Source organism: Streptacidiphilus sp. EB103A, from assembly GCF_041261405.1.
Classification (GTDB): domain Bacteria; phylum Actinomycetota; class Actinomycetes; order Streptomycetales; family Streptomycetaceae; genus Streptacidiphilus.
This window is the reverse complement of record NZ_JBGCAQ010000006.1, coordinates 57,672-171,482: the sequence shown is the minus strand read 5'-3', so window position 1 is coordinate 171,482 and position 113,811 is coordinate 57,672. Positions and strand designations below refer to the sequence as shown.

The following is a 113,811-nucleotide window of genomic DNA, read 5'->3' as shown; positions in this document are numbered from 1 at the left end:
GGCGTTCGCGCCTACCGGGATGTGGCGCAGGATCAGGCAGGTGCTGGTGGCCCTGGTCGTCATGGTCGTCAGCGGCGGCTGGTGGGTGGCCATCGTCGAGCTGACCCCGGCCGCGTACCGGCCGTACATCGGCGGCAGCCAGCACAACAGCTTCCTTGAACTGACCTTCGGCTACAACGGGTTCGGGCGTCTGGACGGCTCCGAGACCGGCAGCGTCGGCGGGGGCGGCGGCGGTGCCGCAGGCGGCACGGGCATCTGGGGCAGCACCGGACTCACCCGGCTGTTCAGCTCCGACATGGGCGGTCAGATCGCCTGGCTGCTCCCGGCGGCGCTGCTGCTCGTTGTCGCCGGATTGTGGCTGACCTGGCGCCTGCCCCGAGTGGACAGCCGCCGCGCGGCCTTCGTGCTCTGGGGACTCGCCCTGGTCACCACCTTCCTGACGTTCAGTCTGATGAAGGGCATCTTCCACCCGTACTACAACGTCGCGCTGGCTCCGTACATCGCGATCCTGATCGGCATGGGCGCGGCGCTGCTCTGGGAGCACAGGAAGAGCTGGTTCGCCTCCGTGGCACTGGCGGTGGTCACCGGGGTGACGGCCGTGTGGTCGTACACCCTGCTGGAGCGCAGTTCCGACTGGTACCCGTGGCTGCGGTACGCGGTGCTGATCGGCGGGATGCTGGCGGCGCTGGGCCTGGTCGTCGCAGGCCACCTCCCGAGCGGCTTCGCCCGCCCGCTGGCGGCGTTGGGCCTGGTCGCGGCCCTGGCCGGACCGGCGGCCTACACCCTGCAGACGGTGGGCACGGCGCACACCGGATCCCTGCCCAGCGCGGGACCCTCCGTGATGGGAGGCGGGTTCGGAGGCGGCGGCGGTGGCGGCTTCGGCGGCGGACGCGCCGGCGGCGGGTTCCCGGGCGGAGGCCAGGGCGGCGCTACCACCGGCGGCGGTCAAGGCGCGCCGCAGGCCGGCGGCGGCACCGCGCCGGGTGGCACCACGACGCGCGGCGGAACCGGCGGCGCCGCTGGCGGCGGCGGGTTCGGCGGCGGCGGGGCGGGCGGTGGTGGCGGCGGCATCGGAACGCTGCTCAACGGCTCCAACCCGGGCACGGCGATCACCGCCCTGCTGAAGACCGACGCCGGCAAGTACACCTGGGCCGCCGCAGCAATCGGCTCCCAGAACGCCGCCGGCTACCAACTCGCCACCGGCGACCCGGTGATGGCCCTCGGCGGATTCAACGGCACCGACGCCGCCCCGAGCCTCAGCCAGTTCGAGCAGTACGTCCGCTCCGGCCGGATCCACTACTTCATCGCCGGCGGCACCGGCGCCAACGGCAGCAGCGGCAGCTCGGACACCAGCCAGATCTCCACCTGGGTCGCAGCCAACTACTCGTCCAGCACGGTTGACGGGGTGACGGTCTACGACCTGACGAAGGCGAAGACGACGACCACGAGCTGACGCGATGTGTGTCGGGGAGGCGGGGCGCCGCCTCCCCGACACGGGGCCGGTAGGTGGCTTACATGGCGCCACCGTTGCCGGATGGCACGCCCGTGGCTTGTTGCTGTTGCTCGGCTCCGCCTCGCGGCAACAGGAGCGGGAGGGGCTGCGGGGCCCGCCGCCGGGCGCCGCGGAAGGGTTCGACAAGAGGAACAGCAGGGGCGGCGGTTGCGGGCATGCGGTCTCCGGGGGCCTGATCGATGGCTGACATTCGATTAGGTTAGGCTGCCCTTACTATGGCACAGGTCGAGTACCGCCACCGAGGAGCCCTACGTGTCCCGCCTCGCCGCGCATGACGTCACGCTCGCGTACCAGGGCGATCCGGTCGCCGAACATCTGGACGTGGCGATCCCCGACGGTTCGTTCACCGCGATCATCGGCCCCAATGCCTGCGGCAAGTCGACCCTGCTGCGCGCCCTCGGGCGGGTACTGCGACCAGCCCGTGGCACCGTCCACCTGGACGGACGGGACATCACCTCGCTGCCGGCCCGCAAGGTCGCGCAGCAGCTGGGGCTGCTGCCGCAGGGCTCGACGGCGCCGGACGGCATCACCGTCGCCGACCTGGTCGCCCGGGGCCGCTACCCGTACCAAGGGCTGTTCCGGCAGTGGTCGTCGCGGGACGAGCAGGTGGTCGGCGAGTCGATGGCCGCGACCGGGGTGGCGGAGCTGGCCGATCGCTGCGTCGACGAGTTGTCGGGCGGGCAGCGGCAGCGGGTGTGGCTGGCGATGTGCCTGGCCCAGCAGACCCCGCTACTGCTGCTCGACGAGCCGACGACCTATCTCGACGTCGCCCACCAGGTCGAACTGCTGAACCTCTGCGCCGAGTTGCACGAGACGGAGGGGCGGACGCTGGTGGCCGTGCTGCACGACCTCAACCAGGCTGCTCGCTACGCCACCCATCTGATCGCGATGCGCGACGGCGCCGTGGTTGCCGAGGGCGACCCCTCGGAGATCGTGACGGCGGAGCTGGTGCAGCGGGTGTTCGGGTTGCGCTGCCGGGTGATCGAGGACCCGGAGAGCGGAACGCCGCTGGTCGTACCGCTGGCGCGGGTGCGAACCGCCGCGGGCGCAGCGCTCAGGGCCTAGCGGATCGGAAGCTGTCCCCGGATCGGGGACAGCTTCCGATTAGCGGAGCAGTCGGCGCAGCCGGGGTTCGACCACCGGTCGGAACACCCTCCGCACCGGGGTGGTGCAGAGCGCCAGCGCCAGCGCCACCGCGCCGGCGGACAGCAGCAGCCAGCCGCCGGGGTGGCGCAGCAGCGACCAGTGGTACGCGCCCTCCAGCAGCAGCGTCCGCTGCACGAACGCATGCAGCAGGAACGCGTACATGGTCCCGGCGCCGAGCGCGCTGAACCACATCGGGCGGCGTGGCACCAGCGCCAGGAAGGCCGCCGCGAGCAGCAACCCGAGCAGGAACAGCACCGAGGACTCGGCCAGCCAGCGTGCATACGAGACATGCAGCGAGCCGCTGGAGCCGCTGCGGTAGAGCCAGTTGACGTTGGTGCTCGGGGCCGCCGCATAGGCGAGGACCGCCACCGCGGCGAAGACAGCCAGCGCGTACAGCCGGACGTGCCGGAACGCGAGCAGGCGGTCCAGGCGCTCGCGGCGCAGGCAGAGGCCGATCACGAAGTACGGCAGGAACTCCAGCGTCCTGGCCAGCGCCAGCATCGGGCCGAAGGTGAAGGCGCCGCTGAGCAGGAACACCGCGATCGCCACCGGCACCGGCCGGCGGACCAGCCGCCACAGCGGGGCGGTGATCCGCCACAGGAACAGGGACATCAGGAACCACAGCACCCAGGTCGGGGTCAGCGGTGCCAGGGCGAAGTGCGTTCCGGCCAGCCACTGCACCCACAGCGTCAGCAGCGTGTTCCACAGCAGGAACGGTGCGAGGACGCCGGTGAGCAGCCGCCGGAGCTGGCGCGGTTCCCCCCGGAAGCTCTGCGAGAACCAGCCGGAGACCAGCACGAAGACCGGCATGTGGAACACATAGACCAGCAGGTACGCAGCCCGCAGCGGTCGTTCGCCCGGCAGAGCGACCAGCGGCTCCCAGGCGTGGCCGAGCACGACCAGCACGATCACCAGTAGTTTGGCGTTGTCGAAGAAGGGGTCACGCGCGGTGCGCGGGGGCGCTTCGACGGCGACGGCGGGACGGGTGAGGAGCACCTGTGGATCGTAGCTCGGCTGCGGCATGTGCCTGGCTGGTCGCGCAGTTCCCCGCGCCCCTGGACGTTTGCAAGCGGGCCAGTTGCACAAGTTAGGGGCGCGGGGAACTGCGCGACCAGCCGACTACGATCCGCAGTCGAGGAACCCACAGAACCCCCTACCCGGCGATCGCCACCGCCGTCCCCGACACCCGCACTCTGCGGTCCCCCTCCCGCAGCTCCACCCGCAGCACCCCGGGCCGGCCCAGATCCTCCCCCTGATGCAGCGTCAGCACCGTCCCGCCTCCCCCGACCACCAACCCCAGCTCCCGCAGGTACGCGCCGAAGGCCGCCGCCGCGGCGCCGGTGGCCGGGTCCTCGACGACCCCGCCGATCGGGAACGGGTCGCGGACATGGAAGGTGGACGCGTCCTCGCGCCACACCAGCTGCAGTGTGGTCAGATCGCGGTCCACCATGTAGGCCGCCAGCCCCTCGAAGTCGTAGGCCAGGTCCGCGAGGCGCTCGCGGGTGGCGGCGGCCAGGACGAGGTGCCGGGCGCCCGCGTAGGCGATCCGGGGTGGCAGGGCTGGGTCGAGGTCGTCGGCGCTCCAGCGGAGCAGCCGCAGGGCCTCGGCCACATCCGCCTCCGACACCGCGTCCACCCGGGGATCGACGCTGGTCAGGGTTGCCCGCAGAACTCCGTCCGGCCCGGCCTCGACCGCGACGGGCACCTCGCCGGCCCGGGTGCGGAAGAGCAGTTCCCCGGCGCCGATGCGCTCGGCCAGGGCGACTGCGGTGGCGATGGTGGCATGGCCGCAGAAGGGGACCTCCGCCTTGGGGCTGAAGTAGCGGACGTCGTAATCCCGAGGGTCGCGCTCCCCCGCAGTCCCACTCCTCCCCCTCGTCAGAAACGCCGTCTCCGAATAGCCGACCTCGGCCGCCAGAGCCAGCATGCCCGCGTCGTCCAGCCCGGTCGCGTCGAGCACGACCCCGGCGGGGTTGCCGCCCTCGGGGTCGGTGGTGAAGGCCGCATAGCGAAGGATGTCCATGATCGGTCGAACTCGGGCGGCGGCCCTATTGTTCCGACGCTGTACCTGCAAGGTCCATCCCAGCCTTCCGCAAGAATCAGAAAGAATTTTCTACAAGCCCCTTGACGCAGCTCCGTCACCGCGAGCATCGTCATGGCGAAGCACCGGGCGACCCCACCCTCAGCCCGTGCGACCTTCACCCCACCCGGAGCCACCATGCGTACGCGCACGCGCCTTCGCGCCATGCTCGCCTCAGGAGCCCTGCTCACCGCAGGCATCGTCCCGCTCACCCTGGCTGCCAGCGCCGGGACCGCGCACGCGGCCCTGAACAGCGGCGATGTGATCGCCAATCTCTTCATGTGGAACTGGAACTCCGTCGCCAACGAGTGCACCACGGTGCTCGGCCCCTCCGGCTACGGCGGTGTACAGGTCGCCCCGCCGGAGGACTCCACCACCGTCTCCGGCCACCCCTGGTGGGAGATCTACCAGCCGGTGGACTACAACCTCACCAGCCGGATGGGCAGCGAGGCACAGTTCGCCGCCATGGTCTCCACCTGCCGCGCGGCCGGGGTGAGGGTCTACGTCGACACCGTCATCAACCACATGACCGGGCAGGGCAGTTCGTCCTACGGCGGGGTCACCGGGTACACCAAGTACAGCTACCCCGGGCTGTACTCCAGCGCCGACTTCCACTACTACCCCGGCGACTGCCCCCAGTCCGACGACCAGATCCACAACTGGGACAACTACACCGAGGTCACCCACTGCGAGCTGTCGAGCCTCTCCGACCTCCGCACCGAGTCGGACTACGTCCGCACCGCGATCGCCGGGTACCTCAACAAGCTGATCGGCTACGGCGTCTCGGGCTTCCGGGTGGACGCGGCCAAGCACATCGGCGAGACCGACCTCGCCGCGATCGAGAGCAAGCTCAACAAGACGGCCGACGGCACGGCTCCCTACGTCGCCCAGGAGGTCATCCCCGGCGGCACCGGACAACTCGCCCCCGCCTCCTTCGAGGTCACCGGCAGTCTGCTCGGCTTCGACTACGCCGACGACCTCACCCAGCAGTTCAACGGCAGCATCTCCAACCTGAAGACGTTCGGCACCAGTTGGGGCCTGCTGCCGAGCAGCGACGAGCTGGTGTTCGTCGAGAACCACGACACCGAGCGCAACGGCTCCACCCTCAGCTACAAGTCCGGTGCGGTGAACAACATCGCCACCGAGTTCGAACTCGCCTGGGGCTACGGCACTCCGGAGGTGTACGCCGGATTCGACTTCACCAACTCCGACGACTCGCCCCCGGCCGCCAGCACCGGCATGGTCACCGACACTGCCTGCGGCAGCGGCTGGGAGTGCACCGACCGGGTCACCGGGGTCAACCACATGGTGGCCTGGCACAACCACACGGCCGGCCAGTCGGTCGCCAACTGGTACGACGACGGCTCCAACCTGATCGCCTTCAGCCGGGGCAGCGCGGGCTGGATCGCGGTCAACAACGAGAGCTCGGCGCAGACCAAAACCTTCGCCACCGGGATGGCCGCGGGCATCTACTGCGACATCATCCACGGCGCGGTCAGCAGCGGCGCCTGCAGCGGGACGACCGTCACCGTGGACAGCAGCGGCAATGCGAGCGTGACCGTCCCGGCCAAGGACTCGGTCGCCTTCGACAGCACCGACCTGGTGTCGGCCGCGACCAGCGTCAGCGAGAACTTCAGCGAGAATGCCACCACCGTCTACGGCACCAACGTCTACGTGGTCGGTTCCCTCCCCGTCCTCGGCAGCTGGAGCACCAGCGGCGCAGTCCTGCTCTCCTCCGCGAGCTATCCGCTCTGGACCGGGACGCTCCACCTCCCCGCGAACACCTACTTCGAGTACAAGTACATCAAGAAGGACAGCAGCGGAAACGTCACCTGGGAGAGCGGTGCCAACCGCACCACGACCACCCCGGCCTCGGGCAGCGCGACCCTCAACGACACCTGGAAGTAGCCGCACCGAGAGCATGGCTACCGGGCCCCAAGCCGCTGTAGGCTGCGGTCTTTTCCGATCCGGGAGGTCATGTGACCGGCAGCTCCGACGAGTCCGTGCGCGAGCGCACCGACCGCTTCCACACCGCCCGTGCCGCCCGCGGCGGGGACAGTCTGACCACGCGGCTGCACACGGAGGCGTTCGGAGCGGAGTATCCCGCCGAGGTCGACCCGGCGAGCAGCTGCAGCTGGCGGGTGCTCGGCGGGATGGTGCGCGAGCTGCGGCTGCGGCCCGGGCAGACCCTGGTCGACCTGGGCTGCGGCAACGGCGGGACGGGGCTGTGGCTGGCCCGTGCGCTGAACGTGCGGCTGATCGGGGTGGACATCTCGCCGGTGGCCGTCGGAATCGCCGGCGAGCGGGCGGCGGACTTCGTCCCCGAGGGCCGGGCCGAGTTCCGCACCGGCGCCTTCGAGCACACCGGGCTGCCGGACGCCTTCGCGGACGGCGCGGTGAGCATGGACGCACTGCCGTTCACCACGGACCGGACCGCGGCGCTGCGCGAGCTGCGCCGCATCCTGCGGCCCGGTGCACGGTTCGTGTTCACCGGCAACCGGCTCCAGCCCGGGCACCCGCAGCATCGTCCGGACCGCCCCGGCTGGCGCGAGCACGCCGCCGAGGCCGGCCTGGAGTGGGAGTCGGCCGAGGAGCGCCCAGAGGAGCCCGCGCTCTGGGAGCGGCTCTACGACCTCTGGGAGCTGCACCAGGACGAGCTGCGCGCCGAGGTCGGCGACGAGGCCACCGAGGCGATGCTGGAGGAGGCGCGCATCGTCCGCCCCCTGATGGACCGGCGGACGCCGCTGCTCATCACGCTGCGGCGGCCGGTCGACGACTGAGCGGCCGGCTACTTCCTGCCGCCGCCGAAGAGCAGCTTCCACGGGGCGAGCGCGGACTCGATCTGCACGCCGAGGCTCATCTTGGAGGCGCCCTTGACCCGCTCCTCGAACCGGATCGGGACCTCACGGATCGTCAGACCGCGCTTGACGGTCCGGTAGTTCATCTCCACCTGGAAGGAGTAGCCGTTGCTGTTGATGGACGGCAGGTCGATCGACCGCAGCGTCTCCGCCTTCCACGCCTTGAACCCGGCCGTGGCGTCCTTGACGTGCAGCCGCAGCAGCGTGTTGACGTAGAAGTTCGCCCAGGCGGAGAGGGCCTTGCGGTGCCAGGGCCACTCCGCCGCGGTCGAACCGCCGGGGACGTAGCGGGACCCCAGCACGACGGCCGCGTCCGTGCCGGTCAGGGTCTCGATCATGACCGGGAGCACCGAGGCCGGGTGGGACAGGTCCGCGTCCATCTGGATCACGATGTCCGCACCCTCGTCCAGCGCCCGGGTCATGCCCGCGATGTAGGCGCGACCGAGGCCGTCCTTCTCGGTGCGGTGCAGCACGCCGATCCGGTCCGGGGCATTGGCGGCCAGCTTGTCCGCGACCTCACCGGTGCCGTCGGGCGAGTTGTCGTCCACGACGAGGATGTGCAGGTTCGCCAACTGCAGCTCTTCGAGCAGCCCGACCAGGACGGGCAGGTTCTCACGCTCGTTGTACGTGGGCACGACGACAACGGCCTTGGGAGAAGTCTCTTCCATGTTCATTCCCCTGTGGGTCCCCGGCTCTCGCGGGAGGACCGCGGTTGTGCGGTACTGGATCACTCTCAGTGCGGGCACCGCAGTGTAGCGGCGGTCGGTAAGCCCTTGCTGTGCCTGGTGCCTGGGCTTCGGCAGAACATGGTGCCGAAGGCACTGGGGATGGCGAAGTCGAGCCGTCAGCCATGAACACCCCGGATGAGGTGGAGCTGATTCCCTCATCCGGGGGGAGTCATGGTCAGCGCTGGTGCGGGAGGACCGATGTCACGGCTTGGCGTGCGCCGGGGCCTTGGACAGGGCGCTGGCCGCTGCGGACTTCTCCTGCTTGGTCGCCTTGGGATCGTGCAGCGTCCTGGAAGCAGCGGACGCAGCCTTCGCGCCGGTGACCTTCGCCTTGGCGGCCTTCACCGGGGCGGGCTTGACCGGGGCCGTCTCCACCTTCGTCGCCTTCTTGCTCTTGACCGCCCCGCCAGCGGCCGACGCGGCCTTCGCACCGGTCTGAATGGATTCCTTGGCCTTGGCCTTGGTCATGTTCAACACCACCGTCCGTACCGGATTGACGGTCAACCCGGCGCAGGGCGCGCCTACCCGCGATCCACGGAACGACGCAGTGGACTCCGCTCCACGCTTGCAACGGCAACACCCGGGCCGCGACCGCACCCACCATCTCCCGGGCTCCGCCCGGACAGAAGCGGCTCCGCCGCGCGACAACGGCCGGGGGCGGCCTGGGTCCGCGCGGAGCGCTCGCCAGGGGCGCGGGGCGGGACAAGTGCGTCCCCCAATCGGGTTACCTGGGGGGAGTTACAACCACGCTGGGGGGCGTAGCAACCATATATGGGTGTAATTCACCCCAGCATGGTTGTAACTCCCCCCAGCACGGGCAATCCGGCTCGAAGAAAGGTTTCTGCAGGCCCGGCACCGGCGCGCACCCGGCAACGCACGCCCCGCCGACCGCCCCCGCTCCTCGTGGTTGCCGCGAGGCGGAGCCGAGCCACCCCAGCCAGGGACCGACCGGCGCGCCCCACGGAGGCGACCGACGGTCAGCGGGAGCAAGCGCGCACGGGAAACCCGGCCGCCGGAAGGGGGCTCGGCCGCGCGACGGACCCCGAACCCCGCTGCGCGAGCGCGGCGAAGGCCGCGTCGGAGAGCAGCATGAGTCCGATCGCGTAGAGGCAGCGTCAGCCGAGGGGCTTGTCCAGGACGGCCTTCAGGTGGCTGAAGGTGTCGATGGAGTACTCGCCGTGGTAACGCCCCATGCCGCTCTCACCCACACCGCCGAAGGGCAGTTCGGGCACGGCCAGGTGCGCGACGGTGAGGCCGAAGACCAGGCCGCCGGAGGAGGTCTCCTCCGCCAGGCGCTGCTTGGTCTGCTCCGATGCGGTGAAGGCGTACAGGGCGAGCGGCTTGTCCCGCTCGTTGATGAAGGCGATCGCCGCGTCGAGGTCGGGAACGCTCACGATCGGCAGTACCGGGCCGAAGATCTCCGCCTGCATCACCGGAGCCTCGGGCGAGACGTCGGCCAGGACGGTCGGCGCCAGGTAGCGGCTGGCCCGGTCGTGGGCGCCGCCGGTGACGACCCGTCCGTCGCCCAGCAGTGCGGTGAGCCGGTCGTGGTGGCGCTCGTTGACGATCCGTCCGTACTCGGGGTTGGCCGCCGGGTCCTCCCCGTACAGCGCCCGCACCGCGGTGACCAGTTCAGCTTCCAGCGCGGTGGCGGTGCCGCCGATGGCGAGCACGTAGTCGGGGGCGACGCAGGTCTGGCCGGCGTTCTGGAACCGGCCGCGGGCGATCCGCTGCGCGGTGACCGCCAGGTCGGCGCCCGGCTCGACCACGGCGGGGCTCTTGCCGCCCAGTTCCAGGGTGACCGGGGTGAGGTGCTTGGCGGCGGCGGTCATGACGATCCGTCCGACCGCGCCGTTGCCGGTGTAGAAGATGTGGTCGAAGCGCTGCTCCAGCAGCGCGGTGGTCTCCGCCACGGCGCCCTCGACGACGGTCACGACCTCCCGGTCGAGGTAGCGCGGAATCAGCCGGGCCATCGCGGCGGAGGTCGCCGGGGTCATCTCGCTGGGCTTGACCACGGCCGTGTTGCCCGCTGCGAGCGCGCCGACCAGCGGCGCGAGGGCCAGCTGCAGCGGATAGTTCCACGGGGCGATGATCAGGACCACGCCGAGCGGGTCACGGACCACGCGGGCCTCGGCCGGCATGAAGGCGGCGGGGACACCGGCCGGCTTCGGGCGCAGCCACTCCTCCAGGTGCGCCACCGTGTGGTCGATCTCGTTCACGACGAACCCGACCTCGCTGCGCTGCGCCTCGGTCGCGCTCTTGCCCAGGTCGGCGTTGAGCGCGGCGAGGAACGCGTCGGACTGCTCGACCAGCAGCGCGCGCAGGGCGCTCAACTGGGCCAGCCGCCACGCCAGCGGCTTCGTCCGGCCGCTGGCGAAGGTGGCTCGCACCCGGGCCACCACCGTGGCCGGATCGACGGAGACGGCGTCCACCAGCGTCCGGGCCAGCTCGGCGGAGGACCCCGGGTTCTGGCCGGTGTACAGATTGCGGTCGATCACCGTGTGCGGAGTGAACGGCGCGGCCTCGTCGAAATCGGCGCCGAGCTCGACCAGGCGGTCCTGGAGCAGCCATTTCGCCTTGGCCGCGAGACCTGCCGCGGTCTCCTCGGCATTGGTGAAGGCGGTCATCCGGTAGCCGGCGAAGGGCCAGCTGCCGTCCTCACGGCGGGCGGCGAGCAGCGCGGCGGGTGCGTGGCAGACCACGCCCAGCGGCCTGCCGGAGTCCAGGGCGCGGGTGAGGATCCGGCCGGAGGCCTGGTCCACCGCCAGGTCTTCCATCGGACCGTGACCGCCGGGGTAGAAGACCAGGTCGAACGCGTCCGGGTCAATTTCCGCCAGCTTGGCCGGGGCCTCCAGCGTGTCGCGGATCGAGTCGAGGTAGGCGCTGAGACGATCGGCCTGCTCCTGGCCGCCGTTGACCGCGGCCGCCAGACTGCCCCGGTCGACGGGGGCAGGGACCCCGTCGGGGGTGGCGACGGTGATCCGGTAGCCCGCCTCGGTGAAGATCCGGTGCGGCTCGACGAGCTCCTCGGCCCAGAACCCGGTGGGGTGCGGGGTGCCGTCGGCCAGGGTCCAGTGGGTGGCGCCGGTGACGACGAAGAGGACGGCGGTCATGGTGGTGCTCCTGAGCCTTGAGGACCTAGATGGTTCATGTGTTCAAGCAATGGATCGACGGTAGACCTTAATGGTTGACATTGTCAATCAATTGCCCGCGCATGTCGTCCTCAGCAGCCTCAGCACCATCAGGCCGCGCGCAGGGCACCGGACGCCGTGGCAGCGGCAGGCAGCCGGGCCGCCCGCGCGCCGAGGCCAATGGTGCGGGTGAGCAGCATGGCCACCGCCATCACGATGAGCGCGTCGGTGATGGCCGCGCCGGTGACCTGGTGGGCGATGCACCAGCTGGTCAGCTGGGCCGGGAACCAGTGCGAGGAGCCGTAGGAGAAGGCCGCCCGGGCGCCGATGACCACGATCCACAGCAGGGCGTACGGCGTTCCGGCCCGACTGACCGGCCGGCCCGTCTCTCGGCTGCGGTGGACGGCCATCAGCGCGACCGCGACCAGGCCGCCGAGCAGGCCCGCGGCGATCCCGGCCAGCTCCACGGCCAGCCCGGTTCCGTGGGTGGCCGGGCTCTGGACGAACAGCGGGATCACGGCGCCCGCCAGAACCAGGGGACGCAGGATCCGCATCGGACCGATCTTGCGCTCGCTGCCCAGGTCGCTGTGGAGCACAGCAACCAGCACGGCACCGTTGACGATCATGGCCTGGGTGAGTTCGGACAACATGGCGGGCTCCCTCGGTGAGGATTGCGGGGTGATGGGACCCACTCTCCGCGTCGGCGCCCGGCGGCGAATCGGAGCCCGGGTTGAGCCGCGGGCTGACCTTGCCGACGCCCCCGGTACCAGGTCGGCGTCAACCCCTGCGGTGACGCGGTGGTACCGCCGGCGTGTCTACCCTCGGGACGTACCGGGCCGTCCACCTGCCGGCCCGCTGACCCGCCGCCCCAGGAGAGCAGGAGAGAACGTGAACGCAATGCGCCGGGCCGCCTTCCTGGTGCGCGTCGCCGGCACTGCCGTCGTGGGAGTGCTGCTCTTCGACGCTCCTCCGGTCGCCCCCCACGTCCGGGTGCTGAAGATCGCCGTGTACGCCGTCCTCTGCCTGGGGATCGCCGGATGGAGCCTGCTCGATCTGATCCCGCCCCTGGCACCTCACCGGATCCGGCTGCTGGGGCCGGTGCTCGGTGTGGTCGTCACCGCCGGCGGGCTGGGCTGCACCCTTCCCCACGGTGACGGCATGGTGGCCTTCGCGGTGGTGGGAGCGCTGGTCGTCGGCAGCGACCTCGAACTGCTGCCTGCCTGCATCGTGGCCGGGACCGGGATCGTGACCGTCGCGTTCGGCGCGATCGCCCTCGGCGACGGCATCGGCACCACGATCGGCTACCCGCTGCTGCTGGTCGTCGGACTGCTGCTGGGCCGCACCCGGCGGGGCTACCAGGTGCAGGCGGAGCAGTCCGCCGCGCTGCTGGCGCAGTACGAGCAGCTCCAGCTCCAGCAGCGGCGGACCGAGGTGCTGGACGAGCGGGCCCGGATCGCCCGCGAGATCCACGATGTGCTGGCCCACTCCCTGGGCGCGCTGGGCATCCAGATCCAGGTCGCCCGAGCGGTCCTGACGGACAGCCAGGACATCGACAAGGCGGTGGAACTGCTGGCCGCCGCGCAGCGGATGGCCTCCGAGGGCCTGGTCGAGACCCGGCGCGCAGTGCACGCCCTGCGCACCGACCAGCTCCCGCTCGACCAGGAGATCGCCCGCGCGGCCGACACCCACTCCCGCCGGCACGGTGCCGCCGTCGCCGTCGACATCGACGGAACCCCGCGGCCGCTTCCCGCCGACGCCACCCTCGCCCTGCTGCGCATCGTCCAGGAGGCCCTGGTCAACGCCGCCAAGCACGCCCCGGGCCAGCCGGTCACCGTGGGCCTCCGATGCACCGACGCGCTCACCGTCGTCACCGTCACCAACCCGGTCGCCCACAACCCTCGCTCGGCGTCGAACGCGGGCAGCATCACCGGCGGGTACGGACTCATCGGGATGCGTGAACGGCTGCGCCTGCTCAACGGCACGCTCACGGCGGGCCCGCAGGGCGACGACGCCTGGACGGTCACCGCGCAGCTGCCCCACCCCGACGGGAATCCGGACCCGGAACCCGGGACACTGGTGTCATGACCAGCGCCCCCACCCCCTTGCGCGTCGTCGTCGCCGACGACCAGGCCAGCGTCCGTGAAGGCCTGGTGCTGCTCCTCGACGCCCTGCCCGACATCGCCGTCGTCGGCGCCGCCGCCGACGGCGCGCAGGCCCTGGAGCTGGTAGCCGAGCACCGGCCGGACGCGATCCTGTTGGATCTGCGGATGCCCGTCCTGGACGGCATCGAGACCACCCGCCGGCTGACCGCGGAGCACCCGTCCGTCGCCGTGGTCGTGCTCACCACCTATGCCGACGACAGCTCCGTCCTGGACGCGCTGCGGGCCGGGGCGCGCAGCTACCTCACCAAGGACGCCGACCGCACCGACATCGCCCGCGCCCTGCACGCCGCGGCCGGCGGCCTGGCCGTGATGGACCCGCGCGTCCAGGCCACCCTGCTCGCCGCCACCACGCCGACCGCCGGCGCACCCGCCGCCCCGCAGCGGGGCCCGGCGCACCGGGGCCCCGCGCACCTCCAGCTGCCGGACGGCCTGACCCAGCGTGAGGCGGAGATCCTCACCCTGATCGCCCGGGGCCTGAACAACCCCGAGATCGCCGCCGCACTCGTGCTCAGCGGACACACCGTCAAGACGCACATCAACCGGATCTTCGCCAAGACCGGCTCCCGCGACCGCACCGCGGCCGTCGCCTACGCCCGGCGCCACCAGCTCGACTGACGCGGCGTCACCACTGCGACTGCGACTGCCACCGCCACTGGCTGCGGCGCTCACTCCCCGGTGGCGCCGTCCACCGCCTCACGCAGCAGGTCGGCGTGGCCGTTGTGGCGCGCGTACTCCTCGATCATGTGCAGCAGGATCCAGCGCAGGCTCGGCGCCCGGCCGTCGGACCAGGAGCGCCGGGCCGGCTGCTCCAGGCCGCCCTGCGCCAGGGCCTCCGCCAGCTGGGCGCGGGAGCGGGCGCAGGCCGCCTGCCAGAGCGCGTGCAGCTGCTCCGGGGTGTCCTCCGCCGCCGAGTGCCAGTCCCAGTCCGGGTCGGCCTTCCAGTCAACCGTGTCCCACGGCGCGCCCGGCTCGCGGTCGTGCAGTGACCGGGAGAACCAGTGGTCCTCCACATAGGCCAGGTGTTTGAGCATCCCGCCCAGGGTCATCGTGGACGCGGCGATCGTGGTGCCCAGATCCGCCGCGTCCAGCCCGGCGCACTTCCATGCCAGGGTCGCCCGCTGGTACTCCAGGAAGCCCACCACCGTGCCGTACTCGTCGGCCGCGAGCGGCGGCTCCGGGCGTCCCTGCTCGTCGATGTCGATGTCGGTGCCGGTGTCGATGCCGCTCTCGATGTCGCTGTCGCTGGTCATGGCAGCCGACCCTATCGGGACGGCTGCCATGACGGCGGCGGTCAGCTGAAGTAGCCGTTCAGGTCGGCGATGACCTGGACGCTGCCGGCGCCGTTGTAGAAGACGACCTTCCCGTCCACCACCGGGACCACCACCTGGTTGGCGATGGTCTGGCCGGCCGGGAAGTTCAGGTTGGAGACCACCGGCAGCGACTGCCCGTGCGGATACACCGTCAGGTAGCTGCCGGCCGTGGGGGCGACCGCGGTCACATTGAGCACCACCGCGGTGACCCCGGTGGCCGGCACCCCGTTGGCCCCGGTCACCTGCAGGGTCACCGTGCCGCCAGGTCCGACCGCGCCGGACGTGCCGCCGAGGCCGCTCCGGGTGTCCATGATCCGTACCGGGCCCGCCGTTGAGAACAGCGCGCCGGTGGCGGAGAAGTATCCGCTGACGTCGGCGAGCAGGTCCACCTGGCCGGAGCTGTTGTACAGGTCCACCACCCCGTTCACCACCGGGACCAGCACCTGGTTGGCGATGGTCTGGCCGGCCGGGAAGTTCAGGTTGGAGGACGTCGGCAGCGACTGCCCGTCCGGGTACACCGTCACATAGCTGCCCGCCGTGGGGTTGACCGCCGTCACGTTCATCACCACCGCGGTCACCCCGGTCGCCGGAACCCCGTTCACCCCGGCCACCTGCAACCGCACCACCCCACCGGCGCCGACCCGCGCCTTCGCCGCACCCGTACCCGCACGGGTGTCCAGGAACCGCGTCGGAGTGATCGCGGTCAGCGCCGAGCCGCCGCCTGCCGCCGTGTAGTACCCGGTGACGTCGGCGACCAGGTCCACCTGGCCGGTGCTGTTGTAGAGGTCCACGATCCCGTTGGTCACCGGCACCACCACCAGGTTGGCGATGGTCTGGCCGGCGTTGAAGTTCAGGTTGGAGACCACCGGCAGCTTCTGCCCGTCCGGATACGCCGTCACATAGCTGCCCGCCGTGGGGTTGACCGCCGTCACGTTCATCACCACCGCGCTGACCCCGGTCGCCGGAACCCCGTTCACCCCGGCCACCTGCAACCGCACCACCCCACCGGCGCCGACCCGCGCCTTCGCCGCACCCGTACCCGCACGGGTGTCCAGGAACCGCGTCGGAGTGATCGGGACGAGCCGGCTCGCGACCGGGGTGGCACTGACGACCAGCGCGTTCACCGCATGGGCGTCGACCTGACCGCCGGTGGCGCCGGAGAAGGCGAGCAGTGCAGAGGAGGTGAGCGTCGGGGTCGCGTCGATCACCTGCAGCCCGTCCACCGACACATAGACATGGCCGCCGGTGACGCTCACGTCGACCTGGTGGGTGCCCTGCCGCAGCGAGGTGCTGAGCTTGGCGGTGGCCAGATAGGAGATCGCGGTCGAGCCCGCGGTGCTGTATCCGACGCCGACGAAGTTGGACGAGTTGAGCTTGCTGTTGTAGCCGGTACTGAGCGCGACCACCACGCCCGGCTGCCCGCCGATGCCCAGGCCGGAGGCGGTCGCGCCCAGTGCGCTGGTAGTGGTCGCGGCCGGGTCGAGCAGGGACAGGGTCATCCCGTCGCCGCCGCTGCCGGGGCCCAGCTTCGCGGTGAAGGTGGCGCGCAGCCCGTCGGTGACCAGCGGCCTGGTGAAGACGGCCGTGCCGGCCGAGCCGGCCGTCGCCGGGTTGAGCTGGATGCTGCCGTCGCCGGGCAGTACCGCCGTGCCGTTCGCCTTCCAGGGGCCGGTCTGCGCCGAGGTGGTGATGGCCGTACCGGTGCCGGTGGCGGTGAACTGCTCGTACATCGCGCCCTGCGGGGTCCCGTCGGCGTTGACGCCGTCCCCGGTGACCTCGTAGGCGCCGGTCAGCGTCCCGGCCGTGGTCGGGGTGAGGGTGACGCTCTGCACCGCGGTCTGGTTCGGGCCGATGATCAGGCCCTCGGACAGCGGCGTCGGGCTGGTGAAGTCGCCGTCGGGAGCCTTGGCCTTGGTGACGGTCACCGGGATGTTGCCGGTGTTGGTGATGGAGAAGGAGAGCGACTTGGAGCTGCCCACCGCCACCGAGCCGAAGTCCACCGAGGCCGCCGAGAAGGTCAGGTGGCCCTGGCCGACGATGGCGGTGCCGGTGATCGGGACGCTGAGCGTGTGAGCGCCGCCGCTGCTGCTGCTGGCGATCGTCAGGGCGGAGCTGTCGGCCTGGGTCCCGGCCGGGGTGTAGGTCACCGAGGCCACGAAGGAGTTGCCGGGTGCCACCACGGTGCCCGCGGCCGGCAGTCCGGAGGCGGTGAAGGGAGCGGACGGGGCGGTGATCGTGCCGAGCGTCTCCGGATCGGTTCCGGTGTTGGTGATCTGCAGGTTCACGGTCGAGGTGGTGCCGGTGGGCACGGTCCCGAAGGCCAGTGCGGTCGGCGCCGCGCCCAGCCCGGGTTTGGTGCCCACGCCGTGCAGGGCGAAGACCAGTTTCTCGCCGTCCGAGAGAGCGACCGTCAGTGTTCCGTTGACGCCCCCGGTGGTGGTCGGCGAGAAGCTGATCGGCACGTCCAGCATGGCACCGGTGGCCAGCGCCTGGGGCAGCGTCGGCGCGGTGACGGAGAACGAGGCGGACGCGGTCAGGCCGGTCACGGTGACGCCCTGAGTGGCCGTCAGCGTCATGGTGCCGCTGCCGGTGCTGCCGACGGCGACCTGTCCCAGGTCGAGCGCGGCGGCGGTGACCGCAGTGCGCGCGGGGCTGCCGAAGCCGTAGAGCAGGCCGTCCCTGGTGCCGACGTACACCTTGCCGCCGCTGACGGTGGGGGTGCTGAACTTGGCGGCGGTGCCGACCGGCGCGGACCAGAGCAGCGGCAGCAGGCCGTTGCTGTCGGGGGTCGGGCTGTAGGCGCGCAGGGTGCCGCCCGCCCCGGAGGCCGCGGTCGCGGAGACCATCCACACCAGGGCGCTGGAGGAGTCGGTCCCGTTGGAGGTGACCACCGGGGATCCGCTGGTGTAGCCGAACACGTCCTGGCTCTGCCCGGTGAGGGTCAGCGCGGGGTTGCCGGCCCCGTTGACGCCGTACTTGAGCGCGCGCAGCGGGCCGTTGTTGCCGATGAGGTAGACATAGCCGCCGTCGCCTCCCCAGAACGCGGGGTGGCCCCACTGTCCCTGGTAGGGACCGGTCACGCCGACCACGGCGTTGCCGCCGCCGGAGCCCTGGCCCATGCCGCCGAGGTTGTCCCGGTCCAGCAGGAACACCCGGCCGTCCTTGCCCTGCTGCACCAGCAGGTGCGGGTGCGAGGTGGTGCCGAAGCCGTCGGGCAGGGCCATCGGCGCGCCGGAGGACACGTCCTGGTCGTTCAGGTCCAGGGTGGCGGCGTTGCTCGGGCTGAAGTAGTCCCCTGTGCTCAGCGCCCCGTTGGCGCCGACCTGGAGCCGCACCACGGACTCGGCGAGGTAGCCGGTCCCGTTCGTGCCGGTGCCGGGGGCGGGGCTGATGCCGTTCCCGGTGCTGAAGAAGATCCGTCCGGAGCCGTCGGACACCAGGCCGCCGCCGGACTGCCAGATGCCGGCGCCGCTGGCGCCGGTCCCGGTCTCGGTGGTCCACATTGAGGTGATGCTGTGCGTGGTGGTGCTCACGCCGACGACGTAGCCGCGGTACGGCTTCACGTCGCAGTGCGCGCCGAAGCCCGCGTAGACGACGCCGTCGAGCAGCAGCAGCCCGGGGCGCTGCTGCTCGTAGAAGGCGTTGAAGGTCGCGCTGGGATCGTTGCCGGGGCTGCCGGCGATGGTGACCGGCCAGCCGCTGCGCTCGGCGCCGGAGCCCGGGTCCACGGCGTGCATCAGCCACTGCGGGTGGAGATGGGTGGTGGTGCCGTCGTCGACCTTGGTGGTGAAGTACAGGGTGTTGCTCGCGGCGTCGTAGACGGGCGTCGCGGTCGCGCCGACGCTGGGTGTCAGATCGCTGCAGCCGATCGCCGAGGCGGGCCAGGCGGCGCCGTAGTTCTTGCTCCAACTGATCGCGCCGGTGCTGGAGTTGAGGCCGTAGAGGGTGTTGTTCTCGGTGACCGCGAGCACCTGGCTGCCGATCACCAGCGGCTGGGCGTAGACCTGCCCGTCGAGCTGGGTGGCGAAGAGCTTTCCGAACGCGGAGGACTGCACGACGGCCGGCGACAGCGTGGTCTCGGTCTTGTCCCAGTTGGTCCGCAGGTTGTCGACGCCCTGGGTGCTCTGGTCGGCCCGCGCGGGCGGTGCGACGGCCACGGTCAGCGCGCCGACCAGGGCCGCGGCGACCACGGAGGAGAGCGCCGATCCGAACCGCGTGCGGCGGAGCCGCGCCCGCCCGGTCCGGTGGTGACTCTGACTGCGGTACCGACCGCAAAGCGCGGATATGAACTGACCGGGCAAGCCGGACCCCTCCCCCAGGCGCGTCCGGCACTCACGCAGGCGCGTTACTAATTAGGCACGCTGTTCTTACCACGCACACACATTCACTGGCATCACTGGGGTCCAGGTTGTTATCAAAGCGGGGGCCGCCTCCATCCGCCTCCGTCTGCATGCACCGATCAATAATCCTCAGGAGTGTTCACACCAATGACGAGAGTCGGCTATCATAATGAAGGCAGGCTATCCCAGCTGGAGGATCACATGACAGACGTATCGGTAGTGGGCCCGGACGACGGCGAGTCGATCCAGCTCGGCCCGACCCGCATCCGGATCCTGGAGGACGGCTCGACCACCGGACACCGGCTCGGGATGGCCGAGATCACCGTGGCGCCGCACACCGACGGGCCGCCGCAGCACCGTCACGCCCGGCACGACGAGGGCTTCTACGTGGTGTCCGGCACCGCGCGCTTCACCGTCGGCGAGACCAGCTACGACGCACCCGCCGGAACGCTGGTCATGGTCCCGCCCGGAGCGCCGCACACCTTCGCCAACCCGACCGGCGAGCCCACGGTCCTGCTCAACACTTTCACCCCGGACCTGTACGTCAACTACTTCCGGGATCTGCGGGACATGGTCGCCGGCGGCCGTCCGTTCACCCCCGAGGCGACCATCGAGGCGATGGCCCCCTACGCCACCGAACCGGCCTGACGTCAGCTCCGGCCTGGCCTCAGCCTGCCTGACCTCGGCGCCTGGCTGTCGGGTGGCGCGGGTGCGGGATCGCGGTGGTGTCGAAGGTGCCGTCGGCGATCTCGCGGGCCAGTTTGGCGAGTTGGCGCTGGTGGGCGCGGGCGTAGCCGCGGAAGGCGGCGAACGCCTCGTCGACGGTGACCTGCCAGCGTTCGGCGAGGATGCCCTTGGCCTGCTCCAGCGCGATACGGCTGGTCAGGGCGGACTGGAGCTGGGCGCGTTCGATCTGGCTGTGGTCCAGGGTGCGCTGCTGCAGGATCGCGATGGTCGCCACATCGGCCAGCGCCTGGGCCAGGGCGATGTCCTGGTCGCTCAGCGGGACGGGGGAGGTCTGGAACAGGCCGACCGCGCCGATGACGCGTCCGCGCAGCCGCAGCGGCAGCGCGTTGGCGGTCACGAACCCGGTCCCCGCGGCCCGGGCGGCGAACTCCGGCCAGTCCGCCGTGATCCGAGGATCGCTCAGGTCGATGTTGGTGCGGGCGGTGCCGCTCTTGTAGCACTCCACGCACGGGCCCTGGTCGTGCTGCAGGGCGAAGAGTTCCAGCAGCCGGGTGTGCTCGTCGGAGGCGGCCATGGTCTGCAGGTTGTCGTGCTGGTCGGCGAGCAGGATGCCGACCGCCGCCACGTCCAGCAGTTCCATGCAGCGCACCGAGAGCTGCTGGAGGAAGTCGATCAGGTCGAAGTCGTCGATCAGCGAGTCGGCGACTTCCACGAAGACCTCGGTCATGCGTTGCTCGCGGGTCATGGCGATCCGTCCCTCTCTACTTCGGTGCTCGGGTCCGCGCCGTTGAGGGAGTGGCCCAGCCGCAGTCGGCGGTCCACCACGTCCTTGGAGACGTCGGTGATGGAACGTCCGCTGCTGTAAGCATGCGCGCGCAACCGCAGCAGGGCCTGGGGCAGGGAGACCGCAAGCTGGACGCTGACCATCCCGGTCGCCTGGTGCACCACGGCACGCTGCAACGCCTGCGGGACCAGCGCCGGCGCCGCCGCACCCGGCGGTTCCGCACCGCTGCCCAGGCACGCCACGGTCAGCGCGTCGGCCAGGACCAGCGCGTCGTCGGTCTGCTGGGCGCTCATCGGCCCCGGGGTGCGGCGCACGGCGGTCAGCACCCCGACCCGGATCGCGCCGATGCCCAACGGGAAGCAGAACACCGCCCGGGTCATGAGGTCGGGGGCCTCCATGGCCAGGGCGGGCCACCTGGCCGGGCGCACACCCGCCAGGTCCGGCACCCACACCATGGCCCCGGTGCGCACCGCGTCCGGTCCCGGCCCCTCGCCCAGGGTGAGCTGCAGGTCCTCGAAGTGGCGCGTGGTCCCGTCCGAGCACCACAGGAGCTCGGCGAGGTCGTCATCGGTGACCAGGGAGACCGCCATGCCGTCCACGCCCAGAGCCCCGGCGGCCATCGCGATGACGTCGGCGACCGGGGCCGGCCCCTCACCCGACTCCAGCACCCGCAGGACGTCGGCCATCCGGTGGCTGATCACCCGACGCCCCCAACCTCTCTCACGAGGCCAGCAGTTGGGGGGCCACCACGGCGTGCGGCAGCCGGACCACGCCGGCCGGGAGCGAGGGCGCCGACGGCAGACGGTGCAGGAGGGAGGCCGTGCCGGTGACATCGAAGAGCCGGGCCACTGTCGGTCGCGGGTTGTGCAGGACCAGCGCACCGCCCACCCCGGCGGTGCTCTCGGCGGCGGCCAGGAAGGTGTTGAGGCCGGTGACGTCGCAGAAGGTCAGCACGGTCAGGTCGAAGTCGATGGTGCGGATCCCCGCGCGCAGGCAGTCCTCGACCATCACCCGCACCAACGGTGCCGTGTCCAGGTCGATCTCACCCGCCAGGGTGATCGTCGTGCGGCTTCCCCGATCGTGCCGGTAGAGGTTCAGACTGGGCAGAACAGGCATAACGCCTCAGATCTTGTGACCACCGGGTACGGCACGGGGCCGACTGATGTCTCAGCCTCCGCGCACCCCCGGTAGTCGGACACCTGTACAGGAAAGCGAAGCGGAAACCGGCTTCACCTGGTGCGACAGGGACGACATGACGCATCGTCCGCTCACCGCGGGTACCGCACTGCAACCGCACTGGTCTACGCCGGGGTCCGGGACGTCCTTCGCAGCATAGCCCCCGGACCTGCCCCCGAACCGGTTCCCGGTCGGCATTCTCCGCCGACCGCGGCCGAGCGCCGGCCGGCGGGCCCGAATCAGATCTAGTTGTTCCACATGCGGAACATGGTGCACCTGCCGTTCCTGTCGAACGTCACGGTCCAGAGGTTGGCGAAGGTGCCCAGTTCCTTGTACCGGCCGGTGCCCTCGATGGCTGCGGTGTCCCCGTTGACGGTGAGGACGGACCAGGTGAACTCCCAGCCGCCCTCCTGCCACGGGGCGCGGGCGAGCCAGCCGTCGATGATCGCCTCGCGGCCGACCCAGTCGGTCTCGTAGGGCCATTCGTGGTACTCGGCCTGCGGGGTGAAGAGCGCGGCGATGTCCTTCCTGCTGCCGGTGGTCCAGGCCCGCACATAGCCCTCGACCCAGGCGCGTACCTGCTGTTCGGTCACCGTCGTTGTCATCGCGGTCATCCCTGGGCCGTGGGTCGGACGACGAGTTCGTTGACGTCCACGTCGGCGGGCCGGCTGACCAGGACGTCGACGCGTCCGTACCGGTCCTGGGCGGCGGCGGTGGCGTCGCCGACGCCGCTGCTGGCCCCGGTGATCAGGACCACCTTCGGGGCGACCGTGGCGGACGGGTAGGTCATGGCGTGCCTTTCGGACTGTCGGCGGCCGGGTGGCGCGCCGACCGGTGCTGCCAGCATGCGTCGGATCGCGCGCAGGGGGCAGGACGGGTCTTCCTGGGTGCGGGCCTCCCAGGAACCGGCGGCGTACGATCCAGGCATGGGCGGCAATGAACTGGGTGAATTCCTGCTGGCGCGTCGCTCCCGGCTCAGCCCCGCTGACGTGGGGTTTCCCGGATCGCAGGGCCGCCGGGTCAGCGGACTGCGGCGCGAGGAGGTCGCGGTCCTGGCCGGGGTGAGCGCCGACTACTACGCCCGTCTGGAGCAGGGCCGTGAACGGCACCCCTCCGGCCAGGTCGTCGACGCCCTCGCCCGGGCTCTGCACCTGGACTCCGACGCCTGCTGGCACGCCTACCGCCTGGCCGGACTCGTGCCCAGGCCCGAAGCGCCGTCCCCGGACGGTGAGCGGGTCGCCCCGGAACTGCTTCGGCTGATGGACGCCTTTCCTGCGGCCGCGGCCTACGTGGTCAACCGCCGCCTGGACGTCCTCGCCTCGAACGCGCTCGCCGACGCCCTGCTCGCCCCGCTGGCGGACCGGCGCGGCATGGCCCGCGCCCTGTTCTGCGACCCCGCGGCCAGGGAACTGTTCGCCGACTGGCACAGCGTGGCCCGCGACACCGTCGCCGCGCTACGGCTGGCCCACGGCCACGAACCGCACGACCCCGGGACCGGCGCCCTGATCGACGGCCTGCTCGCCGAGAGCGAGGAGTTCGCGGCGCTGTGGGAGCGCCAGGACGTCGGCCGGCTGGGCAGCAGGACCAAGACCTTCAACCATCCGCAGGCGGGACGGCTGACCCTCAGCTACCAGACCTTCGAGGTGCAGGCCGCGCCCGGCCAGTACCTGCTGGTCGGCACCGCCGAGCCGGAGAGCCCTGACGCCCGGCGGCTGGCCCTGCTCGGCTCCGGCCCTGCGGTCGGCCCCGCGGTCGGCCCCGCGGTCGGCCCCGCGGTCGGCCCCGCGGTCGGCCCCGCGGTCGGCCCCGCGGTCGGCGCGGAGTAGTCGGCCGGCCCGCTGTCGAGGCCGCGCGTCAGACCGGCGCCGGCACCGCGCTGCGCGCCGCTCCGGGCGTCGCGAGCCCAGCGTACGCTCCGCCCAGGGCCATCAGTGCGTCATGGGTGCCGGCTTCCACCAGGCGTCCGCCGTCCAGGACCAGGATCCGGTCCGCGTCGGGCGCCAGCGAGAGGTCGTGCGTGATCACGATGGTCGTGCGCCCCGCCATCAGTCGCCGCAGCGGCTGCACCACCTGACGTGCGGCGACGGAATCCAGTCCGGCCGTGGGCTCGTCCAGGATCATGACCGGGGCGGCGCGCAGCATCGCGCGGGCGATGGCGATCCGCTGGAGCTGGCCTCCGGAGAGTGCCGCTGTGCCGGGGGCGATCCGCGTCGCGTAGCCCTCGGGCAGCGCGCTGATGAACTCGTGCGCGGCGGCATCGCGTGCGGCCTGCATGATCTGCTCGTCAGTGGCGCCCGGCCGGCCGCACTCGATGTTCTCGCGGATCGTGCCGTGCACGATGAGGGTCTGCTGGGGCAGCAGCGCGACGTTCTCGCGCAGGAACTCCAGCGGCAGTTCGCCCAGGGGGACGCCGTCCAGGCGGACGGCGCCCGCCGTGGGGTCGTAGAAGCGCGTCAGCAGCTTCGACAGGGTCGACTTCCCCGCGCCGCTGGTGCCGGTGACCACGACCAGTTCGCCCGGGCTCGCCGTGAAGGTGACGTCGTGCAGGGAGTCCTGGGCGGCGTCGGGGTAGCGGAAGGACGCGCCGTGGAAGCTGACCCGGCCGTGGACCGGCCAGGCCGGGACCGGGTCGGCGGGATCGGTGACCGCGGGCTCGGCGTCCAGGATCTCCTGGAGGCGCTGCGCGCCGGCGGTGGCGGCGGTCAGGCTCAGGCCCAGCTGGCCCAGGTTGCGGATCGGCGGGTAGAGGTAGCCCAGGAAGGCGGCGAAGGCCAGCAGTTGGCCCAGGGACATGCGTCCCCGGGAGATCTCCCAGGCGCCCAGGCCGATCACCGCCAGCACGCACAGGGTTTCGATGACCTCGACGAACTGCGCGTACATCTCACCGGCCCGCGCTCCGCGTACGGACGCGCGCATCCAGGCGCGCGCCTCCCGGTCCAGCCGCTTCTCCTCCGCGCGGCGGCGGTTGTACGCCTGGGTCAGCACCATGTTGCCGAGCGACTCCTGCACGACCGCGGTGATCGCGCCGTCGGCGGCACGCTCCTCCTGGGACGCCTTCCTGATCCGGCCGGAGAAGCGCCGGGCGGCGAGCAGGAAGAGCGGGGCGAGGACGAAGGTGACCAGGGCCAGGTCCCAACGGATCCAGAGGGCGGCGGCCGCGTAGAAGACCGCCGAGAAGACCGCGGTGACCGTTCCGACGACCCCGGACACCACCATCTGTTCAATGGCCTCGACATCGCCGGTGAGGCGTTCGACCAGATCCCCCTGGCGGTGCCGCTGGAAGAAGTCCGGAGGAAGTTCCTGGACGTGGCGAAAGACATCCGCGCGCAGTCGCAGGACGAATCTTTCGGCGGTCCACACCGCCAGCGAGTTGCCGAGACAGCCGATGAACGCGCCCAGCACGGCGGCGCCCAGCCACGCCCCGGCCGGTCCCCAGAACGCGGTGAGCGAACCGGCTTTCAGCGCATGGTCGGTGATCCGTGCGAAGAGCAGGATCGACGCCGTCTCGGTGAGCGCGGCCACGACCACGCAGCCGACGATCAGCGCAAGCCATCTGCGGTCACCCCGCGTCAGCGGCCAGAAGCGTGCGAACGCCGCCCTGACGTCCCCCATGTCAACTCCCCTTCATTTCCCGGCGGAACACGGCCGAGGCGGGGACCCGGAGCAATTCCGGGACCCCGCCTCGCAGCGGACTGCTAGCGGCCCTGACCACCCACCGGGCGCGGCCGCGGCGCGGCGGGCTTCCGCGCCGCAGGCTTGGCCAGGGGCCTGGCGGCGGGCTTGGGAGCGGGGGCCGGCTTGCGGTTCTGGCCGATCGGGGCGATCTTGTGGAAGCTCATGGGTGCTCCTTCTTCGCTGCGGGTGAATTCCCTCTGCCGTTTGCGCTGTTCGCTCTCGACATGGAAAACACTACGGGGTGCCGGACCCGAAAATCGCCAATTCGGCTGAGACCTCAATGAATTACGGATGAGGCAGATCTCAGACCGACTGCGGAACCGATCGCCCGCTTACCTATAATTTATTACCGACCTCACCCGGAATTTACCGGGCCGATTGCCAGGGAATTCGGCCCGGCAGCTGCGGGCTGTCGCTCCCGGCCGGTACGAGGCATGGTGGAGTGGAGCGGAACCCGCGAGCCCCGGGTGGTGAGCGCAGATGACGGACGACGGAACCGCCCCGCACGCGGGCAGCAGTGCCGGCGGCCCCGGCGCTCACCGTGCCCGCACGCGCCGACGCGCCGTCCGGACCGGCGCCGCCCTCGCAGGCCTGGCCGTGGTCGGTGCCGGGATCTGGTTCGGCGTCACGCCGGGGGGTGGCGGCGCGGCTCCTCAGCCGTCCATGTCATCCGCCTCGCCGGTCGGCAACCCACTGACCGGCGAGGGGACCGCAGGGCACGTCCTCGCCGTGAAAATCGACAACGTCGGTTCCGCGCAAGGCCGGCAGGCCGGCCTGAACTCGGCCGACCTGGTCTACGTGATCCGCGTCGAGGGCGGGCTCAGCCGCTACCTGGCCGTCTTCGACAGCCGGCACACGCCACCGCGGGTCGGCCCGGTGCGCAGCGCCCGGCAGACCGACATCCCGCTGCTCGCCCCCTACGGTCGGGTCGGGCTCGCCTACTCCGGCGCGGTATCCGGCCTGCTGCCCGACCTCGCGGCGGCGAACCTGCAGAACATCACCGCGACCGCGGACCCGCAGTTGTTCAGCAACAGCGGCAGTGACCCGACCTACATCAGCCCCTCCGAGGTCTTCGCCGCCTTCCCCGGCCTGGCCCAGGCCCAGGATGTCGGCTTCCGCTTCGGCCCCGTACCGGCCGGCGGCCAGGCCGCCGCCACCGTCGCGGTGCGGATGCCCGCCGCGTCCTTCGCCTTCACCGCGTCGGGCACGAGTTGGCTGGTCTCGGTCGACGGCCGGGCCGGGACGACGACGGACCAGGGACGGCTCAGCACCACCAATGTGATCGTCCAGCACGTCCAGGTCGTCCCCGGCAAGTACACCGACTTCAACGCCGGCCACCCCGACAACGAGGTCTTCTCGCAGACCACCGGCCAGGGCACGGCCGACTTCTACCGCGACGGCAGGGTCTGGCACGGCCAGTGGTCCAAGCCCACCGACACCTCGCCCACCCAGTACACCGTGGGCGGCGCACCGATGGACCTGGCCACCGGCCGGACCTGGATCGTACTGGCGGGCTGACCGGAATCAGCCGTGTGCGCTGCGACCGGACGACGCCCCGGCACCGGATGTCCGCTCAGGTGGCCGTCGACCGCTGTATGCCCGGTTCGGGCTGGGCATCTCCACATCACCTGGGTCACCAGGGCACGATGCCGGCGTCCTCGAAGAACTGTCCGGTCGGGCCGTCGTCGGGCAGGGTCGCGAGTGTGATGGCGATCGCCGCGCCCTGTGCTGGGGTGCGCACACCGCGGAAGCCGTTGAGGTCGGTGGCGACGTAGCCGGGGCAGCCGACGTTGATCAGGATGTTGGTACCGCTCAACTCCCGGGCGTACTGGAGGGTGACGGCGTTCAGGAACGTCTTCGACGGTGCGTACGCCGCAGCCACCGGACCCGTCGTCTGCTCGGCCGCGGTTCCTGCCTGCCGGGTGAGGGAGCCGACGCTGCTGGACATGTTCACGATCCGCGGCGACGCGGAGCGGCGCAGCAGCGGCAGCATCGCGTTGGTGACGCGGATGACGCCGATCACATTGGTCTCCACGACCGTGCGGATGGTGGCGGGATCGACCCGGGTGGGCTCCTGCGGCATGCCGCCGGTGATGGCGGCGTTGTTGACGAGCACGTCGAGGTGCCCGGCCTGCTCCTCGATCAGCCGTGCGGCGGCGGTCGCGCTCGCGTCGTCGGTCACGTCCAGCGGTACGCCGAAGGCGTCGACGCCGGCCGCGCGCAGTTTCTCCACCGCGGCCTCACGGCGCTGATCGTCGCGGGCCCCGACGCCCACGCTCCAGCCGAGGGCGCCCAGGCCCGCGGCGATCTCGTAGCCAATTCCCTTGTTTCCGCCGGTGACCAGCGCAATCGTCTGTTCGCTCATAGGGACCATGCTGCCGTCGTAGCCCGGCGGGGGTCCAAGACCGATCGGGTGGGCGACGATACCGTCCAGGTATTGATCCGGAGTAGCGTGGCTGTATGGAGACCCGGGAACTGCGCTACTTCGTCGCTGTCGCTGAAGAGCTGCACTTCGGGCGCGCCGCGCAGCGGCTCGGGATCGCGCAGCCACCTCTGTCACGGGCGATCCAGAAGCTCGAACGCCGGCTCGGGGCGGCGCTGCTGGATCGGACCAGCCGCAACGTCACGCTGACCGAGGTCGGCGCGGTGCTGCTGGTCGAGGCCCGGGCGGCCCTGGACGCGGTCGACGCCGCCGAGCGCCGGACCCGCCGGGCCGCCCTCTCCGCGATCGGCGGTCCCGGCCTGGTCCTGGTCACCAAAGCCAGCGCGACCAGCGAACTGCTGGCGAAACTGCTCGACGCGTATGCCGCCGAACCCGGCGCGGTCCCGGTCGAGGTGATCCTGTGCGGCCCGGCCGAGCAGGCACGGCTCCTGCGCGAGGGCCGGGCCGACGTGGCACTGCTGCACCGGCCGTTCGACTCGACGGCCGGGCTCCATACCGAGGAGCTCAGCACGGAGGGCCAGGTTGTGGTCCTGCCGGCCGGGCATCCGCTCAGCGTCCGGGCCCATGTGCAGATGGCCGACATCACCGGACTGCCGGGCCTGCCCCTGCCTCGCTGGCCCGACCCCGACGGCAGCTACCCGCCCGGCCCCGGCCCGCAGGTCCGCGACCACGCGCAGTTGTTGCAACTCGTCGCGCTCGGCCGTGCCTGCGCGGTCTCACCGGAGTCGTGCCGAGCCCAACTGCACGGTGACCTCGCCGCCGTTCCCGTGCTCGACGCGCCGAGAGTCACCACCGTGATCGCCTGGCCACCGCACAGCCGCTCCAAGGCCGTCGCCGACCTCGTCCGGACCGCGACACGTCTCTGACGGTCATTCCGCCCACAGGTTCAGTAGAAGAACCAAAAAAGGGGCACGGAGCGGTTTGGCTCTATCTTGCCGGTCATGGAGGGCCCTAGAGTCGCCGGGAGTCCGCACCCGCCGCGCCCGGCCGAGCCGGGCGGTCGTCCGGTAGCACGCCCCTTTCCACGAAAGGTCCTACCGTGCAGCACCGTTCTCAACGCATAGGGGTGGCCCTGCTCGCCACGGGCTGCCTGGGTCTCAGCGCCTGCGCGTCCTCGGGGAACGCCTCAACCGCCACGGGGGCGGGCTTCTCCGGTACCACCGTCGCGATCGGTGTCGACGCCCCGCTCACCGGATCGCGCGCCTCCCTCGGAAAGGGCATCGCCAACTCCGTCGACCTGGCCGTCAAGGTGGCCAACCGCACGCACGAGGTTCCGGGCATCACCTTCCGCGTCGAGACGCGCGACGACCAGGCGCAGCCCGCGCTCGGCGCCGCCAACGCGAAAACCTTCGTCGCGGATCCCACCGTCCTCGGTGTCGTGGGACCGCTGAACTCCGGTGTCGCGCAGAGCATGCAGAAGACCTTCGCCGACGCCCACCTGACCGAGGTCTCGCCGTCGAACACCAACCCCGCGCTCAGCCAGGGACCGAACTGGGCGAGCGGCCTCAAAGAACGGCCGTACCACACCTACTTCCGGACCTCGACCACGGACGCCGTGCAGGGTCCTTTCGCCGCCCAGTTCGCGGCCGACACGCTGGGGAAGTCCGAGGTGTTCCTGGTCAACGACGAGACCCTGTACGGCTCAGGGCTGGTCGCCACATTCCAGAGCCAGTTCCTGCACCACGGCGGCGCGGTCGTGGGGCAGAGGCAGATCGTCTCCGGCACCAAGAGCTTCGCCGAGCTGGTCGCCGAGGTGAAGGCGTCGCACGCGGACTTCGTCTACTTCGGCGGCGAATTCCCGGACGCGGGACCGCTGAGCGCCGCACTGAAGCAGGCCGGTGTGCGAATACCGCTGATCGGCGGCGACGGCATCTTCGACCCCGCCTACATCCAACTGGCCGGCCAGCACGCCGAGGGCGACTTCGCCACCAGCGTGGGCGCTCCGGTGGCCGCGCTGGCCTCCGCGAAGACCTATGTCACCGACTACCAGGCGGCCGGCTACCAGGAGCCCTACGCCGCCTACGGCGGCTACGCCTACGACAGTGCCTGGGCCGTCATCGAGAGCGTCAAGGCAATCGCAGCCATGAACAGCGGCCTGCCCTCCGACGCCCGCCAGCAGGTCGAGGCGGCAATGCCGTGGGTCTCCTTCACCGGCGTCACCGGCCCCGTCTCCTTCGACGCCTACGGCGACCCCATCAACAAGGAGCTCACCATGTACACGGTGAAGCACGGCAAGTGGGTCGCACTGAAGAGCGGCACCTTCACCGGCTGACCGGGGTCGGCCTCGGACGCCAGGACCTGGGCGCGGCAGGCCGCGGGCGTCCCCAGCCATTGCGCAGAGCGCGGGCGCCTTGCGGATCCACAGCGACAGCGACGTGTGTGCCCGGCTCGGATGTTCGGGTCGGGCACACACGTGGGTTGCGGTCGGGTCGGGGTCAGCCGGTGAAGGCCGCCGTGCCGTCGGGGGTGCCGAGGCCGGTGGGGCCGTCGTAGCCCGCTCCGGCGTTGCACAGGTAGGAGGGCGAGCAGGTGCCGTTGGCCCCGGAGGTGACGTCATACAGGGACGAGGTGTTGGCGTACGCGTCGGAGGCGGGGGTGGTGCTGCTGCCCGGGGTCCCGGCGAGGGCGTAGACGGAGGCGATGATCGGGGAGGAGGCGCTGGTGCCGCCGTAGACGTTCCAGCCCGAGGCGCCGTAGGTGTCGTAGACGGCGACACCGGTGGCGGGGTCGGCGACGGCGGAGACGTCGGCGACGGTGCGGCCCGAGCAGCCGGTGTCGGTCTGCCAGCTGGGCTTGGCCGAGTACTGCGAGCAGCCCGACCCGGTGCCGTTGCCGCCGGCGCTGGTGCCCCAGACCGACTCGGTCCAGCCGCGGGAGCTGGAGTCGGCGCTGAGGGAGGTGCCGCCGACGGCGGTCACATAGGGCGAGGCGGCGGGGTACTCGACGCCGTAGCCGGCGTCGCCGGCGGAGGCGGTGATGGCGACGCCGGGGTGGTTGAAGTAGCTGTTGTCGTAGGTGGCGTCGGAGGAGGACTCCGAGCCGCCGTAGCTGTTGGAGACGAAGCTCGCGCCGAGGGAGACGGCCTCGTTCACCGCGGTGCCGAGGTCGTCCATGCTGGCGGAGTTGGCCTCCACCAGTGTGATGTTGCAGTTGGGGCAGGTGGCGCTGACCATGTCCAGGTCCAGCGATATCTCACCGGCCCAGCCGCTGTCGGCGGTGGGGTAGCTGGTGCCGCCGCTCTGGTCGACCTTGGTGAAGCAGCCGCTGGCGCTGGTGCAGGCGGGCAGGCCGTACTGGCTGCGGTAGGCGGCCAGGTCGGACTCGGCGTTGGGGTCGTCCATGGCGTCGACGATCGCGACGGTCTGACCGGAGCCGCTGGAGGCCGCGGCGGAGGCCAGGTTGTAGGCGCTCTGGATGTCCGTGGGCCCGTAGCCGGACGGTGTGGCGGCGGCGGTGGCGTTCGCGGACAGCCTGGAGGCTCGGTTGGCTGCCTTCGACGTGGCGGTGGTGCCGCCGGTGACGCGCAGCGCGTTGCAGGCCATGTAGCCGCGCTTCTTCGGCACGGCGCAGGAGCGGGCCCAGCTCACGTGCTGGTGGTGCGTTCGGGCGGTTGACGCCGCGTGGGCCGGTACGGCTGCGCCGAGTCCGGCGACCGCGAGGCCAGCGGCGGCGGTGAGGGCGAGTACGGCGCGGCGCGCTCTCGCTGCGTGGTGGTGGATGCGCAAGGCAGGAACTCCTCTGGGACGTCGGGCCAAGGACAGGCGTGCTGTGTGCGGTGGCGGCGGTGGGTCAGCCGAGGCCGAGGGTGGACAGGGCGGTGGTCCAGTCGGTGGCGATCGCGTTCTGGGCGTCGGCCAGGGTGACGCTGCCGTTGCAGACGGCGGTCTTGAGCTTGTTCTCGACGGTGTCCTTGTTCGAGGCGAGGTAGCCGGTGCCGGTGTCGTAGCGGGGCTCGGGCCAGAGGTTGCCGGGGTCGGTGGGGGAGCCGCCGAGTTCGAGGGGGATGAAGTGGTCCTCCTCGTAGTCGGCGGTGGAGGTGTCGGTGTAGCCGTACTCGGCGATCTGCTGGATCTTCAGCGCGGTGGTGTAGGAGGCGGGCGGGCGCACGGTCTTGGTCCAGCCGGAGACGCAGATAGTCGAGTCGATGGTGTCCTGGGTGACGTCGGGGTTGGTCACCCCCGGGGTGCAGCTCGGGTCGGGGAGCGGGAGGTAGGCCTGCGAGCAGGAGATGGTGTCGGCGTGGGCGGCGGAACCGGCCCCGAGGGCGAGGGCCGCGCCGGTGAGAGCGAGCGCCAGTCCGGCGGCGGCGAGGCGTCGACGGGTTGCCTGCATGGTGACTCCATGGGGTAGATCCCGGAGAGGGCACCGGGATGCGTGATGTATGACAGCAAGGCGGCCCCGTCCCTGGGCCCTCTGTCATGTTCACGGTCTATCCCGTCGCTAACGCCGTGCCGACGCGGTGCTAACGCCACCGCCAGGAACCGGCCGCCGATCGCAACGCATCACCGAGGGCCGTACGAACCTGCCCCGCCTCCACCGAGGGACCGGACGGTCCTCATGACGGTTCGGCAGGCTGCTGCCGCCGTGGCCGCGTGGCCCGTGCCGCCTAGCCGACCGCGGTGACACCGCAACCGCCGCGACACCTACTGCCCAGTCAGACGTCGTTCGGCGAACAGCCGGTGAAGAGATGTCATGTCCACTTCCGATTCCGGACGGCCGCCCCGAGACTCGTTGCCATGACGATCTCTCTACGCGCGTCGAACGCGCGCACTGCCTTCCTGGTTCTCACCGCCGGGCTGCTCGCCATGGCCGGTCCCGTACTCCTGCCCGCCGCCAGCGCGCACGCGGACGTCAGCGGCACGGTCTGTCAGACCGCACTGCCGACGCAGGCCGACGACACCCTCAACCTCATCGCCCAGGGCGGACCGTATCCGTACCGCCAGGACGACTCCGTCTTCACCAACTACGAGGGCGTGCTGCCCACCGAGCCCGACGGCTACTACCACGAGTACACCGTGGTCACCCCGGGCAGCCCCACCCGTGGCGCCCGCCGCATCGTCGTTGACCAGCCGGACCAGCTGGACTACTACACCGACGACCACTACGCGACGTTCTCACTGATCGATTTCACCTGCTGATCAGCCAGGGCCGGCCGTGTCCGGCCACACCGCCCTCGCGCACCTTGTGCTTCGCACCGATCCAGGCGCGCAGTCGCCGCGCGAGGGCGGCCCGCAGCTGCACCTTGGCTTCGAACTGCGCGTTGACCCGGGCCAACTCCTGCTGCATTTCATTGTGCTGCGCGCTCAGCGCAGATCTGCACTCGGCGATCTGAACGTCGCGCCTTGCCGTGCCCTCCGATCATCGGTTCGCGAGACGCTGTCCGGCCTTGTTCGGCAGGCCGCGGATCTCCTTCCAGTACTCCTCGCGCGCGTCGTCGTCGATCTCGACCGGTACGGCTTCTGCATAGAGGCGGTCCGAGCCGTCCCGCTTGGGTCCGGAGATCCAGTACTCCTCACCGGACACGGTGTCGTAGTAGTTGGCCTTGAAGCCGGCGCCTTTGAGGCTCTGGAATGCCCTGCCCTGATAGTTCAGGGTTCGCCCGGTCTTGGAGAACGTGACGCGGCCGATGCGAGCGGGTCCGGTCAGCCCCCCGGCCTTCGACTCGATGTACATGATTCGGCTCTTCATAGTCCGTCAACGCTACCCAGCAAGGTTGTTCTGTGGCACCGGTTATCGATGGCGTGCCCCACCCAACGGAGTCGGTCGTGTTGGTGGTGGCCATGCGCCTCGCCGAGCGCGTCCTCAGCGGGGAGTGGGAAGCCAGTTGGCACCGCATGGAACAACTTGACACGAGCTTCCGCCGACCGAACTGTCCACCAGGTCGATCGGGGTCAAATCCGGAAAGGGCCCGTACTTCAATCGGTTGCTTATTTTGCACTGCACGTTGTGCATGACTCTTGATGCAGGATCCGCAGCTCTTCGAGTTTCTTGCTACGCTCTGCTATTTGATCGCGAGATCTCTTGGACGCCCCATACGTAGCGGCTCCAGCCAAGATGGATTTTGACCCACCTTTCATGATCAAGACTGGTGCCACCGCAGAAGGGGCAGCACCGCTTGCCTCTCCGGATGATATCGACGAAATTTGGCACCAGGGGATGAATTTAGTGCGCTCGAATCCCCTGTTGAGTATGCCACTGCCGTTGATGGTGACGCCGAGTCGAAGCCCTCTCACCGCGACGAATACCCCCGTCGCCACTATGACACCATCCAATACCATCCATCCCCAGCAGGCATGGGCGGCGCTTATCAAGCCGACAAGGACGAACACACCTCCACAAGCGAGAGCAGCAGCCCTCTGGCCGATGCTCTCGTAGTGGACCTGCTCCATGCGGACCCCCTCCAGGCACGAATCATGCGTCAGGAACCGTGCACGCCCCTCAACGCCGGGACGACAGAGTCCAGCGCTTCCGGCAGGACACCGAGCATCACCGGGCCTTCCAGAGACTCGCACTCGATGATCCTGCAACGGGGGTTGATCCACAGCCATTCGCGAGGCGGCGCGGCGCGCACTCGCAGCCCCGACTGCTCACCGCCGAGCGCTAGCGTCGTTCGGCGTTTGGACCCCGACTCCCAGACCACCGACTCCCCAACGATCGACAGACGCCCGCGCATCCACTTGAACCGCCGCTGCGACAGCACTCGTAGCATGCACGGGACGCCGACTGGGGCCGCCTCCGCAAGATTCGCAGCCCGTCCCCGCTGCCAATTTCTCACAACCAAACCCGCCAACGACGCCACCATGCCGAGGACTATGAATTCAATCACGTGTGCATTCAAGCACACCACGGCCTCGACCAAAACCCGTTCCGGTGAACAGCGGTGATCCGCACTTCCTAGAGTAGCCTGCTGATCTTTAGAAGAATGACTCATGCCAGCAACCAGCAGAGAGTCATCCCAAGTGCCGACCTGGACGGACTTAAATTTCGGCACGGCCACCCCGCGCACTGACGAATTCAAGCGAGAACTACAGGAAGGTCACTTAGCCGCTCGACCGCAGCTACTATCCGGTTCGTCGGCAGGCCCATTCTGACTGGGTTTACCACAATCGGACTGCCGAACCGCTCGGTCAATGAGATGGCTCGTGCCCGATCACGAAACGGCAGCAACGCTGTAGGCACGGCTGGCAACGTAACGCCCGGCCGTGGGACAAAAGCCACCACGCGCACAGAAGACTTCCCCGACAATAGCGACAAGCGAACCTCAATCAGATCTGACCATGGCACCACCTCATTGCCGCGAACGGTGACTCCCCGATTGTCGAGACGGACGCGCCACGCGTCGACATGCGTCCTCGCAGCTGCAGTCAGCAGGAAGACGGCCGCCGACGCCACGAACGCGCAGCCGACGCAGCCAACGACGAACTGCAGTTGATCCTTCGGCCAGATGACCTCAAAAATGAAGTAGATGCCAGCCACTCCATGTACCAGGCCAAGTACCCGCAACCCCCGGTTCGAGGGTCGGAGTTCCAGAGGCGACTGATCCATCACGTCATCAGGCGTCGATTGCATGTAGAAAACATATCGGCCTGCATGGTTCCAATCAAGCAAACGCCAGATATCCAGGACGAAGCAGAGACGATAGATATCTTCTTACTGGTGGGGTGATGAGAAGCCACCTGGATCGAGCGAGACTCGACCCATAATTCATTCCCGACTCGGCCTCCAGGTAGCAAAATGGTGATGGCCTGCGGTACCGGCAAGACCATAGTCGGGGTATGTGCCGCGGTCGCTTTCGCGGACCCGAGTGGGCCGGTGCTGGTGCTAGTGCCCTCGCTGGGGCTGCTGGCGCAGACGGTCCGGGCCTGGCGCAAGGACGCCAGGGTCGCGCTGAGCGTGCTGGCGGTGTGCTCCGACGGCACCGACGAGCACAGCGCGGACAACGACCCCGACGCGGTTCAGGTGCGTGAGCGGGGCCTGGAGGTGACCACCGCGGTGGAGCGGATCACCGCATTCCCGGCTGCCGAGTCGGCCGGCGGGGTGCTGCGGGTGGTGTTCGCCACCTACCACTGCGCCCCGCGCCTGGCCGAGGCCTTCGCGGCGGACCCGGGGCTGCGCCCGTTCGCGGTGGGGCTGAGCGTTCGACCGAAAGGCGTCATCTTGCGCGGAGTGCGGACGGAGGCGCCAGTTGCCCTACGAGCAGGTGCCGGAAGTTCTGGGTGCCGGGTATAGGGCACACACCAGCGACAGGGCTCTAGCTACCTCCACCCCCTTGACCTGGACTTATTCAGTCCACCTCAGGCGCGTCTCACGGCCGCCAAATCGCGGGATACACGCGATCATGGCATTGACCTGTGCCTTCACGTCACAGGATGTGTGCCCTAGGCAAGGCACTCCGCAGAACCGAATCGACGCGCCCCCGGCGGCGGCTCGGGGAACGCTGGTCATCCGCAGCACCGTACAGATGGCCGTCCAGTAGTACAGGGGGAACAGTTTTCAAGACCGCAGGACAAACCAGACCCACACGCCCTCCCAACTGCGGATATCAGCCCACTGAGTCACATTGCCCCAGTACCTGGTCCACGGCTGGTCCACCCCAATTGGCACTGGACGGCACAACTTGACACCGACACCCTTCTGTCCATCTGCCCACCAGATCGGTCGGATCCGCTACAGAACAGAGCCGTCAAGTTGACACAATCGAGACCAGCGCGCACACGCAAAGATCAGGATCAGAGAGCCCCAATGATTACCGAGACAATAAGAGGGACCAGGAACGCGGCCAAAGACTTCAATGTAGAAGGTACGACACTCGGACGCGGCGCATCTATCAATCCTAGTTCCCTTAGCGCCGATTCAGAAAAAACCTTCTCGGTGGAAGGTGGCGGGCTATAGAGGGCCCGAGCAATCTCTTCTACAAGTCGCCGGTCAGTGTTTCCATATATGCTCAAACGCGCGCCTCGTGCGTCAGAAAAGTGAAAATAGGCAGCTCGACCAAAGCGCGATGGAACGACACTGCATTTTACCCCTGTAAGCGTCGACAAATCGATAGTCGCATTTCCGATCCATGTGCTCCCCTTGATTAGATTCTCCTCTCGATCCCACCAGGGCCCTCGGGCGACCATGCACCCCTGGAGAATCCCCACTCCAAGGGTGACAAAAATACCAACACCCACTGGAGCAATGGAATGATTGAATTTTGATCCGAGGATCAGAGGGGGCACAACCGCGACTGCGACGAAGAGCACCGATGCGATGATCACTGCGTTATAGGAACGACGAACATAAATTTTCGCCACCCGCACAGTCTCGTCGGATTGATCAGACACTGGAAACTATTCTCCTCATTCTCGCCCGGGTGCGCCCTAGCACACAGGAATCATCAATCCTGCTGCGATCTATATTGGCAGGTCCAACTTCCACATATCGCAGAAATTCCACCGGCAATCAAAGAAGTGCTGTTCATCATGAAGGCATTGGCTCCATATATGATCGATCCGATGCGCGGAATTATACTGCCAAAGAATCCAGCCTCCCTTGCCGCTTCAGCCAGACTGGCTGAAGCGCGGCCAAATCCGAAGCCGACTGCACTGAATGCCAGGGCGACGCTACCTTCGGCACATCCGCCAGCATCCGAATTTTCACATGAATCCACTGTGGTTGCCACTGTGAGCAGCGTCCCGGCGACAAGTGCACCCAGGACTACCACTGGACCCAGGAAGGTGAGCATTGAAACTACACCCAGCCCGACCTCGACCCATCCCAGTGTTTCACTATTGGAATGCACCCAATTAGAAATTGGGCGAAGCGTCTTATCAATTTGCTCAGGGGTTGGATGGAATATGCACCCCTTTCCAACGCAATTCCCACCCGCGAAGGAGGAAGCCCCCCTCACCTGCGACTTCTTTGGCTGCTGTTCGAGTGCTTGCAGTTCAGCGTTCTGCACCACTACGGCAACATTCGTAACGATCACATTGCCGACAGCATAATATGCTTGCCCAGACATTGTCTGGAGATAGCACTGCTTGGTGGCGCAGCTATTGAGGGCATCTTCGCTGGCGATGGCATTCTGCTGTCGAACCCCGTTTAGTGAGGCATAAAATCCAATCAGGCAGCTTTGGTCGCCGCGACAGTCAGCTGCGGTACTCACCGAATATAGCGGACCTATGCTGTCAGCAGTTGCAGGTCGCTGCGCTGGTGGTCCCTTGGGTCCCCAGACTCCGTTTCCACCGCCGTTGGTACCGCCACCGCCCCCGGTACTGCCTCCGCTGTTGGGGTCGCCGGCGCCGCTGCCGGTGGGTACTCCGGAGCCGCCGCTGCTGCCCCCGCTGCCCTGGTTGGCGCAGCATCCGCCGCCGCCGGTGGCGGCGGTGCCGTTGCCGTTGGCGTCTGGTGGGGGGCCGGTGGGGCAGGGCGGTCCGAAGACTCCGTTTCCGCTGCAGAGGCCGTTGGGGTCGGATCCGTTGACGGGGTCGTCGCCGCTGTAGGTGTAGCCGCCGAGTTGGTTGGGGTCGGTGGCTTCCAGGATGGGGTCGCGTTGGAGGAAGTGTCCGGTGGCGGAGTCGTAGTTGCGTGCTCCGAGCAGATCCAGACCAGTGGTTGGATCGGTGGCTTGGTTGAGGAAGGTGTGGTTGTCGACCCAGGTAGCCGGCGCGGTGCCGCGGGTGGTTCCGTAGGGGGTGAAGGAGCGTCGGGTCTGGGTGGTGAGGGTGGAGTTGAGGGTGAGGGTTCCGGTGCCCTGGTTGGTGGCGGCCTCGTAGGTGATGGCGCCGGTGTTGTCGCGGATCACGCTCAGCGCGCCGCCGGCGTCGTAGTAGCGCTGGGCGGTGATGCCGCCGGTGTAGTTCATGGTGAGCTGTTCGCCGGGCAGGTAGAGCACGGTGCTGGTGCCGGTTGTGCCGCTGGTGGTCGTGGTGTCCTTCTGCAGGAGCAGGTTGCCGGAGGCGTCGTACTGGTATCCGGCGGTGGAGTTCGCAATGCTGTCGGTGATCTTGCTGGTGCGCCCGGCCGGGTCGTAGCTGAGGGTCTCGTTGCTGGTGGCAGCCCCGCCAGGGGCGGTGACGGTGCGACCGGTTGTGTTCCCTGCGGTGTCGTAGGCGTAGCTCGTCGCCGTCGTGCCGGCCGTCGTGGCGGTGCTGGTGTTCTGCACGGTGTCGGGCTGTCCGGAGGTGCCGGTCACAGCGCTGGGGTAGGTGGAGGTCTGAGTGGCAGTGACTGTGCCGCTGGTGTTGTAGCTGGTCAGCTGGGTGCGGTTGCCTGAGGCGTCGTAGGTGTAGCTCTCCCAGTAGGGGGCGGGGCCTCCGTTGGTCGCGGCACTGGGGGTCGTGCTGGTGCAGCCGCCGATGTTGGGGATCGAGGGGGAGGCTGCGCTGGTTGTGCCCTTGGTGTCGGTCCAGGCGGTGGCGAGGCGTCCCTGTGCGTCGTAGGTGTAGCACTGGGTGTCGGTGGCGGCGCTGTTGTCCTGGATGTCCTGCTGGGCGGTGATCTTGCCTGCGGGGTCCCAGTAGGTCGTGGCGTCGTCGACGTGTCCGGTGCCGGTCTCCTTGTCGAGGATCTGCTCGGTGGGCCGTGCGGTGGCGGTGTCGTAGAAGTTGGTCTGCACGACCTGGTCGGGCATGTCGCCGTAGGTGGCGCGGGTGACCTGTCCCAGCGGGTTGGTGATGACCTGGGTGAGGTAGTCGGCGTTGCCGCCGACGTTGAGGACGGTGCCGCCCTCGGTGTAGGTGGTGGCGACGGTTTCGGCGGGCAGGCCGCCGTCGGCACCGTAGGTGGTGAAGGTCAGCCGCCCGGAGATTGCGGTGTAGCTGTAGCTGGTGGTGTAGCTGCCGGCGAGGCCGCCTTCGGCGGCGGGAATGGTGACAGTCCTACTGGTGGGCGCGCCCAGCAGGGTGTAACCGCCGGTCGACTCGGTGTAGGCGTTGCCGTTGTAGTACGAGGTGGAGGATGCGGGCAGGCCCTTGCCGTTGGTGGCACTGTCGTAGGTCCAGGAGGCCAGTTCGTTCGAGGCGGTCTGCGTGGTGCCCTGGTACTGGGCGGTCTTACGTCCGAGTGGATCGTAGGTGTAGGAGAGGACCTGGCCGCGGCCGTCGGTGGAGGTGAGCACCTGGCCGGTGGCATCGTAAGTGGCCGAGGAGGAACCGGCGTCCGGGTCGGTGGCCGCGACCTGGTTGCCCTGGGCGTCGGTGGTGGCGGTCCACACGTGCCCGGATGCGTCGGTGGTCTTGGTCAGGGCGGCAGCAGCGCCGGTGCTGGTCAGGCCCCGGGTGTAGGTGTAGGACAGGACGGTGGCGTCGGCCGGATTGCCGGTGGCGGTGTTGGATCGGTAGGTCCAGGCAGCGGTGGTGCGTCCCAGCGCGTCAGTCACCGTCGAAGTGGCGTTGCCCCCTAGCGCGGTGCTGACGTCGGTGCGGTCAGCCCCAGCCACGGTGGTCGTGGTCGCGGACTGCGCGTGACTGTAGGAGAACAGCGTGACCGTGGTGCTCTGGTGAGCAAGGTCGTAGGTGGTCACCCTCTGCGCCGGAACGTTCGCGTCGGTGGTCGGATACACCGTGGAGGACGGCGCGCTGGTGATGTAGTACGGGCTGGACTTTTTGACCAGCCAACCGTGCGAATCGTAGGCGCGGTCGGTCACCACAGAGCCGTTGGAGTTGGCGCTGTCCACTGACAGCGACTGGTCCTGCAGCAACTGCATGAAGCCATCGTAGATCTGGTATTCGCTGGTGTAGGTGGCGTCGTCGCGCAGCACCTGGGTGTGGGTCCACGACGGACCGCTGGCGCCGCCGACGTAGTAGCTGAAGACCTTCGACGCGGTGGCGGTGTGCGCTCGCCCGGGCAGCCAGACCGACGTCAGGCGGCCCAGGGAGTCGTAGGCCTCCCAGGTGGTGGCGTTGTTGGCGTCCACGACCTCGACCGGCAGTTGTCTGCGCTGGTCCAAGGTGGTGGTCTGCTTCCAGTTGCCTGCCGTCACGTTGGTCTCGGACTGGCTGGTGGGCAGCGTGCCGCTGGCGGGGGTGTAGGCGTCGGTGACGGTGACCTGATGGGCGTTGACCGAGGAAAGCAGTCGTCCGTAGGCGTCGTAGCCCGGGGTGGAGGCGGTGGCCGCGTTGGCGGTCATCGTGGTGGTGAAGTTCTCGGTGCTGCCCGACCAGCCGCCCAGGGATTCCATCTTGGTGACGTCGCCCACACCGGTGGCGGGGATAGCGCCCGGGCTGGCCGAGCCGTCGTAGGAGTCGCGGGTGTCGGTGACGGTGTTGGCGGGGGTGCGCGCCGGGCAGGCGCCGGTGCCCACGCCGGTGCCGGTGGTCACCACCACTTTGATGGCCTCGGCCGGCAGTGCGGTCATGCCGGTGTTCAGTCCGCTGGTCGGGGGCGTGGCGTAGGTGTTGGTGGCGCAGGTCTCCTGGGAGGCGCTGGTGCCCAGCAGCGAGGTGTCGCCCTGAGCGTCGACCTGACTGATGAGCCCGGTGGTGGAGTCGTACAGGTTGACCGTTTTGGTGGTGCGCCAGGTCGTTCCGTCGGCCAGCAGTGACCTGGCGATGACGGTCTGGGGTTTGACGAAGTAGGCCTGTTCGTCGGGGATCCCCGCGGGCAGGCCGGTGGCGGTCTCGCTGTGGCTGGCGGTCTGGGACGACCAGGGCAGTGAGATGGCGGTGCGGGTGACGGTCCCGCCTGCTTGGGTGTAGGTCTGGGTCTCCAGGGTGTACCCGGCCAGCTGGTTGGAGTCGGTGACGCTGTCGCCGATCGAGTCGGTGACCTGGACCGAGCGCGGGCTGCCGCCGGTGGTGGACTGGGAGTCGCCGTCCATGCCGCGCAGGTACGTGGTGACGGTCTGGGTGATCGGGTCCGGTGCGTGGCCGGTCTGGGTGATGACCTTGTCGTAGCCGCGGAACTGGTCCCAGGTGCGCTGGGTGTTGGGGATCAGCGGGGAGTCGTTGCGGTGCCAGGCCGGGGGGTTGGGATAGGTGTAGTTGGTGTACTGGGCTTTGGAGCCGCCGACCGCGTCGGTCTGCATGACCTGCGAGACCCGGTACTTCTCGAACCAGTCTGAGGTCAGGGTGGCGTTCGGCGGGGTCCAGTACTCCTGGTAGCACATGCGGGTGTCGCTGGAGGGCGTGGGCAGGTCGGGCGCCGAGGCCGACTGGTTGCAGTCCGGGAGGGAGTAGGTGACGTTGATGACGCCGCCGGTCTCGGTGTCCACGGCGGTGACCCGGTAGTGGTCCATCGCCGGCCACGAGGCCGCGCCGGCAACCCGGTTGGCCATCTGCGCGTAGACGAAGGAGACCGGCTTCAACGGCAGGTCCGCGCCGTCCTTGCCGGTACGCAGCACCGATTCCAGGCGCAGTGAGGATGAGGTGCCGTCACCGGTGGCGGGGTAGGACTGCGTCAGGGCGTAGCTGTCCACGGGCTGGTAGTTGGTGGTGCTGGTGGTGCCGGTGTTGACCTGGGTGCTGATCTGGGTGAGGCGTACTTCGGAGAAGAAGCTGGGCGAGGTGTTCGGGCACGTGCTGCCGGTGCCCGCGCAGATTTGGTCCTGGGGTACGTCGGGCCAGTAGGGCGCGCTGGTGGAGGTCGGTGAGGCGCAGTCAGTGCTGGTGACGGTGTGTGTGCCGATGACGCTGCCGACCAGGCAGCGCGGCCCGTAGGTGAACTGCACCTGGGCGGCCGGGGCCGGGGCGGCGCCTTCGGCGGCGATGTTGCTGGTGCGCCAGCCGTAGGAGATCGAGTTCAGGTAGGCGCTGCGGTCGTAGCTGGCCGGGGTGTGGGCGGTGCCACGGCCGTAGGAGTTGGTCTCCTGGGTGTAGGTGTACTCAGTGGCGTTGCCGTGCGGGTCCACGACTAGGTCCAGGTTCCAGCGGTAGGGCATGTTCGCGGTGAACGCGCCGGTGCCGGTGGCGGCCCCGTCGCAGTCCCCGGTCTTGGGGCAGTAGATCGGCTCGGTGGACACCGAGTTGGTGGCCTTGTCCGTGCCCGTGCCGCCTTCGCTGCTGGGGAGCTTTCCGGCGCCGTAGTACAGGCGGGTCCCGTCCTGGAGGGTCACCATCCAGTACTCGCCGTTGTAGGCGTTGTTGCCCGCGCCGGTGAGCAGTTGGATCTTCGCGCCGTTGTCGCCGGACAGGTGCCAGCTGGTGTGGGTGTCGTCCCACACCAGCTGGCCGCCCAGGGCGCCGCCGGAGACGGTGACCTCGTGGCCCCCGTAGCCCCAGCAGCTGTCGGTGCTGCCGGTGACGCCGTCCTGCGAGCAAGGCTGGTAGGCGCGTTCGATGTAGCTGGAGAATCCGGCGAAACCGTCTCCGACCACCGAGGGCTGGGTATTGGTCGACACCGTCTCGCCGTCGACGCTGGAGGAGGCGTAGGACAGGGCGACAGTGGGGGCGGTTCCGCCGATCGAGTCGGGCACCGTGACCGGGTAGGAGTACGAGAAGTCACCGCTGGAGCCGCCGGCGGACCACTGGTCCGAGGGCTGCAGTGAGGTGGCGGCGAACGTACCGACGGAGCCGGCCGCTACGGCCTGGGCGGCGAAGACCACGAGACCCGCACGTGCCGAACTGGTCGCGGTCGTCTGTGCCTGGGCCGCGAGGGTGCTGCGTGCCCCGGTCGGGGGTGTGGCGGCAGGCAGGTTGGCAGTGATAACGAGGCGGCCGGTCGCCGCGTCCGTATGCGTGGCCACCGGGGTGGCGATCTGGCACTGAGGCAGGTCGGGGGTGGTCAGTGCGCAGGCCGGGAGCTGTTCCAGGGTGAGTCGTTGGCCGTAGTTGCCGCCTGCCTCGCCTGCCAGTTGGCGGGTGTCGAGCTGCACGGAGACTTTCCCGGCCGCCGCGACCGCGTCCTGGCGACTGACGGAGAACAGCAGGCCGCTGCGGAATCCGTCTTTGCGGGCCTGGGCCGGGTCAGCGAACTTCACCTGCACCGTGGAGGGGGCCGCACTGCCGGTTGCGGCGCGGGCGATGTAGAGCGGGGAGGTACCCACCCGTGCGGCCGTGGCACCCCCACTGGCGGCGCCATCTGCAGGCGTCCTGACTGCGGGGGCGCTCGCCGCGGCCAGGGCCACCGCGGTGGTACCCGCCTTCGGCAGGTTTACCGCCGGCACCTGGTATCGCTGGTTCCTAGGGGTGGGTGCTGGGCTGGCCTTGGCCGGGGTATCGCTGCGCGGTACCGGTGTCATGGACGCCAGGGGTGTCTGCGGCGGGCTCCACACCTGACCGGCGGTCACCGCCGCCGCCAGGGCAATGCCCGGCATCATCAAGGCCGCAAGCCCCGCCAGTGCGGCAAGCGCCGCAATGCGGATCGCCCCTGCGCGCAGCCGATGCGTCCAACGGTGACGGACATGCCTGTACGGACCCACGGTTCCCCCCGCGACCCATGGTGCGGCTACTGCCACACGGACAAAAGGAATCTAGAGCCGCACGTCAACTCGGGGAACAGGGCCCACACAGCACATACGCCGCACGCGCACATTCAGATCACAGCAGAGTGGTCCAAACCATGACACGGTCATGATGTGACCTCCGTCACAGAGCCATTGTCGGGTTGGGGCTGCTGGTTACGGTGTGGCGCGCGATCGTCGCGATCGCGTCACGCACCGGAGGGGGAAGGCCCATGGGGGGCAGGTTCAGCACGACCGCACCACGCCACAGCCGCATTCACAGAAAACTGGCCAGCACACTGGCCATGGCGCTGCTGGCCGTACCACTGGCCGCCATCGCGCCCAGCACCGCGCACGCGGACAGCACTCCGCCCCCAGCACCGCCCGCGGTCACCGACCCAGAAGCGATCGCCTCGGCCCAGGCCCAGGCCAGCGGAACCCCGGTGGTCGTCGGCGCCGACACCACCGCCTACGCGCAGACCACTGCAAACCCCGACGGATCCCTGACACTCACCGACAACTCAGTGCCGCAACGCGCACCGGCGCCCGGCGGGGGCTGGACTGCGGTGGACACCACCTTGCAGCGCCTGAGCGACGGAACCGTGGCACCGGGCGCGGTCCTGTCGAAGGTGGCCTTCTCCGGGGGCGGCACCGGAGCACTGGCAACCCTGACCGACGCCAACGGCCGCAGCCTGTCCCTGTCATGGCCCACCGCGCTGCCTAGCCCCACTCTATCAGGCGCAAAAGCCACATACGCCTCAGTTTTCCCCGGGGTCAACCTCACCCTGACCGCGACCGCCGAAGGCGGCTACACCGAGCAGTTGATCGTGGCCGACGCGACCGCCGCGGCCAACCCGGCCCTGCAGGACATCCACTTCACCGCGGCGACCAATGGCCTGACGCTGCGAAAGAACAGCGCCGGGAACCTGGAGGCCGACGATACCAACGGGCAGGCCGTCTTCGCCGCACCCACCGCCACCATGTGGTCGACGCCCGCAGCGGGTACCAGCACCAGCATCCTGGCATCATCAGGGGCGGCAGCCGCGAAGACCTCCGTGCAGGCCCAGGCCGGCGCGGCCGCCGGTACGGGAGCCGACGCCAGCACCGCCACCCCGGTGGGCCTGAGCGTGACCGGCACCAGCGTGGACCTCACGCCGCCCGCCGCAGCCCTGACCGGTGCCGGGGTGACCTACCCCGTGGTGATCGACCCCCCGCTGAGCCCCGCAGCCGGCACCCAGGCCTGGACCTGGATCTCCAAGGTCAACTCCGGTACCAGTTACTGGAAGGGCACCAACAACACCCACGACACCTACGGTCGCGTCGGCTTCGACGACTGGTGCTCGGATGGCACCAGCGGCTGCACCGCATTCGGCGTCACCCGCAGCATGTTCCAGATGGGCTCGATCTCCGCCCTGCACGGCAAACACGTCACCGCCGCCACCTTCTCCGTCACCGAACAGGGCGCCACCTCCTCCTGGTCGGGCACCCGGCAGATGGACCTCTACACCACCAACCTGATCGACCAGTCCACCACCTGGAACAGCACCCCGAGCCCCGGCGCCACCATCGCCAACGCCCAGTTCCCCACCCTCAACAGCAGCACGCAGCAGGGGATGAACTTCACCGGCAGCGCCCTGACCCAGGTCATCGCCGACGACGCCGCCTCCTCATCAACGATCAGCAACCAGACCTTCGGACTGCGCGCCGACAACGAGGGCGACGACACCGCCTACCGCTACCTCATCGGCGGCGGCGCCACTCTGGCGGTCACCTACTGGTCCACCCCCAACGTTCCCAGCAGCCTGTCGGTCACCAACGGAACCAAGACCCTGCCCTGCGGAGGATCCACCGACACCGCCGCCCCCGGCTACTGGATCAGCGGCTCCGACAGCCGCAGCATCACCCTCAACGCCTCCATCAACAGCCCCGACGTCGGCTACCAGGTCACCAGCAACTTCTGGACCGACAAACTCAAGCCCACCGCTGGCTCCTGGATCAACAGCGGCGGAGAGACCATCACCTCCCAGTCCACCCCGCAGCCCACCCACCTGACCCTCAGCCTCGCCGACGGCGACTCCTACGCCTGGGGCGCCACGGCCACCGACCAGACCGGCCAGTACACCAGCTCCGGCGCACCCAGCAGCACCGGCGCCTGCTACTTCAGCGTCGACTTCACCGCACCCACCCAGCCCACCATCGGAACCGTGACCCTGCCCACCGGCACCGGGGGCGCCTCCGGGTCCCTCAAGGTCTCCGCGACCGACCCCGGAACCTACCCCTCGGGAGTCGACCACTTCGCCTACAACATCAACGGCACCTCGCTGACCTCCGGCGGCCACGGCGAAGCCACCGCCGCCGCCAGCAGCGGGGCCGCCACCATCCCCCTGTCGGGAGACCACTGGGGCACCAACTGGGTCTGGATCTCCACCTTCGACGTCGCCGGCAACCAGTCCCAGCCCATCCACTACGCATTCTACCTGCCCGAGACCAACTACACCCCCGGCACCAGCGGCGACCTGGACGGCGACCACAAACCCGACCTCGCCGCCATCGACACCGCCGGCAACGTCCGCGTCTTCTCCAACCCCCAGGCCAACAACCCCGGCAGCGGCAGCATCCTGATCCCCGCCACCCAGGCCCCCAACCAGGTCAGCTTCAGCGGCGCCCTGCTGGCCCACAACGGCTCCTTCAGCGGACAGTACTGCGATGACCTGATCGTCATTCAGAACGGCTCCCTCGCCGTGGACCTGAACAACAACTGCGCCCCGGCCCCGAGCAACACCTGGAGCCTGGGATCCGGACAGGCCCGCCCTGGCCTGATCACCGGCGACACCACCAACTACAACGCCACTGACTGGTCCTCGGTGCGCCAACTGGTCGCCCTGCCCCCCACAGCGGCCACGCACAACAAGCCGGCACTGATCACCCTGGAGAACGACAACGGCGTCTGGACCATGTGGGAGTTCACCTTCCTCAGCGCCGGAATCTACAACGCCACCCTGCTCGCCACCGACACCACCACCAGCCACTACCTGTCCGGCCTCACCCTCATCTCCCCCGGAAACATCAACGGCACCCCCGCCCTGTGGGTCCGCAACAAGACCGACGGATCCCTCACCGAGTACCTGAACATCGAGGCCGACACCACCGCCACGCTGCCCGCCGCCACCACCATCGCCGCCAGCGGATTCCGCCTCGGCCAGTACACCGCCGTGGTCTCCGACGGCCCCGTGGACCAGAGCATCAACCCCGTCCTGTGGGCCACCACCCGCATCGGCCAGCTCACCCAGATCCCCACTACCGTGAACGTCACCACCGGCGCCACCACCACCGGAACCCCCGTCCCGGTCACCGACCGGGGCTGGGCCACCACCCTGCAGACCCTCGAAGGCACCTACCCGCAGCACCCCACCAGCGCCATCGGCGTCTTCAACCCGACCACCGCCGTCTTCTCACTGGACAACACCAACACCACGGCCACCGACAACACCGACGTCCACTTCGGCAACCCCGGTGACATCCCCCTGGCCGGCGACTGGAACGGTGACGGCATCGTGACCCCCGGCGTCTACCGCCCTGGCAACCAGACCTTCTACCTCTCCGACTCCCTCACCTCCGGCACCGCCGACCACACCGTCAAGTACGGCAACTCCGGCGACATCCCCATCGTCGGCGACTGGAACGGCGACGGCACCGACACCATCGGCCTCTACCGCCCCGGCAACGAAACCTTCTACTTCGCCAGCTCCAACGACACCGCAACCACCGACCACTCCGTCCAGTTCGGCAACTCCGGCGACACCCCCATCGTCGGCGACTGGAACGGCGACGGCACCGACACCATCGGCGCCTACCGCCCCAGCAACCAGGTCTTCTACTTCGCCAGCTCCAACGACACCGCAACCGTGGACCACTCCGTCAAGTACGGCAACCCCGGCGACACCCCCCTCATCGGCGACTGGAACGGCGACGGCACCGACACCATCGGCCTCTACCGCCCCGGCAACGACACCTTCTACATCAACAACACCACCACAACCAACACCACCGACCACTTCGTCGTCTACGGCGCGACCGGCAACGTCCCCGTCATCGGCGACTGGACCGGCCAGTAACGGCCCACACCGAAAACCGGCCTGAGCCGCCCTCTCAACGAAAAGGCGGCTCAGGCAAAGTTCAGCCACCTCCAAGCCTTCAACTACGCGCTGACCCCAACCAGTTCACCGCCCTCAACCAGCAGATCCAGTAACCTCCAGCCCAGTCCCCACACGGTGGTGCGGCCAAGCCCCGACCTGGCCGCACCACCGCACACTTCGCCAAGGAACCCCGACCATGAGCAGCACGCCGGGCCGTCATGCCCGTCCCCGTATCCCGTTGTTGCGCCGGTCTGCGGCCGCCTCGACCACGGCCGTGACCTTGGGTGCGTTCGCGGCCGCGACCCTGCTGTCCGCCGGCTCCGCCCAGGCCGCCACCCACAGCACGACCCACACGATCAAGGCGGGTGGCACCCTGTCAGGGATCGCCGCCCTGGAACACACTCCCGGCGGGTGGCCCGCGATCGCCCGGCTCAACCACCTCACCGCGCCCTACGTCATCCACCCGGGCCAGAGCCTGCTCCTGCCCCCCGGCGCCGTCGCCGGCAACGGCGGCATGTCCTTCCCCGTCCCCGTCACCCTCGGCAACGCCCTCCAAGTGATCACCGTCAAAGCCACCGGCAGCTACGCCACCGTCACCGCCTGGCAGCACCAGGGCCACAGCTGGATCCCGCGGTACACCACCACCCAGGCCCGCGTCGGCGCCAACGGCATCACCGACGGCACCACCCGCCACCAGGGCACCGACACCACCCCCACCGGCACCTACACCATCACCCAGGGCTTCGGCGTCGGCGCCAACCCCGGCACCAAAATGCCCTACCACCAGGTCACCAGCGCCGACTGGTGGGTCGAGGACCCCCAGTCCCCCTACTACAACCAGATGCGCACCGCCGCCCAAGGCGGCTTCCCCCTGACCGAAACCGGCGACCTCGGCAGCGAACACCTCATCAACTACCCCACCCAGTACCACAACGCCCTGGTCATCAACTACAACATGAACCCCGCCGTCCCCGGCCGCGGCGCCGGCATCTTCCTCCACGACCTCGGCCCCCAGGCCGGCCCCACCGCAGGCTGCGTCGCCCTCCCCGCCACCGTCATCACCCAGATCATGCAATGGATCAACCCCGCCCAACACCCCATCATCGCCATCGGCTGACAGCACTCAAGGCTCGCCGTACGAGCCGGGCCGGAGGACCCACCTGCGCACGACCGGGTCACAGCCAGCGCGTTCAAAGGATCAGATTCGGATTCCAAGCAAGAGACGGAGGCAGCGGGGTGCGGGAGCTGCGGGGGCATCAGCGGCAGGCGGTCGACGTGGCCACGGCGGCGCTGACCGGCGGGCCGGGGCCAGGTGGTGATGGCCTGCGGTACCGGCAAGACCATAGTCGGGGTATGTGCCGCGGTCGCTTTGGCGGGCCCGAGTGGGCCGGTGCTGGTGCTAGTGCCCTCGCTGGGGCTGCTGGCGCAGACGGTCCGGGCCTGGCGCAAGGACGCCAGGGTCGCGCTGAGCGTGCTGGCGGTGTGCTCCGACGGCACCGACGAGCACAGCGCGGACAACGACCCCGACGCGGTTCAGGTGCGTGAGCGGGGCCTGGAGGTGACCACCGCGGTGGAGCGGATCACCGCATTCCCGGCTGCCGAGTCGGCCGGCGGGGTGCTGCGGGTGGTGTTCGCCACCTACCACTGCGCCCCGCGCCTGGCCGAGGCCTTCGCGGCGGACCCGGGGCTGCGCCCGTTCGCGGTGGGGCTGAGCGTTCGACCGAAAGGCGTCATCTTGCGCGGAGTGCGGACGGAGGCGCCAGTTGCCCTACGATCAGGTGCCGGAAGTTCTGGGTGCCGGGTAGGGCACACACCTGCGACAGGGTTCTAGCTTCCTCCACCCCCTTGACCTGGACTTATTCAGTCCACCTCAGGCGCGTCTCACGGTCGCCAAATCGCGGGATACACGCGATCATGGCATTGACCTGTGCCTTTACGTCACAGGATGTGTGCCCTAGGCAGGATTCGAACCTGCGACACCGGCTTTAGGAGAGGCGCAACACCGGTTCGCCGACCTGGGGCGATCTTCTACACCCGCCACTTGAGCTGGATCGGGGTCCGGATAGTGCGGATAGTGTCACATGATCCACTACTGCACATCCAGTGATCCACTCCAGATCGGCACCAGATTGATCTTGGAAACCTGCTGGTCATCCTGCCCGCCACGACCCTCCCGCCCCCAGGAACGAGACCGGCCGCCCGTCGGCCATGGGGGGCCGGCGGGCGGCCGGAGATCATAGTTGATCACATAACCCTGATCTTTCAGGGTGACAGATGATCATGAGTTAGTCACGGTTAGCGGTGTGTCAGCCGATCTGCCCGACTGGGCCCTAGCCCAGCGCCGCGCGGTTGGCGACCGAATCCGCCAGCTGCGCGTTGAACGCGATATCGCTCAGGACGCGCTCTCCGTCGGCGTCGGGCTCGGCAAGGACGCAGTCTTCCGGGCCGAGAACGCTTCGAACGCGCTCACCCTCGACACGCTGCTACTGATCGCCAACGGCCTCGGTGTAGCGCCCTCCGTGCTCTTCGACGACATTCCGCGCGGCCCTGGCCTTGGATGAGCAGTCCCCCGCTGCACCCCGTTGGTCAGCCGGACCAGGTCCGCGGCTGATCGGCCGTCACCCGCTTGCGCAGTCCAACACACTCCGGATGTCGCACCACCACGTGACCCGGGCCCGACTCGCTGTGAATCTCGGCGACAACAACGCCCCTCGCCGTCCATCTGTCGCAGTAGCTGCAGTAGCCCGGGGCAGCGGGCGGCTCGGCCTGCTCGCTCATGCCGTGTCACTCTCGTCATGGCATGGACACACGCACGGCACTGCCATCCAGCCCAGGACCGGATGCTGATAGCCCGGGGCATTGCAGGCAGGGTGTCCGTACTCGAAGTCGGGGTAGACCAGCCCAGTTGAGCACGATGGCGTCACGTACCCGGACGGGACGAACCGCTCAGCCGGAGGGATATATCGGTTCACCGCTCGGCTCCTAGGTGGTCCGGACATGCAACGACGGCCCACGGGAGACGAACGCCCGGCCGGGTCTCCGTCTCGACGTAGCCGTTGCGCTCCAGCGGCCCGTCCTCGGTGCCGCACCGAACGCAGGCACGGGCATGGAGTTGGGCGTCGGTGTAGGTCACCGCCTGCTGCGTCTGGGACATGGGGCCTCATCGCGTCGCTGAGTTGCAAAGCCACCACTGTGTGTGGCGAGTTGTTCAATCGTGGCGTGACGCAACACGGGCCGCCACCAACCAAATCCCCACTCCGGGCCAACTTTCCCACCACTTAGCCCATGTGTGCCCTGGCGCAGAACTCAAGAACTGGGACACTCAGATTCATGCCACCCCAACTGAACGGCCGCCCGGCAACCGAGTCCGACCTCATCCCTCTCGGACTGGTCAACTACGGCCACTTCACCTCGATGCGCGTCGATGACGGGCATGTACGAGGCCTGTCCCTCCACCTGGACCGATTGGTCGACAACTGCGCCGAGGTCTTCAACAGCCCTCTGGATCGCGAACAGACCCTGGCGCTGATCAGAGACGCCGCCACCGATGATGGTCGCGGCCCCACTGGTTCCTTCACCATTCGCGTCACCGTCTATGACCCTGACCTTGAAATGGGCCACCCCGGACTCGATGCGCACCCGCAGGTTCTCGTCACAACCAGGCCGGCCGGAGGGGTGATGCCGCCGCTGACCGTGGCCTTGGCCGAGTACCAACGCGAGGTGCCCTCGGTGAAGCACATCGGGCTGATGGGCACCATCTACTACCGCCGCAAGGCCCAGCGCGCCGGCTTCGGGGACGTCCTGTTCGCCGGGGCCGATGGGCTGATTAGCGAAGGCGCAACCTGGAACATCGGATTCGTCAACGGTGCCGGCGAGGTCGTGTGGCCCAAGGCCGACGTACTAGACGGCGTCACCATGCGGCTCCTCCAGGAGAACAGCGACCACACAGTGGCACCGGTCTCCCGCACGGAACTGGGCGACATGGCTGCCGCGTTCGCGACGAACACGAGCGTCGGAGTGCGGCCCATCAGTCGCATTGGAACGATCGAGTTCGACGACCAGCACCCCACCCTGACGGCGCTCAGTGCCGTCTACGCGGCTATCCCCGGCGAGCGGCTGCTCTGAGGAGACCGAGATGACGGGGACTCTGGTCACCGAGTGGACCGGACGCGAAACCAGAGCGCTGCGCGTCGCCCTGCGGATGACCGTTACAGACTTCGCCAAGTCACTCCAGGTCTCCACCAACATGGTGGGGCGTTGGGAGCGAGGCGGCGAAGAGACGCGCATCCGCATGGGCAACCAGCGCGTCCTCGACACCATGCTCCAGATCGCGTTACCCGACGTCCAAGCCCGCTTCAACGCCCTGGTTGACCGCGGCCTCGCAGGCATGTCGGCAGACGAGGCCCAACCCACCTCCCTGGACGAGCAGCGACGCCACCCCAGAGACGGGCGCCTCATGCTGCATGTGCCCGCAGGGCGGTTCCTCGCTGGCGACGATGGCCGCTCCCTGCATGTGGCGGACTTCTGGATCGACACCTTCCCCGTCACCAACCGGGACTACGCGGTCTTCGTGGCCGCGGCCGGCGCGAAGCCGCCGTACCACTGGGAGGGCGGACGATGTCCGGAGGCCCTGGCTGACCATCCGGTGGTGTACGTGGACTGGCACGCTGCGGCCGCGTACGCCCAGTGGTGCGGCAAGGCACTACCGACAGCAAGGCAGTGGGAGAAGGCGGCCAGGGGCCAGTCGGGGAGCGTCTATCCCTGGGGCAATGGGACTTCGCCCGCGAAGTGCAATGTGCGCGAGTCCGGGATCAAGGCGACAACGCCAGTGGGCCGTTACCGCTCCGGAGTGAGCCCCTACGGGGTGTTCGACATGTGCGGCAACGCGTGGGAGTGGCTGTCCTCGGCGTCGGAGATAGGCCGCTACGAGCTGCGAGGCGGCGCGTGGACGTCACCGTTCGACCGGTGCGCGCCAGCAAGGGTCAACGATGCGGCCGCGACCATGAGCGACGACGACACGGGTTTCCGGTGCGTGGCCTCCACTCTGGACGACAGCCGCGCGTCAGCGCAGTAGTGAGCTGGCGATCCATGGGTCAGGGTGTGCCGCTGCCTGGGAAGCGGTCGTTGAGGTGGCGGAGGCCGACTTCGAGGCGGTTGATGGCGTCGCGGGTGGTGGAGCCGCCGTTGGTGTGGTGCTCGGCTTCGATGCGCGCGGTGCGGTTCTCGATGCTGCGGAGCCGCTCAGCGAGTCCGGGGCTGTTGTCTTCGGGGTCCAGGAGCCGGGCGACGCGTTCGATGACGTCAGTCATCCGATGCAAGCGCCGGTCGGCTTTCACCAGCCAACTCGCGATGGCGAGGGTGGCCAGCACCGCCGCGGCAATGCTCCCGTACAGCGTGACGGCGCTGGTCATATCTCTCCCTCGGGGCTGGCTGGTGGGGTCAGGCGACGGTGAAGTTGTGCGCCGTGCCGAGCTTGGTCAGGGAGGCCTGGCCGGGGATGCCGTTGGCGGCGGTGCCGGTGTAGCCGTCGCGGCGCTGCAGCGCGGCGTAGGCGGTGACCGTGGCGGTGCCGAAGGAACCGTCCGCCCAGCGCTTGTCGAGGAGGCCCTCGGCGACCAGGGCGTTCTCGACGACCAGGACCTCGGCCTTGTAGGTGGTGTGGCCCTGCGCGGCGCCGGGGTCGGCGTGGGCTGCGGCGATGACGTGGGCCAGGTGCACGACGGGCTTGGCCGGGGTCGGGGCGGGGGTGGTGGGGTCGGCCCAGGCCCGCAGGGCGGCGGTGGTCGGGAAGTTGGCCACGTCGTGGTCGATCCCGCCGTTCTCCGAGTACTGGTGGAACAACCACGGGTGCTTCACGTCGGGGTTGCCGGGGGCGGCGTTGGGGTCGGCGATCCACAGGCCGTCGCCGCAGTCGGAGCTGGTGTCGTGGTTGATCCAGAAGTCGCGGTTGCAGTACAGCACCACCTTGTGGCCCGGGCGCAGGCGCTTGACCTCGGCGAGGAACTCATCCTTCTCGGCCGAGGTCGCGCGGGTGCCGGCCTCGGTGGTCTCCCAGTCGCAGCCCAGGACGTCGCCGGCCATCGAGGCGGCCTTGGCAACGAAGTATGCGGCCTGGGCGGCGATGTTGCCCGGCCAAAGGAAGTGGTAGAACCCGACGACCAGGCCGTTGCCGCGGCCGTGTTCGGCCTGGGCGGTCTGCTCGGGGTTGACGTAGGTGGTGCCCTCGGTGGCCTTGGTGAACAGGAACGACAGCCCGTTGGTGTTCGGGGTGGCGCCCTGGAAGTCGGAGACGTCGATGCCTTGCACGGTCATGGTGTTCATCCTTGTCGATGGCTGGGTCAGGGGGTGGCGAGGGAGCGCAGGCTGCCGGCGAAGAAGGAGCCGCTGGCGATGGTGGACAGGGTGCTGCCGCTGAGCTGGTCGAACGCCATGCCGATAACGTCGCCGACGTTGCAGGGGACGCCGATGGCGAAGGTGGGCTGACCGCTGTTGCCGGTGGCGGGAGGCGCGGCGTACAGCATCAGCGCGGCGTTGATCGTCGCCGCGTTCTGCTGTATCGATGGGGCCCGCCACCCGGTGGCGTTGGCGGCGAACTGCACGGCGCCGTAGAAGTCCCAGATCCCGGCGTACGGCACCACATAGCTGAACGGGGTGACGGCCGACAGGCCGCCGTCGGAGTCGTGGATCACGGTCTCGCAGGTGATCACCGTGGTGGTGCCGCTGACGATGGACTGGGCGGTGTGCTGCTCGGCCCGGAACGAGGGCGGGTTGGCCCAGAAGTTGATCGCCGTCACCAGCTGCGTGAGCTGGGTGGACGTCAGCTCGGAGTTGGCGAGGAACGATGGCATGGTGGGCAGGGGTCTGGCGGTCACCGGTCCTCCTCAGTAGGCCAGGGTGATGCCGGGCGTATCGAGCAGCCCGAGCGTGGGTGAGTCGAGCTGGTAGGTGGGGCCCTGGGGCGCCGAGGTGGACCAGGCGAACAGGTGGGTGCCGGCCTGGATGGTCTCGGTCCAGCCCTCGACGATGTGGCTGCTGGATCCGCCGGCGCCGTAGGGGGACTGCTGGGTCCAGCCGGTGACGGCGATCAGGCCGGAGACGGTCAGCGCGAGCACCGCGTCGTACCAGGCCGCGCCGTAGCCGGGCTGCAGCGCCAGGGTGCCGGCCTCGACTGCCAGGGGTGCGGGGCGGGTGGGCGGGTTGGCGCCGCCGCCGATGGCTGCGGCGCCGAGGGAGGCGGCTTCGGCGGCGTTGAGGCTGGCGGTGGCCAGGGTCCCCTCGTAGACGCCGAACAGGGCCTGGCTGGCGGCGCCGCCGGCGGTGACGGTGACCTGGCCCTGTCCGGCTGGGGTGATGGCCATTTGGTTGTTGACGTACTGGAAGTCGTCGGCCCAGGCGGTGGCCTTGTCCAGGTCGACGGCGGCGATGGTCACTGCGGCGACGGGGTTCTGCCGCAGCGTGGAGGGTTGCAGGGTGATGCGGCCGTAGGCGTCGGCGAACAGCGGCATGAACTCGGTGCGGGCCGGCACGCGCAGGGTTTCCAGGGGGTTCTGGCCGGCGATGGCCTGGGGTCCGCACTGGTGCGCGGTGGTGCCGACGGTGACGGCGCCGCTGGTGCCGGTGGTGGGCTGTTGGGCGGGCAGGCCGTTGCCGGGCAGGAGGAAGGTGCTCATGGGGGTGGCCAGGCCGGCGTAGGAGGCCAGGCGTGCCAGGCGCAGTCCGGTCAGGTCGCCGCTGTGGCCGGTGGCGGAGGCGATCCAGGGGTTGTACCAGTCGACGTTGATGGAGTGGTCGGCGAACTGGTGCACCACCAGGTCGGAGATCGAACCGGTGTAGAAGGCGAGGGCGTTGGTGGATACGTCGGCGTTCCAGCCCTCGGCGGCGCCGATCAGGAACCGGGACTGGGCCGGGGGCGGGCTGAAGTCGGTGACGGGGTTGTTGCTGCCGAAGTAGGTGAAGGTCTGGTAGCCGTCGACGATGGTGGCGTAGTAGGACGAGGTGCCCCCGGTGGCGGCGGGGGTCTGGATCCGCACGGAGATCTGGTGCCACACGCCGTCGTTCAGCGGTGTCCTGGACAGTGGCCCCTGGAAGGCGTTCAGGGCGTAGGTGCCGCCGTTGCTGCCGGACAGGGGGGCCTGCCAGATCTCCAGGAAGCCGGCGGCGGACAGGTCGATGCCGAAGGCGTAGTTGCTGGTGGGGTCGGACCAGGACCAGATGGGCTGGTTGCCGGTGGTGGTGTTGATCCAGCAGGTGATGTGCGCGATGGCGGCCAGGGGGATGGTGCCCTGCAGGTAGCTGCCTTTGGACAGGGCGTTGGTGTTGCCGCCGCCGTTCTGCGGCAGCACTGTGCCGGAGGGGGTGAACGCGATGGTGGACTGCTGGTCGAAGCCCGGGGCGGGGGTCTTGGACCAGGTGATGCCGCTGCCGGGGCTGACGCTGAAGTTGCGCACCGTCAGGGCCTGGCGGCCGGCGGGGGCCTGGCCGCTGATGTCGGAGGCGTAGGTCGCGCCGGCGGGCTCGTGCAGCGGCCAGTAGCCGGTGATCAGCGGCGCGCCGACCGGGTCCGACAGCCACTCCGCGACGATCATGCTGGGGAGTTTCGGGGCCTGGGACAGGGGACCGAATCTGTCGGTGGCGCCCAGGGCGACGTTGCCGGTCTGCCCCTCGATCACGGTGGGCAGGTTGTTGAGGTAGCCGGTGAAGCGCCGGGACACGGTGCCGGACAGCGGCAGCAGGTCCACGCGCAGCCAGCAGCCCTTGCGGATCAGCCCGTTCCACACCCCCGACGGGTTGCCCGGGGTCCAGCGGCCGTCGGTGTTGTCGACGGTCAGGCTGCAGGTGGTGGCGTTGGCGTCGGACAGGCCGTCGGCGCGGCCGGGGTTGATGGTGATGCCCACGGTCTGGTCGACGAACCCGGTCACGTCCAGCCAGGCCGGGTTGATGGTGGCCGGGCCGTCGAAGGAGATGTAGATCTGCGCGGTGCCCGCCCAGCCGTTCAGCTGCTGGGCGAGGGTCTGCCCGGTGCCTGCCGGGACCACGGAGGCGAAGCGGCGCGGGGCGCGCGGCCTCGGGCGGCGCGGCAGCGGGCGGACCCGGGTACGGACGGCGTACGGCATGTCAGGCCACCGCCATCTTGACGGACTGCAGGGTGCCCCCGCTTTTGAGGAACTTCACCAGGATCCGGTCGATGTGCTCGCCGTTCAGGCGCAGGTCCAGGACCGCATACAGCGGGTTGCCCGGGCTGGACCCCGGCGCCCCTGCGCTGGCGTGGCTCCCGCCGGCGGTGGTGAGGGCGGCGGTCATGGCGGCCTGCATGGCGGGGATCGGGGTGACGATCTCGGGTGCGCCGGCCTCGGCGACGGTGACCGTGGTGCCGCCGGCCTTGGGCATCACCAGGCCGCCGCCGGCGAGCATCGGAATCTGCGGGATGGACACCCCGAAGGAGTCGCCGCCGATGAGCGGGACCCAGGAGGGGATGGACACGTGCAGGCCGTCGAGGTAGCCGATGGCCTGGTCGACCAGGCCAATCACGCCGTCGACCGGGCCGCGGACGATGCCGATCACGTCCTGGAACGCGGCCGACACGAAGCCCTTGATCGCGCCGAAGCTGTTCTGGAACCCTGTCTCCAGCCAGTGCACGGCGTTGACCACAGGCGTGATGAAGATCGCCGTGAACAGGTGGGCGCCGGTGGCGAGCCAGCCGGGGATGTCCCGGGTGAAGATCCGCTCGAAGAAGGAGACGCCGGCGGTGAAGCCGCGGTCCAGCAGGTGCAGCGCGTTGACCGCGGGGGTGACGAACACGGCCTCCAGGGCGTGCTCGCCGTCGTGGAACCAGGCCGGGATGTCCTTGGTGAAGATCCGATTGAAGAAGCCAACGCCGGAGGTGAAGCCGCGGTCCAGGAAGTGCACCGCGGCCAGCGCGGGGTCCACGAAGACGGCCTCGAAGACTGCTTCCGTGTCGTGCCAGATGTCGCCGAGGAAGTGCTGGACCTGCTTCCAGTGGGTGACCAGCTCGGTGACACCGACGATGATCATTCCGACGCCGGGCAGCAGCGCGGCGACGAAGATCTTCCAGTGGTCCTTGACGAAGTCGAAGCCCTGGACGAACGCGTGTTCGACCGTGCCCCAGTGGTGGACCAGCTCCATGAAGCCCCAGGCCAGGGCGGCCACGACGGCGATCACGGCGACGAAGGGGGCGGCGGCGATGGCTGTCTCGACGGCGGCCGCGCCCATGGCGGTCACCACCCCCCATAGCGAGGGCAGCAGGACGGCGGCGATCCCGATGCCCAGCGCCTCGGCGACGGTCTTGTGGTGGGTCAGCCAGCCCACGACGGTCCCGGCGCCGGCTGCGACCAGGGTGAAGCCGCCGACCAGGTCCTTGACCGCGGGCAGCAGCGCGGTGCCGATCTTGATGCCGGTGGTCTCGACGACCTGCTTGGCCTGGTCCATCTTGAAACTGAGGGTGTCGGTGACGGTCGACCAGCCGGTGATCTGGTCGCCGGTGGTCCGGCCGGCTTCGCCGATGTGCTTGACGTTGGCGGCGAACGTGGCGGAGTTCTCGCCGGTGAGCATCAGCGAGGTGTTCAATCCGGTGGCGCCGCCGGTCATCTTCTCCAGCGCGGCGTTGTAGGTCTGGGCGGCGGGGCCGCCGCCGGTGAGCATGCTGTTGAAGGAGTGGGTGCCCTTGGCGGTCAGGGCGAACTGCTGCATCAGGTGCTTCTGGATCGGGTCCAGGCCCTGCAGGTCCGTCTTCCACGCCTTGCTGGTCATGCTGCCGTGCAGGTAGGCCTCGGCGACCTTCTGCAGCGAGGGGGGCATGGTGGCGATCTCGGTCTGGGCGTTCTTCGAGGCCTCCTTGGAGGCGTTGAACGCGGACATGAGCACGGTGCCGGCCGGGCCCATGTGGGAGGTGATGGCGCCGGTCAGTTCGTCCAGGGTCCCGGTCAGGCCCTTCTTGCCCAGGTTCATCGAGACGTCGGTCGCGGACAGGCCCAGGTTCTGCATCTCCTTGACCGCCACCGCGTTGGGCGCCTGCAGGGAGCGGATGGTGTTCGCGAGGTTCTGCGAGGCCTGCTGGGCCGACATGCCGTGGCCGGTCATGGTGGCCATCGCGCCGGCGACCTGGTCGAACCCGACGTGCGCCGAGGACGCCAGGGGGACCACGGCGGACATGGAGGCGCCGAGTTCCTCCATGTTGGTCTTGCCCGAAGCCACCGTGGCGGTGAGCATGTTCGTGGCCTGGGCGGCCCTGCTGGCGGGCATGTGGTAGTCGTTCAGGATGTCGGTCAGGGCGTTGGCCTCGGTGCCCAGTTCCGCGTGGCCGACCTTGGCGCCCTTGGCGGCCGCGGTCAGGACCTTCAGGCCGTCCGCGCCGTGGAACCCCGCCGACTCGATCATGAACATGCCCGAGACGAGGTGCTCGGTGCTGGTCCCGGTCTGGACGGCCAGGTCGAGCATGCCGTTCTTGACCATGCCCATGTTCTTGGACATCTCGCCCGCGCCGGTCTGCAGCGTGGCCGCGGACGCCTCGAACTTGCTGGCCATCTCCACGGTCTTCGCGCCGATGACCACCGCGGCGGCCGCGACCCCGAGCATGGGCGCGGAGACGCCCATCATCGGTTTCATCCCGGACTCGGCGGCCGCCTTCTCCTTGGCCGCGCGTTCCTCCGCGGACAGGCCCATCCGGGCGTTGCTCTCCTCGACGCTGCCGGCCATCCTCGCCGCGCCGAGCGAGACCTTCTCGAACGTCTTGGTGGCCTCCTCCAGGGCTAGGACGCGGAAGATCAGGTCTGTTGTGCCCATGCGGGGAGGCCTCCTTTCAGCTCTTGGGGGTGTTGTGGTTGTCGACCCAGCGGATCAGGGCCTCGGCCTCGGCCAGCGTCAGGTGGTCCCACTCCCAGGGGCGGATGCCGAGGAGGTGGGAGAAGAGTCCGAGGTAGCGGTCCCGGGTGTCGGCGTGGGACTCGCCTGCGGCTGCGGCTCGGACGTGGCGGGGGACGTGGGCGCCGTCGAGCCATCCGGACCCGCCGCCGGGGCCGGGGCCGGTTCGGTAGGGTCCGCGGGCTCCACCCGCTTCATCGTGGCCAGGGCCTCGCCCAGGTCGGGGTTCCAGGTCTCGAAGGGCAGCTGGGCGACGGCGTCCTTGAGCGTGCAGCCCTGCGCGGCCACGATCGAGCGCAGCGTCGCGAGCCAGAACACCGCGGCGTAGGCGAGGCTGTCCCCGGCGACCAACTCGTTGTTGAAGTCCTTGGCGTTGAGCCCGCACGCCTTCTGGATCTCCATCGCCTCGTTGAACATCAGGCGCTTGTCGTCGTACTCGTGCGTGGTGCCGTCGAGCTGGAACTGGAGCATCGCGGTGGGGTCCTTTCGGTTACGGGAGGTGTCCGGCCTGGATGGTCTCGATCGCGGTCCGCAGGGCCGCCTCGGTACTGGCGGCGAGCAGCCCTTCGTTGGCCTTGATCGTCACGTCGAAGTAGGGGTGTCCGTTCTGCTGGACCCAGGTGCCGTGGCCGAACACGGGGTGCCGCCAGCCGCGGGCCATGTTCCAGCGCTTGCCCAGCGTCACCTGCGACGGGGGCAGTTGGGAGGACCGCATGCGGAAGGTCAGGTTGGCCCGGTCCGGGCCCACGCTCACGCTGCTGCCGGTGGCGGCCGCGATCGTGGCCCGCAGCCCGGAGCGCTTCTCCGCCGAGGCGGCGGCCGTGGCCCGCTTGCTCCGGGAGCGCGAGAGCCGGTGCGCGGCGCGGGCCCTGGCGCCGGCGCCGCGGGTGCCGCCGCCGTCCTGCTTGACCGCGGCCCGGATCTGGGCGACGACCGGTTTCGCGCCGGCGCGCAGTCCCTTGCCGAGCTCCTGGCGCACGACCTTGTCCGCGCCCTTCAACTGCTGGGCCAGCGCGGCGATGTGAGCGGCTCCCTCGATGCGCACGGCCATCAGACGGTCGCGTCCGTGGTCTGCAGGATCATCGTCAGCGGCTCGTTGGCCAGGTCCCACAAAGCGACGAACGGGAAAGAGGTGTTGACGACCTCCTTCGATGCGGCGGCAGGCGAGTCGCCGTTGAGGAAGACGTTGTTCAGCACGACCTGCAGCGCGACGCCGGTCGCGGACAGGACCCCGGTGGCGGTGAACGTGAGGATGACCGTCAGCGGCGTGTCGGAGTAGAACGCGTCGGCGAAGTACGTCTTGTTCAGGAAGTCCGACATGAGCGTGCCGCTGATCGCGACCTCGGCGTTGGTGACCTGCTCGTCCTTCAGTCCCGCGTTGCCGAAGTACTGGCGGTTGGTCTTCATCTTCCGGTCCGCGGACCAGTCCAGGGACGTGACGCCGTCCACGGCGGCCGCGGCCGATGCGGTGGCCGCGCTGGTTCCGATCTGGACCTGCGCGTTGGCGAAGTCCCACGGGATCGCGGCCGCGTAGCTCGGGGTGGCCTGGGTGTAGGGGGTCTGCGTCAGGGCCGAACCCGGGTACGTCGGGTAGGAGGTGTCGATCAGCGGGTCCGCCAGGTAGCGGGCATCCCAGGACGTCGCGCACGTCAGCAGCTCGCCGGCCTTGACGGAGAACGCGAACTTGGTCGGCTTGGCGCCCAGCGCGTCGTACTGGCGCAGGACGCCGTCGACGGTGGGGATCCCGATCTGCATCGCGGCCGAGCGTCCGGCGATGGAGTTGCGGAACGTGTGGGTGTAGGCGTAGACGGGTGCGCCGGGGGTCAGCCGGGCGCCGGCGGACCAGATGCCGGTGCCGGCGGTCTGCAGGCCCGCGGCGCCGGCCGCGTAGGTGCTGCTGATCTGGTTCAGCAGCGTGGTCATGTGCGAGTTCTGGCACCAGTCCAGGGGGAAGTCGACGGTTGCCGCGCGCTCGACGACCACGCGCCGGTTGGAGACGTCGACCATGCGCCCGGCCGCCATGCCCGAGCTCTGCTTGGTGGTCTTGACCTTCTTGGGGACCACGGTGTTGGGCTCGTACCAGGTCCAGGCCGGGGACGCGAGGACCGTAGCGAACCCGGTCTCGGGGACCAGGGCCAGGGAGGAGCCGATGCCGGCGCCGACGGTGGTGATGGTCATCGCACGTCCTCAGGGTCGGCAGGCGCCGTGGTGCTGGCCGCGGCGGGTACGGGCGGTGCGACCGCTGCAGGCTGCGGCGCGGGCGCGGGCGGCGTGGGCTGTACCGCGCCGGGCGAGGCCCCGGGCACGGCTTCCGGCTCGGGCGCCGGGCGCGGGTCGGGGTCCAGCGCCGTCCAGCCGCCGGCCTCCCAGTGGTGCCATTCGTCGTCGGGCACCGTGACGGTGTCGCCGGCCGCGATGGCGACGTAGCCCAGGGTGGGCACTACGCGCTCCTCGCCGAAGTCGTTGCGGAACTGGGCCATCTGGGTCTCCTAGCTGACGGTGAGCCGGGCGCGGCACTGGACGTAGAACTGGATCAGGACGGAGGCGCCGTCCGGGGTCTGCGCCTGGTGGAGCTCCAGGCCCCCCGCCAGCTGCGCGAACAGCACCGCGCCGCCCAGCGTGCAGTCGCCCGGGGTGCCGCCGGTGCCGCGCAGCAGCGTCTCGACCTGGCGCAGCAGCACGAACGCGCCGTCCCGCAGGGGCCGCATGTCGGTGGCGCCGGACCAGTGCTCGACCGCACACAGGACGCTGTAGGTCTCGTTGCGGGAGCGGGCGCCCAGGGCGGCGAAGTCCTGGGTGCCGTTGGCGGCCGCCAGGCCGGCGCTGATCGGCGAGTAGCCGATCCAGATCCGGTCGTCCAGCACCAGCGCGGTGTCGCCGATCGGCGGGCCGTCGAAGACGTGCGCGGTGGTGCCGAAAGCGTTGCTGCAGGCGGTGACCAGGTAGTCGATGGCCGCGGCCATGCTGCTGGTGGTGATGGTCACGTCGGCTCACCTGCGCAGTGGCAGCCCGGGCAGTGGGTCGTGCTGTGGGCGGTGACGTGGGCCTTGAGGCGCAGGTGGCCCCACAGCACGCCGAGCAGGGTCGGGGCGCTGGGCGCGAAGATGTTCGGCCAGGACGGGATCCACCAGTCGGTGACCAGCCAGTGGTTGAGCCAGGCGATCATGCGATGCCTCCGGGGTCGCGGGTGCCGGGGCCGTCGAGGATTTCCAGGGCGCGGTTGGGGATCGCGTAGCCGTAGAGCATGGTCACGTCGTCCGAGGCGTAGCCCTGGGAGTTGGCGCCGGCGCCGCCGCGCTCCAGGGCCCACAGGTGCCGCAGGATGATCCGCGCAGCTAGGAGGATGTTGGGCGGCACGACCGGGCGCCCGCACCAGTACGCGATGTCGTACGGGCCGTTCCAGAACGGCAGCCCGGCCACATGCCGCAGGGTGCCGTCGGCCTTGTTGACGGTCAGCAGCGACAGGTCCCAGGTCAGGCCATAGGTCAGGACCGGGGTGATCGACAGGATCGGGTACGGCTGGGCGGCCGGCTGGAACACCGGTATCCGCCGCAGCATGATGACCTCGCTCTCCCCGGACTCCAGGTAGCGCTCGGTGACCTGCTGCACGACGATCGGCCCGCACTGCTTTTCGAGCACGAAGGTGACCGCCGCGTTGTAGGCGGCCACTTCCGACAGCAGGTTGGTGTCGGTGCTGCCGATCAGCTTCAGGGCCTGCAGGCAGTCGGCCTGCGACAGGACGGTGCCGGCCAGGGCGGGCAGCGCGTCGAACTGGTCGGCTGTGGCGCCGACACCGACCCCTGGGCCCGGGGTGCCGGTGGCCAGCCAGCGGAAGGTGTGCCGCCCGGGCTGGACGGTCTGGAAGAACGCCTGGTAGACCCCGACACTGACCAGCTGCGGCACCGGGGAGGCGGTGGTGCCGTCCGGCTGGGTGACCGTCAGGCTGATGGCCGCGGGCGCGGCCGGGTTGCCGCCGGTGTCGTACGCCGTGTAGCTGAGGACGGCCACGCCGCCCAGGTCGTAAGGCACAGCCGTCCTCCTTCCTATTCGATCCAGACCGCGCCGACGTTGGCGGTCGTGGTGGTGAGGGCGGATCCAGGAGTCAGCCGGATCCGGTAGAAGGTGCCGGGGGCCACCCACAGCGCGGTGTCGTCGGTCTCCCAGGCCACGTACATGCCGCCCTGGGGCAGTACGTAGTGGCTCTCCACCTGGCCGCTGGCTGTCCCGGCGCCCTCGGCGGTGGTGAGGACGCTGGCCGCGGTGGACGCCGTGGTGTCGGAGCCGATGAACGACAGCGGCGTCGGGTTGGCGGCTGTCGCCGTGGTGACCGCGGCGCTGAACTTCCCGGCCTGCACCAGGACCGGCTTGTCCGTGGACGTCGCCGAGTTGAAGTCGACCCACCACTTGACGATCTTGGCGGCGACGCCCGCGGGCGGCCGCAGCTCAAGGGCGGTGTACGCGGTTGAGGCAACCAGCGTTGCCGTGGTGGTGGCGACCAGGAAGTTCGGCACAGGTCAGCTCGCGGGGGTCTCGGACACAGCGGCCTCGACCGGCGCGGCCGCGGCCTCAACAGGGGCCGGCTCCTGGAGGACCGGGGCCGGGTCGGCAACTGGCGCGGGCGTGGCGTCGACGGGCGTGGCCGGCGCGTCCGGGGCGCCGTCGCCGTGCAGGGCGTCGTAGAGCGCGCCCAGGACCTCCTTGGCCTTGGTGTCGGCGGCGGCGACGTCGGTCTCGACGTGGGCGGCGACGGCGTCGATGTGGCCGTCGATGGTCACCAGCTGGCCGGAGTTGACCTGGGAGGCGATGACGGTACGGAACTCGTCCAGGACGGAGAGGAGCTTACTGGCGAGGGACACGGGAACTCCTTGGCTTGGGCTTGCGGGCTGCGGTCTTGCGGGGTGCGGCGGTCTTACGGGTGGTCTCGCGGCGGGGGTCGGCGGCCGCGGTGTCCTCGCGCTGCGGGGCCTCGGGTGTGGCCTGCGTGCGCAGTTGGCCGATCTGCCGGGTGAGGTCCTGCACGCGCCGGGTCTCGCCGGCGTCACGCGCGAACCACAGCTCGCGCTGCAGACGCCGCAGGACGTCCGAGGGCGGGCCCTCGGTCGGTAGCGGCTGGGCCGGCTTCATCCCGGCCGCCCGGGCACCATGAGCGGGGACTGGTGCTGGATGGCGATGTGCTCGTAGCAGTGCGGCACGGCGCCCTGCAGCAGGGTGATCGCGGGGCGCATCTTGGGCAGTTCGGCCTGCGGGGTGCTGGCCTGTTCGGCCTGCTTGCGCTCGATGACGCAGGGCAGGCACACCAGGCCATGGGGCTGGCTCGGGTCGTTCCACATGGGTGGCCTCCTGGGCACAGGGGGATGGGGTGGTGCTGTGTCGGGTCCGGCAGTGCCCTACCGGACCCGACACAGGTTCAGGACCGGCTCAGGACCACGTACGGCACCAGGCCGGTGGCCGGGGCGGTGATCGTGGTACCGGAGCTGGTGCCGACGGCGGGAGGGGTCCCGCCGAGCGTGGGGAGCTTGGTGACCAGCGGGAGCTGGCCGGTCAGCAGGCCCTTGAACGCGGCCGCGCCGCCGGCCATGGCGTCGAACAGGGAACCGGTGGTGGTCCAGGTCTCGACGATGGCCACGCCGAGTACGACGGGCCCGTTGCCCAAGGTCGAGGCGACGGCGTTCTGCGGGGTGCCGACGGTGGGTGCGACGACGACCGGCGCGGACAGGAGGATCTTGTTGGCGTTCGCGGTGAACGTTGTGACCGCGGACACGCCCAGGACGGTGGCGGCCGCTGCGGCGGTCGGCATCGCGGAGTAGACCACGACGAACGACGTGGCGCCGGGGGTGCCGGCCAGGGTGCCGATGCCGAAGGTGACGTAGTTGATGACGTCGCCGACCTGCGCGGGCACGGCGACCACGTACGGGACCTGGGTGGCCGCGCCGGTGACGGCGGCGGTGTTGATGTCGCCGCGCGAGATGCTGCGGCGGTAGGGCGGGTTGGGCTGCCCGTCGAGCAGCCATTCCTCGTTGTAGTCCGCGTAGCGGCCGCCGGAGAGATCCATGTCAGAACCCCTGACTCATCATGTTGAGCACGCTGTTGGCGGGCGTGGCGGAGTACTGGGTGAGGGTGGAGTACGAGACGGCCGAGCCCGCGGTAGCCACGGTGGTGGGGCCGGCGCCGGTCTGTACGGCGGTGTAGGCCTGGTACCGGTTGGGGATCGCGGCGACGTAGTTGTACAGCTGGAACCTCACCTGGAGGTTTCCGCTCAGGACCTCGGTCAGGGCGCGGGTGCGCAGGTCGCCCTCCCACAGGAACAGGTCGTTCCACAGCCCGACCACCATCGGGGTGAACACCCCGGAGCCGGCGGCGGGCGCGAACTGCCCGGCGGAGACGGTGGTGATCTGCGGGTTGGTGCCACCCGACGCGGGGAAGCTGACCGGGACGTTGGGGTCCAGGATGACCGGCAGGCCCTGGTACCAGCCGACGGGGCCCGAGGCTACGGGGCCGTCGTCGTCGACGGCGGCCTGGTTGTAGCCGATGTTGTTCGGGGTGCCCGGTACGACCAGGGGGCGGCCGGACTGGTCGACCTGGGTGAGCAGGTAGTACCAGAGCCAGGGGTGCCAGACCCAGTGCGTGGGGGGACGCAGCCGGGTGCGGGCGATCAGGGACAGCATCTGTCCCGAGGCCTGGAACACGGAGCCGTTGACCGTCGGGGTGGCGCCGCCGCCGTTGGTCCAGGTCTGGGCCGCGACGTTGTTGGTGTTCGGGATGTAGATCCCGTTGGCGTTGCTGATGACGCCGGCCGGCCAGATCCCGGGCAGCTGCCCGGCGGCGCCGGAGCCGACGAAGCACTGCCCGGACAGCTGACTGTTGTAGTCGGCGGCCAGGTCCTCGAAGATCAGCTCGTCGAAGGCGACCGGGGACTGGTCCAGCAGTTGCAGGCCGACGTCCTCCTGGCCGGCGATGGTCATCACGCGGCCGTTGACGAACGCGTCCGACATGTCGCGGCCGTTGACCGTGCCGCCGTCGGCGACCTGCGGTCCGGTCGCGGTGCCCACGGTGATCCGCGGGATGTTGATGGAGTCGGTGCCGGCCGGCAGCGGCATACCCCGCCACAGGTCCGCGAAGTCCCGGCCCGCGCGCAGGTAGGGCACCAGCTCGTCGATGAGCCACAGCGGCGGGACCAGATAGCCGCCGGCGCCGTCGGTGCGGGTCAGCGCGCGCTTCTCGAACGGGGAGACGCCCTCGCGCTGCATCAGCGCCATGGCCCGGGCCCCGGCGCGGCGCTCGGCCGGGGTACCGGTCTCGTGGGCCTGCTCGAAGGCGCGCTGGGCGGCGGCCGCGCGCCGCTCGGCACGGCCCTGCATGTCGGTGCGCAGCTCGACGGTGTGCCGGGCCAGACGCGATTCGGAGGCCTCGACACCGCCGTCACCGCGGCCCTGCTTGGCCGAGACCCGGGCCATGTCCAGGAAGTAACTGTGCCCGGACTCGCGGCCGTACACGGTGGGCTCTTCGCCGACCGTCCAGCCGGATCCGGAGCGGCGCTCGTTCTCGGCGGCGATGCCGGTGTTGCCGGACGCGGCCCGGGCGGCGGCCGCGCGCTCCTCACGCTCGGCCTGGCGGACGCGAAGCTCGATCTCCGTGTCCATCTCGGTGATGCGGGCGTCCATGCCGTCGAACTCGGTGCGCTGTTCGGGGGTCAGCCCGGTGGTCCGGGACAGGGTCTGCATCTCGCCCAGCAGGGCCTCGCGCCGGGCGCGGAGCTCCTCAAGGGGGTTTGCCACAGCAGTGGGCACAGCCACTCCTCTACGTCGATGGGTGACGTAGCCGTAGGAGTGGTGGCGGGTCGCGGGCCCGAGTCGTGCCCCCAGGTTCCGGCGGGGGTCGGGGTCGAGCGGCGCGAGTGCTCCGAGTCATCCGGCCAAACAGTCGATCAGTTCATCAGGCTAGCACCGAGGTCACGGCGCTGTACGTCAGGAACGCGCTGAGAGTGCGAGCACCCGCACCCGGGCCCGAACGGCGGCCAGGGCCTGTTCGTCGTCCTCCTCGACGATCCCCGAGGCGTCGGAGACCACGTCGTCCATGGAGCCGACGGAGGCGACCAGGCCGCCCTGGTCGTAGAGCAGGCCGCCGCACTGGTCGCAGTACCCCGCGTCCGCCGCGTTCGCGGCACCGCAGTTGGGGTCCGGGCACTGCGGCGAGCCGTCGCCGTGGGAGTCCGGGTCGTGGGCGGGCTTGCCGGAGAAGTCGGCCTGGTCGCCGTCGGCCGGCAGCGCGCGCCGCTCGGCGCCCGGGCGCTGGCCGGCCCGCCAGCCGTAGCCGTACCCGGCGTCACTGGCGCCGTTGCCGCGGCCGCCGTTGTCGGCGTCCTGGTCGCTGGAGATGTTCGCTCCGCAGCTGCTGCAGAACTTCGCGTCGTCCGCGTTCCAACTGCCGCAGGGGCAGCGCTGGGTGAGAGATTCCTCGGCGGCCGCCGCGGTGGCGGTGGCCTGGACCGCGGTGCCGCACTGGTCGCAGTACGCGGCCGCCGGGTCGTTCATGGAGTGGCACTGCGGGCACTCGGCCTCTTCGCCGGGCTTGGCGGTGTACGGGGCGGTGGGGGTGCGCGCCTCGCGCGGGCCTCCCGCGGCCAGGGCGCCGGCCTCGCTGACGGGCAGCGCGGTGGTGAGGGTCGCGCCGGCAGCGTTCGGGTTCGCGGCCCAGCACACGATGGAGACGTCGCCGCGGTGCAGCGAGACCTCGGTGATCCGCCGCTCCATGTAGTCCGGGGACCACTGCTGGCCCAGCGCGATGAACCCGATCGACATCTCGTCCATGTCACCGCGCTCCATGGCCGAGGCCAGGGACTGGACCTGCGGGGAGCGGCCGTCCAGCGAGGGGGCGTCGACGTGCAGCCCGGTGGTGTCCGCAGAGAGCGTCATGGTGCCCGAGCGGGTGCGCGCCAGGGGGATGCCGGCGACGTCGTGCCCGATCAGGAACTGCACGTCGGCCTGGTTCGCCAGAGTCCGGGTGCAGGCGCGGGAGTCCAGGACCTCGGTGTACTGGTCCCCCCACATGTCCCACATCTCGAAGGGCTGCTCGAACGTGGCCGCGTAGCCGCTGAAGCTGAACGTCTGGCCCGAGGCCGAGGACGGGTTGGCGCGGAACTCGAAGGTGGCCGGCACGGGCTGGGCCCGGCGCTGGCGCTGGCCGCGCATGGCGTCGCGGCGCTCGCGCAGCAGCTCGATCGGGGTGGCCACCACGGCGCGGCCAGTGCGGGTGTCGGGCATGGCGTACCTCCTAGGAACCGATCTTCGGGGAGCCGACCGGCGGCGGGGTGGGCAGGACCAGCTTGTCGATCATCGCCAGCTGTTCCGCGGTGAGCGGCGGGAGTTCCAGGAGCATCGCGCGGGCCTCGTCCTGGGTGATGATGCGGGCGGCGACCATCATGTGGATGGCCTGGTAGCGGGTCAGGGTGTCGGCCCGCAGCAGCTTCGTGGTGTCCAGGGCGACGTACTGGCCGCGCGGGGTCAGCGCTCCCAGCCAGCGCTCCCAGCGCGAGATCCAGCCCGCCAGGCCGTACTTCTCGAAGTCGATCGAGCGGCCCTCGATGTTGGCGTAGGTGATGGCCGAGCCCTCGGAGGCCTCGCCGACCAGCTCGGGGGGCACGCCGAAGAACCCGCAGATCTGCGCGCCGGTGTACTTCTGGGTGGCCAGGAACTGCGACTCCTCCGGCGAGATCTTGATCTCCGTGTAGTCCCAGCCGCCGCCCATCACCACCACCTCGCGCGACCTGGTCGCGGCCAGGAAACGGTTCTTGATCGTCGTGGCGTCGCCCTGGTCGACCAGCTTCTTGGTGTTCGCATTGGTGATGACGCCCGTGGGATGGCCCCCGGCATCAAACCAGTCGGTGGCGAACCGCTGGGCAGCCGAACTCTGACGGACCATCGACATGGCGTAGCTGATCGGCGACAGGCCCTTGTGCGCGCCGGGCATCCGGTAGGCCATCTGGTGCCAGACCGCGTGCGGCTCGATCGTGCGGTTCCCGTACTTGTACTTCACCCGGCCCTTGTCGTCGACCTTCACGTCGCAGCGGTCGGGGTGCTGCAGCTCGATCTGTGCGGGGAAGCCGGTGGAGTCGACCTCGAGGATCTCGCCGTAGATGTTCCCGCGCAGCAGCGCCGAGGTGGTGCCCATGTAGACGTAGTCGCAGATGTCGGCGCTGGCCATCGGCTTGGTCAGGATCCCGGGCGCGGGCAGGCGCACCGAGCCGGGCACCGCGCGCTCGCCGCGGTAGACCATGGGCGTCATGCCGCCGAGCACGTCGGAGACCAGGCGCACGCACTTCCACACCACCGCGTGCCGCATGGCGCCCTCGACGCTGCCGGCGGCGTAGTCCTCGGCGGCCTGGATGTGCGCGCCGATCGGCGGGGCGATGAACGTCAACGAGCGGCGCTCGCGCGCACCGTTCGGCGGCCGCCGGAACCAGACGGCCATCAGGCGCCGCCGCGGTGACGGGGGATCAGGGCGTCGGCGGCGAGCAGGAAGCCGCCGCCGATGATGACACCGACGGGCAGGTAGATCATGGCCGCTCCCCAGGTGATCAGGCCGGCTCCGGCCCAGCCGGGCAGGTAGCGGGCCGCTGACCTGCTGATGCGCAAAGTATGGCCCGCTGCGGCCGCCAGCGCTCCGAGGAACGCACGCCATTTGGTTCTGATCACCAGATCGACTCCGTTGCGCTCGCATCGTTCTGGCCGGAGAGCTCGGCCAGCGTCCACACGCCCATGCTCATCGACACGGCGGCGTCGATGTGTTTCTTGCTGCGGCCCTTGGACAGCGTGAATCCGCGCTCCGAGGGCCGCTTGACCGCGGCTTTGACCTGGGCGCCGAGGTCGGGGTCGCCGTCGTGGACGATGCCGCCGGACAGGATCAGGTCGTAGGTCAGGCCGACGGCCGGGGCCATGCGCTCAGGGGACTGCGGCATCTCGATGACCTGGTAGCCCTTCTCTTCCAGCTCCAGGGCGGGCAGTTGGAAGAACCTGGGGTCATAGACCAGGCCCTCGAAGCTGGTCCCCAGTTCGCCGGCGCGGGTGGCGATCCACTCGAAGACCTCGATGTGGTTGATGTTGCCGTCGCTCGGATACCAGATCTTGGCGGTGACCGCGAAGCGTCCGTCTGGCAGGGCCCGGGCCTCGGTGACGGCCACCGAGTCGTGCTTCAGGGCCATGTCCACGGCCAGGACGGCGGGTTCGGTGCCGGTCAGGGTCCAGGTGCCGCGGCAGGCGTCCCAGGCGCCCGGGTGGTCCGACAGCCAGCTTTCGTCGGCGACGTCGACCCACTCGTTGGCGAAGTACCGGCGCCAGTCCGAGTGGCGGGTCTCCTCCTTGTCCCAGTCCCTCACCCGCTTGGCCACCGACCAGATCACGTCGGCGGCACCGGAGGCGTCCCGGCAGGCGATGGCGCGGTCCTCGGGGCGGGTGTAGTCCAGGCCCGGGCGGGCCTCGCGCCAGTCGAACAGGAACTTCGTGGGCTCCTGCTGGTGCCGTTCGCGCAGGCCGCGCTTGTACTTCTTGCCCAGGTAGGAGTGATCGAGGTCATCGCCGGCCGTGGACAGGCTGATGACGCGTCCGGGACCGCGCCGAACCTCGCGGATTTCCCCGGATTCCAGGGGGATTCGGTAGGTAAGCGTGCGCTTGGACGTCGATTTGGTCAGGACGTCGTGGAAGCGGGCCTTGGGGCTGCCGGTGTCGCCGAACTCGTGCAGCTCGTCGCCCAGGAACAGGGTGGGCTGGCCGCCCTGGTTGGTGCCGGCGGCGGTCGCGGTGCGGAACAGGCGGCCCGGGCGCCCGTCGCGCAGCGTGGTCTCCTCGTCGTAGACCTCGAAGAACCCGCACAGCGGCGCCTCCTCGACGTCCTGGTCCCGGCCGCCCATCATCGTGGCGGCCGCCGAGTACAGGATGTTCGCCTGGTCCATGGCGGCCGCGGCGATGACCACGTTGGGGCTGACCGGGGCCAGCTGCGGCGGGCCGCCGAACTCCAGCACGCCCAGGGCGGCGATCAGCGCCGTCTTGCCGTCCCCGCGGGCCGCGCCGCGAAGCGCCTCCTCGTAGCGCCAGATGTCGCAGCTGGGGCAGTACTCGTACCAGCGCCAGATGAAGGCCTTCTGGTCCTGACGCAGCAGGAACGGCTTCCCGAAGCTGTCGCCCTCGGCCAGGATCAGGTTCTCCTGGATCCAGCGCACGCCCAGGGCGCCGTAGGTGGGCCACAGTTGGCCCGGTGCCGGGGCCCAACCGCACTCGACGCACCGGTCAGCGGTCGAGACGTCCGATGCGGGGGTCGTCCTCCTCGCCACGGGTCACCTCCAGCATCGCGTAGGAGGCGTTCATGCCGGCCAGGGTCTTCTTCTCGACCAGCAGCGCGATGCCCAGCGAGGCGCGGTGGGCCGGGCCGATGCCCAGCTGCCGCTCGCAGGCGATGACCACTTTCAGCGCGAGCTCGGCCGCCTTGTAGAGCGGGTTGAGGACGTCCTGCCCGGTGGAGCCGACCGTCAGCGGTGACCGGTCGGCCTGGCGGGACAGGATCAGGTAGCGGTTCAGCGATTCGAGCCAGCGCAGCACCAGGACGTCGTCGGCCGGGGTCAGGGCCTGGGTGACCGAGTCCTGCCAGTAGCGCTCCCAGGCCTGGACCGCGTCGGTGCACCACTCGACGCCCTCGGGAGGCGCGGGCAGGTCCAGGCGCGCGCCGGCGACGGCCACCAGCTCGGCCTTGCGGCCGTTGCGCTTGTCGATGGCAGCGCCGGCGGGCTTCTTGGTCCGGGGCACCGGGTCCTCCTCCCGAACGAGGGTGCGGAAAAAATCGGATCGCTTGGTACCACGCAAAAAGGGGGCCAAGGGCGCGGGGTCAGGAAGATGATCTTGCTAAAAAGATCAACTCGCCCAATTCGGGCATCAGCGGCGCCGCTTGCGGCGCTTCGGCCGCCGCACCCGGGCCGGGACCAGCTCCACGGCCACGTAGCCGGCGGTCAGGTCGATGAGCCACCCGCTAGCGAAGACCGGGCTGCCGTCGTACAGGCGGTGCACGTGGCTGTCCTGGATTGCGCACGACTCCGATCCCGGGCAGGCGCTGAGACCGATCTCGGTGAGTGCTGGTGTGGTGGCCTGCTCGGTCACGGCCTGGTCCTACTCGGCGGGGGTGATGTCGAGGTAGTAGTCCGCGCCGGGGGTGAAGGTGACGGCCGGGTTGTCGACGGTCAGGGTGAGCTGGCCGCTGGGGGTGTACCGGGTGAAGCGCTCGTTCTCCGGCGTGCTGGCGTCGGCCACGGCGGAGAAGGCGATGTTGGCGGGCAGCGCTGTGCCGAACGACTGGACGCTCTGGCAGCGGAACTTGGCACGGACGGCCATGGTCATGTCCTTTTCTGCTGGGCACCGCGCCTGCTGTTGCAGGAACGGTGAGCCGGGCGCAGCGGTGAATCGCTGCCGCCTTGGGCTCGGGGTGTCTGGTGGTCGGCGGTGATGGGATCCGAATCGGTGCCGGGTTTGCCGCACATCCAGCAGGCGGCGGCGGGGTCGATCTCCTGGCGTACTCGTTGCTGGTGTGCCCAGCCGAGGCCGCGGCTGGTGGTGTTGGGCTTGGGTCGGCGGTTCATCCGTGCGGTGATGTCGGCGCCGCAGGGTGGGCAGTAGCTCTGTCCGCCGGTGGTGGCGAACAGGGTCTTGCACTTGAGGCAGAACCGCTTCGGCATCGCCGCCCCCTTGCTGGGTGACCGTTTGATCGTAATCACTGAGCGTCGTGTTGATCAGGCCGAATGCACTCGGATCCGTGCGGGCGGTCGAACCCGCGAATCGAATGCTTGTGCGAAGTCCGTGCGGGTTCTACCGTCGAGGTGCGGCCCGCTTGCTGGCCTGGCGGCGGCGGGCGCGGAACGGTGGGGTCGGCCCGACATGCGGGGCCGGCCCCACCGACGTCAGGCGGCGTCGAGGCGGGTGCGTGCCACTTCGGCGTAGCGGTCGGTCAGTTCCATGCCGATGAACTGGCGGCCGGCCCGGAGGGCGGCGACGCCGGTTGCTCCGGATCCGGCGAACGGGTCGAGGACGGTTCCGCCGGGGACGCAGATGCGGACCAGTTCGGCCATGAGCTCGTCGGGCTTCTGGGTGATGTGGTGGCGCTTGTTGCCGCGGGGCTGGGATGCGGTGAACAGGCCCGGCAGGTAGATGGGGTTGGCGGCGGCGTCGACGGGGCCGTTGGTGGCCCACAGGATGTATTCGCAACTGCGGCGAAATCCGCCCTTGGACGGGCGGGCGATCGGCTTGTTCCACGGGACGATGCCGCGCCAGACCCAGCCGGCCGCCTGCAGCGCGTCGCTGTTGACGGGCAGTTGGCGCCAGTCGGTGAACAGGAGCAGCGGTCCGCCGGTGGCGGTGGCGCGCAGGCACTGGGTGAGGACCAGGGTCATCCAGGCGAGGTAGCCGCGTTGGTCGCGGGATTCGCCGGCGAAGTCGGGCAGTTGGTGCTTGGCGTCGCCGGAGACGTACTTGTCGCGGGCGGAGCCGGTGCGGTCGTTGGCGGTGCGGCCGCCGGAGTTGTACGGGGGGTCGGTGATGGTGGCGTTCACGGAGCCGGTGGGCAGCTGGGTGAGCGCGGTGAGGGCGTCGGCGGTGTGGAGGGTCCAGGTTGGCATGGAGACGTCCCCCGAGGATTGGATGGCTGATCTTCCAAGGGTCTCTCGCCGTTGATCGCTTCGCTAGCTCGTCTGTTCGATTCATGGTCGAGGCCGGCCAGTTGGTGTCTGGCCGGCCTCGGGGTCAGCAGGGGTAGCAGGCGTGCGACTTGTCGGTGTCGTACCAGAAGCCGCAGCCGGGGCAGATGGCGTACAGGCGCAGGGCCGCGGCGAGGCGCAGCAGGGTGGACATGGTTGGCTCCTACAGGTGGTCTACGTGGGGTTCAACAGGGCTGCTACACGGGGCCTACGGGGGTAGCCGCAGGTGCTACGACCTGCGGCTACACCCGTGGCTACAGGTCGGGGTCGAGGCCTGGCGGGGGGAGTGGTGTGTCGTCCTCGGAGAGGGCCTGCAGGGCGGTGTGGGCGTCGTCGCGGTGGACGCCGGCGATGCCGGTGCGGTCGCCGACCCTGAGCTTGCGTCGGATGGGGCAGCCGGCGGCGTCCAGGACCAGGCGCAGATCGTCGCGGGTCATGGCGGCCCACTGGGGGACTTCGCGGAGTTGTGCGAGCAGGGTGTCGAGGTGGATGCCGGGGGCGTTGTCGATGAGGTCGACGACCAGCTGCAGCACGATTTCCTCGGGCGTGCGCTCGGCCTGTTCCTCGGCCTGGTCCTCGATGGCGGGCTCGGTCTGGTCAGCGGTGAGGTAGGCGGTGAGGATCGCGGCGGCGAGGGCTGCGGCCCAGATCCAGTGCCACTGGTTGCCCAGTCGCCACAGCGACCAGCCGCCGCCGCCGAGCGCGGCCAGGCGGCGGATGGTGGCGCGGCCGGCCTTGGCTTCCCAGGGCCAGTGCCAGGCCCGGGCGCCGAGTTGGAAGACGCCGTTGAAGGCCCTGGCGAAGTGCGCTTCGGCGCCCTTGAGCTGGTCTTTGATCTGGTCGCTGGTCATGCGCTGCCCACCAGCCATCCTCCGAAGGTGTTGACGATCGGGCTGATGATGACGCCCGTGATGCCGGCGATTCCGGCGGTGGGGCCCAGGGTGACGCCGCCGACCAGGCCCATGAGCATCTGCAGCTTCACGCCGCGGCTGGAGCCCCAGAACCACAGGCCCAGGCCGAGCAGCATGATGATGAGCATCACGGAGCCGCCGGGGGTGAGCTGGGCGATGCCGATGCGGTTCACGCCGGGCCCGGTTGCTCCGGCCAGGGAGCTGAGGAGCTTGTTCCCGAGGGTGTTGCTGCCGGCGGAGATGGCGTAGGCGGTTTTGCCCATGAGGCCGCCGGTGGCGAGGCTGGTGAGCACGCCCTCGACGAACGTCCAGGCGAACGGGCCGAGATAGGCGAAGTTGCGGCCCTTCCCGCCGGTCTTCTGGCCGTCCTTGGGGGCTTTGCGGCCGAAGCGGCGATACCAGGGGACTAGAACTGAGGCGACGGCGAGCAGGCCGATCAGCGCGCCGCCGGCGGTGAGGTGGTGGGTCGTCACTGGCCTGCTCCGTCCGCCAGGAGGCGCTGCAGGCGCTGGGCGCGCGCTTGGCCGATGCCGAGCTCGCTGCGGATCGCCCGGATCGCCGGAACGCGTCCCTGGCCGAGCAGCTCGGCGAAGCTGGCACGCAGCTGCTCGGCGAGGACCTCGTCAGAGGTCGCCGCGGCCGGATCGGGGTCGGGATCGGGCTCTATCGGGTCGTCCTCGGGTACGTAGGGCAGCGTGGCGTGTACCCGGGTACGCGCGGCGGGTACAGCGCCGTTCGCGGGGCGCAGGTTGCCGGCGAGCAGGTCGATGGCGGTGGGAAGTCCGCCCTGGTCGGCGGGCGGGTACGCGCCGGGTACAGGGGCGGGTACAGCGGCGCCGTTGGCGCCGGTGCGGGCGTGCCTGGGTCCGGCGGCGGGCTGCAGCGGGTACAGGCCTTGCCAGGGCTGCCAGTTGGTCAGCGGCGCGGTGTACCCGGGCCCGGGCAGGGCGGGTACGGCGTCGGGTGCGGTGAGGTAGGCGTGCAGCTGTCGCATGAGCGCGCCGAACGCGAGCAAGGCGGCGCTGGGCGGGATCGCGGAGACGACGTAGTCCAGCCGGGGCAGATGCGCTCCGGTCCCGACGACGTTCAGCACGATGGAGCCGAGCGATCCGACGGCGGTCAGCGCGATGGCCACCGGGTCCACGCGGTGGGCCAGGGAGGCGCGCAGGACCAGGATCTCGCCCACGATGATGAAACCGTCGACTGTGGCCGGCCAGACCCAGGCGCGGGCCTGGTCGTGCAGGCCGTGTTGCGCGGCGGTGTCGTGGAGGTGCTCGTAGCTGAGCCAGAATGCCGCGGCGGTCAGGGCGATGGTGACGGCGGCCGCGGCGATGGCCAGGACGGTCTGGGCGTCGGTGCGACGGGTCATCAGAACCTCGCCGTGACGTAGACGCGGACCTTGCCGGACAGTCCGCGGCAGGGGCGTTCGGGGCTGATGTCGTCCAGGGCGGAGAAGGCCTGGCGCAGGCGCAGGATCGCGAGTTGGACGTTGGCCGGGGTGTCGATCAGGCGGATCTTCACCCCGCCCTGGTCAGGCCCGGGGTCGGCGATAACATGCTGCTGGATCATGGAGTCTTGTCTCCTGGTCAAGGGCCGGGCCGGGGCTGTGATCCCCGGTTCCGGCCCGCTTGGTGTACGGGCTGAGGGTTGGTCAGGTGGCGCTGCGCTCGCCGGGCGTGCTGACGCTGACCCTGGCGATGGCGCGCAGGTGGTTGATGGCCTGGTTGACCATGCCGGCGGTCAGGTAGGTCCCGGGCGCGTCGTGTCCGGGCAGGCGTGCGGCGCGGACGGCGGCGATCTGCTGTGCCGTCGGTGCGAATCCCTCGACGGCATACGGGACCGTGTCCCAGTCCGGCAGCGGGACCTGGCCGGCGGCCTGGCGGCGGTCGATGGCCTCGATCCAGGCGACCGCGACGGCGGCGACCTGGACCAGCTCGACCCGCAGCGCGGTGGGGTCGGACTCGGCCAAGACCTCGGCAACCTCTTCGCCGAGGACGTTCGCCCAGACCTGGCGTCCTTCGGCGGCAGCCCGTTCGACTCCGGCACGGATGTTGTCCATGTTGAAGATCTGGGTGAGGCTGCCGGTGCCGTCGGGGTGGTTCTGTTCGCCGAAGGTCTGGTCCTGGCGGGCGCGTTCGGCGGCGATCTCGGCCAGCACCGTGTGCTGCGGGGCGGCCTGGGCGAGGACCTGGTCGCTGTAGGCGGTCAGCAGGTTGTCGGTGGTCTGGGCGGTGAAACTCTTGTGCAGGATGCCGGCCAGGAACCGGCGCGGATCACGGGTGCTCATCTTCGGGTTACTCCGTGGTAGTCGGGTGGTTGGTGCGTTCGGCTGCGGCGCTGGCCTGGCAGATGCCGATGAGCTCCCAGGTGATGGCCGCGTAGCTCATGGCGGCGACATCGTCAGCGATGCCGGCGCGCGTCTGAGCACGGATGCGGGCGCGGACCTCGCGGAGATCGGCGCGGGCTTGTGCCCGCCGGTGGTGGCGGCCGAGCCAGGCGAACAGGGCGGCCATGGCCAGGACGGCGGCGGGCACGGTGTACGCGATCATCGGCCGTCCTTGCGGGTGAGTCGGTGGCGGGCCAGGGAAGTGACGCCGGGCGGCAGTTCAGGGGGCGGCTGCAGCGGCAGGGCCTCCTGCAGCGGCGTCGGCCGGGCCTGGGCGGGTGGGGCTGGGCGTGGTGGCGGGATCGGCAGGGGTGGGCGTCCGCAGGTGGCGGCGTGGGGCATGAACCGCCGCTCCATCGGCGTCCGGGGCCGCTCTGTGGTTGGGACCCGGGCCCACCAGCCCGGGCCCATGCCGAGCCTGGCGGCGACGTTGCCGGCCTCGTCCGGCTCGGGGTTCAGGGCCTGCTGCTTGCCGGCCTCGGTGGTGGCCCAGCGCACCGGGGCGTCGCAGTTGTGGCAGGTGCCCAGGCCGTAGGGCGAGATGGTGCCCATCGGTTCCTCCTCTCAGGCGGTTTCGGTGGTCGGTTCGCGGCAGGTGCGGCACAGCCCGCTGCCGTCGTCGGCGAACGGGCGCTCGCAGCCCGGGCAGACGGGTCGGCGCCGTGGTGTTGGCACCGTTCGCGGGATGCCGGCGGGCGGTTGCTCGTGTGCCCAGACCGGGAGGTTGCTGAGGCCGCCGGCCAGGCCCAGGAGCAGGGCGGGCTGGCCGGTGTCGGTGGGGCGCTCGCGCTCGGCCCATTCCTGCCACCGGGTTCCCCAGGCGTCGGAGGGCAGCGCGCGGCGGTCGCTCATCTGGCGTCGGACGAACTTGCGGGTGACCTCGGCGAGCTGGGCGCCGGTCAGGGTGGGCTGGAACGCCGTGGTGCGGGCCGCCTGGGCGGTGCGCACGTCGTGGATGGTGGGCTGCCAGTCGGAGGGGATCAGAGCGAGAGCCACCGGCGGTGCGGCCGCACGTGGCGCGGGCTTCGGACGCCCGCCACCCTCTCTCTCTGCGTTCCCTCTGCGTTCTACTGCGTTAACTGCGTTATGGGGTGCAGATTCTGCACCCCCCCGGTGCAATATCTGCACCCCCACCGGTGCAGATTCTGCACCCCCCGGGGTGCAGTTTTCGCACCGGTGCAGATCCTGCACCGGTGCAGAATCTGCACCCCCTGGCTCCTCACCGCGGCGGTGCCGGGAGGCGGCCGGCATCCTGTAGAACGTCTCCCCGTGCGGGCCTACCCGCCCCTCGACGATCTCGATCTCGCCCTCTTGGATCAGCCAGTCGACGCCGTCGATGACCGACCTGCGCGAGGCGTTGGTCATCTCGATGAGCATCGACGTCCCGGCGTAACAGGAGGCGTCCGGACCGTTCGCCTTGTCGGCGATGGCCAGCGCCACCAGGCGGGCGTTGCCCTTCGACCTGGAGCGCCGCCAGACCCAGTCCTGGGCGTCGAGACTCACGTACCTGTTCCCCTAGGCTGATCCTCCGCGGCGAGCGCGGGAGCGGTTGAGTGGACGTTCCCCGCCACCCGGCGTCGGGCGCCCGCACCAGCGGCAGCCCGACCCGCACCGCGGCGAATCCCTCCCAGTGCCCTGGAGACCCGAGATGACCGACGACGTGACCCGGACCTACGTGCGCGACGCCCTCGAAGCCCTGCAGAAGACCACGACCGACCGCGCGGACTACCTGCGCCGTATCGAGGCCGAGGGCCATCGGATCATCAACATCGACGCGAGCGGCGACCCGGAGCAGCTGTGCCCGTGGCAGATCACCGACTGGCGCACCGGTGAGGTCCTGGCCTCCGGCGACAGCAGCACGATCGACTGGGAGGCCGCGCTCAAGTCCCTTGACCCTGACGGGATCTGGCGCTCGTTGGACGACATTAGCGACTCCATGTACGAGGACGTCGAGGCCCAGTACGCCGTCAACCCGCAGATCCCGTACAGCCTTTCCGAGGTCCTTGACGAGTGGGTCAGGGCCGGCGGCACGGACGAAGAAGTCGCCCAGTGGAGCGGCTGGAGCGTCGAGGCGGTCCAGCGGGCCCGCCTCGACGAACGCCACACACCCCAGGACTGACATCAGGACACGACCCGGGTGGGACCGTTGTGGACCACGACGCCGTCGCGCACGACGGTGAGCCGGTAGCTGCCGGCCTCCATCCACATCTCCATCAGCGGGTCGGGGTCCATCGACACCGCGTAGCAGCCCGCGAACGGACTGTCCGGGTAGCTGGAGTGGAGCAGGCTCATGTCCATGAAGTCCGCGGAGGTCTCCGCGGTCTGGGTGACGGCGTAGGTCTCGCCGTGTGCGGTCAGGCCCAGCGAGCCCTCGTAGGCGAGGTGGATCAGGTCGCCGGGGCGCGGCGGGTACCAGGCCTGGTTGGCCAGGTCGTCGGCGCCGGCCATCAGCGCGCCGATCTCACCGCCCAGGTCCCGGGCGGACTTGGCGGCCGCGGCCTGCTCCACCGGACTGGACGGTGCCAGATCCGGTCCGGCCTGTCCGTACAGCGCGGTGAAGACGCGCTCGGCGACGGCGGTGGACGGGCCTTCCCAGGTGTGGAAGCTCTGGACGCCGTCCGGGTGCTCGTGCAGGGTTTCGGTGACCTTCACCTTCAGGTTCGCCGACACCGCGCCGGGGATCAGCCCGTCCAGGGCGCGGCGGATGGTGTCGAGGTGCGCCTGGTGGCGCTCGGCGCTGTAGTTGCTCATCGTCGTGACTTCCTCTGTCTCGTCGGGGGTTGAGGCGGCGGCTGGGTGCCTTCGCCGTCGGGTGCGGCCTCTTCGCAGACCTTGTGTGCGGGTCGGCCGTCAGAAGTGCGCAGGTGGGTGTAGCCGTGGCAGTGGCGGCAGCGGGCGCGGGTGCTGGACCAGTGCGAGCCGTGGTTCCAGTTCAGGAGCGGGGTCATGCGGTCGGGCGGCGGCGCCGGCGCCGGGGGGCGGTGGCCCGCTTGTAGGCGGTCAGGCCTGCGCGGTAGTCCTTGCAGGCCCCGCAGCGGCAGCCGGGCGGCGCGTCCTTGGTGCCGTGGACGGAGCCCTCGCTGAGGGCCAGGCGCTGGCGCGGGGACGTGTTGGCGAAGATCCCGAAGCGGTCCGTGAGGCAACTGCTGCCCTCGGCCTGCAGCACGGCGGCCAGGCACTCCCGGGCCACCGGACAGAGTCCGCAGATGACCCGGGCGCGGGCCTTGCCGCGCCGGCCCTCGGCGCCGCCGTCGAACCACATCTCCAGGTCGCGGCCTCGACACCCCGCGCGCAGCACCCAGCCCCCGGTCACCCGGTGACCCTGGAGTCCTCCGTGGCGTCCGCCAGCTCCTGCGCCGGTTGCTGCGCGAGCGCGAGCGCCAGGCCGCTGAGGACCCGGTGCCGCATCAGCCGAGACCCCGGGGTGTACGGACGCCGGTCCGCGGCCTCCAGGGTCACCTGTGCCTCGAGCATCTCGGCGGCCTGGGACCAACCGAGCCTGTCCATCAGCTCCGCGGCCTCCAGCAGCGCCTCGGCGCGCTGGACCAGCCGGGCCTGAGTGAGCCGGTCGACCTCAGCAAGAAGGTCCCTAGCCATCCCCGGCCACGACTCGGCCAACACCTCCAGGCTGCTGTACGCCTCGACGCGCCGGCGGATCTCGGCCAGCCGCTCACGGCCCAACGGCAGCTTGATCAGGGAAATCGTGTCGCCCGCCGTTGCGGTGTCGTCCATCGTGCTGCTCCTGCTCGGTGAAGGGGCGCCGGTGTCCTGCCAGACCGTCGGTCTGGTGCACTTCCGGCGCCCGGAGAGTGGCGCTAGGAGGCGTGCTGGGCCTGCAGGTTGGCGATCTGCTCGGCGGTCGCCCACACCCACGAACCCAGCCGCGCCACCCGCTCGACGGGCTGCTCCGACGCGATGGTCGGGACCTGCTGGGTGTCCGCGTCGGATCCGGTCGGGACGGCTGCCAGGGCGGGTTCCGGCACGGGCACCGGTGCCGGATCCACCCACGGCGCGATCGGCTGGCGGTTCGCCAGCTGCAGGCGCAGCTGGGCGACGTCGCCCCGCAGGTGCGCGTTGGCGTACCGCAGGTTGTGGATGCGCTGCAGCGGCCGGGCGATCTCCGCCGGCAGCCCGGTCTTGAGGAAGTCCTCGTGCCAGCGGACCTGTGCGGCCAAGCGCCGGTTCCAGCCGTCCAGGCGCACGTTCTCCTTGCGCGCCGCGGCCAGGGCCTGCTGGGTCTCCGCAAGGTCCTCGCGGAGCTGTCTCAGTTCCTTGTCGCTGATCACCGTGAACACGGGGCTACCTCCGTGAAGGGTCGGGGTGAGGGGTGGTGCAGGCCAGGCACGTCCAGCGGCCATGGCGGTGAAGCGCGGACGGCATGACCCGGGCGCACGGGACGCACAGGCGCAGCCCGATGCCCCAGCCGCGCCACCGGCACAGGAACCGCAGCCCCTTGACGAACCCGAAGACGAACGCGGCGCCGACGAACCCGAAGCCGACGGCCCCGGCCAGCACCAGGACCGCGTCGACGAGGTTCTTCACCACGGCGATCACCGCACGGCCCCGTCGGCGTCCGCGCCCTGCTGCAGCTGGCGCACCCGGGTTTCCAGTTCGGTGATGTAGCTGTTGCGGCACGCCGCGCCGTGGCCGTGCGGCGCCGGCGGAACCACCACCGCCGACGGGTACGGAGCAGCTGCCCGGCGCCGGTCGCGGCGCGCCCGGGCCAGCAAGCCCACCAGGGCGGCGAGCAGCAAGGAGTCGCCGGTGAGGAAGCCGAGGGCCAGGCCCTGCTCGACGGGGCTCACGCCGGTACCCGCTTGGGGCCGTGCTCGGCGATCCAGTGCTGGGCCGACTCCTTGCTCGGGTGCGGCTCGGACTTGATCTCGCCGTCCTGGCGGTAGGTCACGTGCCAGCCGGTGCTGTTGCTGACGATCGCGGCCGCCGTCACCGGAGCAGCCATGGCCGACGGCTCGGCGGTGGGCGACGCCGCCGTCCTGACGTTGTCCAGGACCCACCGGTCGGCGGCGTCCTGGTCGGCCACCACGTAGGAGTACGTCTGGGCACCCTGCTGGTAGGTGATCCGGCGGCGCTTGCGAACCGAGGTGATCACCACGTCGGTGATCGGGACCGACACCGCCGCCCACACCTGCACCTTGATGCCGTCGAGCGCTCCTGCGGCGAAGCAGTGGAGCACATCGGCGTCGCTGTCCTGGGAGAGGGCCTCGGGCCTGACCGACACACCCAGGTACGACGCCCAAGCGGCAATCGCGCTGGCCGCGTCCATGTCCCGTGTGCCGAAGCGGCTGGTTGTCTGGATCCCCACCTGGACGGCGTTGTCGTACAGGTGCTCGATCGCAATCCTCTTGATCGGCCGGTCCTGCTGGTCGGCCAGGAGTCGGCGGGCGAGCGCGAACGCCGCGGCGTGCTCCCGCTCGGCCCGGTCCAGGCCCTCGAGCAGTCCGCTGGTGTGATCGGTGTCGGTCATGCCGTCACCGGGTGCTGTTCGAGCCAGGTGGCGGCGTCGAGGGCGCTGGTGAAGCGGCGCACCTCGCCCGTCGTCCTGTTGACGGCGATCAGCCACTCGTCGGGGCCGGCCTGCTGGATCTGCTCGGCGACCACGGCGACGAACGCGGAGTACTCGCGGATCTCGTCGTCGGTCCAGCTGAGGACGTCCGGGTCGTGGCGGTGGATGAACGCCTGGTACGCGATCACGGAGTCAGGCGGGTCGTGGAGAATGGACACAGCGGTCCCCTTCCAGGTTGCAGAGCTGATGGTCGGGTTGATCGCGCGGGCCGTTCCGGGTGCGACCGGGACGGCCTTCATGCGTCAGGTGGCGTTGGAGCCAGTCAGGGGACGGCAGACCGAGTCCGCGATCATCTTGTGAAGCTGTTCATCGCTGAAGAGCGCGCGGCCCTTGCCGGTCTTGAGCGGGTCGAACAGCGTGTACTCAACTGCCCTGGCCGCAACGGCCTTCGTCAGCCAGCTCGGCGAGATGCCGAGCTTCCGCGCGGCGATCTTGATCGGGTAGAGGAGGATCCCCTCATCTGCCTCGGTGACGGTGGTCATGAACTCCTCCTGGGTGATGGCGTCGACGGGCACCTGCAGGGCCCGGGCGATGCCCGCGATGACCTCGTCACGCGGCTGTTTCTCGCCACGCTCGATCTGCGCGAGGTACGTCCACGCGATACCGGCCGCGGCAGCGAGCTGTCGCAGGCTGAGGCGTCGGGCATCACGGATGGCTCTGATAGCTGCTCCGTGCGGTGTCACCCTTGAAGGATGATGCGTCATGACGCTTCATGTCAAGGACCCATGCCGCACCATCGCCTCACAGCATGCAACGATGCCGCTTCTGGCGCTTCTTGACGCATCGTATGTCGACGCATCATGCGCCGCGAATGGTGATAGGGAGGCGCATGTGCACAGCGATGCCAAGCTTTCGCATATGCCGCCTGGCTTAATGGCAGGTCAACGGCGGACTATGTGGTGCATCTACCTGACGCATGTGCACTTCTATGAGGCATGATGCGTCTATGACTCGTGATTGGGCCCGCGCTGGGGCCGAGGTGAAGCTCGCGTATGAGGCCCTGGGGCTCGGCTCGGGCGAGTTTGCCGACATGGCGGGCATCTCCCGCAGCACGCTGCTGCGACTGGAAACCGGCAAGGGCGTGCCCACGATCAAGACCCTCACAGGCACTGAGCGTGCGATCGGCTGGCCGATGGGCACGCTGCGGGCCATCGCAGACGGCGCGGACGCCCCGGAGCCGACGGATACTCGTGTGCTCACCATTACTCGCCCGCCGGGCCTGGACGATCCGGGAGTGCTTGACCGACTCCCGGAAGAGATCCGCCAGGAGTTGGAGGCCGGCGATATCTACGGCGTAGATGTCGCCACCATCGGACGTAACGCGTCTGGCGCGCGGGTGGTGACGATCGCTCTGTTCGACCGGGCGAACGCTACGCCGGAGGAACTGAAGGAGCTACGGGACCAGTGGCAGGAGCATCGCAAGCTGCTGCGACATCCCCCGGCTGATGGATAAACCGGGACATCGATGCACAATCGCCTGTTCGATTCTTCACAACTCTCCACAGGTTCTTTTCAACGGCATGACAGATCCGGAAGCGTATGATTCGATTTCTCGTACGTCGGTAAACAAACCGATGGCGAGGGGATCTGATGAATGCACATTCGGAGCAGCAGCATGCACCGCCGCGCCTCATGGCAGTGCTGGAGATTCCGACCGAGGGGGATGTGACCATCGCGGTGATGGGTCACGATGGGCGGACGGCACCCCTGGTCAGAGCCATCGTGGCTGCACTAGCCAGGACATCGGAGTCCTGTCCTGCCACGTAGTCGATAGCGCGCCACCCGAGGCCGGGCAGCGGAGGTATGGGGACCTCCGAGCCCGGCTGCTCCATTTCCCTTAACTGGCAAGTCGACAAATCTGGGGGTCGACAAATGGCTCATGCAGAGAAACTCGTAAAGTCATGGCGCGTGAAGTACCAGCTCGCTGACGGCAGCTGGGCACCATGGATCAGCGGATTCCCCACCAAATCCGCAGCCCTCGCAAAGGGACGGGAACTCGAAGCCGCCTCGAAGGCCGGCACCTACGTGGATCCGAAGCTGGCGATGACGCCCTTCGGCAAGTGGGTGCCGATCTGGACGGCGGCTCAACGCGTCGATCCGGGGACGGTGGCGAAGCGCCGGCGCCTGCTCAAGACTCATCTGCTGCCGGAGTGGGAGAACACTCCCCTCTGCAAGATCAATCTGTTCGTCGCAAAGGCATGGGGGGCGCGGCAGACCTGCGACCAGGTGACTGTGGGCCACGCCCTGACTCTCCTCAGCATGATCCTGACTGGCGCGGCCGATGCGGAGTACATCACGCACAACCCGCTGGCCGGACGTCGCCGCAAGACCGGCGGCAGCAACATCGATGAGGAGGAGAAGGCCGAGAAGGTGTGGGCACAGCCGGATCAGGCCTATGACCTGTATGAGCGGCTCGGTGGCGTTGCAGGCCTGATGGTGCTCACCACCGCGTACACGGGCCTGCGCTGGGGCGAGCTCACGGGACTGCACAAGTCGAACTGCCTGCTGCTGCGACAGGATCGCGTTGCCGGGAAGGTCTACCCGCGGAAGGTCATCAAGATCGACCGGAAGGTGGGCGCCCTGCACGAGGTCGAGATCGAGGTGACGCCAGAACAGCTGGCGGAGTGGCGGGCGCGCGAGGATGCGCGGATCGAGGCCGGCATCGCCAAGGGCCGGTCGCCGCGCCGCCGGAAGGATCCAGAGACGCGGATCGCGCTGTACCTGGGCAAGCCGAAGAACAAGAAGAGTGCGCGCGAGGTAGATGTGCCGCCGTTCCTCGCCGAACTCCTAGCGGTACACATGGCGACTTGGAAGCACCCCTATCTCTTCACTACGCCGACAGACGGCGCCTGGTGGCGCCGGTCGAACTTCGGCCGGGCACTGCGGCCGGCGGCAGACGGCCGGGCGGAGAGCCTGCGCCGGGTGGGTACAGCGGGACATCCAGGGTGGGAGCCGATCGTTCCCGGCCTGACGATGCACGGCCTGCGGCACGGCCACGACACCTGGATGAAGGAAGACCACGTCGACAGAGCGCTGCGCTTCGAGCGGATGGGTTGGCTGGCCAAGGACATTGAGGGCGTCTACGAGCATGTGACGCCTCAGATGCGCCAGGATCTGCTGACCGCTCTCCAGGCACGCTGGGAAGGTGCCCTGAAGCACGCCCGGCAGGCGTCCTAAAAGTTGATCACCAGATCGACACCAGATGGATCTCCAAAGGCCCTTCCCGATCTTCCTGGAAGGGCCTTCTCCACCACTCGGGTGCTGGTCAGACGTTGTGCCCTAGGCAGGATTCGAACCTGCGACACCGGCTTTAGGAGAGCCGTGCTCTATCCCCTGAGCTACTAAGGCGTGGGTGGCTGCTGCTGGAGCGGCTGAGGGACAGCGTACCCGGTCCGGGGCTGCGTCCGCGTACAGGTATCGGCGATCCTGACCGTGCCCGCCCCCGCAGTGTGTGGTTGCCGGGGCGGGCACGGTCGGTCGGAATGGGCGTCGGGCTCAGCCCAGGTGGGCCGGGGTGGTGCCGTCGGCGTGGTGCTGTCGGCCGGCGTTGATGGCGAGCCCGGTGACGAGCATGGCTGCCAGGAACAGGGCTCCGGCGGCGGTGAAGGCCATCGTGTAGCCGTGGGTCAGCGCGGACGAGGCCTTCGACACGAGGGAGGCGTCCTTGGTGGCCAGGCCTCGGTAGAGGGCGGAGGCCGCCTGGGGCAGCCTGTGGTCGGCGGTCGAGGTGGAGATGGTGGACAGGACGGCCAGGCCCAAGGCTCCGCCGATCTGCTGGGCGGTGTTGAGCAGGGCGGAGGCGACGCCGGTGTCCTGGTGGGCGACGCCGCTGACCGCCCCGAGGGTCATCGGGACGAAGCTCATACCCAGGCCGAGGGAGGTGACGAACATCGCCGGCATCAGCTGCCCGGCATAGGAGGAGTCCGGTTCCAGGGTGGCGAACCAGAACATGCCCGCCGCCGTGACCAGCAGGCCCGGGCCGGCCAGCAACCGCAGGGGGTGGTGCGTGACGAGCTTGGAGCTGGCGCCTGCCGCAACGGCCATGCCGACGCTGAAGGGCAGGTAGGCGAAGCCGGTCCTGATGGCGCTGTAGCCGAGGATCAGCTGCATGTAGAGGGTCAGGAAGTAGAAGAAGGCGAACATACCGGAGCCGATGAACAGCATCGTGGCGTAACTGCCCCACCGGCTCCGGTCGTTGAACAGGCGCAGCGGCATCATCGGGTCCGCGGTGCGGGCCTGCAGCAGCAGGAAGGCGGCCAACAGGGCCGCCGCGGCGGCGAAGGAGACCAGGGTCAGGCCGTCGGTCCAGCCGTGCTCACCGCCCCGGGTGATGCCGTGGACCAGGGCGATCAGGCCGCCCGTGCCGGTGATCGCGCCGGGGACGTCCGGGCGGCCGGGGTGGCGTTCGGCCTCGACGAGGGTCTTCGTCCCGGCCAGCACCGCGACTCCGATGGGGATGTTGACGAAGAACACCCAGCGCCAGTCCAGGGTGTCGGTGAGCACGCCGCCGAGCAGCAGTCCGACCGTGGCGCCGAGGCCGCCCATCGCGGCGTAGACGCCCAGGGCCTTGTTGCGCGGCTTGCCGGCCGGGAACGTGGTGGTGATCAGGGCCAGGGCGCTGGGCGCGGCGAAGGCCGCGCCGACGCCCTGCAGAATGCGCGCGCCGATCAGCAGGCCCTCGTTCGGGGCCAGTCCGCCGAGCAGGGACGCAAGGGTGAAGACGCCGATGCCGATCTGGAACACCCGTCGCCGGCCGTACAGGTCGCCTGCCTTGCCGCCGAGCAGCAGCAGGCCGCCGAAGGCCAGCGCGTAGGAGTTGACGATCCAGGCCAGGTTCGCGTCGGACACGCCGAGGTCGGTCTGGATGGCGGGCAGGGCGATATTGGTGATCGTGGCGTCGAGGATGACCATCAACTGGGCCGCGGCGACCACGAAAAGGGCCAGCCCGAGATGCCGGCCCTGCGGCGGTGCTCCGGACGTTTCCGTCCCCGCGGGGACGGCAGTAGTGACGCTCTCAGCAGACATGGTTCAAGAACTCCAGGGAGTGAGCCGGAAACAATTCCCCCGACCATGCGGCAGGCTTGGAATGCCGGTGCCACGATCGGGGAGGAGTGAGAGTGAACGGAATCTGACGAGACGGAACACTCGCTGTGCAATCCGAGGCCAGGGCACCGATACGGCACACGATCCGGGCTCGGGACGAGGTCCCACCGTAGCAGCCTCTCGCCATTGTCCAGGGCACAGGCCGCGGGATTCCCGGTGTTGTCAATCTCGCGCTTGACGGAATCGCGACGAGTGTGAGCAAAGGCCCCGGAGCCCATTTTCATTTCCTGCATTGCCCACACTTCCCGGGAATTGGCAAATCGATCGGGGGTCGACAGGCGACGGACGACGCCGATAGTCTCGAGCGATGATCACTGGGAATTCTCCGCTCGGGGCGGCCGTGACGCTGGCGGAGCTCGGCGAGGACCCGCATCCGGTGCTGGCGCGGTTGCGGGCCGAGGAGCCGGTGTCGTGGCTCCCGGCCCTCGGTGGCTGGCTGGTGACCCGCCGCGATCTGGCGGTCGCGGTGATGCGCGACGCCCGGACCTACACGGTGGACGACCCGCGGTTCTCCACGGCCCAGGTGGTGGGCCCGAGCATGCTCTCGCTCGACGGGCCCGAGCACGCCGCCCACCGTGATCCCTTCACCACGCCCTTCCGGCTGCGCGAGCTGCATGCCGGGTTCGCCGAGCGGATCCAGCGCCAGGCGACGCTGCTGGTGGACGGGTTGAGGCCGGACGGGACGGCCGAGCTGCGCCGCGCCTTCGCCGGGCCGCTGGCCGCCGTGGTGATGACCGACATCCTCGGGCTCGCCGGGGCCGACACCCCGACCGTCCTCGCCTGGTACGACGGCATCGTCCAAGCGGTCAACGAGATCACCGAGGGCCGCCCAGCCGGGCCTGCGGGAGCCACCGCCTATGCCGAACTGCGCGAGGCCGTCGCGGCCACCGTCCATGCAGGCGCCGACGGCGACGACCGCTCGCTCCTCGTCACCGCGGCCGGACGGCTGGGGCTGCCGGAGCTGACCTCCAACGCGGCGGTGCTGCTGTTCGGCGGCATCGAGACCACCGAGGCGATGATCGCCAACGCACTGCTGCACCTCCTGGAGCACCCGCGCCAACTCGCCCTGGTACGCGCCGATGACGACGCCAACGGCGCCGACGACACCCTGCTCGACAACGCGATCGAGGAGTCGCTGCGGCTGGAGCCGGGCGCAGCCGTCGTCGACCGCTACGCCACCCGCGACACCCGACTCGGCCCGGCCGAGATCCGGCGGGGCGACCTGGTCACCGTCTCCCTGGCCGGGGCCAACCGCGACCCCGCGGTCTTCACCGAACCGGACGCCTTCGACGTCCACCGGGCCAACTCCCGCCTCCAGCTGGCCTTCGCCCACGGCCCGCACTACTGCCTCGGCGCGCACCTGGCCCGCCTGGAGACACGGATCGCGCTGCGCACCCTGCTCGACGGCCTCCCCGGCCTGCGCCTGGACCCGGAGCGCCCGAGCGCCCCGCGCGGACTGGTCTTCCGCAAGCCCCCGACGCTGCACGCGCTCTGGACGGCGCCGTCCCCGTCAGGCTGACCGCACCCCCGCCGGGCTGACCGGTCGGGGGCCGAACTCCCGTACGGCAACTAGGCTCTCCAGCATCAAGCCACCGGTGCCGTGGCAGGAGCGGCGGCTGTGGTGGCGGCGAGAGAAGGAAGGCACCCACCATGACGACCCTCCACCGTGACCTGCTGATCAACGGCCAGGACGTCCCCGCGCTCTCCGGCCGTACCACCGAGGACCTCAACCCCTACACCGGCGAGGTCTATGCCACCGTCGCCGCCGCCGGGGTCGAGGACGTCGCCCGCGCCGTGGAGGCGGCCCATGCCGCGTTCCCCTCCTGGGCCGCGAGCAGCCCGTTCGCCCGGCGCACGGTCCTGCTGGCCGCCGCGGACCTGCTCGACGGCAGGGGCAAGGAGGCCGCCGAGCTGATGGCCGGCGAGACCGGCGGGATCACGCCGTGGGGCTACTTCAACGTCGCCCTGGCCGCGAACATCCTGCGCGAGGCCGCCGCCGGGACCACCGCACCGCGCGGCGAGGTCCTGAACGCCCAGGAGGACGGCGTGCTGGGCCTGGCGATACGCCGGCCGCTCGGGGTGGTGGCCGCCTTCGCGCCCTGGAACGCCCCGCTGATCCTGGGCATCCGCGCCGTCGCCGCCCCGATCGCGGTCGGCAACACGGTCGTGGTCAAGGCCAGCGAGGACGCGCCGATCGCCTGCGCCCTGTTCCTGGCCGACATCCTGCGCGAGGCCGGGCTGCCCGACGGGGTGGTGAACGTGATCACCAACGCCCGCCAGGACGCCGCGGAGATCGCCGAGGCGCTGATCGCCGACCCCCGTGTACGGGCCGTCAATTTCACCGGCTCCACCGGCGTCGGACGCATCATCGGCACCCACGCCGCCCGGCACATCAAGCCGGCCGTCCTCGAACTCGGCGGCAAGAACGCCATCATCGTCCTGGACGACGCGGACGTGGACTACGCGGTGGACGCCGCCGTGTTCGGGGTGTTCATGCACTCCGGCCAGATCTGCATGTCGGGAGACCGGGTGCTGGTCCACCAGAGCCTCGCCGAGGAGTTCACCGCCAAGTTCATCGCCAAGGTCGCCGCCCTGCCCTCGGGCGACCCGACCGACCCCGGCACCGTCATCGGCCCGCTGGTCAGCGTCGGTTCGGCCCGCCGGGTCGCGGCCCTGGTCTCGGACGCCGTCGCCAAGGGCGCCACGGTGCTGACCGGCGGGGGCGAGCCGCAGGGCGCGCTGCATCCGGCCACCGTCCTCACCGGTGTCACCGAGGACGCCGAGATCCACAGCCGCGAGGCCTTCGGCCCGGTCTGCGTGCTGACCGTCTTCAGCGACGACGACCAGGCCGTCGCCCTGGCCAACGACACCGACCACGGGCTCACCTGCGGCATCATCACCGAGAACGGCACCCACGGCCTCGCGGTGGCCGAACGCATCGAGACCGGGATCGTGCACATCAACGACCAGTCGGTGGCCGACGAGCCCCAGTCCCCCTTCGGCGGGACCAAGGCCAGCGGCTACGGCCGGTTCGGCGGTCACTGGGGCCTCGACGCCTTCACCACCACCCGCTGGGTCACGCTGGCCGCCAAGCACGCCCACTACCCGTTCTGATCCCTGCCCGTTCTGATCTGAAGATCGCCCCGTCGCTCCCGAGTCATGCGGCAATGGACCAATCGGCTTAGGGTCCTATGTACACCTTTGTACATATTTGCTGTGGATTTCCTTGGGAGCGACGCCATGACCCGTCCGACCACGACCACAAGCCGGGGTGCGACCGACCTCACGCGTTCCGCAGGCGAGAACCATCGCTGGTGGGTGCTGGCCGTCATCGGCCTGGCCCAGCTGATGGTGGTCCTCGACGCCACGATCGTGAACATCGCACTGCCCTCCGCACAGCGGGACCTGGGCTTCAGCAACGGCAACCGCCAGTGGGTGGTCACCGCCTACGCCCTGGCCTTCGGCAGCCTGCTGCTGCTCGGCGGTCGGGTCGCCGACCTGGTCGGGCGAAAGCGGATCTTCCTCATCGGCCTGGTCGGCTTCTCGGTCGCCTCGGCCCTGGGCGGGGCCGCCCCCAGCTTCGAGGTCCTGGTCATCGCCCGCGCCCTGCAGGGCGCCTTCGGGGCGCTGCTGGCCCCCGCCGCACTGTCCCTGCTCACCACGACCTTCAGCGACCCCAGTGAACGCGGCAAGGCCTTCGGCATCTACGGCGCCATCGCCGGCACCGGCGGCGCCGTCGGCCTGCTGCTTGGCGGGCTGCTCACCGAGTACCTGAACTGGCGCTGGTGCCTTTTCGTCAACCTGATCCTGGCCGCCGTCGCCTTCGTGGGCGCGGTACGGCTGCTGCACGCCGGCGCGCCAGAGGACCCGCCGAAGCTGGACATCCCCGGCACCGTGCTGGTCTCGCTCGGCCTGTTCGGCCTGGTCTACGGCTTCTCCAACGCCGAGTCGCACTCCTGGAGCGCCGTCAGCACCTGGGGCTTCCTGGTCGCCGGCGTCGTACTGCTGGTCGCCTTCGCCTGGTGGCAGACCCGCACCCGACACCCGGTGCTGCCGCTACGGGTGGTGCTGGACCGCAACCGCGGCGCCTCCTTCCTGGCGATGTTCATCGCCGGCGCCGGGATATTCGGCGTGTTCCTCTTCCTGACCTACTACCTGCAGCAGTCGCTGAAGTACTCGCCGGTGCTGACCGGCGTGGCCTTCCTGCCGATGGTCGCCATGATCATTTTTGCCTCGGTCACCGCCACCAACGCACTGCTGCCCCGGCTCGGCGCCCGACCGATCGTGCCGGTAGGCATGCTCCTGGGCGCCGCCGGGATGATCTGGCTGACCAGGCTGGACCTGCACAGCAGCTACGCCGCCGACGTCCTGCCGCCACTGCTGGTGATGGGGACCGGCATGGGGCTGATCTTCGCCCCGGCCATGTCCCTGGGCACCGCCGGAGTCGCCGCCCATGACGCCGGTGTCGCCTCCGCCACCGTCAACACCAGCCAGCAGGTCGGCGGCTCGATCGGGACGTCGCTGCTCAACACCCTGGCCACCAGCGCCGCCACCGCCTACCTGGTCGGCAAGCAGGCGACTTCGGCCAACCAGGCGCAGGCGCAGCTGCACAGCTACTCCACCGCCTACTGGTGGTCGGCCGGGTTCTTCCTGTTCGGCATGGTGGTCTGCGGGCTGATCTACCCCGCCGGGAAGCCGGTCATCCACCCGACGGAGGAAGGCGGCGGCGCGCCGCCCGTCCATATGTGAAGGTCCACCTGTGAACCGGCGGCGCGCAACCCCTGGGCTCACCCCAGCCTGGTGAGCTTGGTCGCCGCGGTGGGCTGCTTCAGCTCGGACTGCAGCACGACCGGGACCGTCTGCGCCGTGGCCCCGGTGCCGACGACCAGACTGCCGACCGTGGTCCCCTTCGCGGCCTTGCGCGGCAGGCCGCCACTGACCGGCGTCAGCGAGATGTTCACGGACAGGCCGCCCCAGCCGGCGACGGTGACGTCCTTGGACACCACCACCGGGGTCTTCCCGCCGAGGCCGTCGTCCACGTAGCCGACGACGTCGCCCTTCCTGGCCACGGTGTGCGACGTGAGTGCCTGCTCGGCGCTGACGACGACCTTCTGGCTGTTCTTCAGCACATTGGGAAGCCAGCCGCCGCCGTCACCGCCGGTAGCCGGCTGGCTCAGCACCACTCCGACGATGGTCTGCGTGGTGCCGCCGACCTTGGTCTGCGCGGCCCACATCAGGCAGCCTAGGGCAGCGCTGCTGGTGCCGGTCTTGATGCCGATCACGCCGTTCTTGCCGAGGTTGCTGTTGTTGTTGTAGACCAGCGTGCCGCCCGGCGGGGTGAACGAGGGGGTGCTGACGATCTCCCGGAACACCGCGTCCTGCATGACCACCTCGGCCAGCTTGAGCTGGTCGTTCGCGGTGCTCCTGGTGGTCCCCTGGAGACCGCTGGGGTCGGTGTAGGTGCTCTTGGACATGGACAGCGCGGTGGCCTCGGCCTGCATCTTGGTGACGAACGCCGCGTCGGTGCCGGCGTCCCAGCGGCCGAGCAGCCGGGCGATGTTGTTGGCGGACGGGATCAGCAGCATCTGCAGCGCCTGGTACTCGCTGATCTGCTCACCGACAGTGACCTTGACGACGGACTCCTGGTCCTTGACGCCGGTGTTGTAGTCGTCCACCGCCTGCTGGTCGACGGTGATCGTCGGGCCCTGCTCGTCCTTCTTCAGCGGGTGGTCCTTGAGGATCAGGTGCGCGGTCATCACCTTGGTCACGCTGGCGATCGCCACCGGGTCGTCCGAGCCCGAGTGGCCCAGCGTGCCGAGGCCGGAGACCTCGGCCGTCGCCTGTCCGCTGGCCGGCCAGGCGAGGGCGGGCGCGGAGCCGGTGAAGGCGTAGGCGGAGTCCGCGGTCATCTTCAGCGTCGGCGACGGCAGCGGGCGCAGCACCTGGACGATGGCGAGGATCGCCAGCAAAAAGCAGAGCAGGCCGCCCCAGATGGTGATCCGCTTCAGCGCGCGGCGCAGCGGGCCGGCCGGCTTGCGGCTGAGGGCGGCCAGCACGTCCATGGCCTCGGCGGTGGTCTCCGGGCTGGGGCTGAGCGGGGCGGAGCCCGTGCCGGAGCGGCCGTACGGCTGGGACGGGGCGGTCCCGGCGCGGGCGGTGGGCTCGTCGCGGTAGCCCCAGCCGAACTGTCCGAGGCCGGATGAGGACGGGACGGGGACGGGCTCCTCGCGGGTCAACTGGTCGTGGGCCGGCAGGTCATGGGTCTGCAACTCGCGGGTCTGCTGCTCGTGGGCCTGCTGCTCGTGGGCCCATGCTTCCGGGGCGTCGACGGCGGGAACCTCGGTGTGCTCCCGGGGGCCCTGCGGGATCGTGACCTGGCGCAGGGCCCGGGTGGGCTCGTCCAGCTTCGGCGCGCGGAGCGCCGTGGTCGGCGAGTCGAGGCCCAGTCCCCGGGCCCCCTCGTCCACCGACTCGGCATGGCCACCCGCACCCGCAGGCGCGGCGGTGCCCGCAGGGGCGGCAGCGCCCGCACGGGCAGCGGCGGCGGCAGAGGCGGCGGTGCCCGCAGGGGCGGCAGTGCCCGCAGGGGCGGCAGTGCCCGCAGGGGCGGCAGTGCCTGCACCGGCTTCGGCGCCCGTGCTGGTGCCTGCCTCCGCGCCCCCGCCGGTACCAGCGTCGGCGCCAGGACCGGTTCCTGCATCCGGATCTGCGGCGGTGCCCCCGCCAGTGCCTGCTGCAGCGCCTGCCTCGGCGGTCTCGGCGGTCTCGGAGGCATCCCGGTCTGCGGGGTCGGCGTCCGCCGAATCCGTCTCGACCTCGGCGTCCGCGTCAGTGTCCCCGTCCGCCTCCGCGGCTACCGCAGCGCCCGCGGGCGCTGCGGCGCGCGGGTCGGTCGGCGCGTCGGCGGCCTCGGCCGCCGCCCGCTCCCCCGGCAAGGGGCCGACGGCCTCCATGACGGACTGGGACGGTCGGGACGTGCCGGTGCGGGCGAACCGCGGCTCCGGCTTCGCCGCCCGGTCCTCGCCCGCTTCGCCGTTCCGCTCCACCCTGTCGGGGGACTCGCCCACGTAACCCAGCCTCCTCGCACGCCCGGAAGGACGCCCCTGCCGGGACGTCCTCCCCCAAGTTTCTTTCACAACCACGACAACGCTGGCCCGCGGCGCCTCCGACCGGCGATTCCTTTGCGATACCAGCCACTCCACTGGCAGACGTGGGGCCGATCCCGACGGTTCCCGAGATCACGGTGTCGTGTCACTCTCGAGGCACTCTCGACAGCAGGGTGTGAGAGGCGTCACTCTGTCTTCATCCACGCGGGGAGGCTTGGATGGGCAAGAGCCGCAGAACAATTCCCGAGGAACTGTTGTTGCTCGCACTGGACCCGACGACCGGGACCACCGCGCAACCGCAGACCCTTGACCTCGGACTGGCCGGAGCACAGCTCGTCGAGCTGGCGATGGCCGGGAGAATAGTCCCGGACGGGGACCGGATCGCCGTGGTGAACCCACGACCGACCGGTGATCCGACCCTGGACCACGCGCTGGAACTGCTGCGCCGTCGTGGCAGTGCGGTGCGTGCCGTGCACTGGATCGGCGGGCCCCGCCTGGGGCTGCGCCAGACGTACCTCGCGCACCTGGAGCGGTGCGACATGGTGCGTGCAGTGCCGGGCCAGGTGTGCGGGGTGCTGCCGACGACGCGCTATCAGGCGTCCGACGACTGCACGAACAGCGCGATCAAGGAACGCCTGGACACGGCGATCCGGACCGGAGTACCACCGGACCCCCGGACAGCCGCCCTGGCAGCCCTGGCCCACGCCGTGGGTCTGGGGAAGCATCTCTATCCGGGTAACGAGGGCCGCTCCTCCAGGTCACGCCTTCGCGACCTGATCCGGTACGACCCGCTGGGCGGAATGGTCGCGCACGCCGTGATGGACGTGCAGAACGGCCTTCCTGCCGCACAGGGCAGGAGTGGCGCGCAAGTCGCCGCACCGGGCCGTACGGCAGCCCGACCATCGGTGCTGCCCGGAATGGCGCGGGCAGCCGTGCGCTGAGGCCGGCCTTGGCAGCTTCCGCGAAGTAACCGGGCAGTACCTGTGCATTACCCCTATGACGCCGACCGCCGCTCCTGGCCGCGACCACCCTCGCGACCCAGGAGCGGCGGTCGGCGTTTGCGCGAGCGTGCGCACGGCAGCACAAGGAGGCGTACAGCAGTGGTCGCGCGCCCCTGATCCGCGCCGATTGCCCCACATGGCGACCCCTTGCGGTGGCATGCTGCTGGAACGGAACGGAATGCATTCCAACGAATCCCGAGCGAAAGCCGGAGGACCCGTGTCGTCCGCCAGCATCAACCCCACCGTCCGCCGCCGTCGTCTCGGCGCCGAACTGCGCAGGCTCCGTGAGCAGAAGGGCCTGACCGCCGAGGAGGTGGCCCAGCAGCTGCTGGTCTCCCAGTCGAAGATCAGCCGGCTGGAGAACGGCCGACGAAGCATCAGCCAGCGCGATGTGCGCGACCTCTGCGAGGTGTACGGGGTCGGCGACGAGTCGCTGATAGACGGCCTGATGACGATGGCCCGGGAGTCGCGGCAGCGCGGTTGGTGGCACGCCTTCGGCGACGTCCCCTACAGCGTCTACATCGGTCTTGAGGCCGAGGCGATCTCGGTGCGCAACTACGAGTCGCTCTTCGTCCCCGGCCTGCTGCAGACCCGGGAGTACGCGCACGCCGTGGTCACCGGGATCCAGCCGGAGGCGACGCCGGAGCAGAACGACAAGCGCACCGACATCCGGATGCTCCGGCAGGACCTGATCAAGGACCGGGAGGACCCGATGCGGCTGTGGGCCGTCGTCGACGAGGCGGCCCTGCACCGCGTGGTGGGCAGCCCCGAAGTGATGCGGCGACAGCTCGCCCACCTGGTCGAGATCAGCCAGCAGCCGCACATCAATGTGCAGGTGCTTCCCTACAGCGTCGGCGCCCACCCCGGGATGAGCGGCACCTTCTCCATCCTCGACTTCCAGGACGCGCTGGACGCCAGCGTGGTCTACCTGGAGGGCGTCACCAGCGACCTGTACCTGGAGAAGCCCTCGGACGTACGGCTCTACTCGATGATGTACGAGCATCTGCGCGCCCAGGCGCTGAACCCGGACCTGACCCGGGAGCTGGTCGAACAGGTGGCCCGGACCTTCGAACGCTGATCGCCGCGCGCGGGCTTCGGGCCCGGCGCGGCCGGGCATGCTACAGCACGAGGACATACCTGATCCTTGCCTCCTGGGCAATTGCATCCAGGTAGGGGAACTTCCGGGGCCGCCTTTGCTCCCCGGACGGGCACAGGGGCAGAGTGAGCCTCAGCACGAAGGCAACAGGAACCCACACAGCATCAGAGCACCCATCCAGTACCCATGCTGATGGACCGGATCGAGTGCGGAGTCTGGAGCAGGAAAGCCATGACCAACGACAACGGCCTCAACTGGAAGAAGTCCAGCTACTCGGGGAACGGCAACTGCGTCGAGGTGGCCAAGCCACCCGCCGCGGTCGCGGTCCGCGACTCGAAGGACCCGGACGGCCCGGCGCTCAGCTTCACGCCGGACGCCTGGACCGCGTTCATCGCGGGTGTCAACGACGGCATGTTCGAGCAGAACCGGTAAGGCCCCGCTCCCACAGTCCGGGAGTACAGGGGATCAGGGCAGCCAATCGGCGGGACCTCGCAGCAGCGACTGCGTGGTCCCGCTTCCTCGCTTTCACCGCATACCTTTCAGCGCAGCTGGTCCACGTAGAGGTCGGTCCCGGGGAGGGTCGGCACGAACGGGGCGACCAGCTCCACCCGCGCGCCCGGCACCGCCGCGGCGACGTCCGCGTCCAGGCCGGTGAACGCGGACCAGCAGGTGCGCGGGTCCTCCTGGAGGAACCAGAGCAGGGTGAGCCTGGTGTCGGTGCCGTCCACCGACTTGACGTAGGACATCTTGTCGACCGGCAGCGGCAGCGGGCGGAAGACCACGCACATCGCCGCCGGCCCCCCGGTCCGGAGCCGGCCCGGCAGGCCGCGTTCGAGCAGCCAGTCCAGCAGCTGGTCCCGCTGCTCGGCGCTCTCGCAGTCGACAACCTCCAGCACCAGCCCCTGGTACGGCTGGTCGAGCGCGTGGATGTCGCGCGGGCCGGCCGCGCCGTCCCGGTAGGCGACGCCGGCGTGCTGCTGGAACGAGGTGAAGACATGGGTGCGGTCCCGGTAGACCCGGCCGTCCCGGTTCAGCCGCCTGTTGATGCCGATGGTCCAGCGCATGTGCTCGTCGTGCCGGCCCTCGGTGATCCAGTACACCGAGAGGTAGCACCCCGCGGTCACCGGCTCGGCCACGGCCGACTTCTCGGGGTAGCGCAGCAGTTGCAGATCGCGTGTGGCCACCCAGCGCCGCCCGGCGAACATCCACGGCATGGCCATCGCGCCCGCGTAGAAGTGGTCGTCCTCGTACCAGCGGTTGTAGCCGTACTCGTGACCCGGATGCGGCTCCACCATGGTGATCAGCGCGGAGCCGATCGCCACTCCGTACGGCCCGCGCGAGGCCAGCTCGGCGTACTGCGAAAGGTCGTCAGTCATAGCGCCTGACGGTACGTCAGTTCCCGTGGACTTCCCAGATCCGTGCGCGAAGTCCACCCCACTCTGGTCTTCGCGGGGCGCCCGCCTTAAGCTGACGCACCGTCAGTTCATCTCGGAGGGCCGGGTCATGTCGCTGCTCGAAGGTCGTACCGTCGTCGTCTCCGGGGTGGGCCCGGGACTCGGCCAGCAGGTTGCCGTACGGGCCGCGCGGGAGGGCGCCAACGTGGTGCTCGGCGCCAGGACCGAGGAGAACCTCGCCAAGGTCGCGGCCGAGGTCGAGGCCGCGCACCCGGGCGCCGGGCGGGTGGCCTGGCGGTCGACCGACATCGCCGAGGACGACGCCTGCACCGCCCTCGCCGCGCTCGCCGTCGAGCGCTACGGCCGGATCGACGCGGTCGTCCATGTCGCCGCGCTGGACAGCTACTTCGGCGGCCTCACCGACGCCGACTTCGCCTCCTGGCGGCGGGTGCTGGACGTCAACCTGATCGGGACGCTCCAGCTCACCCGGGCCTGCCTGCCCGCCCTGAAGGAGCGCGGCGGCTCGGTCGTGATCATCGGGACGCAGTCCGCGATCGCCGCGCCCAGCCAGGTCCGGCAGGCCGCCTACGCTGCCTCCAAGGGCGCGCTGACCTCGGCGATGTACTCGATGGCGCGCGAGCTGGGCCCGGACCGGATCCGGGTCAACACGGTGCTGCCCGGCTGGATGTGGGGCCCGGCGGTGGAGATGTACGTGCAGTGGACGGCCGGGACCGAGGAGGTCCCCGAGGAGCAGGTCAGGGGCCGGCTGGCCGAGCGGATGGCGCTGCCCGAGCTCGCCACCGACGGCGATGTCGCCGAGGCCGCCCTGTTCTTCGCCTCCGACCGGGCCAGGGCGATCACGGGACAGTCGCTGCTGGTCAACGCCGGGGAGATCATGCGCTGAGCACCCGACCCGAAAGCCCCCGGCTCGTTAGGGTCGGTGCCATGACGACCACCGCCGGAACCGGCACCTTCGAGGCCCTGCGGGCCGACGCCATCACCGACCCGGAACAGTTGCGCGAGCTCTACGAGCAGCCCGGCGACGCCGCCGTCCGCAAGCAGCTGGACGCGCTGACGCCGCAGACGGCCGCGCTGATCGCCTGCTCCTCGCTGGTCCTGGTCGCCAGCGCGGACCCCGAGGGCAACTGCGACGTCTCGCCGCGCGGCGGTCCGGCCGGGTTCGTCTCCGTGCTGGACTCCCGGACGGTGGCGATCCTGGACGCGACCGGCAACAAGCGCCTGGACACCCTGCACAACGTGGTCGCCACCGGCCGCGCCGGACTGCTCTTCCTGATCCCGGACCGCCCGACCACCCTGCGGGTCAACGGCCGCGCCTGCGTCTCGACCCGTCCGGACCTGCTGCGGCAGCTGACGGCTGTGGGGAAGCCGCCGGTCAGCGCGCTGGTGGTGGGCATCGAGGAGGTCTACCCGCACTGCCCCAAGTCGCTGCTGCGGTCCTCGGCCTGGCGGCCGGAGCAGTGGCTGCCCGAGGACGCCCAGCCCTCCTCGGCGGAGGTGACGCTGGCTCAGCTCCGGCTGCCGGGGCTGACGATCGCGGACATCGAGCAGACCGAGGCCGATTCCCTGAAGTACCGCTACGAGTGATTCCTCCTCGGGTGACGGTCCGGTCGGTCCTGACGAAGCGTGGGTTCATCGTGCGGAGCGGCCGTCGTTCCAAGCAATCACCGCGACAGTCAAGGGAAGGTAAAATCGTTCCACCTGCAGATCATAGTTCAGGGATATGAACTCCTAATTCAGGACGCTCCTCCTGATACCTGACATCCCGCCTGGGTCACTGATCCCGGATGTGAACGCATGCCCTTGACCAGGTGTCAGGAGCGCGCTTCAATCCGGAAGCGGAGTCAAGCAAGGAAAGCTCCTTTACCTACCGGTCGGTCCTGCGAAGCGCGCTGACGACCATCCAGGTGAGTAAACGAGACAAGGCGACCTGCCATGACCCAGACCGCAACCGCACCGCCGTCCGCACTGCGCAGGATCAACCCGGCGACGCTCTACTTCTTCGGTGCCCTCGGCGGCATCCTCTTCGGCTACGACCTCGGGATCATCTCCGGCATCCTGGTCGTGATCAACAAGGTCTGGAGCCTGAGCGGCTTCGAGAAGGGCGTGCTCACCGCGAGCCTCTCGGTCGGCGCGATGATCGGGGCCGGGCTGGCCGGCCGCCTGTGCAACCGGGTCGGACGCCGCCGCACCATCATGGCCGCCGGCGCGGTCGTCATCCTCGGGACCGTCGCCTGCTCGCTGGCACCCACCTTCGACTCCCTGGTCGGCTTCCGCACCGTGCTCGGCGTCGGCATCGGGCTCTCCTCCGCGACCGTGCCGACCTACATCTCCGAGCTGGCCCCGGCGCGGATCCGCGGCGCGATGGGCGCGCTCAACCAGATCTTCATCGTCAGCGGCATCCTGATCGCCTTCCTGGTCAGCTACTGGCTGCAGCCGCACCACCTGTGGCGCTGGATGTTCGCCGGGGCGATCGTCCCCGCGGCGATCCTGATCGTCGGCCTGACCCTGCTCCCGGAGACCCCGCGCTGGCTGCTCAACACCGGCAAGGAGGACGAGGCCCGTGCCGTGCTGGCCAGCACCCACGGCCGCGAGGGCGACGAGATCGACGCGGAGGTCGCGTCCATCCGCGAGGTCATCGCACTGGACAGCCAGCAGAGCGGACGGATCCGCGACCTGGGGGCCGGGTGGGTACGGCCGATGCTGTTCGTCGCGCTGCTGCTCGCCGTCGGCCAGCAGTTCAGCGGGGTGAACGCGATCAACGCCTACTTCCCGACCATGCTGGTCTCGCTGGGCTTCACCGCCAACACCGCGCTGCTGTCGGCGATCATCCTGGGGGTCACCAAGCTTGCGTTCACCGCGTGGGTGGTGTTCGTGGTCGACCGCTGGGGGCGGAAGCCGCTGCTGCTGATCGGCAATGTGGTGATGGTGATCACGCTCGGCCTGACCGGCTGGGTCATCCTCAACGTCCACGACAAGAACACGCTGGGCACGCTCGCGGTGATCCTGCTGGTGCTGTACCTGGCCGGGTACGAGCTGGGCTGGGGCGCGGTGGTGTGGGTGATGATGTCCGAGGTCTTCCCGCTGAAGGTGCGGAGCATCGGCATGGGCGTCGGCGCGGTGGTGCTGTGGGCCGCGACCGGGATCATCTCGGCGGTCTTCCCGATCATGTCCGACCACAACCATCTGGGCCTGGGCAGGTCGATGTACGTCTTCGCCGGGATCAACGCACTGCTCTTTGTGCTGACCTGGCTGCTGGTCAAGGAGACCAAGCAGCAGAGTCTTGAGCAGATAGAAATGAACCTCCGCGACGCCGCCTGATCTTTTAGGGGCGCGGGGACACCTGCGCACGAGGCCGGCCCCGCGCCCCTGTTGTGGTTACGGTCAGTCCGCAAGTGGCAGGAGTTGAGGGAGGTGCCCATCGGAGGCCAGGGCGGCGGCCCTCCGCTCCGCGGACACCTCGCCGTAGGTGGTGGTGCGCTGGGCCGCAGGCCGTCCCGCTGCCGCGGCGATGGCCTCCAACCCGCGGATGGACTCGTAGCTGCCGTAGGCCGATCCGGCCATCCGGGAGATGGTCTCCTCCATCAGCGTCCCGCCGAGGTCGTTCGCGCCGGAGCGCAGCATCTCCGCCGCGCCCTCGGACCCCAGCTTCACCCAGCTGGTCTGGATGTTGGGGATGCGCTCGTGCAGCAGCAGCCGCGCCATCGCCGTGACCGCGCGGTTGTCCCGCAGGGTGGGCCCGGGACGGGCGATCCCGGCCAGGTAGACCGGCGCGTTGGTGTGGATGAACGGCAGCGTCACGAACTCGGTGAAGCCGCCTGTCTTCTCCTGGATCTGCGCCAGCAGCCGCAGGTGGCCGAGCCAGTGCCGGGGCTGGTCCACGTGCCCGTACATCATCGTGGACGAGCTGCGCAGCCCCAGCTCGTGCGCGGTGGAGACGACCTCCACCCAAGTCGCCGCAGGCAGCTTCCCCTTGGTGAGGATCCAGCGGACCTCGTCGTCCAGGATCTCCGCCGCCGTCCCCGGGATGGAGTCCAGTCCGGCCTCCTTGGCCTGCTGCAGCCACTCCCTGATGGACAGTCCGGTGCGGGTCGCGCCGTTGACGACCTCCATCGGCGAGAAGGCGTGCACATGGATGCCGGGCACCCGGGCCTTCACCGCCCTCGCGATGTCGAAGTACGCGGTGCCGGGCAGGTCGGGGTGGATGCCGCCCTGCATGCAGACCTCGGTGGCGCCGACCTCCCAGGCCTGGTCCGCCCGGTCGGCGACCTGCTCCAGGGAGAGGGTGTAGGCGTCCGCGTCGGTGCGGCGCTGCGCGAAGGCGCAGAAGCGGCAGCCGGTGTAGCAGACATTGGTGAAGTTGATGTTCCTGGTGACGCAGTAGGTCACGGTGTCGCCGACGGCCGCGCGGCGGACGTCGTCGGCGATGCCGCACAGCGCGTCCAGAGCCGGCCCGTCGGCGTGGAACAGGGCCAGCGCCTGATCGTCCGTCAGCCGGGTGGGGTCGTCGGCGGCGGTCCGCAGCGCCTCCCGACATTCACGATCGAGCCGCTCCGCGGAGGCCCCGGCGATCCGGGACGGGACGGAGTGCTCGACGGCCTGCTCCCGCAGGGCCTCCCAGTCGCCGTAGACCTCGTCGAAGTCGGCGCGGCGGTCGCCGGTGCGGCCCTCGGTGTCGATGCTCGCGTGGAGGTCGGTCCGGCCGGAGGGCCTGAAGGCCTCGTCCGGCTCCTGCCAGGGCAGGCCGACCGGGAGTGCCTCCGGGCGCGCCAAGCCCGTCTCCGGGTCCGCCAGGGCCCGTACATGGGGCAGTACGCGCGGATCCAGCCAGGGCTCGCCGTGCTTCACGTACTCCGGGTAGACGGTGAGCCGCTCGCGCAGCTCGAAACCGGACTCGACGGTGCGGGCGGCCAGGTCGTCGATGTGCGGCCAGGGGCGCTCGGGGTTGACGTGATCGGGCGTCAGCGGCGAGACGCCGCCCCAGTCGTCGATGCCCGCGCCGATGATCAGCGCGTACTCGGCGTCAACGAGGTTGGGCGGAGCCTGGATCCGGGCGGACGGTCCGAGGATGACCCGGGCGACGGCGATGGTCGCGGCCAGCTCCTCCAGCTCGGCGTCGGGCATGGCGCGCATCGCGGTGTCGGGCTTGGCCCGGAAGTTCTGGACGATGACCTCCTGCAGCCCGTGGTACTGCCGGGAGATGCGCCGCAGCGCGAACAGCGCGTCGGCCCGCTCCTCGTGGGTCTCGCCGATGCCGATCAGCACGCCGCTGGTGAAGGGGACGTTGGAGCGGCCGGCGTCCTCCAGCACCCGCAGCCGGACGGCGGGCTCCTTGTCCGGCGAGCCGAAGTGCGGACCGCCGGGCTCGGACCAGAGCCGGGTCGCGGTGGTCTCCAGCATCATCCCCATGGACGGCGCGACCGGCTTCAGCCGTTGGAAGTCGGTCCAGCTCAGCACCCCCGGGTTGAGGTGCGGCAGCAGCCCGGTCTCCTCCAGCACCCGGATCGACATGGCCCGGACGTAGGCGAGGGTGTCGTCGTAGCCGTGCGCGTCGAGCCACTCGCGGGCCTCGGGCCAACGGTCCTCGGGGCGGTCGCCCAGGGTGAACAGCGCCTCCTTGCAGCCCAACGCGGCGCCCTTGCGGGCGATGTCGAGGACCTCGTCCGGCGAGAGGTAGAGGCCGTGCCCCTCGGCGCGGAGCTTGCCGGGGACGGTGACGAAGGTGCAGTAGTGGCAGCGGTCCCGGCAGAGCCGGGTGAGCGGGATGAACACCTTCTTGGAGTAGGTGACCACCCCGGGCCGCCCCGCCGCCGCCAGGCCCGCGTCGCGGATCCGGGCGGCCGTGCCGCACAGGTCCCGCAGGTCGTCCCCGCGCGCCTGGAGCAGGACGGCGGCCTCCCCCAGGTCGAGCGCCACGCCCTCGCGGGCGCGGTGCAGCGCGCGGCGCATGGCGTTGGCGGTCGGCGTTGCCTGCGGCACTCCCTGATCCTTCATGTACTACTCCAATTCTCCGGGGGGCGACCCCCCGTACCCCCACGTGAACCCGGGGTGGCGGGGCTCGCCGGGCCGGGGCCCGCCGGTTCAACCTGAGTGAACCCTAACCGGGAGGCATGCCGGGGAACCCTGAGACGGTCTCAGGGTCGGCTGCTCCGCCAGGCGGACCCGAGTTCCCCCGCGCGAGCGATCCGCCGGGAACCGGGTAGGCGTCTAATGGGTAGCAAGGGCACGGGCCGTCGAGGGGAGCGGTGCGGCCGGCCGCGCAGACGGAGGGAAACGGCACCATGACGAACGACGAGAACGAGAACAGCCCCGTGCGCATCCCCGCGCCCGGAGCGGGACAGGACCTGCCCGGCGCGGTGACCGCCGAGGGTGGGTCCCCGCGCGGCAAGGGTCGGCGCAGGGTGCTGGTCCCGGCCGCGATCGCGGTGGTCGCGGTGGCGGGGGTGGCTGCCGTACCGGCGCTCGCCGCAAGCCAGGACCTGCCGTCGATCACCGCGCAGCAGCTGCTCGCCAAGGTACTGGCGAGCAAGGCGCAGACCTTCTCGGGCAGCGTCCAGGCGACGGTGGACCTGGGCATCCCCTCGCAGATCGCCGCGGCGATCCCGTCCGCCGTGGCGGGTTCGGGCGGCAGCACCGGCCAGGCCTCGCAGGCCCAGCTGGCGGAGAAGGAGCTGGTCGCGCTGGTCTCCGGCGGAACGCACACCTTCCAGGTGGCCGCGGACGGCCGGGACCGGCAGCGGGTCTCCTCCAGCGACTCGGGGACAGCCTTCACCCTGGTCCACAACGGCAGTTCGGCCTGGGCCTACGACGCGCAGAGCAAGTCCGCGACCCATGTCACCGGCCTGCAGGCCGGCGCCGCCGCCACCCAGGACCGGGGGCTGACCGACCCGCAGCAGGCGGCCACTCAGGCGCTGGCCGCGCTCGGTTCCTCCACCACGGTGTCGGTGGCCGGCACCGCCAAGGTCGCCGACCAGTCGGTGTACAAGCTCAGTGTGAAGCCGAAGGGCACGGGCTCGACCATCGGCGAGGTCCTGATCTCGGTGGACGCCGCCAACGGGCTGCCGCTGCAGGTGCAGGTGAACCCGGCGGACGGCAGCGACCCGATCCTCAAGATCTGGTTCAGCACTGTGTCGTTCGCCACTCCGGCGGCGAGCACCTTCGACTTCACCCCGCCGAGCGGGACCAAGGTGGTCCAGCAGCAGAGCAGCGGTGGTACGGCTGCGGCCGGTCACGGCACGGTTACCGAAAAGGGCGGAGCGAAGGACTCGAAGGTCGTCACGGCGAACGGCGGCACGAACGATCACAACGTCAATACGATCGGCACCGGTTGGAGCACGATCTACCGGTTCGACGCTGCCACCAGCAGCGCCGCTGCGAGCGGCAAGTCCGGTACGGCGGGGCAGTTGAGCGCGATCAAGACCTTCGGGAAGCAGGTTCCCGGCGGCACGCTGATCTCCACCAAGCTCATCAATGTCCTGGTCACCGACAAGGGCACGGTCTACGCCGGCGCGGTCACCCCCGCCCTGCTGGAGCAGGCCGCGAAGTAGCGGAATCGCCGGGCACAAGCCCGGTAGCACAGCGGAACCCCTTTGCTACACAGGGGAATCAGGAGGGGCGCCCAAAGTCGGGCGCCCCTCACTCCACTAGCACACCACCCGCAGTGGTGTCATTTTGGCAGTCGAATGTATCCGAAATGTGCCCGGAATCCGTCTCGCTGAGCGATTCTTGACTTGACGCACGGCCTTGCCGGACTGTCAGATGATGCCTATTCATCTGAACGTGTGAAGGTAATCTGTGCCGGGTCGTGTGGATCCCCCTCCCTCAGTTCCTGACCGAGCGGCGGCACGGGGAACCTGTGGCGCCCGTGTGCAACGGCGGCACCGCACGATCACGGGCACGACAGGAGTCATCCACACATGGCCATGAGCCGCCGTACCTTCCTTGCCGCCTCCGGGGTCGCCGGAGCAGCCGCAGGCACCGGGCTGCTCTCCGCATGCAGCTCGGGCACCAAGACCACCGCAGGCGCCAACGGCGCACCCACCGAACTCGAAGTGTTCTCGTGGTGGACCGCGGGTGGTGAGAAGGATGCGCTCAGTGCCCTCGTCGCGGTGTTCTCCCAGAACAACCCGCACGTCAACTTCCAGAACCGCGCCGTCACCGGTGGCGCCGGCGCCAACGCCAAGGCGGAGCTGGCCAAGCGGCTGGCCGCCAAGAACCCCCCGGACACCTTCCAGGCCCAGGCCGGCGCGATGGTCGGCGACTACATCACGGCCGGGCAGGTGGAGGACCTCACCTTCCTGTACCAGCAGCAGGGCTGGGACAAGCAGTTCAACCCGCAGGTGCTGAAGCTGATCCAGCGGGACGGCAAGTACTACTCGGTGCCGGTGGACATCCACCACATCAACGTGCTCTGGTCCAACATCGCGCTCTGCAAAAGCCTCGGCATCAGCACCGACCCCAAGAACATGACCGAGTTCATCGGCAACCTGGCCAAGGTCAAGGCCCACGGGAAGATCCCGCTGGCCGTCTCCCGGGACCCGGGCCAGGACTGGCAGGTCAAGCACATCATGGAGACGGTGCTGCTCAGCACCCTCAAGGCCGACGACTGGGGTGCCCTGTGGAAGAAGGGCGGCAACTGGAGCTCGGCCAAGGTCAGCACCGCGCTCGGCACCTTCCATGAGATCATGGGCTACGCCCCCGGCACCAGCAGCCAGTACGCCAGCTGGGACCAGGTCAGCTCACTGGTCGGCAGCGGCGCGGCCGCCTACCAGATCATGGGCGACTGGACCGAGGCCAACTTCGAGGTGACGCTCAAGCTCACCGGCGGCATCGACTACACCTGGGCACCGGTCCCCGGCACCCAGGGGACCTTCCTCTTCGCTGCGGACTGCTTCACCCTGCCGGTGGGCGCCAAGGACCGGGATGCCTCGATCGCCTGGCTGACCACCTGCGGCAGCCAGATCGGGCAGGACGACTTCACCTCCGTCAAGGGGGCGATCCCGCCCCGGTCGACGGTCAGCGCGGACGAGCGCGACCTGTTCGACCCCTACCTGCAGTGGTCGCTGGGGGAGTGGCAGAAGGACACCATCGCGGGCTCGCTCACCCACGGAGCGGTCGCCTCGGCCGCGTGGAACACGGCCATCGACGACGCGGTGATCGGCTACCTCAAGGACGGCAGCCCGCAGACGCTGCAGAACGCCCTGGTCGCGGCGGCGGCGAAGTACCAGGTCTGACGGACGGTCCGACCGAGCGCTCCTCCACCCTCCTACCGGAGTGCGGAGGAGCGCCAGAGCCGGACCGCCGACCAGAGGGTGAGGGCCACCAGGGCCGCGTTGCGGAGCAGCAGCACCGACAGCGGAGCGATCTCCAGCTTCAGCAGCGGAGTCCACGCCATCGGGTAGACGACGGTGGTCAGCGCCGTCAGCGGGAGCATCGCGTACGCGACCGGACGCTGCGAGGTGCCCTGGAAGACCAGGCAGGCCGCTCCCGCGCCGAGCAGCCAGATCAGGTACTGGGGGCTGATCACCCTGCTGGTCGTCACGAAGATCAGGATCGCCGTCATCATCGCGTCGGCCGCCGTGGCCGGCCGCCACACCCTGGTCCGCATCCGCCACCACAGCAGCCAGCCGAAGCCGATGACGGTGCATCCGATCGCCAGCTCGGCCAGGGTGTGCGTATAGGCGCCGCTGAACTGCATCGACCCGTACCTGTAGCGGGCGTGTCCGCCGTAGCCGAAGTGCTCGGCCAGCAGCAGCAGGCTCCCCGGCACGGACTCGACCTCGATGCCCCGGGCGCCCTGCGCGCCCAGGAAGCCCAGGGCGCCGCTGAAGACGGAGGCCGTCGCCGCCAGCGCCGCCCCCACGGTGACCACTGCGGAGAGCCAGGAGCGGCGGGCGGTCCGCCCCCTGGGCGCGCCGACGAGCGCGATCACCGGCCAGGCCTTGACCAGGACGCCCAGCCCGGCCAGCACCCCGCTGGTGACCGGCGCGCGGTTCACCGCCAGTACCGAGGCCACCGCGAGCGCCGTGACCACGACGTCGAAGCGCACATACGGGACCTGCAGCATCAGCGGCAGTCCCAGCACCCAGAGCCAGGCGCCGTGGGTGCTCCGGTCCTGACGGCGCGACGAGGCCAGCAGCAGGCCCGTCACCAGCGCGTCGCAGACCACGATCAGCAGGGTGAAGGCGTCGGCGTAGCCGAGGAAGGGCAGCGCCTTGGGGGCGAGGAAGATCAGCCCCGCCACCGGCGGGTACTGCCACATCACGTCGTGGACCGGGAAGTGCCCCTTGGCCAGCTCCGCCGCCCACACCGGGTAGAGCCGGTAGGTCTCGAAGTCCCGGCCGAACCTGTTGGCGACGGTCATCGCCACGAAGATCAGCCGGGTGCAGAACCAGAAGCCGACCGGCGCGAGCAGCCGCGACGGCCAGCGGTCCATCCGGTACCAGGGTGCCGACGGCCGTTCCACCGGCTCGACTGCGGCCGGTAGGTGCTGCTTCTCCGCCGTGCGGAGTGCGCTGCTGACCACGGAACTCCTTCGACGGGCAAGGCGGCACCGGTCGCCCCCGCGACCGTAGGAACGAGCGTTCCGTCCCGATCTGTGCCACGCCTTGCCCGGAGTTCGGAATTACCCATGTGCCTCAGATCACCCATGCGTCTCAAGAGAGGGCTCCGCCACACCCGTGACGACGGGCCCGAGCGGGGTGTCGGCAGCCGCGACGCCCTTGCGGTCGCGCAACGCGTCCGCGGTGAGCAGCGCGAGGGCGACCCAGACCAGCGCGAAGCCGGCCCAGCGGGCCGGCGGCATCCGCTCGTGGAAGACGGTGATGCCGATCGCGAACTGGAACACCGGGGCCAAGTACTGCAGCAGTCCCAGCGTGGTCAGCGGGACCCGTACCGCCGCCGCGCCGAACGCCAGCAGGGGCAGCGCGGTGACCAGCCCGCAGAGGACCAGCAGCGCGCTGTGGCCCCAGCCGTAGGAGCCGGGCACGGTCCGGCCCAGGGTGCCGCTGCCGCTGACCGCGAGGTAGACCAGGAATCCGAGCGCGGGCAGGAACTGGAACGCCGTCTCACCGGCCAGGCTCTCCAGGCCGCCGAGCCCGACCTTCTTCTTGATCAGCCCGTAGCTGCCGAAGCTGAACGCCAGCACCAGGGCGATCCAGGGCAGCCGCCCGTAACCGACCGTCAGTACGACCACGGCGAGGCCGCCGGTGCCGACCGCGACCCACTGCACCGGGCGCAGCCGCTCCTTCAGCAGCAGCACCCCGAAGGCGATGGTGACCAGCGGGTTGATGAAGTATCCGAGCGAGGTCTCGACGACATGGTCGCTGTTGACGGCCCAGATGTAGACGCCCCAGTTCACCGACACCAGCGCCGCCGCCGAGCCGATCATCAGCAGCCGTCGCGGCTGCCGCAGCAGCGGAACTATCCACCCGCCCGTCTCCCGCCCCCGCCCTTGACCGAGGCGCTTCGCGCCGCACCTCCTGAGCCGCTGGAACAGCAGGATCCCGACCACCGCCGCCAGCGACCACACCATCCGGTTGGCCAGGATCTCCAGCGCTCCGCTGGGCTTCAGCAGCGGCCAGTACAGCGGGAACAGCCCCCACAGCCCGTAGGCCACCACCCCGAACCAGAACCCGCGCCGCTGCTCGCCCATACCGACCCGCCCCTTCCGACCGCTCGTCCCTTCTCAGGAAGGTAGAGGGCGGAGGGGTGGGCTGTCATGTCCGTTAGACGGTGATGGTGCTGTCGACCTCCGTGTCGGCCCGGCTCGGGTGCTCCGGCAGGACGACGTCGAAGGGGACGATCGTCGCCACCACGTTGGGCAGCTTGCCCACCGCGCGGGCGATGTGGTCGGCGGTCCGGCGGTGCAGCAGCCGGCCGAGGATCGGGGAGTAGTTGCGCTCCGGGATGAGCAGGGTGATCTGGCTCTTCCGGTCGGCCGTGTTACGCGTGATCAGCTCCAGCAGCGCCCGGGTGATCCGGCGGTCCGGGCACTGCACGATCTCCAGCGGCAGGTCGCCGACCTCGGCGTCGGCCCACTGGGCGGTCAGCTTCTCCGCCTCCCGGCTGTCGATCATGAAGTGGATGGCCCGGATCTCCTGCGGGCGCAGCGAGCGGGCGTAGGCGATGGCCTTCAGCGCGGCCAGGTCGACCCGGTCCACCAGGATGTACATCAGCTGGCGGCGGTAGCGCGGGGCGGTGGTGTCGGCGGGGGCGGTGGCCAGGGCCTCGGCCTCCTCGCGGTAGCGGCGGTTCACCCGGATCAGCGAGAACACGCCGATCGGGAAGAGCACGACCACCATCCAGGCGCCCTCGGTGAACTTGGTGATCGCGAAGATCGCGACGATGGAGATGGACGCGGCCGCGGCCAGCGCGTTGACGATCAGCTTGGCGGTACGGCCCCGCTCGCGACGGGTCCAGTGGTGCTTCACCAGACCGGTGCCGGCCATGAAGAACCCGGTGAAGACGCCGATCGCGTACAGGCCCAGCAGCTTGTCCAGCTTGGCGTCGGTACCGATCAGCAGCGCCAGCGAGACGCCGGTGAGGGTCAGGATGCCGGACGAGAACGCCAGCCGGTGGCCGCGGCGGGTGAGCTGGCGGGGCAGGAAGGAGTCCTCGGCGACGAAGCTGGCCAGGAAGGGGAAGCCGTTGAAGGAGGTGTTGGCGCCGGTGTAGAGGATCAGCGCGGTCGCCAGCTGCAGGAAGACCAGGGCGGCCTGGCCGATCCAGGAGCTGCCGAAGACCAGGTCGGCCTCCTGGGACAGCACGCTGGGGTTGCCGCTGCCGAACGGGATGGAGTGGGTCAGGTAGGCCAGGCCGGAGACGCCGAGGACCAGGATGCCCAGCGTGAGCGACATCATCACCAGGGTCTTGCGGGCGTTCGGCCCCTGCGGGTTGCGGAACGCGCTGACGCCGTTGGAGATCGCCTCCAGCCCCGTCAGCGAGGTGCCTCCGTTGGCGAAGGCCTTGAGCACCAGGAAGACCGAGGCGCCCATCAGCAGGCTGCTGTGGTTGCCGTCCAGGCCGAGGCTGAGCGCCCCGCTCGCGTGTACGTCCGCCTTGGGCAGGTCGCCGGAGAGCAGCCGGATGCCGGCCACCACGAACAGCAGCGCCATCCCGGCCATGAAGAGGTAGGCCGGCAGCGCGAACGCCTTTCCCGCCTCCCGGATGCCGCGCAGATTGCCCCAGCAGAGCAGCAGCACGATGCAGACCGAGATCAGCAACTGGTAGTTGTCGACCCAGTTGTAGGCGTCCCCGCCGAGCAGGTGCACCAGGGACAGCAGCGCGGTGGTGCCGGCGGCGGTCTGCACGGCCACCGTGACGATGTAGTCGATCAGCAGCGCCACGGCCGCGATCTGGGCGACATTGGGGCCGAAGTTCTCCCGGGCCACCACGTAGGAGCCGCCGGCCCGGGTGTAGGCCATGACCACGTCGCGGTAGGAGAGCGTGAGCAGGGTCAGCACGCAGAGGATGGCCAGCGTCACCGGCAGGAGCAGGGTGAAGGCGGCGACGCCGATCACCGGGATCAGGATGGTGAGCATGGCCTCGGAGCCGTACGCCGAGGACGATATGCAGTCCGAGGCGAGGACGCCGAGGGCGACCGGGTTGGACAGCTTCTCGTGGCTCAGCTGCTCGGTGACCAGGGGCTGCCCGAGCAATCGTTTCTTCACCCGGTAGCCGAGGCTCTCCGGCAGTACCGGCGGTAGCACCGTCACGGGCTGCGGCCCGTCCGCGGGTGCGGGTGCGGTGCTGCTCACACTGGTGCGGCTGTCCATGGGCGGGGTTCCGATCGGAGAGTGCTGCTGGTGTCCGCTGACATGCTTACCCCTGGGCAAACGGACAAACAGGGCAAAAGTACCCACCGCTGAGGAATCGTCGCGGATCTTAGCGACTCTCTAACGCGAGATACCCCCGACGGTGTCGGGGGTATCGTCGCCGCGCTGATCGCAGGGTCCTCAGTCGACCGTCCAGGTGTCGGTTCCGGTGAGGAGCCTGCCCAGGTCGCCGCGGCCGCGCTGGGCGACGGCCTGGTCGAGCTGGGTCTGCATCTGGTTGTCGTAGACCGGGCGCCGGATGCTGCG

108 protein-coding genes, 1 tRNA gene and 1 pseudogene (2 of these 110 running past the window's edge) are annotated in these 113,811 nt (G+C 69.9%); 33 read left to right on the top strand and 77 right to left on the bottom strand.

Going from position 1 to position 113,811, the window contains the following annotated elements:
* Positions 1-1,453: the 3' portion of an ArnT family glycosyltransferase gene (locus tag ABH941_RS11830; RefSeq protein ID WP_370128880.1), read on the top strand. It extends 632 nt beyond the left edge of the window; the window shows 1,453 of its 2,085 coding nt (coding positions 633-2,085); the start codon falls outside the window, past its left edge; its stop codon occupies positions 1,451-1,453.
* Positions 1,454-1,765: 312 nt separating this feature from the next.
* Positions 1,766-2,578 carry an ABC transporter ATP-binding protein gene (locus ABH941_RS11825; protein WP_370128879.1) on the top strand — a complete coding sequence of 271 codons (813 nt, stop codon included), beginning with the start codon at positions 1,766-1,768 and terminating at the stop codon, positions 2,576-2,578.
* Between the two features lie 39 nt (positions 2,579-2,617).
* Here the strand turns inward: ABH941_RS11825 and ABH941_RS11820 are convergent, their stop codons facing one another.
* Both ABH941_RS11820 and ABH941_RS11815 read right to left on the bottom strand, forming a co-directional pair.
* Complete coding sequence (locus tag ABH941_RS11820; protein ID WP_370128877.1) at positions 2,618-3,655, bottom strand: acyltransferase family protein; 1,038 nt, start codon at positions 3,653-3,655, stop codon at positions 2,618-2,620.
* Positions 3,656-3,812: 157 nt separating this feature from the next.
* Entirely contained in the window at positions 3,813-4,682 is an 870-nt protein-coding gene (locus ABH941_RS11815; RefSeq protein WP_370128876.1) for a PhzF family phenazine biosynthesis protein, read from the bottom strand.
* Positions 4,683-4,877: 195 nt separating this feature from the next.
* On the opposite strand from ABH941_RS11815, the gene ABH941_RS11810 reads away from it, so the two are divergent.
* Both ABH941_RS11810 and ABH941_RS11805 read left to right on the top strand, forming a co-directional pair.
* The gene (locus ABH941_RS11810) at positions 4,878-6,647 is read left to right on the top strand and encodes a carbohydrate-binding module family 20 domain-containing protein (RefSeq protein WP_370128875.1); all 1,770 of its coding nucleotides are present in this window, start codon (positions 4,878-4,880) and stop codon (positions 6,645-6,647) included.
* A 71-nt stretch (positions 6,648-6,718) separates the two neighbouring features.
* Positions 6,719-7,519, top strand: a complete 801-nt coding sequence (locus tag ABH941_RS11805) for a class I SAM-dependent methyltransferase (RefSeq protein WP_370128874.1) — start codon at positions 6,719-6,721, stop codon at positions 7,517-7,519.
* Positions 7,520-7,527: 8 nt separating this feature from the next.
* On the opposite strand, the gene ABH941_RS11800 is transcribed toward ABH941_RS11805, so the two are convergent.
* The 4 genes from ABH941_RS11800 to ABH941_RS11785 form a co-directional block, all read right to left on the bottom strand.
* Positions 7,528-8,265, bottom strand: a complete 738-nt coding sequence (locus ABH941_RS11800; protein WP_370128872.1) for a polyprenol monophosphomannose synthase — start codon at positions 8,263-8,265, stop codon at positions 7,528-7,530.
* 261 nt (positions 8,266-8,526) lie between these two features.
* On the bottom strand, positions 8,527-8,793 hold the full coding sequence (locus ABH941_RS11795; RefSeq protein ID WP_370128871.1) for a hypothetical protein: 267 nt from the start codon (positions 8,791-8,793) through the stop codon (positions 8,527-8,529).
* A 647-nt stretch (positions 8,794-9,440) separates the two neighbouring features.
* Complete coding sequence (locus ABH941_RS11790; RefSeq protein ID WP_370128870.1) at positions 9,441-11,438, bottom strand: aldehyde dehydrogenase family protein; 1,998 nt, start codon at positions 11,436-11,438, stop codon at positions 9,441-9,443.
* A 128-nt stretch (positions 11,439-11,566) separates the two neighbouring features.
* A complete protein-coding gene (locus ABH941_RS11785; protein ID WP_370128869.1) occupies positions 11,567-12,106 on the bottom strand; it encodes a hypothetical protein in 540 nt (179 codons plus the stop codon).
* A 247-nt stretch (positions 12,107-12,353) separates the two neighbouring features.
* Here ABH941_RS11785 and ABH941_RS11780 point away from each other — a divergent pair, with 247 nt between their 5' ends.
* Together ABH941_RS11780 and ABH941_RS11775 are read left to right on the top strand one after the other, a co-directional pair.
* The gene (locus ABH941_RS11780; RefSeq protein ID WP_370129056.1) at positions 12,354-13,541 is read left to right on the top strand and encodes a sensor histidine kinase; all 1,188 of its coding nucleotides are present in this window, start codon (positions 12,354-12,356) and stop codon (positions 13,539-13,541) included.
* Entirely contained in the window at positions 13,538-14,233 is a 696-nt protein-coding gene (locus ABH941_RS11775) for a response regulator (RefSeq protein WP_370128868.1), read from the top strand. Before ABH941_RS11780 ends, ABH941_RS11775 begins: the two co-directional genes overlap by 4 nt.
* Before the next feature lie 50 nt (positions 14,234-14,283).
* On the opposite strand, the gene ABH941_RS11770 is transcribed toward ABH941_RS11775, so the two are convergent.
* Both ABH941_RS11770 and ABH941_RS11765 read right to left on the bottom strand, forming a co-directional pair.
* Positions 14,284-14,868 (bottom strand): DinB family protein, encoded by a 585-nt coding sequence (locus ABH941_RS11770; protein ID WP_370128867.1) that lies wholly within the window; start codon positions 14,866-14,868, stop codon positions 14,284-14,286.
* 41 nt (positions 14,869-14,909) lie between these two features.
* The gene (locus ABH941_RS11765) at positions 14,910-19,118 is read right to left on the bottom strand and encodes a beta strand repeat-containing protein (protein ID WP_370128866.1); all 4,209 of its coding nucleotides are present in this window, start codon (positions 19,116-19,118) and stop codon (positions 14,910-14,912) included.
* Positions 19,119-19,469: 351 nt separating this feature from the next.
* Between ABH941_RS11765 and ABH941_RS11760 the strand changes: the two genes are divergently transcribed.
* Entirely contained in the window at positions 19,470-19,916 is a 447-nt protein-coding gene (locus ABH941_RS11760; protein ID WP_370128865.1) for a cupin domain-containing protein, read from the top strand.
* A 19-nt stretch (positions 19,917-19,935) separates the two neighbouring features.
* On the opposite strand, the gene ABH941_RS11755 is transcribed toward ABH941_RS11760, so the two are convergent.
* From ABH941_RS11755 to ABH941_RS11735, 5 genes are all read right to left on the bottom strand, one after another.
* Positions 19,936-20,700, bottom strand: a complete 765-nt coding sequence (locus ABH941_RS11755; protein WP_370128864.1) for an ANTAR domain-containing protein — start codon at positions 20,698-20,700, stop codon at positions 19,936-19,938.
* On the bottom strand, positions 20,697-21,440 hold the full coding sequence (locus tag ABH941_RS11750; RefSeq protein ID WP_370128863.1) for an ANTAR domain-containing protein: 744 nt from the start codon (positions 21,438-21,440) through the stop codon (positions 20,697-20,699). Before ABH941_RS11750 ends, ABH941_RS11755 begins: the two co-directional genes overlap by 4 nt.
* 19 nt (positions 21,441-21,459) lie before the next feature.
* Positions 21,460-21,855, bottom strand: a complete 396-nt coding sequence (locus tag ABH941_RS11745) for an STAS domain-containing protein (RefSeq protein WP_370128862.1) — start codon at positions 21,853-21,855, stop codon at positions 21,460-21,462.
* Between the two features lie 305 nt (positions 21,856-22,160).
* A complete protein-coding gene (locus ABH941_RS11740) occupies positions 22,161-22,520 on the bottom strand; it encodes a nuclear transport factor 2 family protein (RefSeq protein ID WP_370128861.1) in 360 nt (119 codons plus the stop codon).
* 5 nt (positions 22,521-22,525) lie between these two features.
* Positions 22,526-22,843, bottom strand: a complete 318-nt coding sequence (locus tag ABH941_RS11735) for a hypothetical protein (protein ID WP_370128860.1) — start codon at positions 22,841-22,843, stop codon at positions 22,526-22,528.
* Between ABH941_RS11735 and ABH941_RS11730 the strand changes: the two are divergent.
* A pseudogene (locus tag ABH941_RS11730) lies at positions 22,842-23,645 on the top strand (helix-turn-helix domain-containing protein); the annotation flags it as partial. The gene ABH941_RS11735 and the pseudogene ABH941_RS11730 overlap by 2 nt on opposite strands.
* Here ABH941_RS11730 and ABH941_RS11725 read toward each other — a convergent pair.
* The 3 genes from ABH941_RS11725 to ABH941_RS11715 form a co-directional block, all read right to left on the bottom strand.
* Entirely contained in the window at positions 23,543-23,773 is a 231-nt protein-coding gene (locus ABH941_RS11725; RefSeq protein WP_370129055.1) for a PT domain-containing protein, read from the bottom strand. The pseudogene ABH941_RS11730 and the gene ABH941_RS11725 overlap by 103 nt on opposite strands.
* The gene (locus ABH941_RS11720; RefSeq protein ID WP_370128859.1) at positions 23,770-25,527 is read right to left on the bottom strand and encodes an ABC transporter ATP-binding protein; all 1,758 of its coding nucleotides are present in this window, start codon (positions 25,525-25,527) and stop codon (positions 23,770-23,772) included. Before ABH941_RS11720 ends, ABH941_RS11725 begins: the two co-directional genes overlap by 4 nt.
* 83 nt (positions 25,528-25,610) lie before the next feature.
* Positions 25,611-25,754, bottom strand: coding sequence for a hypothetical protein (locus ABH941_RS11715; RefSeq protein WP_370128858.1), 144 nt, complete (start codon positions 25,752-25,754; stop codon positions 25,611-25,613).
* Positions 25,755-26,070: 316 nt separating this feature from the next.
* Here ABH941_RS11715 and ABH941_RS11710 point away from each other — a divergent pair, with 316 nt between their 5' ends.
* Positions 26,071-27,108, top strand: a complete 1,038-nt coding sequence (locus tag ABH941_RS11710; RefSeq protein ID WP_370128857.1) for a DUF3048 domain-containing protein — start codon at positions 26,071-26,073, stop codon at positions 27,106-27,108.
* A gap of 115 nt (positions 27,109-27,223) precedes the next feature.
* On the opposite strand, the gene ABH941_RS11705 is transcribed toward ABH941_RS11710, so the two are convergent.
* Complete coding sequence (locus ABH941_RS11705; RefSeq protein WP_370128855.1) at positions 27,224-27,955, bottom strand: SDR family NAD(P)-dependent oxidoreductase; 732 nt, start codon at positions 27,953-27,955, stop codon at positions 27,224-27,226.
* A 95-nt stretch (positions 27,956-28,050) separates the two neighbouring features.
* Between ABH941_RS11705 and ABH941_RS11700 the strand changes: the two genes are divergently transcribed.
* Complete coding sequence (locus ABH941_RS11700; RefSeq protein ID WP_370128854.1) at positions 28,051-28,899, top strand: LysR family transcriptional regulator; 849 nt, start codon at positions 28,051-28,053, stop codon at positions 28,897-28,899.
* Positions 28,900-29,072: 173 nt separating this feature from the next.
* On the top strand, positions 29,073-30,305 hold the full coding sequence (locus ABH941_RS11695; RefSeq protein WP_370128852.1) for a branched-chain amino acid ABC transporter substrate-binding protein: 1,233 nt from the start codon (positions 29,073-29,075) through the stop codon (positions 30,303-30,305).
* A gap of 163 nt (positions 30,306-30,468) precedes the next feature.
* Here the strand turns inward: ABH941_RS11695 and ABH941_RS11690 are convergent, their stop codons facing one another.
* The gene (locus ABH941_RS11690; RefSeq protein ID WP_370128850.1) at positions 30,469-31,758 is read right to left on the bottom strand and encodes a peptidase S8; all 1,290 of its coding nucleotides are present in this window, start codon (positions 31,756-31,758) and stop codon (positions 30,469-30,471) included.
* 64 nt (positions 31,759-31,822) lie between these two features.
* Complete coding sequence (locus tag ABH941_RS11685; protein WP_370128849.1) at positions 31,823-32,365, bottom strand: hypothetical protein; 543 nt, start codon at positions 32,363-32,365, stop codon at positions 31,823-31,825.
* Positions 32,366-32,769: 404 nt separating this feature from the next.
* On the opposite strand from ABH941_RS11685, the gene ABH941_RS11680 reads away from it, so the two are divergent.
* The gene (locus ABH941_RS11680) at positions 32,770-33,171 is read left to right on the top strand and encodes a ribonuclease domain-containing protein (protein WP_370128848.1); all 402 of its coding nucleotides are present in this window, start codon (positions 32,770-32,772) and stop codon (positions 33,169-33,171) included.
* On the opposite strand, the gene ABH941_RS11675 is transcribed toward ABH941_RS11680, so the two are convergent.
* From ABH941_RS11675 to ABH941_RS11665, 3 genes are all read right to left on the bottom strand, one after another.
* Positions 33,161-33,319, bottom strand: coding sequence for a hypothetical protein (locus tag ABH941_RS11675; RefSeq protein WP_370128847.1), 159 nt, complete (start codon positions 33,317-33,319; stop codon positions 33,161-33,163). The two genes, ABH941_RS11680 and ABH941_RS11675, sit on opposite strands and share 11 nt — an antisense overlap.
* A 72-nt stretch (positions 33,320-33,391) precedes the next feature.
* Positions 33,392-33,706: a hypothetical protein gene (locus ABH941_RS11670; RefSeq protein ID WP_370128846.1), complete on the bottom strand. Its 315-nt coding sequence runs from the start codon at positions 33,704-33,706 to the stop codon at positions 33,392-33,394.
* Between the two features lie 1,341 nt (positions 33,707-35,047).
* Complete coding sequence (locus ABH941_RS11665; RefSeq protein WP_370128845.1) at positions 35,048-35,602, bottom strand: hypothetical protein; 555 nt, start codon at positions 35,600-35,602, stop codon at positions 35,048-35,050.
* A 165-nt stretch (positions 35,603-35,767) separates the two neighbouring features.
* On the opposite strand from ABH941_RS11665, the gene ABH941_RS11660 reads away from it, so the two are divergent.
* Positions 35,768-36,262 carry a DEAD/DEAH box helicase family protein gene (locus ABH941_RS11660; protein ID WP_370128844.1) on the top strand — a complete coding sequence of 165 codons (495 nt, stop codon included), beginning with the start codon at positions 35,768-35,770 and terminating at the stop codon, positions 36,260-36,262.
* Positions 36,263-37,412: 1,150 nt separating this feature from the next.
* Here ABH941_RS11660 and ABH941_RS11655 read toward each other — a convergent pair.
* The gene (locus ABH941_RS11655) at positions 37,413-43,997 is read right to left on the bottom strand and encodes an RHS repeat domain-containing protein (RefSeq protein WP_370128843.1); all 6,585 of its coding nucleotides are present in this window, start codon (positions 43,995-43,997) and stop codon (positions 37,413-37,415) included.
* Positions 43,998-44,626: 629 nt separating this feature from the next.
* Between ABH941_RS11655 and ABH941_RS11650 the strand changes: the two genes are divergently transcribed.
* The 4 genes from ABH941_RS11650 to ABH941_RS11635 all read left to right on the top strand — a co-directional run bounded on the left by ABH941_RS11650 (position 44,627) and on the right by ABH941_RS11635 (position 51,090).
* On the top strand, positions 44,627-48,508 hold the full coding sequence (locus ABH941_RS11650; protein WP_370128842.1) for a hypothetical protein: 3,882 nt from the start codon (positions 44,627-44,629) through the stop codon (positions 48,506-48,508).
* A gap of 217 nt (positions 48,509-48,725) precedes the next feature.
* Positions 48,726-49,646: a L,D-transpeptidase family protein gene (locus tag ABH941_RS11645; RefSeq protein WP_370128841.1), complete on the top strand. Its 921-nt coding sequence runs from the start codon at positions 48,726-48,728 to the stop codon at positions 49,644-49,646.
* Between the two features lie 195 nt (positions 49,647-49,841).
* A complete protein-coding gene (locus ABH941_RS11640) occupies positions 49,842-50,360 on the top strand; it encodes a DEAD/DEAH box helicase family protein (protein ID WP_370128840.1) in 519 nt (172 codons plus the stop codon).
* 472 nt (positions 50,361-50,832) lie between these two features.
* Positions 50,833-51,090 carry a helix-turn-helix domain-containing protein gene (locus tag ABH941_RS11635; protein WP_370128839.1) on the top strand — a complete coding sequence of 86 codons (258 nt, stop codon included), beginning with the start codon at positions 50,833-50,835 and terminating at the stop codon, positions 51,088-51,090.
* A gap of 407 nt (positions 51,091-51,497) precedes the next feature.
* Here ABH941_RS11635 and ABH941_RS11630 read toward each other — a convergent pair whose 3' ends face one another.
* Positions 51,498-51,683: a hypothetical protein gene (locus tag ABH941_RS11630; RefSeq protein WP_370128838.1), complete on the bottom strand. Its 186-nt coding sequence runs from the start codon at positions 51,681-51,683 to the stop codon at positions 51,498-51,500.
* Between the two features lie 176 nt (positions 51,684-51,859).
* Here ABH941_RS11630 and ABH941_RS11625 point away from each other — a divergent pair, with 176 nt between their 5' ends.
* Positions 51,860-52,654: an aminotransferase class IV family protein gene (locus ABH941_RS11625; RefSeq protein WP_370128836.1), complete on the top strand. Its 795-nt coding sequence runs from the start codon at positions 51,860-51,862 to the stop codon at positions 52,652-52,654.
* Positions 52,655-52,664: 10 nt separating this feature from the next.
* On the top strand, positions 52,665-53,603 hold the full coding sequence (locus tag ABH941_RS11620) for an SUMF1/EgtB/PvdO family nonheme iron enzyme (protein WP_370128834.1): 939 nt from the start codon (positions 52,665-52,667) through the stop codon (positions 53,601-53,603).
* A 19-nt stretch (positions 53,604-53,622) separates the two neighbouring features.
* Here the strand turns inward: ABH941_RS11620 and ABH941_RS11615 are convergent, their stop codons facing one another.
* The 35 genes from ABH941_RS11615 to ABH941_RS11445 form a co-directional block, all read right to left on the bottom strand.
* Positions 53,623-53,940 carry a hypothetical protein gene (locus ABH941_RS11615; RefSeq protein ID WP_370128833.1) on the bottom strand — a complete coding sequence of 106 codons (318 nt, stop codon included), beginning with the start codon at positions 53,938-53,940 and terminating at the stop codon, positions 53,623-53,625.
* Between the two features lie 28 nt (positions 53,941-53,968).
* Complete coding sequence (locus ABH941_RS11610; RefSeq protein ID WP_370128832.1) at positions 53,969-54,841, bottom strand: GH25 family lysozyme; 873 nt, start codon at positions 54,839-54,841, stop codon at positions 53,969-53,971.
* Between the two features lie 26 nt (positions 54,842-54,867).
* Positions 54,868-55,401, bottom strand: a complete 534-nt coding sequence (locus tag ABH941_RS11605) for a hypothetical protein (RefSeq protein WP_370128831.1) — start codon at positions 55,399-55,401, stop codon at positions 54,868-54,870.
* Between the two features lie 9 nt (positions 55,402-55,410).
* Entirely contained in the window at positions 55,411-57,642 is a 2,232-nt protein-coding gene (locus ABH941_RS11600) for a hypothetical protein (RefSeq protein WP_370128830.1), read from the bottom strand.
* A gap of 1 nt (position 57,643) precedes the next feature.
* Entirely contained in the window at positions 57,644-60,328 is a 2,685-nt protein-coding gene (locus ABH941_RS11595) for a phage tail tape measure protein (RefSeq protein WP_370128829.1), read from the bottom strand.
* 78 nt (positions 60,329-60,406) lie between these two features.
* On the bottom strand, positions 60,407-60,877 hold the full coding sequence (locus ABH941_RS11590) for a hypothetical protein (protein WP_370128828.1): 471 nt from the start codon (positions 60,875-60,877) through the stop codon (positions 60,407-60,409).
* Between the two features lie 19 nt (positions 60,878-60,896).
* Positions 60,897-61,457: a hypothetical protein gene (locus ABH941_RS11585; protein ID WP_370128827.1), complete on the bottom strand. Its 561-nt coding sequence runs from the start codon at positions 61,455-61,457 to the stop codon at positions 60,897-60,899.
* A complete protein-coding gene (locus ABH941_RS11580; RefSeq protein WP_370128826.1) occupies positions 61,457-62,584 on the bottom strand; it encodes a hypothetical protein in 1,128 nt (375 codons plus the stop codon). Before ABH941_RS11580 ends, ABH941_RS11585 begins: the two co-directional genes overlap by 1 nt.
* The gene (locus tag ABH941_RS11575; RefSeq protein ID WP_370128825.1) at positions 62,581-62,886 is read right to left on the bottom strand and encodes a hypothetical protein; all 306 of its coding nucleotides are present in this window, start codon (positions 62,884-62,886) and stop codon (positions 62,581-62,583) included. The genes ABH941_RS11580 and ABH941_RS11575 overlap by 4 nt, the downstream gene beginning before the upstream one ends.
* 9 nt (positions 62,887-62,895) lie before the next feature.
* Complete coding sequence (locus ABH941_RS11570; protein ID WP_370128824.1) at positions 62,896-63,390, bottom strand: hypothetical protein; 495 nt, start codon at positions 63,388-63,390, stop codon at positions 62,896-62,898.
* Positions 63,387-63,572, bottom strand: a complete 186-nt coding sequence (locus tag ABH941_RS11565; protein ID WP_370128823.1) for a hypothetical protein — start codon at positions 63,570-63,572, stop codon at positions 63,387-63,389. The genes ABH941_RS11570 and ABH941_RS11565 overlap by 4 nt, the downstream gene beginning before the upstream one ends.
* Positions 63,569-64,435, bottom strand: coding sequence for a hypothetical protein (locus ABH941_RS11560; RefSeq protein ID WP_370128822.1), 867 nt, complete (start codon positions 64,433-64,435; stop codon positions 63,569-63,571). The genes ABH941_RS11565 and ABH941_RS11560 overlap by 4 nt, the downstream gene beginning before the upstream one ends.
* A 14-nt stretch (positions 64,436-64,449) precedes the next feature.
* Entirely contained in the window at positions 64,450-64,917 is a 468-nt protein-coding gene (locus ABH941_RS11555; protein ID WP_370128821.1) for a hypothetical protein, read from the bottom strand.
* Between the two features lie 3 nt (positions 64,918-64,920).
* Entirely contained in the window at positions 64,921-65,262 is a 342-nt protein-coding gene (locus ABH941_RS11550; protein WP_370128820.1) for a hypothetical protein, read from the bottom strand.
* Complete coding sequence (locus ABH941_RS11545) at positions 65,246-65,530, bottom strand: hypothetical protein (RefSeq protein WP_370128819.1); 285 nt, start codon at positions 65,528-65,530, stop codon at positions 65,246-65,248. Before ABH941_RS11545 ends, ABH941_RS11550 begins: the two co-directional genes overlap by 17 nt.
* Entirely contained in the window at positions 65,527-65,736 is a 210-nt protein-coding gene (locus ABH941_RS11540; RefSeq protein WP_370128818.1) for a hypothetical protein, read from the bottom strand. Before ABH941_RS11540 ends, ABH941_RS11545 begins: the two co-directional genes overlap by 4 nt.
* Before the next feature lie 77 nt (positions 65,737-65,813).
* The gene (locus tag ABH941_RS11535) at positions 65,814-66,458 is read right to left on the bottom strand and encodes a hypothetical protein (RefSeq protein ID WP_370128817.1); all 645 of its coding nucleotides are present in this window, start codon (positions 66,456-66,458) and stop codon (positions 65,814-65,816) included.
* A 1-nt stretch (position 66,459) separates the two neighbouring features.
* Positions 66,460-68,193, bottom strand: a complete 1,734-nt coding sequence (locus tag ABH941_RS11530) for a phage major capsid protein (RefSeq protein ID WP_370128816.1) — start codon at positions 68,191-68,193, stop codon at positions 66,460-66,462.
* A gap of 177 nt (positions 68,194-68,370) precedes the next feature.
* Positions 68,371-69,666 carry an HK97 family phage prohead protease gene (locus ABH941_RS11525; RefSeq protein ID WP_370128815.1) on the bottom strand — a complete coding sequence of 432 codons (1,296 nt, stop codon included), beginning with the start codon at positions 69,664-69,666 and terminating at the stop codon, positions 68,371-68,373.
* A gap of 10 nt (positions 69,667-69,676) precedes the next feature.
* Positions 69,677-70,873: a phage portal protein gene (locus tag ABH941_RS11520; RefSeq protein WP_370128814.1), complete on the bottom strand. Its 1,197-nt coding sequence runs from the start codon at positions 70,871-70,873 to the stop codon at positions 69,677-69,679.
* A complete protein-coding gene (locus tag ABH941_RS11515) occupies positions 70,873-71,097 on the bottom strand; it encodes a hypothetical protein (protein WP_370128812.1) in 225 nt (74 codons plus the stop codon). Before ABH941_RS11515 ends, ABH941_RS11520 begins: the two co-directional genes overlap by 1 nt.
* The gene (locus tag ABH941_RS11510) at positions 71,094-72,728 is read right to left on the bottom strand and encodes a hypothetical protein (RefSeq protein WP_370128811.1); all 1,635 of its coding nucleotides are present in this window, start codon (positions 72,726-72,728) and stop codon (positions 71,094-71,096) included. The genes ABH941_RS11515 and ABH941_RS11510 overlap by 4 nt, the downstream gene beginning before the upstream one ends.
* Complete coding sequence (locus tag ABH941_RS11505; protein WP_370128810.1) at positions 72,685-73,197, bottom strand: P27 family phage terminase small subunit; 513 nt, start codon at positions 73,195-73,197, stop codon at positions 72,685-72,687. The genes ABH941_RS11510 and ABH941_RS11505 overlap by 44 nt, the downstream gene beginning before the upstream one ends.
* Positions 73,198-73,323: 126 nt before the next feature.
* Complete coding sequence (locus ABH941_RS11500; protein WP_370128809.1) at positions 73,324-73,545, bottom strand: hypothetical protein; 222 nt, start codon at positions 73,543-73,545, stop codon at positions 73,324-73,326.
* Between the two features lie 9 nt (positions 73,546-73,554).
* Positions 73,555-73,776, bottom strand: coding sequence for a hypothetical protein (locus ABH941_RS11495; protein ID WP_370128808.1), 222 nt, complete (start codon positions 73,774-73,776; stop codon positions 73,555-73,557).
* A 2-nt stretch (positions 73,777-73,778) separates the two neighbouring features.
* Positions 73,779-74,117 carry an HNH endonuclease signature motif containing protein gene (locus tag ABH941_RS11490; RefSeq protein ID WP_370128807.1) on the bottom strand — a complete coding sequence of 113 codons (339 nt, stop codon included), beginning with the start codon at positions 74,115-74,117 and terminating at the stop codon, positions 73,779-73,781.
* Positions 74,118-74,339: 222 nt separating this feature from the next.
* Positions 74,340-75,053, bottom strand: a complete 714-nt coding sequence (locus ABH941_RS11485; RefSeq protein ID WP_370128806.1) for a site-specific DNA-methyltransferase — start codon at positions 75,051-75,053, stop codon at positions 74,340-74,342.
* Positions 75,054-75,385: 332 nt separating this feature from the next.
* Complete coding sequence (locus tag ABH941_RS11480; protein ID WP_370128805.1) at positions 75,386-75,982, bottom strand: hypothetical protein; 597 nt, start codon at positions 75,980-75,982, stop codon at positions 75,386-75,388.
* The gene (locus tag ABH941_RS11475; RefSeq protein WP_370128804.1) at positions 75,979-76,515 is read right to left on the bottom strand and encodes a hypothetical protein; all 537 of its coding nucleotides are present in this window, start codon (positions 76,513-76,515) and stop codon (positions 75,979-75,981) included. Before ABH941_RS11475 ends, ABH941_RS11480 begins: the two co-directional genes overlap by 4 nt.
* The gene (locus ABH941_RS11470; RefSeq protein ID WP_370128803.1) at positions 76,512-77,411 is read right to left on the bottom strand and encodes a DUF2637 domain-containing protein; all 900 of its coding nucleotides are present in this window, start codon (positions 77,409-77,411) and stop codon (positions 76,512-76,514) included. The genes ABH941_RS11475 and ABH941_RS11470 overlap by 4 nt, the downstream gene beginning before the upstream one ends.
* Positions 77,411-77,611 (bottom strand): hypothetical protein, encoded by a 201-nt coding sequence (locus ABH941_RS11465; RefSeq protein ID WP_370128802.1) that lies wholly within the window; start codon positions 77,609-77,611, stop codon positions 77,411-77,413. The genes ABH941_RS11470 and ABH941_RS11465 overlap by 1 nt, the downstream gene beginning before the upstream one ends.
* A gap of 82 nt (positions 77,612-77,693) precedes the next feature.
* Complete coding sequence (locus ABH941_RS11460; RefSeq protein ID WP_370128801.1) at positions 77,694-78,329, bottom strand: hypothetical protein; 636 nt, start codon at positions 78,327-78,329, stop codon at positions 77,694-77,696.
* A 7-nt stretch (positions 78,330-78,336) separates the two neighbouring features.
* The gene (locus tag ABH941_RS11455) at positions 78,337-78,591 is read right to left on the bottom strand and encodes a hypothetical protein (protein ID WP_370128799.1); all 255 of its coding nucleotides are present in this window, start codon (positions 78,589-78,591) and stop codon (positions 78,337-78,339) included.
* Positions 78,588-78,980 (bottom strand): hypothetical protein, encoded by a 393-nt coding sequence (locus ABH941_RS11450; RefSeq protein ID WP_370128798.1) that lies wholly within the window; start codon positions 78,978-78,980, stop codon positions 78,588-78,590. Before ABH941_RS11450 ends, ABH941_RS11455 begins: the two co-directional genes overlap by 4 nt.
* A 12-nt stretch (positions 78,981-78,992) precedes the next feature.
* Positions 78,993-79,424: a hypothetical protein gene (locus ABH941_RS11445; protein ID WP_370128797.1), complete on the bottom strand. Its 432-nt coding sequence runs from the start codon at positions 79,422-79,424 to the stop codon at positions 78,993-78,995.
* Positions 79,425-80,076: 652 nt separating this feature from the next.
* Here ABH941_RS11445 and ABH941_RS11440 point away from each other — a divergent pair.
* Entirely contained in the window at positions 80,077-80,547 is a 471-nt protein-coding gene (locus tag ABH941_RS11440) for a hypothetical protein (protein WP_370128796.1), read from the top strand.
* A gap of 2 nt (positions 80,548-80,549) precedes the next feature.
* Here the strand turns inward: ABH941_RS11440 and ABH941_RS11435 are convergent, their stop codons facing one another.
* From ABH941_RS11435 to ABH941_RS11395, 9 genes are all read right to left on the bottom strand, one after another.
* Positions 80,550-81,179, bottom strand: a complete 630-nt coding sequence (locus ABH941_RS11435) for a hypothetical protein (protein WP_370128795.1) — start codon at positions 81,177-81,179, stop codon at positions 80,550-80,552.
* 193 nt (positions 81,180-81,372) lie between these two features.
* On the bottom strand, positions 81,373-81,741 hold the full coding sequence (locus tag ABH941_RS11430; protein ID WP_370128794.1) for a WhiB family transcriptional regulator: 369 nt from the start codon (positions 81,739-81,741) through the stop codon (positions 81,373-81,375).
* Positions 81,738-82,160, bottom strand: coding sequence for a hypothetical protein (locus tag ABH941_RS11425; protein ID WP_370128793.1), 423 nt, complete (start codon positions 82,158-82,160; stop codon positions 81,738-81,740). The genes ABH941_RS11430 and ABH941_RS11425 overlap by 4 nt, the downstream gene beginning before the upstream one ends.
* 83 nt (positions 82,161-82,243) lie before the next feature.
* Complete coding sequence (locus ABH941_RS11420) at positions 82,244-82,723, bottom strand: hypothetical protein (protein WP_370128792.1); 480 nt, start codon at positions 82,721-82,723, stop codon at positions 82,244-82,246.
* A gap of 4 nt (positions 82,724-82,727) precedes the next feature.
* On the bottom strand, positions 82,728-82,973 hold the full coding sequence (locus tag ABH941_RS11415) for a hypothetical protein (RefSeq protein ID WP_370128790.1): 246 nt from the start codon (positions 82,971-82,973) through the stop codon (positions 82,728-82,730).
* Positions 82,974-82,978: 5 nt separating this feature from the next.
* On the bottom strand, positions 82,979-83,233 hold the full coding sequence (locus tag ABH941_RS11410) for a hypothetical protein (RefSeq protein WP_370128789.1): 255 nt from the start codon (positions 83,231-83,233) through the stop codon (positions 82,979-82,981).
* Positions 83,230-83,913, bottom strand: coding sequence for a hypothetical protein (locus tag ABH941_RS11405; protein WP_370128787.1), 684 nt, complete (start codon positions 83,911-83,913; stop codon positions 83,230-83,232). Before ABH941_RS11405 ends, ABH941_RS11410 begins: the two co-directional genes overlap by 4 nt.
* Positions 83,910-84,170, bottom strand: coding sequence for a hypothetical protein (locus ABH941_RS11400; protein ID WP_370128786.1), 261 nt, complete (start codon positions 84,168-84,170; stop codon positions 83,910-83,912). The genes ABH941_RS11405 and ABH941_RS11400 overlap by 4 nt, the downstream gene beginning before the upstream one ends.
* Positions 84,171-84,254: 84 nt before the next feature.
* Complete coding sequence (locus tag ABH941_RS11395; protein ID WP_370128785.1) at positions 84,255-84,695, bottom strand: helix-turn-helix domain-containing protein; 441 nt, start codon at positions 84,693-84,695, stop codon at positions 84,255-84,257.
* A gap of 263 nt (positions 84,696-84,958) precedes the next feature.
* On the opposite strand from ABH941_RS11395, the gene ABH941_RS11390 reads away from it, so the two are divergent.
* Complete coding sequence (locus ABH941_RS11390; RefSeq protein WP_370128784.1) at positions 84,959-85,465, top strand: helix-turn-helix domain-containing protein; 507 nt, start codon at positions 84,959-84,961, stop codon at positions 85,463-85,465.
* 455 nt (positions 85,466-85,920) lie between these two features.
* On the top strand, positions 85,921-87,189 hold the full coding sequence (locus ABH941_RS11385) for a hypothetical protein (RefSeq protein ID WP_370128782.1): 1,269 nt from the start codon (positions 85,921-85,923) through the stop codon (positions 87,187-87,189).
* 98 nt (positions 87,190-87,287) lie between these two features.
* Here the strand turns inward: ABH941_RS11385 and ABH941_RS11380 are convergent.
* Positions 87,288-87,360, bottom strand: a tRNA-Arg gene (locus ABH941_RS11380).
* A gap of 147 nt (positions 87,361-87,507) precedes the next feature.
* Positions 87,508-89,037, bottom strand: a complete 1,530-nt coding sequence (locus ABH941_RS11375; protein ID WP_370128780.1) for an MFS transporter — start codon at positions 89,035-89,037, stop codon at positions 87,508-87,510.
* Between the two features lie 385 nt (positions 89,038-89,422).
* Here ABH941_RS11375 and ABH941_RS11370 point away from each other — a divergent pair, with 385 nt between their 5' ends.
* The 3 genes from ABH941_RS11370 (at position 89,423) to ABH941_RS11360 (ending at position 93,864) form a co-directional block, all read left to right on the top strand.
* Positions 89,423-90,634 (top strand): cytochrome P450, encoded by a 1,212-nt coding sequence (locus tag ABH941_RS11370; RefSeq protein ID WP_370128779.1) that lies wholly within the window; start codon positions 89,423-89,425, stop codon positions 90,632-90,634.
* Between the two features lie 131 nt (positions 90,635-90,765).
* The gene (locus tag ABH941_RS11365; RefSeq protein WP_370128778.1) at positions 90,766-92,229 is read left to right on the top strand and encodes an aldehyde dehydrogenase family protein; all 1,464 of its coding nucleotides are present in this window, start codon (positions 90,766-90,768) and stop codon (positions 92,227-92,229) included.
* A 126-nt stretch (positions 92,230-92,355) separates the two neighbouring features.
* Entirely contained in the window at positions 92,356-93,864 is a 1,509-nt protein-coding gene (locus ABH941_RS11360; protein WP_370128777.1) for an MFS transporter, read from the top strand.
* Positions 93,865-93,902: 38 nt separating this feature from the next.
* Here the strand turns inward: ABH941_RS11360 and ABH941_RS11355 are convergent, their stop codons facing one another.
* On the bottom strand, positions 93,903-96,182 hold the full coding sequence (locus tag ABH941_RS11355; RefSeq protein WP_370128776.1) for a D-alanyl-D-alanine carboxypeptidase: 2,280 nt from the start codon (positions 96,180-96,182) through the stop codon (positions 93,903-93,905).
* Positions 96,183-96,439: 257 nt separating this feature from the next.
* Here ABH941_RS11355 and ABH941_RS11350 point away from each other — a divergent pair, with 257 nt between their 5' ends.
* The 3 genes from ABH941_RS11350 (at position 96,440) to ABH941_RS11340 (ending at position 98,750) form a co-directional block, all read left to right on the top strand.
* Complete coding sequence (locus ABH941_RS11350) at positions 96,440-97,162, top strand: GPP34 family phosphoprotein (RefSeq protein ID WP_370128775.1); 723 nt, start codon at positions 96,440-96,442, stop codon at positions 97,160-97,162.
* Positions 97,163-97,400: 238 nt separating this feature from the next.
* Positions 97,401-98,300, top strand: a complete 900-nt coding sequence (locus ABH941_RS11345) for a helix-turn-helix domain-containing protein (protein ID WP_370128774.1) — start codon at positions 97,401-97,403, stop codon at positions 98,298-98,300.
* Positions 98,301-98,549: 249 nt separating this feature from the next.
* Positions 98,550-98,750: a DUF397 domain-containing protein gene (locus ABH941_RS11340; protein ID WP_370128773.1), complete on the top strand. Its 201-nt coding sequence runs from the start codon at positions 98,550-98,552 to the stop codon at positions 98,748-98,750.
* Between the two features lie 107 nt (positions 98,751-98,857).
* Here ABH941_RS11340 and ABH941_RS11335 read toward each other — a convergent pair whose 3' ends face one another.
* Positions 98,858-99,694, bottom strand: coding sequence for a hypothetical protein (locus ABH941_RS11335; RefSeq protein WP_370128772.1), 837 nt, complete (start codon positions 99,692-99,694; stop codon positions 98,858-98,860).
* Positions 99,695-99,821: 127 nt separating this feature from the next.
* Between ABH941_RS11335 and ABH941_RS11330 the strand changes: the two genes are divergently transcribed.
* The 3 genes from ABH941_RS11330 to ABH941_RS11320 all read left to right on the top strand — a co-directional run bounded on the left by ABH941_RS11330 (position 99,822) and on the right by ABH941_RS11320 (position 103,051).
* Complete coding sequence (locus tag ABH941_RS11330; RefSeq protein ID WP_370128771.1) at positions 99,822-100,616, top strand: SDR family oxidoreductase; 795 nt, start codon at positions 99,822-99,824, stop codon at positions 100,614-100,616.
* 41 nt (positions 100,617-100,657) lie between these two features.
* Positions 100,658-101,317, top strand: a complete 660-nt coding sequence (locus ABH941_RS11325) for an MSMEG_1061 family FMN-dependent PPOX-type flavoprotein (RefSeq protein WP_370128770.1) — start codon at positions 100,658-100,660, stop codon at positions 101,315-101,317.
* Between the two features lie 348 nt (positions 101,318-101,665).
* Positions 101,666-103,051 carry a sugar porter family MFS transporter gene (locus ABH941_RS11320; RefSeq protein ID WP_370128769.1) on the top strand — a complete coding sequence of 462 codons (1,386 nt, stop codon included), beginning with the start codon at positions 101,666-101,668 and terminating at the stop codon, positions 103,049-103,051.
* Positions 103,052-103,114: 63 nt separating this feature from the next.
* Here the strand turns inward: ABH941_RS11320 and ABH941_RS11315 are convergent, their stop codons facing one another.
* Positions 103,115-105,724, bottom strand: coding sequence for a bifunctional FO biosynthesis protein CofGH (locus ABH941_RS11315; protein ID WP_370128768.1), 2,610 nt, complete (start codon positions 105,722-105,724; stop codon positions 103,115-103,117).
* 287 nt (positions 105,725-106,011) lie between these two features.
* Here ABH941_RS11315 and ABH941_RS11310 point away from each other — a divergent pair, with 287 nt between their 5' ends.
* Both ABH941_RS11310 and ABH941_RS11305 read left to right on the top strand, forming a co-directional pair.
* Positions 106,012-107,277, top strand: coding sequence for an outer membrane lipoprotein carrier protein LolA (locus tag ABH941_RS11310; RefSeq protein ID WP_370128766.1), 1,266 nt, complete (start codon positions 106,012-106,014; stop codon positions 107,275-107,277).
* Between the two features lie 369 nt (positions 107,278-107,646).
* On the top strand, positions 107,647-108,963 hold the full coding sequence (locus ABH941_RS11305) for an ABC transporter substrate-binding protein (RefSeq protein WP_370128765.1): 1,317 nt from the start codon (positions 107,647-107,649) through the stop codon (positions 108,961-108,963).
* A gap of 32 nt (positions 108,964-108,995) precedes the next feature.
* Here ABH941_RS11305 and ABH941_RS11300 read toward each other — a convergent pair whose 3' ends face one another.
* The 4 genes from ABH941_RS11300 to ABH941_RS11285 all read right to left on the bottom strand — a co-directional run.
* A complete protein-coding gene (locus ABH941_RS11300; protein ID WP_370128763.1) occupies positions 108,996-110,255 on the bottom strand; it encodes a glycosyltransferase 87 family protein in 1,260 nt (419 codons plus the stop codon).
* A 117-nt stretch (positions 110,256-110,372) separates the two neighbouring features.
* Entirely contained in the window at positions 110,373-111,383 is a 1,011-nt protein-coding gene (rarD, locus tag ABH941_RS11295) for an EamA family transporter RarD (protein ID WP_370128762.1), read from the bottom strand.
* Positions 111,384-111,456: 73 nt separating this feature from the next.
* Positions 111,457-113,505, bottom strand: coding sequence for an APC family permease (locus tag ABH941_RS11290; protein WP_370128761.1), 2,049 nt, complete (start codon positions 113,503-113,505; stop codon positions 111,457-111,459).
* Between the two features lie 180 nt (positions 113,506-113,685).
* Positions 113,686-113,811 carry the final stretch of a 2-oxoacid:ferredoxin oxidoreductase subunit beta gene (locus ABH941_RS11285; protein WP_370129053.1) on the bottom strand. It continues 873 nt past the right edge of the window, so the window shows 126 of its 999 coding nt (coding positions 874-999); its start codon lies beyond the right edge, outside the window; the stop codon is at positions 113,686-113,688.

Bases quoted from the DNA above. Each gene is read 5' to 3' on its own strand.
- ABH941_RS11815 (WP_370128876.1), bottom strand. From the start codon at position 4,682: ATGGACATCCTTCGCTATGCGGCCTTCACCACCGACCCCGAGGGCGGC.
- ABH941_RS11810 (WP_370128875.1), top strand. From the start codon at position 4,878: ATGCGTACGCGCACGCGCCTTCGCGCCATGCTCGCCTCAGGAGCCCTG.
- ABH941_RS11800 (WP_370128872.1), bottom strand. From the start codon at position 8,265: ATGGAAGAGACTTCTCCCAAGGCCGTTGTCGTCGTGCCCACGTACAAC.
- ABH941_RS11795 (WP_370128871.1), bottom strand. From the start codon at position 8,793: ATGACCAAGGCCAAGGCCAAGGAATCCATTCAGACCGGTGCGAAGGCC.
- ABH941_RS11790 (WP_370128870.1), bottom strand. From the start codon at position 11,438: ATGACCGCCGTCCTCTTCGTCGTCACCGGCGCCACCCACTGGACCCTG.
- ABH941_RS11785 (WP_370128869.1), bottom strand. From the start codon at position 12,106: ATGTTGTCCGAACTCACCCAGGCCATGATCGTCAACGGTGCCGTGCTG.
- ABH941_RS11780 (WP_370129056.1), top strand. From the start codon at position 12,354: ATGCGCCGGGCCGCCTTCCTGGTGCGCGTCGCCGGCACTGCCGTCGTG.
- ABH941_RS11775 (WP_370128868.1), top strand. From the start codon at position 13,538: ATGACCAGCGCCCCCACCCCCTTGCGCGTCGTCGTCGCCGACGACCAG.
- ABH941_RS11770 (WP_370128867.1), bottom strand. From the start codon at position 14,868: ATGACCAGCGACAGCGACATCGAGAGCGGCATCGACACCGGCACCGAC.
- ABH941_RS11760 (WP_370128865.1), top strand. From the start codon at position 19,470: ATGACAGACGTATCGGTAGTGGGCCCGGACGACGGCGAGTCGATCCAG.
- ABH941_RS11755 (WP_370128864.1), bottom strand. From the start codon at position 20,700: ATGACCCGCGAGCAACGCATGACCGAGGTCTTCGTGGAAGTCGCCGAC.
- ABH941_RS11745 (WP_370128862.1), bottom strand. From the start codon at position 21,855: ATGCCTGTTCTGCCCAGTCTGAACCTCTACCGGCACGATCGGGGAAGC.
- ABH941_RS11740 (WP_370128861.1), bottom strand. From the start codon at position 22,520: ATGACAACGACGGTGACCGAACAGCAGGTACGCGCCTGGGTCGAGGGC.
- ABH941_RS11735 (WP_370128860.1), bottom strand. From the start codon at position 22,843: ATGCCTGGATCGTACGCCGCCGGTTCCTGGGAGGCCCGCACCCAGGAA.
- ABH941_RS11720 (WP_370128859.1), bottom strand. From the start codon at position 25,527: ATGGGGGACGTCAGGGCGGCGTTCGCACGCTTCTGGCCGCTGACGCGG.
- ABH941_RS11715 (WP_370128858.1), bottom strand. From the start codon at position 25,754: ATGAGCTTCCACAAGATCGCCCCGATCGGCCAGAACCGCAAGCCGGCC.
- ABH941_RS11710 (WP_370128857.1), top strand. From the start codon at position 26,071: ATGACGGACGACGGAACCGCCCCGCACGCGGGCAGCAGTGCCGGCGGC.
- ABH941_RS11705 (WP_370128855.1), bottom strand. From the start codon at position 27,955: ATGAGCGAACAGACGATTGCGCTGGTCACCGGCGGAAACAAGGGAATT.
- ABH941_RS11700 (WP_370128854.1), top strand. From the start codon at position 28,051: ATGGAGACCCGGGAACTGCGCTACTTCGTCGCTGTCGCTGAAGAGCTG.
- ABH941_RS11685 (WP_370128849.1), bottom strand. From the start codon at position 32,365: ATGCAGGCAACCCGTCGACGCCTCGCCGCCGCCGGACTGGCGCTCGCT.
- ABH941_RS11680 (WP_370128848.1), top strand. From the start codon at position 32,770: ATGACGATCTCTCTACGCGCGTCGAACGCGCGCACTGCCTTCCTGGTT.
- ABH941_RS11675 (WP_370128847.1), bottom strand. From the start codon at position 33,319: ATGCAGCAGGAGTTGGCCCGGGTCAACGCGCAGTTCGAAGCCAAGGTG.
- ABH941_RS11670 (WP_370128846.1), bottom strand. From the start codon at position 33,706: ATGTACATCGAGTCGAAGGCCGGGGGGCTGACCGGACCCGCTCGCATC.
- ABH941_RS11665 (WP_370128845.1), bottom strand. From the start codon at position 35,602: ATGCAATCGACGCCTGATGACGTGATGGATCAGTCGCCTCTGGAACTC.
- ABH941_RS11660 (WP_370128844.1), top strand. From the start codon at position 35,768: ATGGTGATGGCCTGCGGTACCGGCAAGACCATAGTCGGGGTATGTGCC.
- ABH941_RS11650 (WP_370128842.1), top strand. From the start codon at position 44,627: ATGGGGGGCAGGTTCAGCACGACCGCACCACGCCACAGCCGCATTCAC.
- ABH941_RS11645 (WP_370128841.1), top strand. From the start codon at position 48,726: ATGAGCAGCACGCCGGGCCGTCATGCCCGTCCCCGTATCCCGTTGTTG.
- ABH941_RS11630 (WP_370128838.1), bottom strand. From the start codon at position 51,683: ATGTCCCAGACGCAGCAGGCGGTGACCTACACCGACGCCCAACTCCAT.
- ABH941_RS11625 (WP_370128836.1), top strand. From the start codon at position 51,860: ATGCCACCCCAACTGAACGGCCGCCCGGCAACCGAGTCCGACCTCATC.
- ABH941_RS11620 (WP_370128834.1), top strand. From the start codon at position 52,665: ATGACGGGGACTCTGGTCACCGAGTGGACCGGACGCGAAACCAGAGCG.
- ABH941_RS11615 (WP_370128833.1), bottom strand. From the start codon at position 53,940: ATGACCAGCGCCGTCACGCTGTACGGGAGCATTGCCGCGGCGGTGCTG.
- ABH941_RS11610 (WP_370128832.1), bottom strand. From the start codon at position 54,841: ATGACCGTGCAAGGCATCGACGTCTCCGACTTCCAGGGCGCCACCCCG.
- ABH941_RS11600 (WP_370128830.1), bottom strand. From the start codon at position 57,642: ATGCCGTACGCCGTCCGTACCCGGGTCCGCCCGCTGCCGCGCCGCCCG.
- ABH941_RS11595 (WP_370128829.1), bottom strand. From the start codon at position 60,328: ATGGGCACAACAGACCTGATCTTCCGCGTCCTAGCCCTGGAGGAGGCC.
- ABH941_RS11590 (WP_370128828.1), bottom strand. From the start codon at position 60,877: ATGCTCCAGTTCCAGCTCGACGGCACCACGCACGAGTACGACGACAAG.
- ABH941_RS11585 (WP_370128827.1), bottom strand. From the start codon at position 61,457: ATGGCCGTGCGCATCGAGGGAGCCGCTCACATCGCCGCGCTGGCCCAG.
- ABH941_RS11580 (WP_370128826.1), bottom strand. From the start codon at position 62,584: ATGACCATCACCACCGTCGGCGCCGGCATCGGCTCCTCCCTGGCCCTG.
- ABH941_RS11575 (WP_370128825.1), bottom strand. From the start codon at position 62,886: ATGGCCCAGTTCCGCAACGACTTCGGCGAGGAGCGCGTAGTGCCCACC.
- ABH941_RS11565 (WP_370128823.1), bottom strand. From the start codon at position 63,572: ATGATCGCCTGGCTCAACCACTGGCTGGTCACCGACTGGTGGATCCCG.
- ABH941_RS11545 (WP_370128819.1), bottom strand. From the start codon at position 65,530: ATGAAGCCGGCCCAGCCGCTACCGACCGAGGGCCCGCCCTCGGACGTC.
- ABH941_RS11540 (WP_370128818.1), bottom strand. From the start codon at position 65,736: ATGTGGAACGACCCGAGCCAGCCCCATGGCCTGGTGTGCCTGCCCTGC.
- ABH941_RS11535 (WP_370128817.1), bottom strand. From the start codon at position 66,458: ATGGATCTCTCCGGCGGCCGCTACGCGGACTACAACGAGGAATGGCTG.
- ABH941_RS11525 (WP_370128815.1), bottom strand. From the start codon at position 69,666: ATGCCCGACACCCGCACTGGCCGCGCCGTGGTGGCCACCCCGATCGAG.
- ABH941_RS11520 (WP_370128814.1), bottom strand. From the start codon at position 70,873: ATGGCCGTCTGGTTCCGGCGGCCGCCGAACGGTGCGCGCGAGCGCCGC.
- ABH941_RS11495 (WP_370128808.1), bottom strand. From the start codon at position 73,776: ATGGCCGTCCGTGCCAAGTTCCGCTGCCAGAGCGTCCAGTCGTTCGGC.
- ABH941_RS11490 (WP_370128807.1), bottom strand. From the start codon at position 74,117: ATGCCGAAGCGGTTCTGCCTCAAGTGCAAGACCCTGTTCGCCACCACC.
- ABH941_RS11485 (WP_370128806.1), bottom strand. From the start codon at position 75,053: ATGCCAACCTGGACCCTCCACACCGCCGACGCCCTCACCGCGCTCACC.
- ABH941_RS11480 (WP_370128805.1), bottom strand. From the start codon at position 75,982: ATGACCAGCGACCAGATCAAAGACCAGCTCAAGGGCGCCGAAGCGCAC.
- ABH941_RS11470 (WP_370128803.1), bottom strand. From the start codon at position 77,411: ATGACCCGTCGCACCGACGCCCAGACCGTCCTGGCCATCGCCGCGGCC.
- ABH941_RS11465 (WP_370128802.1), bottom strand. From the start codon at position 77,611: ATGATCCAGCAGCATGTTATCGCCGACCCCGGGCCTGACCAGGGCGGG.
- ABH941_RS11460 (WP_370128801.1), bottom strand. From the start codon at position 78,329: ATGAGCACCCGTGATCCGCGCCGGTTCCTGGCCGGCATCCTGCACAAG.
- ABH941_RS11455 (WP_370128799.1), bottom strand. From the start codon at position 78,591: ATGATCGCGTACACCGTGCCCGCCGCCGTCCTGGCCATGGCCGCCCTG.
- ABH941_RS11450 (WP_370128798.1), bottom strand. From the start codon at position 78,980: ATGGGCACCATCTCGCCCTACGGCCTGGGCACCTGCCACAACTGCGAC.
- ABH941_RS11440 (WP_370128796.1), top strand. From the start codon at position 80,077: ATGACCGACGACGTGACCCGGACCTACGTGCGCGACGCCCTCGAAGCC.
- ABH941_RS11435 (WP_370128795.1), bottom strand. From the start codon at position 81,179: ATGAGCAACTACAGCGCCGAGCGCCACCAGGCGCACCTCGACACCATC.
- ABH941_RS11425 (WP_370128793.1), bottom strand. From the start codon at position 82,160: ATGGACGACACCGCAACGGCGGGCGACACGATTTCCCTGATCAAGCTG.
- ABH941_RS11405 (WP_370128787.1), bottom strand. From the start codon at position 83,913: ATGACCGACACCGATCACACCAGCGGACTGCTCGAGGGCCTGGACCGG.
- ABH941_RS11390 (WP_370128784.1), top strand. From the start codon at position 84,959: ATGACTCGTGATTGGGCCCGCGCTGGGGCCGAGGTGAAGCTCGCGTAT.
- ABH941_RS11375 (WP_370128780.1), bottom strand. From the start codon at position 89,037: ATGTCTGCTGAGAGCGTCACTACTGCCGTCCCCGCGGGGACGGAAACG.
- ABH941_RS11370 (WP_370128779.1), top strand. From the start codon at position 89,423: ATGATCACTGGGAATTCTCCGCTCGGGGCGGCCGTGACGCTGGCGGAG.
- ABH941_RS11365 (WP_370128778.1), top strand. From the start codon at position 90,766: ATGACGACCCTCCACCGTGACCTGCTGATCAACGGCCAGGACGTCCCC.
- ABH941_RS11360 (WP_370128777.1), top strand. From the start codon at position 92,356: ATGACCCGTCCGACCACGACCACAAGCCGGGGTGCGACCGACCTCACG.
- ABH941_RS11350 (WP_370128775.1), top strand. From the start codon at position 96,440: ATGGGCAAGAGCCGCAGAACAATTCCCGAGGAACTGTTGTTGCTCGCA.
- ABH941_RS11345 (WP_370128774.1), top strand. From the start codon at position 97,401: ATGCATTCCAACGAATCCCGAGCGAAAGCCGGAGGACCCGTGTCGTCC.
- ABH941_RS11340 (WP_370128773.1), top strand. From the start codon at position 98,550: ATGACCAACGACAACGGCCTCAACTGGAAGAAGTCCAGCTACTCGGGG.
- ABH941_RS11335 (WP_370128772.1), bottom strand. From the start codon at position 99,694: ATGACTGACGACCTTTCGCAGTACGCCGAGCTGGCCTCGCGCGGGCCG.
- ABH941_RS11330 (WP_370128771.1), top strand. From the start codon at position 99,822: ATGTCGCTGCTCGAAGGTCGTACCGTCGTCGTCTCCGGGGTGGGCCCG.
- ABH941_RS11325 (WP_370128770.1), top strand. From the start codon at position 100,658: ATGACGACCACCGCCGGAACCGGCACCTTCGAGGCCCTGCGGGCCGAC.
- ABH941_RS11320 (WP_370128769.1), top strand. From the start codon at position 101,666: ATGACCCAGACCGCAACCGCACCGCCGTCCGCACTGCGCAGGATCAAC.
- ABH941_RS11315 (WP_370128768.1), bottom strand. From the start codon at position 105,724: ATGAAGGATCAGGGAGTGCCGCAGGCAACGCCGACCGCCAACGCCATG.
- ABH941_RS11310 (WP_370128766.1), top strand. From the start codon at position 106,012: ATGACGAACGACGAGAACGAGAACAGCCCCGTGCGCATCCCCGCGCCC.
- ABH941_RS11305 (WP_370128765.1), top strand. From the start codon at position 107,647: ATGGCCATGAGCCGCCGTACCTTCCTTGCCGCCTCCGGGGTCGCCGGA.
- rarD (WP_370128762.1), bottom strand. From the start codon at position 111,383: ATGGGCGAGCAGCGGCGCGGGTTCTGGTTCGGGGTGGTGGCCTACGGG.
- ABH941_RS11290 (WP_370128761.1), bottom strand. From the start codon at position 113,505: ATGGACAGCCGCACCAGTGTGAGCAGCACCGCACCCGCACCCGCGGAC.